This window comes from Paenibacillus sp. Paensp38 (genome assembly GCF_059491915.1).
On sequence record NZ_CP168516.1, the window covers coordinates 114,857 to 230,199 of the forward strand.

Annotated in this window: 84 protein-coding genes and 2 pseudogenes (1 of these 86 cut by a window edge); 59 read left to right on the top strand and 27 right to left on the bottom strand. The window is 47.2% G+C overall.

Annotation, left to right across the window (positions count from 1 at the left end):
• The 4 genes from ACEN8J_RS00590 to ACEN8J_RS00605 all read left to right on the top strand — a co-directional run.
• Positions 1–982 carry the 3' portion of an ABC transporter ATP-binding protein gene (locus ACEN8J_RS00590; RefSeq protein WP_029517530.1) on the top strand. The gene continues 845 nt to the left of window position 1, outside the view, so 982 of the gene's 1,827 nt are visible here — the last part of the coding sequence; its start codon lies off the left edge, out of view; the stop codon is at positions 980–982.
• On the top strand, positions 979–2,712 hold the full coding sequence (locus ACEN8J_RS00595) for an ABC transporter ATP-binding protein (RefSeq protein WP_029517531.1): 1,734 nt from the start codon (positions 979–981) through the stop codon (positions 2,710–2,712). The genes ACEN8J_RS00590 and ACEN8J_RS00595 overlap by 4 nt, the downstream gene beginning before the upstream one ends.
• A 230-nt stretch (positions 2,713–2,942) precedes the next feature.
• Positions 2,943–21,710, top strand: coding sequence for a non-ribosomal peptide synthetase (locus tag ACEN8J_RS00600; protein ID WP_495594150.1), 18,768 nt, complete (start codon positions 2,943–2,945; stop codon positions 21,708–21,710).
• Between the two features lie 213 nt (positions 21,711–21,923).
• Entirely contained in the window at positions 21,924–22,430 is a 507-nt protein-coding gene (locus tag ACEN8J_RS00605) for a hypothetical protein (protein WP_495594151.1), read from the top strand.
• Positions 22,431–23,663: 1,233 nt separating this feature from the next.
• On the opposite strand, the gene bglS is transcribed toward ACEN8J_RS00605, so the two are convergent.
• Positions 23,664–24,377, bottom strand: a complete 714-nt coding sequence (gene bglS / locus ACEN8J_RS00610; protein WP_029519363.1) for a beta-glucanase — start codon at positions 24,375–24,377, stop codon at positions 23,664–23,666.
• A 385-nt stretch (positions 24,378–24,762) separates the two neighbouring features.
• Here bglS and ACEN8J_RS00615 point away from each other — a divergent pair, with 385 nt between their 5' ends.
• From ACEN8J_RS00615 to ACEN8J_RS00640, 6 genes are all read left to right on the top strand, one after another.
• Positions 24,763–26,109, top strand: a complete 1,347-nt coding sequence (locus tag ACEN8J_RS00615) for a cellulase family glycosylhydrolase (RefSeq protein ID WP_318628121.1) — start codon at positions 24,763–24,765, stop codon at positions 26,107–26,109.
• A gap of 178 nt (positions 26,110–26,287) precedes the next feature.
• Positions 26,288–27,265: a LacI family DNA-binding transcriptional regulator gene (locus ACEN8J_RS00620; RefSeq protein WP_069011602.1), complete on the top strand. Its 978-nt coding sequence runs from the start codon at positions 26,288–26,290 to the stop codon at positions 27,263–27,265.
• 164 nt (positions 27,266–27,429) lie between these two features.
• Complete coding sequence (locus ACEN8J_RS00625) at positions 27,430–28,755, top strand: ABC transporter substrate-binding protein (protein ID WP_029519359.1); 1,326 nt, start codon at positions 27,430–27,432, stop codon at positions 28,753–28,755.
• A gap of 59 nt (positions 28,756–28,814) precedes the next feature.
• On the top strand, positions 28,815–29,699 hold the full coding sequence (locus tag ACEN8J_RS00630; protein ID WP_029519358.1) for a carbohydrate ABC transporter permease: 885 nt from the start codon (positions 28,815–28,817) through the stop codon (positions 29,697–29,699).
• Positions 29,699–30,526: a carbohydrate ABC transporter permease gene (locus tag ACEN8J_RS00635; RefSeq protein WP_029519357.1), complete on the top strand. Its 828-nt coding sequence runs from the start codon at positions 29,699–29,701 to the stop codon at positions 30,524–30,526. The genes ACEN8J_RS00630 and ACEN8J_RS00635 overlap by 1 nt, the downstream gene beginning before the upstream one ends.
• Before the next feature lie 83 nt (positions 30,527–30,609).
• Positions 30,610–32,025: a glycoside hydrolase family 32 protein gene (locus ACEN8J_RS00640; protein WP_029519355.1), complete on the top strand. Its 1,416-nt coding sequence runs from the start codon at positions 30,610–30,612 to the stop codon at positions 32,023–32,025.
• Positions 32,026–32,100: 75 nt separating this feature from the next.
• Here ACEN8J_RS00640 and ACEN8J_RS00645 read toward each other — a convergent pair whose 3' ends face one another.
• Positions 32,101–33,288, bottom strand: a complete 1,188-nt coding sequence (locus ACEN8J_RS00645) for a macrolide family glycosyltransferase (RefSeq protein WP_483595801.1) — start codon at positions 33,286–33,288, stop codon at positions 32,101–32,103.
• Positions 33,289–33,487: 199 nt separating this feature from the next.
• On the opposite strand from ACEN8J_RS00645, the gene ACEN8J_RS00650 reads away from it, so the two are divergent.
• The 8 genes from ACEN8J_RS00650 to ACEN8J_RS00685 all read left to right on the top strand — a co-directional run bounded on the left by ACEN8J_RS00650 (position 33,488) and on the right by ACEN8J_RS00685 (position 42,322).
• Complete coding sequence (locus ACEN8J_RS00650; protein WP_016820419.1) at positions 33,488–33,682, top strand: H-type small acid-soluble spore protein; 195 nt, start codon at positions 33,488–33,490, stop codon at positions 33,680–33,682.
• An 18-nt stretch (positions 33,683–33,700) separates the two neighbouring features.
• On the top strand, positions 33,701–33,871 hold the full coding sequence (locus ACEN8J_RS00655) for a hypothetical protein (protein ID WP_013373210.1): 171 nt from the start codon (positions 33,701–33,703) through the stop codon (positions 33,869–33,871).
• A gap of 252 nt (positions 33,872–34,123) precedes the next feature.
• Entirely contained in the window at positions 34,124–35,362 is a 1,239-nt protein-coding gene (locus ACEN8J_RS00660) for a sensor histidine kinase (RefSeq protein WP_029519353.1), read from the top strand.
• Entirely contained in the window at positions 35,359–36,009 is a 651-nt protein-coding gene (locus tag ACEN8J_RS00665; protein WP_029519352.1) for a response regulator, read from the top strand. The genes ACEN8J_RS00660 and ACEN8J_RS00665 overlap by 4 nt, the downstream gene beginning before the upstream one ends.
• Positions 36,010–36,181: 172 nt before the next feature.
• Positions 36,182–37,603 carry an efflux RND transporter periplasmic adaptor subunit gene (locus tag ACEN8J_RS00670; RefSeq protein ID WP_029519351.1) on the top strand — a complete coding sequence of 474 codons (1,422 nt, stop codon included), beginning with the start codon at positions 36,182–36,184 and terminating at the stop codon, positions 37,601–37,603.
• Positions 37,600–40,710 carry an efflux RND transporter permease subunit gene (locus ACEN8J_RS00675; protein ID WP_495594152.1) on the top strand — a complete coding sequence of 1,037 codons (3,111 nt, stop codon included), beginning with the start codon at positions 37,600–37,602 and terminating at the stop codon, positions 40,708–40,710. Before ACEN8J_RS00670 ends, ACEN8J_RS00675 begins: the two co-directional genes overlap by 4 nt.
• Positions 40,711–40,836: 126 nt before the next feature.
• Positions 40,837–41,298: a MarR family winged helix-turn-helix transcriptional regulator gene (locus ACEN8J_RS00680; RefSeq protein WP_029519349.1), complete on the top strand. Its 462-nt coding sequence runs from the start codon at positions 40,837–40,839 to the stop codon at positions 41,296–41,298.
• A complete protein-coding gene (locus ACEN8J_RS00685; RefSeq protein WP_495594154.1) occupies positions 41,285–42,322 on the top strand; it encodes a threonine aldolase family protein in 1,038 nt (345 codons plus the stop codon). The genes ACEN8J_RS00680 and ACEN8J_RS00685 overlap by 14 nt, the downstream gene beginning before the upstream one ends.
• 222 nt (positions 42,323–42,544) lie before the next feature.
• On the opposite strand, the gene ACEN8J_RS00690 is transcribed toward ACEN8J_RS00685, so the two are convergent.
• On the bottom strand, positions 42,545–43,384 hold the full coding sequence (locus ACEN8J_RS00690; RefSeq protein ID WP_495594155.1) for a helix-turn-helix transcriptional regulator: 840 nt from the start codon (positions 43,382–43,384) through the stop codon (positions 42,545–42,547).
• A gap of 188 nt (positions 43,385–43,572) precedes the next feature.
• Here ACEN8J_RS00690 and ACEN8J_RS00695 point away from each other — a divergent pair, with 188 nt between their 5' ends.
• Both ACEN8J_RS00695 and ACEN8J_RS00700 read left to right on the top strand, forming a co-directional pair.
• A complete protein-coding gene (locus ACEN8J_RS00695) occupies positions 43,573–46,881 on the top strand; it encodes a pectinesterase family protein (RefSeq protein WP_495594157.1) in 3,309 nt (1,102 codons plus the stop codon).
• A 191-nt stretch (positions 46,882–47,072) separates the two neighbouring features.
• On the top strand, positions 47,073–48,290 hold the full coding sequence (locus ACEN8J_RS00700; RefSeq protein WP_318628115.1) for a macrolide family glycosyltransferase: 1,218 nt from the start codon (positions 47,073–47,075) through the stop codon (positions 48,288–48,290).
• Positions 48,291–48,298: 8 nt separating this feature from the next.
• Here ACEN8J_RS00700 and ACEN8J_RS00705 read toward each other — a convergent pair whose 3' ends face one another.
• On the bottom strand, positions 48,299–49,525 hold the full coding sequence (locus ACEN8J_RS00705) for a sugar efflux transporter (protein WP_495594159.1): 1,227 nt from the start codon (positions 49,523–49,525) through the stop codon (positions 48,299–48,301).
• 222 nt (positions 49,526–49,747) lie between these two features.
• Complete coding sequence (locus tag ACEN8J_RS00710) at positions 49,748–50,521, bottom strand: alpha/beta fold hydrolase (protein WP_495594160.1); 774 nt, start codon at positions 50,519–50,521, stop codon at positions 49,748–49,750.
• Between the two features lie 185 nt (positions 50,522–50,706).
• Between ACEN8J_RS00710 and ACEN8J_RS00715 the strand changes: the two genes are divergently transcribed.
• From ACEN8J_RS00715 to arsC, 4 genes are all read left to right on the top strand, one after another.
• The gene (locus tag ACEN8J_RS00715) at positions 50,707–52,302 is read left to right on the top strand and encodes an alkaline phosphatase family protein (protein ID WP_495594161.1); all 1,596 of its coding nucleotides are present in this window, start codon (positions 50,707–50,709) and stop codon (positions 52,300–52,302) included.
• A gap of 81 nt (positions 52,303–52,383) precedes the next feature.
• A complete protein-coding gene (locus ACEN8J_RS00720) occupies positions 52,384–52,734 on the top strand; it encodes an ArsR/SmtB family transcription factor (RefSeq protein ID WP_318628112.1) in 351 nt (116 codons plus the stop codon).
• 86 nt (positions 52,735–52,820) lie between these two features.
• Entirely contained in the window at positions 52,821–54,110 is a 1,290-nt protein-coding gene (locus tag ACEN8J_RS00725; RefSeq protein ID WP_318628111.1) for an arsenic transporter, read from the top strand.
• Between the two features lie 25 nt (positions 54,111–54,135).
• Positions 54,136–54,555 carry an arsenate reductase (thioredoxin) gene (gene arsC / locus ACEN8J_RS00730; protein WP_029519339.1) on the top strand — a complete coding sequence of 140 codons (420 nt, stop codon included), beginning with the start codon at positions 54,136–54,138 and terminating at the stop codon, positions 54,553–54,555.
• Positions 54,556–54,600: 45 nt separating this feature from the next.
• Here the strand turns inward: arsC and ACEN8J_RS00735 are convergent, their stop codons facing one another.
• Complete coding sequence (locus ACEN8J_RS00735) at positions 54,601–54,996, bottom strand: winged helix-turn-helix transcriptional regulator (RefSeq protein WP_013373192.1); 396 nt, start codon at positions 54,994–54,996, stop codon at positions 54,601–54,603.
• A 162-nt stretch (positions 54,997–55,158) separates the two neighbouring features.
• On the opposite strand from ACEN8J_RS00735, the gene ACEN8J_RS00740 reads away from it, so the two are divergent.
• Positions 55,159–55,719, top strand: a complete 561-nt coding sequence (locus tag ACEN8J_RS00740; protein ID WP_029519338.1) for an NAD(P)H oxidoreductase — start codon at positions 55,159–55,161, stop codon at positions 55,717–55,719.
• A gap of 122 nt (positions 55,720–55,841) precedes the next feature.
• Here ACEN8J_RS00740 and ACEN8J_RS00745 read toward each other — a convergent pair whose 3' ends face one another.
• The 3 genes from ACEN8J_RS00745 to ACEN8J_RS00755 all read right to left on the bottom strand — a co-directional run bounded on the left by ACEN8J_RS00745 (position 55,842) and on the right by ACEN8J_RS00755 (position 59,067).
• Complete coding sequence (locus ACEN8J_RS00745; RefSeq protein ID WP_495594162.1) at positions 55,842–57,092, bottom strand: ABC transporter permease; 1,251 nt, start codon at positions 57,090–57,092, stop codon at positions 55,842–55,844.
• Complete coding sequence (locus ACEN8J_RS00750; protein ID WP_495594163.1) at positions 57,076–58,395, bottom strand: HlyD family secretion protein; 1,320 nt, start codon at positions 58,393–58,395, stop codon at positions 57,076–57,078. The genes ACEN8J_RS00745 and ACEN8J_RS00750 overlap by 17 nt, the downstream gene beginning before the upstream one ends.
• Positions 58,396–58,533: 138 nt before the next feature.
• The gene (locus ACEN8J_RS00755) at positions 58,534–59,067 is read right to left on the bottom strand and encodes a MarR family winged helix-turn-helix transcriptional regulator (protein ID WP_029519335.1); all 534 of its coding nucleotides are present in this window, start codon (positions 59,065–59,067) and stop codon (positions 58,534–58,536) included.
• 238 nt (positions 59,068–59,305) lie between these two features.
• On the opposite strand from ACEN8J_RS00755, the gene ACEN8J_RS00760 reads away from it, so the two are divergent.
• Complete coding sequence (locus ACEN8J_RS00760) at positions 59,306–60,481, top strand: alanyl-tRNA editing protein (RefSeq protein WP_495594164.1); 1,176 nt, start codon at positions 59,306–59,308, stop codon at positions 60,479–60,481.
• 12 nt (positions 60,482–60,493) lie between these two features.
• Here the strand turns inward: ACEN8J_RS00760 and ACEN8J_RS00765 are convergent, their stop codons facing one another.
• Complete coding sequence (locus ACEN8J_RS00765) at positions 60,494–61,195, bottom strand: YoaK family protein (protein WP_029519333.1); 702 nt, start codon at positions 61,193–61,195, stop codon at positions 60,494–60,496.
• Between the two features lie 193 nt (positions 61,196–61,388).
• The gene (locus ACEN8J_RS00770; RefSeq protein ID WP_340956930.1) at positions 61,389–61,907 is read right to left on the bottom strand and encodes a DJ-1/PfpI family protein; all 519 of its coding nucleotides are present in this window, start codon (positions 61,905–61,907) and stop codon (positions 61,389–61,391) included.
• Between the two features lie 148 nt (positions 61,908–62,055).
• On the opposite strand from ACEN8J_RS00770, the gene ACEN8J_RS00775 reads away from it, so the two are divergent.
• Entirely contained in the window at positions 62,056–62,448 is a 393-nt protein-coding gene (locus ACEN8J_RS00775; protein WP_165149506.1) for a winged helix-turn-helix transcriptional regulator, read from the top strand.
• 147 nt (positions 62,449–62,595) lie between these two features.
• Here the strand turns inward: ACEN8J_RS00775 and ACEN8J_RS00780 are convergent, their stop codons facing one another.
• Complete coding sequence (locus tag ACEN8J_RS00780) at positions 62,596–62,931, bottom strand: winged helix-turn-helix transcriptional regulator (protein WP_495594165.1); 336 nt, start codon at positions 62,929–62,931, stop codon at positions 62,596–62,598.
• Between the two features lie 268 nt (positions 62,932–63,199).
• Between ACEN8J_RS00780 and ACEN8J_RS00785 the strand changes: the two genes are divergently transcribed.
• The 5 genes and pseudogenes from ACEN8J_RS00785 to ACEN8J_RS00805 all read left to right on the top strand — a co-directional run bounded on the left by ACEN8J_RS00785 (position 63,200) and on the right by ACEN8J_RS00805 (position 69,478).
• On the top strand, positions 63,200–64,297 hold the full coding sequence (locus ACEN8J_RS00785) for an FAD-dependent monooxygenase (RefSeq protein ID WP_029519330.1): 1,098 nt from the start codon (positions 63,200–63,202) through the stop codon (positions 64,295–64,297).
• An 83-nt stretch (positions 64,298–64,380) separates the two neighbouring features.
• Complete coding sequence (locus tag ACEN8J_RS00790) at positions 64,381–65,145, top strand: GTP cyclohydrolase II (protein WP_029519329.1); 765 nt, start codon at positions 64,381–64,383, stop codon at positions 65,143–65,145.
• The gene (ribD, locus tag ACEN8J_RS00795; RefSeq protein ID WP_029519328.1) at positions 65,142–66,242 is read left to right on the top strand and encodes a bifunctional diaminohydroxyphosphoribosylaminopyrimidine deaminase/5-amino-6-(5-phosphoribosylamino)uracil reductase RibD; all 1,101 of its coding nucleotides are present in this window, start codon (positions 65,142–65,144) and stop codon (positions 66,240–66,242) included. The genes ACEN8J_RS00790 and ribD overlap by 4 nt, the downstream gene beginning before the upstream one ends.
• Positions 66,243–66,645: 403 nt before the next feature.
• Positions 66,646–67,524: pseudogene (locus ACEN8J_RS00800) on the top strand (fibronectin type III domain-containing protein); the annotation flags it as partial.
• An 835-nt stretch (positions 67,525–68,359) separates the two neighbouring features.
• Positions 68,360–69,478 (top strand): slipin family protein, encoded by a 1,119-nt coding sequence (locus tag ACEN8J_RS00805; protein WP_029519326.1) that lies wholly within the window; start codon positions 68,360–68,362, stop codon positions 69,476–69,478.
• A gap of 60 nt (positions 69,479–69,538) precedes the next feature.
• Here ACEN8J_RS00805 and ACEN8J_RS00810 read toward each other — a convergent pair whose 3' ends face one another.
• Positions 69,539–69,952: a chemotaxis protein CheW gene (locus tag ACEN8J_RS00810; RefSeq protein WP_029519325.1), complete on the bottom strand. Its 414-nt coding sequence runs from the start codon at positions 69,950–69,952 to the stop codon at positions 69,539–69,541.
• A gap of 275 nt (positions 69,953–70,227) precedes the next feature.
• Here ACEN8J_RS00810 and deoR point away from each other — a divergent pair, with 275 nt between their 5' ends.
• The 15 genes from deoR to ACEN8J_RS00885 all read left to right on the top strand — a co-directional run bounded on the left by deoR (position 70,228) and on the right by ACEN8J_RS00885 (position 85,105).
• Positions 70,228–71,163 (top strand): DNA-binding transcriptional repressor DeoR, encoded by a 936-nt coding sequence (gene deoR / locus ACEN8J_RS00815; RefSeq protein ID WP_023990386.1) that lies wholly within the window; start codon positions 70,228–70,230, stop codon positions 71,161–71,163.
• A 207-nt stretch (positions 71,164–71,370) separates the two neighbouring features.
• A complete protein-coding gene (deoC, locus tag ACEN8J_RS00820; RefSeq protein ID WP_029519323.1) occupies positions 71,371–72,033 on the top strand; it encodes a deoxyribose-phosphate aldolase in 663 nt (220 codons plus the stop codon).
• A gap of 30 nt (positions 72,034–72,063) precedes the next feature.
• Positions 72,064–72,459 carry a cytidine deaminase gene (locus tag ACEN8J_RS00825; RefSeq protein ID WP_029519322.1) on the top strand — a complete coding sequence of 132 codons (396 nt, stop codon included), beginning with the start codon at positions 72,064–72,066 and terminating at the stop codon, positions 72,457–72,459.
• Positions 72,460–72,534: 75 nt separating this feature from the next.
• Positions 72,535–73,713 (top strand): NupC/NupG family nucleoside CNT transporter, encoded by a 1,179-nt coding sequence (locus ACEN8J_RS00830; protein WP_209949885.1) that lies wholly within the window; start codon positions 72,535–72,537, stop codon positions 73,711–73,713.
• Positions 73,714–73,745: 32 nt separating this feature from the next.
• Positions 73,746–74,927: a phosphopentomutase gene (gene deoB / locus ACEN8J_RS00835; RefSeq protein ID WP_318628103.1), complete on the top strand. Its 1,182-nt coding sequence runs from the start codon at positions 73,746–73,748 to the stop codon at positions 74,925–74,927.
• 97 nt (positions 74,928–75,024) lie between these two features.
• On the top strand, positions 75,025–75,732 hold the full coding sequence (deoD, locus tag ACEN8J_RS00840; RefSeq protein ID WP_013312036.1) for a purine-nucleoside phosphorylase: 708 nt from the start codon (positions 75,025–75,027) through the stop codon (positions 75,730–75,732).
• Positions 75,733–75,764: 32 nt separating this feature from the next.
• The gene (locus ACEN8J_RS00845; protein ID WP_029519318.1) at positions 75,765–77,066 is read left to right on the top strand and encodes a pyrimidine-nucleoside phosphorylase; all 1,302 of its coding nucleotides are present in this window, start codon (positions 75,765–75,767) and stop codon (positions 77,064–77,066) included.
• 210 nt (positions 77,067–77,276) lie between these two features.
• Positions 77,277–77,849, top strand: coding sequence for a TetR/AcrR family transcriptional regulator (locus ACEN8J_RS00850; protein WP_495594166.1), 573 nt, complete (start codon positions 77,277–77,279; stop codon positions 77,847–77,849).
• Between the two features lie 48 nt (positions 77,850–77,897).
• Entirely contained in the window at positions 77,898–79,088 is a 1,191-nt protein-coding gene (locus tag ACEN8J_RS00855; protein ID WP_029519316.1) for an MFS transporter, read from the top strand.
• Positions 79,089–79,219: 131 nt separating this feature from the next.
• Positions 79,220–79,714 (top strand): hypothetical protein, encoded by a 495-nt coding sequence (locus tag ACEN8J_RS00860; protein ID WP_029519310.1) that lies wholly within the window; start codon positions 79,220–79,222, stop codon positions 79,712–79,714.
• Positions 79,715–79,830: 116 nt separating this feature from the next.
• On the top strand, positions 79,831–80,514 hold the full coding sequence (locus tag ACEN8J_RS00865; protein WP_029519308.1) for a hypothetical protein: 684 nt from the start codon (positions 79,831–79,833) through the stop codon (positions 80,512–80,514).
• 353 nt (positions 80,515–80,867) lie between these two features.
• A complete protein-coding gene (locus ACEN8J_RS00870; RefSeq protein ID WP_495594167.1) occupies positions 80,868–81,932 on the top strand; it encodes a sulfate ABC transporter substrate-binding protein in 1,065 nt (354 codons plus the stop codon).
• Between the two features lie 79 nt (positions 81,933–82,011).
• On the top strand, positions 82,012–82,845 hold the full coding sequence (gene cysT, locus ACEN8J_RS00875; protein ID WP_103048302.1) for a sulfate ABC transporter permease subunit CysT: 834 nt from the start codon (positions 82,012–82,014) through the stop codon (positions 82,843–82,845).
• A 91-nt stretch (positions 82,846–82,936) separates the two neighbouring features.
• Positions 82,937–83,812 carry a sulfate ABC transporter permease subunit CysW gene (cysW, locus tag ACEN8J_RS00880; protein WP_069011947.1) on the top strand — a complete coding sequence of 292 codons (876 nt, stop codon included), beginning with the start codon at positions 82,937–82,939 and terminating at the stop codon, positions 83,810–83,812.
• A 162-nt stretch (positions 83,813–83,974) separates the two neighbouring features.
• Positions 83,975–85,105, top strand: coding sequence for an aminotransferase class V-fold PLP-dependent enzyme (locus tag ACEN8J_RS00885; RefSeq protein ID WP_495594168.1), 1,131 nt, complete (start codon positions 83,975–83,977; stop codon positions 85,103–85,105).
• Between the two features lie 85 nt (positions 85,106–85,190).
• On the opposite strand, the gene phnE (ACEN8J_RS00890) is transcribed toward ACEN8J_RS00885, so the two are convergent.
• The 4 genes from phnE (ACEN8J_RS00890) to ACEN8J_RS00905 form a co-directional block, all read right to left on the bottom strand.
• A complete protein-coding gene (phnE, locus tag ACEN8J_RS00890; protein ID WP_029519299.1) occupies positions 85,191–85,988 on the bottom strand; it encodes a phosphonate ABC transporter, permease protein PhnE in 798 nt (265 codons plus the stop codon).
• Entirely contained in the window at positions 85,985–86,839 is an 855-nt protein-coding gene (gene phnE, locus ACEN8J_RS00895; protein WP_029519297.1) for a phosphonate ABC transporter, permease protein PhnE, read from the bottom strand. The genes phnE (ACEN8J_RS00890) and phnE (ACEN8J_RS00895) overlap by 4 nt, the downstream gene beginning before the upstream one ends.
• The gene (gene phnC, locus ACEN8J_RS00900) at positions 86,836–87,606 is read right to left on the bottom strand and encodes a phosphonate ABC transporter ATP-binding protein (RefSeq protein WP_069011950.1); all 771 of its coding nucleotides are present in this window, start codon (positions 87,604–87,606) and stop codon (positions 86,836–86,838) included. Before phnC ends, phnE (ACEN8J_RS00895) begins: the two co-directional genes overlap by 4 nt.
• 133 nt (positions 87,607–87,739) lie before the next feature.
• A complete protein-coding gene (locus tag ACEN8J_RS00905; RefSeq protein WP_025722520.1) occupies positions 87,740–88,708 on the bottom strand; it encodes a phosphate/phosphite/phosphonate ABC transporter substrate-binding protein in 969 nt (322 codons plus the stop codon).
• 218 nt (positions 88,709–88,926) lie between these two features.
• Here ACEN8J_RS00905 and ACEN8J_RS00910 point away from each other — a divergent pair, with 218 nt between their 5' ends.
• The 4 genes from ACEN8J_RS00910 to ACEN8J_RS00925 all read left to right on the top strand — a co-directional run bounded on the left by ACEN8J_RS00910 (position 88,927) and on the right by ACEN8J_RS00925 (position 95,432).
• Positions 88,927–90,837, top strand: coding sequence for a bifunctional 2',3'-cyclic-nucleotide 2'-phosphodiesterase/3'-nucleotidase (locus tag ACEN8J_RS00910; protein WP_495594169.1), 1,911 nt, complete (start codon positions 88,927–88,929; stop codon positions 90,835–90,837).
• Between the two features lie 246 nt (positions 90,838–91,083).
• Positions 91,084–92,490 carry a hypothetical protein gene (locus ACEN8J_RS00915; protein ID WP_029519293.1) on the top strand — a complete coding sequence of 469 codons (1,407 nt, stop codon included), beginning with the start codon at positions 91,084–91,086 and terminating at the stop codon, positions 92,488–92,490.
• 197 nt (positions 92,491–92,687) lie between these two features.
• Entirely contained in the window at positions 92,688–93,497 is an 810-nt protein-coding gene (thiD, locus tag ACEN8J_RS00920) for a bifunctional hydroxymethylpyrimidine kinase/phosphomethylpyrimidine kinase (protein WP_029519291.1), read from the top strand.
• Positions 93,498–93,734: 237 nt separating this feature from the next.
• The gene (locus tag ACEN8J_RS00925; protein WP_029519289.1) at positions 93,735–95,432 is read left to right on the top strand and encodes a M3 family oligoendopeptidase; all 1,698 of its coding nucleotides are present in this window, start codon (positions 93,735–93,737) and stop codon (positions 95,430–95,432) included.
• Positions 95,433–95,589: 157 nt separating this feature from the next.
• Here the strand turns inward: ACEN8J_RS00925 and ACEN8J_RS00930 are convergent, their stop codons facing one another.
• Positions 95,590–96,564, bottom strand: a complete 975-nt coding sequence (locus ACEN8J_RS00930; RefSeq protein WP_029519287.1) for a ring-cleaving dioxygenase — start codon at positions 96,562–96,564, stop codon at positions 95,590–95,592.
• Positions 96,565–96,814: 250 nt separating this feature from the next.
• Between ACEN8J_RS00930 and ACEN8J_RS00935 the strand changes: the two genes are divergently transcribed.
• Positions 96,815–97,345 (top strand): GNAT family N-acetyltransferase, encoded by a 531-nt coding sequence (locus ACEN8J_RS00935; protein WP_495594170.1) that lies wholly within the window; start codon positions 96,815–96,817, stop codon positions 97,343–97,345.
• Between the two features lie 111 nt (positions 97,346–97,456).
• Here ACEN8J_RS00935 and ACEN8J_RS00940 read toward each other — a convergent pair whose 3' ends face one another.
• The 7 genes and pseudogenes from ACEN8J_RS00940 to ACEN8J_RS00970 all read right to left on the bottom strand — a co-directional run bounded on the left by ACEN8J_RS00940 (position 97,457) and on the right by ACEN8J_RS00970 (position 106,606).
• Complete coding sequence (locus ACEN8J_RS00940; protein ID WP_029519283.1) at positions 97,457–99,997, bottom strand: ABC transporter permease; 2,541 nt, start codon at positions 99,995–99,997, stop codon at positions 97,457–97,459.
• The gene (locus tag ACEN8J_RS00945) at positions 99,994–100,671 is read right to left on the bottom strand and encodes an ABC transporter ATP-binding protein (protein WP_165149490.1); all 678 of its coding nucleotides are present in this window, start codon (positions 100,669–100,671) and stop codon (positions 99,994–99,996) included. The genes ACEN8J_RS00940 and ACEN8J_RS00945 overlap by 4 nt, the downstream gene beginning before the upstream one ends.
• Positions 100,672–101,166: 495 nt before the next feature.
• Positions 101,167–101,621 (bottom strand): annotated as a pseudogene (locus tag ACEN8J_RS00950) (IS30 family transposase); the annotation flags it as partial.
• A 52-nt stretch (positions 101,622–101,673) separates the two neighbouring features.
• The gene (locus ACEN8J_RS00955; protein ID WP_495594171.1) at positions 101,674–104,232 is read right to left on the bottom strand and encodes an ABC transporter permease; all 2,559 of its coding nucleotides are present in this window, start codon (positions 104,230–104,232) and stop codon (positions 101,674–101,676) included.
• Positions 104,229–104,906 (bottom strand): ABC transporter ATP-binding protein, encoded by a 678-nt coding sequence (locus ACEN8J_RS00960; RefSeq protein WP_495594172.1) that lies wholly within the window; start codon positions 104,904–104,906, stop codon positions 104,229–104,231. Before ACEN8J_RS00960 ends, ACEN8J_RS00955 begins: the two co-directional genes overlap by 4 nt.
• Before the next feature lie 108 nt (positions 104,907–105,014).
• On the bottom strand, positions 105,015–105,932 hold the full coding sequence (locus ACEN8J_RS00965; RefSeq protein ID WP_165149484.1) for a sensor histidine kinase: 918 nt from the start codon (positions 105,930–105,932) through the stop codon (positions 105,015–105,017).
• A complete protein-coding gene (locus tag ACEN8J_RS00970) occupies positions 105,929–106,606 on the bottom strand; it encodes a response regulator transcription factor (RefSeq protein WP_495594173.1) in 678 nt (225 codons plus the stop codon). The genes ACEN8J_RS00965 and ACEN8J_RS00970 overlap by 4 nt, the downstream gene beginning before the upstream one ends.
• 323 nt (positions 106,607–106,929) lie before the next feature.
• On the opposite strand from ACEN8J_RS00970, the gene ACEN8J_RS00975 reads away from it, so the two are divergent.
• The 7 genes from ACEN8J_RS00975 to ACEN8J_RS01005 all read left to right on the top strand — a co-directional run bounded on the left by ACEN8J_RS00975 (position 106,930) and on the right by ACEN8J_RS01005 (position 112,891).
• Positions 106,930–107,883, top strand: coding sequence for an ABC transporter permease (locus ACEN8J_RS00975; RefSeq protein WP_340956884.1), 954 nt, complete (start codon positions 106,930–106,932; stop codon positions 107,881–107,883).
• The gene (locus ACEN8J_RS00980) at positions 107,873–108,823 is read left to right on the top strand and encodes an iron chelate uptake ABC transporter family permease subunit (RefSeq protein ID WP_209949892.1); all 951 of its coding nucleotides are present in this window, start codon (positions 107,873–107,875) and stop codon (positions 108,821–108,823) included. The genes ACEN8J_RS00975 and ACEN8J_RS00980 overlap by 11 nt, the downstream gene beginning before the upstream one ends.
• The gene (locus ACEN8J_RS00985; protein WP_039273792.1) at positions 108,817–109,575 is read left to right on the top strand and encodes an iron ABC transporter ATP-binding protein; all 759 of its coding nucleotides are present in this window, start codon (positions 108,817–108,819) and stop codon (positions 109,573–109,575) included. The genes ACEN8J_RS00980 and ACEN8J_RS00985 overlap by 7 nt, the downstream gene beginning before the upstream one ends.
• A gap of 12 nt (positions 109,576–109,587) precedes the next feature.
• The gene (locus tag ACEN8J_RS00990; RefSeq protein ID WP_209949893.1) at positions 109,588–110,568 is read left to right on the top strand and encodes a siderophore ABC transporter substrate-binding protein; all 981 of its coding nucleotides are present in this window, start codon (positions 109,588–109,590) and stop codon (positions 110,566–110,568) included.
• Between the two features lie 33 nt (positions 110,569–110,601).
• Positions 110,602–111,345: an alpha/beta hydrolase gene (locus ACEN8J_RS00995; protein WP_165149478.1), complete on the top strand. Its 744-nt coding sequence runs from the start codon at positions 110,602–110,604 to the stop codon at positions 111,343–111,345.
• A gap of 154 nt (positions 111,346–111,499) precedes the next feature.
• Complete coding sequence (locus tag ACEN8J_RS01000) at positions 111,500–112,411, top strand: aldo/keto reductase (protein ID WP_318628090.1); 912 nt, start codon at positions 111,500–111,502, stop codon at positions 112,409–112,411.
• Between the two features lie 153 nt (positions 112,412–112,564).
• Positions 112,565–112,891 (top strand): thioredoxin family protein, encoded by a 327-nt coding sequence (locus ACEN8J_RS01005; protein WP_025721930.1) that lies wholly within the window; start codon positions 112,565–112,567, stop codon positions 112,889–112,891.
• A gap of 134 nt (positions 112,892–113,025) precedes the next feature.
• Here the strand turns inward: ACEN8J_RS01005 and bacA are convergent, their stop codons facing one another.
• Positions 113,026–113,823: an undecaprenyl-diphosphate phosphatase gene (gene bacA / locus ACEN8J_RS01010; protein WP_029519259.1), complete on the bottom strand. Its 798-nt coding sequence runs from the start codon at positions 113,821–113,823 to the stop codon at positions 113,026–113,028.
• 125 nt (positions 113,824–113,948) lie between these two features.
• A complete protein-coding gene (locus ACEN8J_RS01015; protein ID WP_165149474.1) occupies positions 113,949–115,319 on the bottom strand; it encodes a hemolysin family protein in 1,371 nt (456 codons plus the stop codon).
• Positions 115,320–115,343 lie beyond the last annotated feature (24 nt).

Below are 115,343 nucleotides of genomic sequence, written 5' to 3' on the forward strand. Positions count from 1 at the left end.
CGTCAGTTACGGAAGCTATTTGATCTACAAAGGGCAGCTAGGCGCGGGGGAGCTGATCGCCTTCCTGTACTTGCTGAATCTGTGTCTGGAGCCGCTGGAGCATATTCCCGAGCTCATCACGCGGACGTTCGAAATGGCCGGTGCCCTGAGAAGGGTCTCCGAAATCGTCGAGCAGCCGACCGAAACGGAAAATGGCCGTTCGCTTCCGAAAGCGAGCGCCTCCCCCATCGAGTTTCAGAACGTAACCTTCGGGTATGAGGAGAGATCCCCGATCCTGCGGAATGTTAGCTTCTCTGTGCCGGAAGGGAAGACGATCGCGCTTGTCGGAGCGAGCGGCGGAGGGAAGAGCACGGTGTTTAAGCTTGTATACGGCTTTTATCCGCTTCCGGAGGACCAGGGCGAGATCCGCGTGTTCGGCAGCCTGATCCACGGCGCCGATCCGGAGCAGCTTCGGTCGCATTTTTCCGTGGTAACCCAGGATTCATATTTGTTTAGCGGCACGATCGCTGAAAATATCGGCTACGGGCGGGAAGTAGCGTCGATGGACGAGATTATCGAAGCCGCCAAAGCCGCTCAGGCGCATTCCTTCATTATGCAGCTGCCCGACGGCTACCAGACGTATGTCGGAGAGCGCGGAGGCTTTTTGTCCGGCGGGCAGCGCCAGCGCATTGCAATGGCCCGGGCTTTTCTGAAGGATGCTCCCGTTCTGCTGCTGGACGAGCCAACGTCGGCTCTTGATCCGGAGTCGGAAAGCGCGGTTCAGGAAGCGCTGGGCGTATTGATGAAGCAGAGAACGACGATGGTTATTGCCCACCGGCTTTCTACAGTACAAAACGCCGACGAAATTTGGGTCATGGAACAGGGGAGTATTGTTGAAAAGGGCACTCATGAACAATTGTTGAAGATGAAGGGACTGTACGCCCAGTCGTACTATCAGGAATTTACTGAGTCTGCCGAACGCAGGGAGGTGGCGTACACATGAAAAAGGGCGGATGGCTCTCGCAAGTGAAAGAACTCGGCTACTTGCTGATGTTTATGAACCGCAAGCGCAAAACCCAGTACGCCATTGGCCTGGCCGTGACGGCGCTCACCCAGACATTGTTCCTGATCGCCTTCAGCTTGGTCGTACATAACTTGGTTGATTTCGCCGTGTCCCGAGATACGTCCCTGATGGTGGAAGCCTTTATTATTTTGGGCGCGGTCTTGTTCCTGGAAAATGTGATTTCTCCCTGGTTCATTTACTTAAACCAGCGCAGTGTCGAGCTGACTGTGCTGAATATCCGCGAACGTCTTTATGACAAGCTGTGCCGGGTGCGGCCGAGATTCCTGGAGCAGACGCACCATGGGGACTTGCTGTCGCGGGTGAACAACGACGTAACGACCGTTGAGTTTACATTCTCGCAGGTTTACTTCGTTTTGCTGCTTCAAGTTGTCTTTTGCATCGGCTCCATTGTCTCCATGGTGTTGATCGATTGGCGGTTTGCCGGCGTATCCTTCGTCATTCTGCTGCTGTCCTCCGTGGTCAGCCTGAAATTTGCGCGGGATATTCGCGCCTTGTCCGAACAAGGCTTGCTAACGCTCGGTAAAATGACCGAAAAATTCAAAGATTTTATGGGCGGCATTCAAATTGTGAAGCTGTTCCGCATCCGCACGATTTACGGCCAGTACGAGGCGTTGAACGAACAAATGACGCAGACGCTTCGGCAAACCGCGCAGAAGAATGGCATGCAGGCTGCGGTGAATCATTTTATCAGCTACGTCACGTTCTGCGGCATCATCGTCATCGGCAGTCTTCTTTATGCCTACGGACTGATGGGAATGGGAAGCGTCGCCGCCCTGGCGGTTCTGCAAGTGAATCTGACGCATGCCTTGTTGAACTTGGGGATGGTTCTGTCGATGACCCAAAATTCGCTCGCGGGCGCTCATCGGATTCAAGAGGTACTAAGAGAGGAAGAGGAACCGGAGCGTTTGGGATCTCCTCACAGCGAGCTCGTGTCGGAGGCTGCGGTGGAGTTTCGCGATGTGGAATTTTCCTATCAGGCGGATAAAAAGGTGCTTGTCGACATCTCCATGCAGGTGTTTCCCGGCCAGGTCGCCGCTATCGTGGGGACCAGCGGCAGCGGCAAAAGTACGCTGATCAAGCTGCTGCTCGGCTTTTATCCTGTGGACAGCGGAGAAATCCTGCTCCAAGGCAAACCGTTCGGCCATTACACGCTGGAAGAAATCCGCAGGCAGATTGCATACGTTCCGCAGGAGCCATTCTTGTTTACCGGCACGATTGAGGAAAACATCCGCTACGGCAACCCGGATGCAACGGATGAAGAAGTGATCGAAGCGGCCAAAGCGGCGTACGCTCACCATTTCATTCAGGAACTTCCTGAACAGTATAAAACGCCGGTGGGAGAGAGAGGAGCGTCGTTGTCGGGCGGACAAAGGCAGCGAATTGCGATCGCACGGGCGATTCTCAAAAACGCCCCGATTCTGCTGCTGGACGAAGCGACTTCCGCGCTGGATAACGAATCCCAGCATTGGGTACAGCAGGCCTTGAACGTATTGATGAAGGGGCGCACCACCATTCTGATCGCCCACCGACTCAGCACCGTGGAACATGCGGATTTGATTACCGTCATGAACCAAGGGACGGTCGTCGAGCGGGGCCGCCATCAGGACCTGCTGGCGCTCGGAGGTTTTTACGCCCGGCTGTACGGCTAGATCCGCTTTACGGCGGGCGGCTTCTTGCTCGCGAATGCGACAGAGTCTTTTAGTAATCCAAGGTATGACTTTATAACCGGTAGTTACCAGAAAACGTAGACACGAAAAATGAGGAAGAGTCCGATGGAGCCGTTCCGGGAATGGCCTGCGCGGTTCTTCTAAGAGTGACTAAGTGACATCTAGGTACAAAGCCTATCTATAAAGAATCTCTAAACCGGGAGTGTGTCGATGTGACAGAGAATACCAACGAGCAATATGGATTAACGCAAGCCCAGCGCCGAATATGGTTCATGGAAATTATGAATCCGGGAACGTCCATCACGATGCTTTCCGCGACCTACCAGATTACGGGCGAGATCAACACACAGCTTCTGAAGCAAGCGGCGGCAGAGATCGTCAAAACCTATGACGTTTTCCGAATCCGCATTAGCGGGGATTTGCAAAATCCAACGCAGTGGTTCGAAGAGCCGGAGAATGTCCAAGCTAGGATAAGCCGCCTCGAAATAGGCACAATCGAACAATTCTATGCTTGGGTGAAGGAAGTAAGCGAAAAACCGGCCAGCGTGTTCGACGAACACCTCTACGAATTTACGATTATTCATTTTGCGAACGGCCAAGTATGGCTCAATTTGACGGTAAACCATATTATCGCCGACGGCTTGTCCGTCAATGCTTTGCTGCATGCGGTGATGGAAAAATACCTGGAACTGCGCAAAGGCATCTCCAGCAGTTACCAGCCCCCTTCCTATCTAGATTATATTTCCGCGGAGCGTGAATATGAGCAATCGCAGCGTTATCAGAAAGGCAAGGAATACTGGCTGACGAAGTACAACACTTTGCCTGAAACGACCGGCATTAAATCGTATCCGCCATTCTCGATCGGCAGCGAATCCAATAAACTGTCCATCACTTTGGACGGTTCCCGGTATGAACGCATTCTGGCCTTCAGCGAACAATATCAGGTCAGCTTATATACATTATTTCTGTCCGCCATGTACGCCTTATTGTACAAGCTGACCGACAGCACCGATGTTCCGGTCGGCACGGTTTTTGCCAATCGCACCAGCAAGAAGGAAAAAGAAACGATTGGCATGTTCGTCAGCACCGTGGCTACGCGGATTCGTCTGAATCCAGACAGGAACGTGCTTTCCTTGATCCAAACGGTTTCCAAGGAAAATACGGCGGATCTGCGGTATCAGAAATACCCTTATAACCAATTGATCCAGGATTTACGCGAACAACACGGCCGCAACGATCTTTCGGGGCTGTTCCGCACGTCTCTGGAATATCTGCCTTTGAAAATCGTGGAGTACGAAGAAATCAAGGTACGCCTGGAGGCTCACTTCGCTAGGCACGAGATGGACGATTTGCTGCTGCGCTTCGACCATATGCTGAATGAAGGACATGTCATTCTCCATGCTTCCTATCGTACCGGCTTGTTCGAGACGGCCGAGATTGATCGGATTATGGAACAGTATGTAACCGTTCTGGACCAGTTTCTTCAGACTCCCGAACTGCCGGTACGCGAGATTTCTCTGCTGAGCGATGAGGAGAGACACCGCATTCTCAACGTTTTTAACCCGCCGGTGGCAGGGCTGAGCGAGGGAGAAGCGTTTCATCGGTATGTTGAAAAGTTTGCTCGAGAAATTCCAGATCATCCGGCAGTCGTCTACATGGACAAACAGCTGACCTACGGCGAATTGAACGAACGCGCCGAGCGGCTGGCTTCTCTCCTTCGCGAACAGGGCGTGGGAAGGGAGACGATTACGGGGATCTGGGCGGAGCGTTCGGTGGAACTGCTGGTCGGGGTGCTCGCCGTTTGGAAAGCCGGCGGAGCCTATGTACCGCTGGACCCCGATTATCCGGCGGAGCGGATTGAGTACATGCTCAGCGATAGCGATGCATCGGTGCTGCTTACGCAGCGTCATCTGTTGGAGCGGGCCGGAGGTTGGTTGGCCGATGACCGGCTGAAGCTTCAAGCTGTCTATGCCATGGACGATGAACAGATTTATAACGGGGATGCCTTAGCCGTGGAATTTCAATCTGCCAACAGCGCCCCGCAAGACTTGGCTTATGTGATTTACACCTCGGGTACGACGGGACGCCCGAAAGGCGTCATGATCGAGCACGGCAGTCTCGTGAATACGGCGGATGCGTACCGTCGCGAGTACCGGTTGGATCAGTTTCCGGTGCGGCTGCTGCAGTTGGCCAGCTTCTCGTTTGACGTGTTCGTCGGAGACATCGCGCGGACGCTGTATAACGGAGGCACGATGGTGATTGTGCCGAAGGATGACCGGATTGATCCGAACCTCTTATACGGCTGGATTCGGGACCAAAACATTACGGTATTCGAATCGACGCCTGCGCTCATCCTGCCGTTCATGCAGCATATTTATGAAGAAGGGCTGGACGTTAGCTCCATGCAGTTGCTGATTACCAGCTCGGATGCTTGCAGTGTCACCGATTACCGATTGCTGCAGGAAAGATTCGGCGGACAATTCCGCATCATCAACAGCTATGGAGTTACCGAAGCGGCCATTGACAGCAGCTTTTACGGTGAGCCGCTGGATAAGCTGCCACCGTCGGGTCATGTGCCGATCGGCAAAGCTTGGCTGAACGCCCGGTTTTACATTGTCGATGCCGCATTAAAGCCGGTTCCTGTAGGGGTACCGGGCGAGCTTGTCATCGGCGGCGCCGGGGTGGCGCGCGGGTACTGGAACCGTCCGGATCTAACCGCCGAGAAGTTTGCGGACAGCCCGTTTGTGCCGGGCGAACGTCTGTACCGGACAGGCGATTTGGCCCGCTGGCTGGAAGACGGCAACGTCGACTTCATCGGCCGGATCGACTATCAGGTGAAAATTCGCGGGTTCCGGATCGAACTCGGCGAAATTGAAACGGCCCTGCTGCGTTTCCCGGGCGTCAAGCAGGCTGTGGTGACCGACCGTATGGATGAGCAGGGGCAAAAGTATTTGTGCGGCTACGTGGCGGCGGATGCTTCCTTGCAACTGAGCGATCTGCTGTCCCAATTGAAGCAAAAGCTGCCGGCCCATATGGTCCCGGCCCGGCTGGTGTCTCTTGATAAGCTTCCGCTCACGCCGAACGGCAAAATTGACCGTAAAGCGCTGCCTGAACCGACCGGAGAGGTAGAAGCAGGCCGTGAGTATGTGGCTCCTCGCACAACGCTGGAAACAAGACTTGCTCTCATTTGGCAGCAGGTGCTGGGTATTGCGCGAGTTGGAGTCCAAGACGATTTCTTTGACTTGGGTGGTCATTCCTTGCGGGCCTCCACGCTGGTTTCCAAGATTCGGAAAGAGCTACAAGTCGAGGTTCCCCTGCGGGAAGTTTTCCGCTACACCACGATCGAACAGTTGGCCCAAAGAATCGGCGGTTTAAGGCAGCAGGAGACGTATGAGATTACAAAGGCGGCTGAGGCCGAGTACTATCCGGTTTCATCCGAACAAAAGCGTCTGTACGTCCTGCGCCAGCTTGACGGGGCCGAGCGCAGCTACAATATGTCGGCGGCGCTTCTTCTCGAAGGCAAGCTGGACCGCACGCGCGTCGAGCACGCGTTCCGGGCGCTGATTCAGCGCCATGAGACGCTGCGTACCGGGATCGAGCAGGTTCAAGGCGAGCTTGTCCAGCGCATCTATGACGAGGTGGAGTTTGCTGTGGATTATTTCCAAGCGAGCGAGCGGGAAGTGGAGCAAGTGGTAGAAGCTTACTATCACCCGTTTGATCTGACCAAGCCGCCACTTCTCCGCATCGGCCTGATCGAAGTCGCCGAGGATCGCCACATTCTGCTGTTCGATATGCACCATATCGTCTCGGACGGCATTTCGACAGCGCTGCTCTTCGACGAGTTCAGCCGCCTGTATCGGGGCGAGGAGCTGACCCCGCTGCGCATTCAATACAAAGATTATTCCGTTTGGCAGCATTCCGAAGCTTACGGGCAGATGCTCCAGCCGCAGAAGGAGTATTGGCTGGAACAGCTGTCGGGCGAGCTGCCGGTCTTGGAGCTACCGACGGACTTCCCGCGGCCTGCGGTGCAAAGCTTTGACGGCCGAACCGTGAAGTTTTATATCGAGAAAGATCGGACGGAGAAGCTGAAAGAGCTGGCGGCACGGACAGGGACGACCCTGTACATGGTGCTGCTGTCGGCTTACACCATCCTTATGCATAAATATTCGGGTCAGGAAGATCTGATCGTAGGAACGCCGATTGCCGGAAGAACGCAGGAAGAAGTGCAGCCGATCGTAGGGATGTTTATCAACACGCTGGCCATTCGCAGCCGTCCGGAGCGTTCCAAGCCGTACCTTTCGTACCTGGAAGAAATCAAGGACATCACGCTCGGGGCTTTCGAGCACCAAAATTATTTGTTCGAAGACTTGGTAGAAAGTCTTCACATTCCGCGCGCGACTGGCCGGAATCCGCTCTTTGACACGTTCTTCTCCCTGCAAAATACGGAGAACGAGCAAATTGTCATCGAGGGGCTGGAGCAATCGTTTTATCCACTGGAAAACCAAACATCCAAGTTCGAGCTACTCCTGGATATTTCGGAGCTGGACGGTCAGCTCGAATGCCGGTTGGAGTACGCTACGGCTTTGTATAAACAAGAGACCGCGGAGCGGTTCGCCAGACATTATGACAAGCTGCTCGAAACCATCGCAGCAGCGCCGGACGGGGATATTGCCTCGCTGGAAATGCTCACGGAGGAGGAAATCCGCGAGCTGGTGCGCGGTTTCAACGATTCGGAGGCGGACTACCCGCGGCAGCAGATGATTCACGGCTTGTTCGAAGAACAGGCGGAGCTTTACCCGGACAATGTGGCCGCCGTCATGAACGAGCGGCAGCTGACCTACCGCGAGCTGAACGAGCGATCCAACCGCCTTGCGCGGAAGCTGCGGGAGGCGGGAGTAGAAGCGGACCAGCTGGTAGCGATTCTGGCCGAACGCTCGCTCGATATGGTCGTTGGCATTCTGGCGATTCTCAAAGCGGGCGGAGCCTACGTGCCTGTCGATCCCGACTACCCGGAGGAGCGTATCCGCTTCATGATCGAGGATTCGGGCGCGCCGTTATTGCTGATTCAAAAGCATCTGCACGAGAAGACCGATTTCGCAGGAACGCGCCTCGAATTGGACGATTTCGTTTGGGGCGACAGAGGGGCGGACTCCGAAGGTGCGCTGGACGCTTCGAACCTGGAGCCGATTTCCGGGCCGAGCAACCTGGCATATGTCATCTACACGTCGGGAACGACCGGCAGACCGAAAGGAACGCTGATCGAGCATAAGAACGTCGTGCGGCTCCTGTTCAACGACAAGAACCTGTTCGACTTCGGGCCGTCCGACACGTGGACGCTGTTCCACTCGTTCTGCTTCGATTTCTCCGTCTGGGAAATGTACGGAGCGCTGCTGTACGGAGGCAAGCTGGTCATCGTACCGCCGCTGACGGCGAAAAATCCGGCCGATTTCCTGGCGCTGCTGGGCCGCGAACAGGTCACGATTTTGAACCAGACGCCAACGTACTTCTACCAGCTGCTGCGTGAGGTCTTGGCGGACCATCCGTACGATCTGCGGATTCGAAACGTCATCTTCGGGGGCGAAGCGCTGAGTCCGCTGCAGCTCAGGGGCTTCAAGACGAAGTACCCGGAGACGAAGCTGATCAATATGTACGGCATTACCGAGACGACGGTTCACGTGACGTATAAGGAAATCACGTGGGTCGAAATGGAGGCGGCGAAGAGCAATATCGGCAAGCCGATCCCGACGCTGAGGGTGTACGTCCTGGATGAAAACCGCCGCCCTGTGCCGATCGGCGTAGTGGGCGAAATGTACGTGGCCGGGGAAGGCCTTGCGAGAGGATACCTGAACCGTCCAGATCTGACGGCGGAGAAGTTCGTCGATTCCCCGTTTGCGGAGGGGGAGAAACTGTACCGCTCGGGCGACTTGGCGGCATGGCTGCCGGACGGCAACATCGAATACCTGGGCCGGATCGACCACCAGGTCAAAATCCGCGGGTACCGGATCGAGCTGGACGAAATCGAGACGCAGCTGCTGAACGTCAAGGGCGTGGAAGAAGCGGTGGTGCTCGCCCGTCAGGACGGCAAGGGCGAGAAGGCGCTTGTCGCCTACTTTGTGGCGGACCGGACGCTGACGGTCAGCGAAATGAGAACCTCGCTGGCCCAGGGAATGCCGGGGTACATGATCCCGTCGTACTTCGTGCAGCTGGAGCGCATGCCGCTGACGACCAACGGCAAAGTGGACCGCAAAGCGCTGCCGGAGCCGCAAGGCGGCTTACAAACGGGCGTCGAATACGTAGCGCCGCGTAACCGGACGGAGTCCCGGCTTGTGAAGATCTGGGAGGAAGTGCTGGGCTACTCCGGCATTGGAGTCCTGGAAAATTTCTTCGAGATCGGAGGCCACTCCTTGCGGGCGACGAACCTTGTCAGCAAGATTCAGAAGGAAATGAACGTCGAACTTCCGCTGCGCGATGTGTTCCGCTATACGACGGTAGAGTCGATGGCCGGGGCTATTGCCAGCTTGGAAGAAACGCGGCACTGCTCGATTCCGAAAGCGGAAGAGAAAGCGTACTATCCGGTTTCCTCCGCGCAAAAAAGGCTGTACGTCCTGCACCAGCTGGATAGTTCGGAGCTGAATTATAACCTCCCAAGCGCCTTGCAATTGGAAGGGGCTTTGAACGAGGTCAAAGTGGAAAAGGCGCTGACTACTTTGGTGGCCCGGCACGATATGCTGCGCACCGGTTTTGAAATCGTGAATGGGGAGCCGGTTCAGCGTATTCATCCGCTCGTAGCTTTCAAGGTCAAGAAGCTTCAAGCAAGCGAAGATCAGGTTGCGGCCATTCTTGAAGGCTTCATTCAGCCTTTTGACTTGACCCAGCCGCCTTTGCTGCGCGCCCTGCTGATCGAACTGGAGAAAGAGAAATTCCTGCTCGCGCTGGATATTCATCATATTGGTTCCGACGGCCTTTCCATGGACGTGCTGCTGCGCGAATTCGTGCGGCTTTACAATGGGGAAGAATTGCCGGAGCTGCGGATTCAATACAAGGATTACGCCGTTTGGCAGCAATCCGAGGAGCAGCGCCAGCGCATCAAACGGCAGGAGGAATACTGGCGCGAGGTATTCAGCTCCGAGCTTCCGGTTCTTGAGCTGCCTCTCGACTTCTCCCGCCCGGCCGTCCAGCAGTTTGACGGTCAAACGCTCACGTTTACGCTGGATGCGGAGAAAAGTGAAGCTCTCAAACGGCTTGCCGGCGATTCGGGGGCGACGCTATACATGCTTCTGCTGGCTGCGTACTCCGTATTGCTTCATAAATACGCGGGACAGGAAGATATAGTGGTCGGCACTCCGATTGCCGCCCGTTCTCACGCCGACCTGCAGCCGATTATCGGCATGTTCGTCAATACGCTGGCCCTTCGCTTGGGTCCGGCGGCGGAGCGGACGTTCCTGGATTACTTGCAGGAAGTGAAGGAAACGACGCTTGGAGCCTACGAGCACCAGGACTATCCGTTCGAGGAGCTGGTGGAAGCTCTTCAGGTGAGCCGGGATTTAAGCCGGAATCCTCTGTTTGACACCATGTTTTCTTTGCAAAAGCACGAAAGCTTGGATTTAACCCTGGAAGGCTTGCAATGGTCGCTGTTCGACATCGAGGAAAAGACGGCAAAGTTTGATCTTAGCTTTGATATCGTGGAAGCCGATAACGAGCTGGTTTGCAAGATCGAGTACGCTACCTCGTTGTTTAGACAGGAAACGATGGAACGGCTGGCGGGTCATTACGAGCAGCTTTTGGCGTCGATCTTGGCTCAGCCGGGTGCGCGGATTTCAGATTTGGATATCTTGCCGGACAGCGAAAAGCATGATTTGCTGGTCGGGTTTGACGTGTCGTCTTCGGCTCTTGCGAAGCAACCCGCCGCAGAGGGTACAGGTTTGGAAGCGGATGAGTCGTGGAGAGAGAGAACGTTCCACGAGCTGTTCGAGGAGCAGGCGGAGCGCACTCCGGGAGCGCTGGCGGTTGTCTACGAAGACAGCAAGCTGACGTATGCGGAGCTGAACGCCAAAGCGAATCGTCTGGCGTATGCACTGCGGGCGCGCGGGGTGAAGCCGGAGCAGGTGGTCGGCATTTTGGCCGGCCGTTCGGCGGAGCTGTTGATCGGGGTGCTCGCCGTATGGAAAGCGGGCGGCGCTTATGTGCCGCTCGACCCGGACTATCCGGCGGAGCGGATCGAGTATATGCTCGCGGACAGCGGGGCGTCGGTGCTGCTCACGCAGACCCGCCTGCTGGAGCAGGCGGAAGCTTGGCGCAGCGACGGAGCTCTAGTGCTGCAAACGGTGGTTGCGCTTGACGACGCCACGACGTACAGCCTCGGAGCGGCTGTGGGCGTACAAGCTTTGGGCGAAGCAGGCGCAGAGGCGGAGGCTTTGGCGCAAGCGGAAACGGCTTCTGCCGAAATGTCCGCCACGGCAGAAGCCGAGAAGAACGTACTAGCGGCGGATCTCGCATCGAATCCGGCGAATGTGAACAAGCCGCGCGATTTGGCTTACGTCATCTACACCTCCGGTACGACGGGCAAGCCGAAGGGCGTGATGATCGAGCACCGCAGCCTGGTGAACACGGCGGCGGGCTACCGGCGGGAATACCGCCTGGATCAGTTCCCGATCCGGCTGCTGCAGCTCGCGAGCTTCTCGTTCGACGTGTTCGTTGGGGACATTGCGCGGACGCTGTACAACGGCGGCACCATGGTCATCGTGCCGAAGGACGACCGGATTGATCCAACCCGCCTCTACGGCTGGATTCGCGACTACGCCGTGACGGTGTTCGAATCGACTCCGGCGCTGATCGTGCCGTTCATGGAGCATGTGCATGCCGAGGGTCTGGACCTCAGCTCGATGCAGCTGCTGATCACAAGCTCAGATTCGTGCAGCGTAGCGGATTACCGTACCTTGCAGGAGCGCTTCGGCTCGCAGTTCCGTATTATTAACAGCTACGGCGTAACAGAAGCAGCGATTGACTCCAGCTTCTATGACGAGCCGCTGGAGAAGTTGCCGAAGAAGGGCAGCGTGCCGATCGGGAAAGCGTGGCTGAACGCCAAGTTCTACATCGTGGATGCGAATCTGAAGCCGGTGCCGATCGGAGTGTTGGGCGAGCTGGTTATCGGCGGAGCGGGTGTGGCCCGCGGTTACTTGAACCGCTCGGATTTGACGGCGGAGAAATTCGTAGACAGCCCGTTCGCCGCTGGGGAGCGGCTGTACCGGACGGGCGACCTGGCGCGCTGGATGCCAGACGGCAACGTGGACTTCATCGGCCGGATCGACAACCAGGTTAAAATTCGCGGCTATCGGATCGAGCTTGGTGAAATTGAAGCGGCCATGAAAAATTTTGCCGGCGTGCGTCAAGCGCTTGTCATCGACCGGACGGACGAGCGGGGGCAGAAATATTTGTGCGGGTATGTCGTAGCGGATTCCAGCTTCGATCTGGAAAGGCTTGTAGCCCATCTGGACGCCGCGCTGCCTTCCCATATGGTGCCTTCGCGCATCATGCGCCTGGATCAAATGCCGCTTACGCCGAACGGGAAGATCGACCGTAAAGCGCTGCCTGTGCCGGAAGGAAGCATTCGTGTCGAGGCTGCATACACGGCGCCTCGTACTCCTGCCGAGCAAGCACTTGCGTCGGTCTGGCAGTCGGTGCTGGGCGTGGATCAGGTCGGCACGATGGACAATTTCTTTGCGCTCGGCGGCGATTCGATCAAGGCCTTGCAGGTATCGTCCCGTCTTTTGCAAACGGGGTACAAGCTGGTCATGAAAGATTTGTTCCATTACCCGACGATTTCCGCCCTTAGTTTGCATCTGCAAACGGCGGAGAGAACGGCAAGCCAGACCGAAGTGACGGGAGAGGTCATCTTGACCCCGATTCAGCGCTGGTTCTTTGAACAAAATCCGGCTGACGTACATCACAGCAACCAGGCGTTCATGCAGTTCTCCAAGCAAGGCTTTGACGAAGAAGCTTTACGCCAAGCGGTGCGTCAGCTTGTTGTGCATCACGATGCTCTCCGTACGGTTTACCGCCAAACCGAGAACGGCTATACCGCATGGAACCGTGGCGCCGGGGAGAACGAAGCACTGTTCGATCTGGAAGTTGTCGATTTCAAAGGAGTCGGCGACGTGAAAGAAGCGGTAGAGGCTAAGGCGAATGACATTCAAGCGAGCATCGATCTGGAAAACGGTCCGCTGGTGAAGCTCGGCTTGTTCCGCTGCGACGACGGCGACCACCTGCTCATCGCGATCCATCACTTGGTCGTAGACGGCGTATCCTGGCGGGTTCTGCTTGAGGATTTTGCTGCCGGCTATGAGCAGGCGCTGCAAGGGCAGCCGATCCGTCTGCCGCTCAAAACGGATTCATTCCAAACGTGGGCGAAACAGCTCGCTGATTATGCGAACGGTCCGGCGATGGAAAGCGAGAGAGAGTATTGGCAACATATCGAGCAATTGACCTATGAGCCGCTTCCGAAGGATTTTGAACAAGGCAGATCCAAGCTGAAGGACAGCGGGCTCGTGACCGTTCGCTGGACGGCAGAGGAAACCGAACAGCTGCTGAAGCAGGCACACCGTGCTTACCATACGGAAATGAACGATTTGCTGCTTGCTGCGCTTGGCCTCGCGGTACAAGCTTGGAGCGGCCGGGAACGCGTGCTGGTGAATCTCGAAGGCCACGGCCGGGAAGATATTTTGCCGGATGTGGACATTACGCGCACAGTAGGCTGGTTTACAAGCCAATTCCCTGTCGTTCTGGAGCCGGGTCACGCCCAGGCGCTCGGTCATCAGGTGAAACAGGTTAAGGAAAGCTTGCGCCGCATTCCGAACAAAGGAATCGGCTACGGCATCCTGCGTTATTTGTCGGCGTCGCGTGACGGCGAGCGCTTCGCTTTGGAGCCGGAGATCAGCTTTAACTATTTGGGTCAGTTCGACCAGGATTACGAAAGCAGCGACTCGCAGCCGTCTCCGTTCAGCTCGGGCTCCGATTCAAGCCCGAATGCAGTGATGGATTTTGTCCTCGATATCAACGGTATGGTGTCGGAAGGAGTGCTGGAACTCACGATCCGTTATGGGGAAACCCAGTATAAGCGGGAAACGGTAGAGCGCCTGGGCACCCTGCTTCAATCGAGCTTGCGTGAAGTCATCAGCCATTGCGTATCGAAAGAGCGGCCGGAGCTTACGCCTAGCGACGTACTGCTTCAAGATGTGACGGTGGAAGAACTGGAGCGGCTGTCTGAACATACGGCGGCGCTCGGCGAACTGGAGAATGTATACACCCTGACTCCGCTGCAAAAAGGGATGTTGTTCCACAGCCTGCTGGATGCCGATTCGGAAGCTTACTTCGAACAGGTGACCTTCGATCTGTACGGAAGCCTGAATGTCGAAGCCTTCACCCAAGGATTGGATACGCTGGTGCAGCGGAATGAGGCGCTGCGGACCAACTTTATTACTGGCTGGAGAGACGAGCCGCTTCAAGTGGTATTCCGCGAGCGGAAGTGTGAAGTGTACTTCAAAGATATTCGCTCGGTAAGCGATGAAGACCCGGAGAAGACGATAGCCGATTTTGTCAGCGCGGATAAAGCGAACAAGTTCGATTTTGCCCGAGGCTCTCTTATGCGCGTGACAGTTTTGCGCACGGGCGACGAGTCCTACCATGTGATCTGGAGTCACCATCACATTTTGATGGACGGCTGGTGCATGTCCTTCATGATCAAGGAAGTGTTCGACACCTACTTCGCGTTCCACGAGAAGCGGACGCTGGAGCTTCCTCCGGTTACCTCGTACTCCCGGTATATCGAATGGCTGGAAGCTCAAGATGCCGCGAAAGCTTCGCGTTACTGGTCCGAGTATTTGGCGGGTTACGATCAGCAGACCAAGCTGCCCCAGGAGAAAACGCAGCTGAAGCAGGGCGCTTTTGAAGCAGCTGAAATCGATGTGGAACTCAGCAAGGAACTGACCGGGCAAATCGGGCGGGTGGCGCGCCAGCAGCAGGTGACGCTCAATACGTTCATGCAGACCGTATGGGGACTGGTTCTGCAGGTATACAACAACAGCGAGGATGTTGTATTCGGCTCCGTCGTATCCGGGCGTCCGGCGGAAATTCCGGGCATCGAAAGCATGATCGGCCTGTTTATTAATACGATCCCGGTCCGTATTCAAGGCAAAGCCGAGGAGACGGTAGCCGATATCTTGAGAAAAACCCAGGACCAAGCGCTGGCATCGGGAGCTTACGAAACGTTCCCGCTGTTCGAGATTCAGTCGCTGAGCGAGCAAAAGCGCGACTTGATCAACCATATCATGGTCTTTGAAAATTATCCGATGGAAGAACAGATTGAGCAGGTCGTCGGCGGAGACAAAGAAGCGCTGAAAATCGCTAATATCCATTCGCCGGAGCAAACGAACTACGACCTGGACATTACCGTCATTCCGGAAGAGCATATTTTGCTGCGGTTTACGTACAATGCGCTGACGTTCAGAGAGGAAGACATTAGGCTGATCCACGGTCATTTTGCCCGGGCACTGGAGAAGGTTGCGGCTAACCCGAACATCCGCGTGAATCAGTTGGAGCTTTTGACGGCGGCGGAAAAAGAGCAAATTCTCGGCGCGTTTAACCCGGCGCAGCCGGAAGCGGCTCCTGCAGCCGCGTTCCACCGGCTGTTCGAGGAACAGGCGGAACGCACGCCGGAAGCGGCAGCTGTCGTGTACGAGAACGACCGGCTGACGTATGCGGAGCTGAACGAGCGGGCGAATCGCTTGGCGGCCACGCTGCGAGCAAGCGGCATCGGCCGGGAGACGATCGTCGGCATTCTCGCCGAGCGTTCGGTGGATTTGCTGGTGGCCGTGCTGGCCGTCTGGAAAGCGGGCGGGGCGTATGTGCCGCTCGACCCGGATTATCCGGCGGAGCGCGTGCGGTTCATGCTCGAAGACAGCGGAGCGAAGGTGCTGCTGACGCAAACGGCGCTGCGAGAGCGCGCCGAAGCCTGGCTCGGCGAAGAGGAGCTGGCGCTGGCGGCGGTGCTGTACCTCGACGACGAAACCTCGTACAGCGAGGAGCGGACGAATGCCGACAGCTTCCATGAAGCCCGTCCAGAGGACCTGGCGTACGTGATCTACACGTCGGGAACGACGGGCAAGCCGAAGGGCGTGATGATCGAGCACCGCAGCCTGGTGAACACGGCGGCGGGCTACCGGCGGGAATACCGGTTAGATCAGTTCCCGGTGCGGCTGCTGCAGCTCGCAAGCTTCTCGTTCGACGTGTTCGTGGGAGATATCGCGCGGACGCTGTATAACGGAGGCACGATGGTGATTGTGCCGAAGGACGACCGGATCGATCCGTCTCGTCTGCACCACTGGATGGAGCGGGAACGGGTCACCATCTTCGAATCGACGCCGGCGCTGATCGTGCCGTTCCTGGAGTACGTGCACGAGCAGCAACTGGATATGAGCTGGATGGAGCTGTTGATCACGAGCTCGGACAGCTGCGGCGTGGCGGATTATCGCACCTTGCAGGAACGCTTCGGCTCGTTGTTCCGGATCATCAACGCATACGGCGTGACGGAAGCGGCGATCGACTCCAGCTTCTACGACGAGGAGCTGGCGAAGCTGCCGCAGACAGGCCATGTGCCGATCGGCAAGGCGTGGCTGAATGCGAAATTCTACATCGTGGATGCGCATCTGAATCCGGTGCCGGTCGGGGTGCTGGGCGAGCTGGTCATCGGCGGAGTCGGAGTGGCTCGCGGGTACTTGAACCGTCCGGAGCTGACGGAAGAGAAGTTCGTAGACAGCCCGTTCGCCGCGGGCGAGCGGCTGTACCGCACGGGAGACTTGGCGCGGTGGATGGAGGACGGGAACGTGGACTTCATCGGCCGGATCGACAACCAGGCGAAAATCCGGGGGTACCGGATTGAGACGGGTGAAGTCGAAGCGAAGCTGCTGAGTGTAGGTGGCGTGAAGGAAGCGGTCGTCGTCGTCAGGGAAGGTCAAGAAGGTCAGAAAGCTTTGTGCGCTTATTATACAGCGGAAGAAGGCTTGACGGCGGCGGACCTGAAACGGGCGATCTCCAGCGAGTTGCCGGGTTACATGATCCCGTCGTACTTCGTCGAGCTGGAGCGCCTGCCTCTGACGCCGAACGGGAAAATCGACCGGAAGGCGTTGCCGGCACCGGAAGGGGGAGCAGGCGGAGGCCGCGAATACGTGGCGCCGCGCACCGAACTGGAGGCGAAGCTGGCCGCCATTTGGCAGGATGTGCTTGTTCGGGAGAAGGCGGTAGGCGTAACGGACAACTTCTTCGACATCGGCGGCCACTCCCTGCGGGCGACGACGCTTGTCAGCAAAATGCATAAGGAGCTAGGCGTTGAATTCCCGCTTCGCGACGTATTCCGCTACTCAACGGTTGAGGAAATGGCCGCGGCTATGGAGCGGCTGGAGATCGGCTCGTTCACAGCTATTCCGGCTGCGGAACCTAGCGAGTATTATTCGCTCTCTTCCGCTCAGAAACGTCTCTATATCTTGAACCAGCTGGAAGGAGCCGAGTTGAGCTACAACATACCGGGAGCTATGCTGCTTGAAGGGGAGCTCGACCGGCAGCGGTTTGAAGAAGCGTTCCGCGGGCTCGTAGCTCGTCATGAGACGCTGCGTACCGGCTTTGAGATGGTAAAAGGCGAAGCGGTTCAGCGGATTTACGAAGAAGCCGCCTTCCAGGTGGAATATGTGCAGATCAGCGGGGAGCAGGCGGAAGAAACGGTGCGCCAATTCGTTCGTCCGTTTGATCTAGCGAAGCCGCCACTTCTGCGGGTAGGCCTTGCCGAACTGGCGCCGGACCGGCACATTCTAATGTTCGATACGCATCATATCGTATCCGACGGCGTTTCGATTGACGTACTGATCGAAGAGTTCGTCCGCTTGTACAGCGGGGAACAGTTGGAGCCGCTCCGCATTCAGTACAAAGATTATGCGGTATGGCAGCAATCGGACAAGCAGAAAGCTCAGCTTGCCAAGCAGGAAGCCTACTGGCTCGACATGTTCCGCGGAGAGCTGCCGGTTTTGGAATTGCCGACGGACTATCCGCGCCCATCTATGCAGAGCTACGAGGGCCGCACGCTGCAATTGTTTATGGATAGCGAGAAAAGCGAGGGTCTGAAACGGCTTGCAGCCGAGAATGGCGCAACGCTTTACATGGTTCTGCTTGCTGGTTATACAATATTATTGCATAAGTATACAGGGCAAGAAGACGTGGTGGTCGGTACGCCGATTGCGGGCAGAAATCACAGCGACGTTCAGCCGCTGATCGGGATGTTCGTCAATACCCTGGCCATCCGCAGTTATCCGGCTGCCGGTAAGACGTTCCTTGACTACTTGAAGGAAATCAAGGAGACGACGCTGGGCGCTTTTGAACATCAGAATTATCCGTTTGAGGAACTGGTGGATAAAGTGAACGTGGCTCGCGATTTATCCCGCAATCCGCTGTTCGATACGATGTTTGCTTTGCAGAATACAGAGAATTTGGAAATGCAGCTTCCCGGACTCCATTTGTCGACGTATGCCAGCGAAGAAATTGTTTCTAAATTTGATCTCAGCTTGGACGTCACGGAGATCGAGGAAGGCTTGGAATATCTGTTTGAATATGCCACTGCTCTTTATAAAACCGAAACGGTGGAGAAATTGGCTGCTCACTACTTGCAGCTGCTTGAATCCATTCTCCGCAACCCGTCGGCGACTATTGCCGAGCTAGGCATTTTGACGGCGGCGGAAAAAGAGCAAATTCTCGGCGCGTTTAACCCGGCGCAGCCGGAAGCGGCTCCCGCGGTCGCATTCCACCGGCTGTTTGAGGAACAGGCGGAACGCACGCCGGAAGCGGCAGCTGTCGTGTACGAGAACGACCGGCTGACGTATGCGGAGCTGAACGAGCGGGCGAATCGCTTGGCGGCTACGCTGCGCGCAAGCGGCATCGGCCGGGAGACGATCGTCGGCATTCTCGCCGAGCGTTCGGTGGACTTGCTGGTGGCCGTGCTGGCCGTCTGGAAAGCGAGCGGGGCGTATGTGCCGCTCGACCCGGATTATCCGGCGGAGCGCGTGCGGTTCATGCTTGAAGACAGCGGAGCGAAGGTGCTGCTGACGCAAATGGCGCTGCGAGAGCGTGCCGAAGCCTGGCTCGGCGAAGAGGAGCTAGCGCTGGCGGCGGTGCTGTACCTCGACGACGAAGCGTCGTACAGCGACGAGCGGACGAATGCCGACAGCTTCCATGAAGCCCGTCCGGAGGATCTGGCGTATGTGATCTACACGTCGGGAACGACGGGCAAGCCGAAGGGCGTGATGATCGAGCACCGCAGCCTGGTGAACACGGCGGCGGGCTACCGGCGGGAATACCGGTTGGATCAGTTCCCGGTGCGGCTGCTGCAGCTGGCCAGCTTCTCGTTCGACGTGTTCGTGGGAGATATCGCGCGGACGCTGTACAACGGAGGCACGATGGTGATTGTGCCGAAGGACGACCGGATCGATCCGTCTCGTCTGCACTACTGGATTGAGCGAGAGCGGGTCACCATCTTCGAATCGACGCCAGCGCTGATCGTGCCGTTCCTGGAGTACGTGCACGAGCAGCAACTGGATATAAGCTGGATGGAGCTGTTGATCACGAGCTCGGACAGCTGTAGCGTGGCGGATTACCGAACCTTGCAGGAACGCTTCGGCTCGTTGTTCCGGATCATCAACGCATACGGTGTGACGGAAGCGGCAATCGACTCCAGTTTCTACGACGAGGAGCTGACGAAGCTGCCGCAGACAGGCCATGTGCCGATCGGCAAAGCGTGGCTGAATGCGAAATTCTACATCGTGGACGCGTACCTGAACCCGGTGCCGGTGGGGGTGCTGGGCGAGCTGGTTATCGGCGGAGTCGGAGTGGCGCGCGGGTACTTGAACCGTCCGGAGCTGACAGAAGAGAAGTTCGTAGACAGCCCGTTCGCCGCGGGCGAGCGGTTGTACCGCACGGGCGACTTGGCGCGGTGGATGGAAGACGGGAACGTGGACTTCATCGGCCGGATCGACAACCAGGCGAAAATCCGGGGGTACCGGATTGAGACGGGCGAAGTCGAAGCGAAGCTGCTGAGTGTAGGTGGCGTGAAGGAAGCGGTCGTCGTCGTCAGGGAAGATCAAGAAGGTCAGAAAGCTTTGTGCGCTTATTATACAGCGGAAGAAGGCTTGACGGCGGCGGACCTGAAACGGGCGATTGCCAGCGAGCTGCCGGGTTACATGATCCCGTCGTACTTCGTCGAGCTGGAGCGCCTGCCTCTGACGCCGAACGGGAAAATCGACCGGAAGGCGCTGCCGGCGCCGGAAGGGGGAGCAAGCGCAGGCCGCGAATACGTGGCGCCGCGCACCGAACTGGAGGCGAAACTGGTCGTCATCTGGCAGGACGTGCTCGGGCCGGTCACGATTGGCGTGACGGACAACTTCTTCGACCTCGGCGGGCACTCCCTGCGGGCGACGACACTGGTCAGCAAGGTGCACAAGGAGCTGAGCGTGGACCTGCCGCTGCGCGATGTGTTCCGGCACTCGACCATCGAAGCGATGGCCGAAGCGATCAGCCAATTGGAGCGGCAGGAACACCTCTCCATTCCGGTTCTGGAAGAGAGGGATTACTATCCGCTTTCCTCCGTGCAAAAACGGCTGTACATCCAGCAGCAGATGGAAGGCGCCGAGCTTAGCTACAACATGTCCGGCATGACGGTTCTCGTCGGGCACTTGGAACGGAATCAATTCGAGGCGGCGCTCAAAGGATTGATAGCTCGTCACGAAATTTTGCGAACCGGCTTCGAAATGGTCGACGGCGAACCGGTACAACGGATTTATCCGGACTTGAAGTTTGCCGTCGAGTATACGAAAGCGACGGAAAGTGAAACGAAGAGCATCGTAGACGGCTTTGTACGCGTCTTTGATTTGGAGCGGCCGCCGCTGCTGCGTGTGGGCTTAGTCGAATGGGAAGCGGAACGGCAACTGCTCATGCTGGACATTCATCATATCGTCACGGATGGCATGTCGATGGGCATCTTTGTCGAAGAGCTGCTGCGCCTGTATAACGGCGAGACTCTGGAACCGCTTCGGATTCAATACAAGGAATTCGCCGCTTGGCAGCAGTCCGAACCTGTAAAAGAGCGACTGAAACGTCAGGAAGCCTACTGGCTGGACGTGCTGGAAGGCGAACTGCCGACGCTTGAACTGCCTACGGACTTTGTCAGACCTACCGCTCGCAGCTTTGAGGGAGATGTGCTGCCTTTCAGCATCGACAAGCAGATGACCGACAGCTTGCAGCGCATCGCCGATGAGAACGGCGCCACCCTTTATATGGTGTTATTGGCGGCCTATTCAATCCTGCTCAGCAAGTACTCGGGACAAGAAGACTTCATTGTAGGCATGCCGGTTTCGGGCCGCACACATGCCGACCTAGAGCCGCTCATCGGAATGTTTGTCAACACTTTGGCGATTCGCCATTATCCGTCCGGGGAGAAGACGTTCCTCGCTTACTTGAACGAAGTCAAAGAAACGATGCTGGGGGCCTACGACCACCAGGATTATCCGTTCGAGGAGCTTGTGAAAAAGCTGCAGGCACCGCGAGATCAAAGCCGCAATCCTGTATTCGATGTCATGTTTGTTCTGGAAACCAAGGAAGATAACGTTCAAAGCTTCGGGGATATCAAGATCGAATCTTATCCGGAAACTCATACGGTTTCCCAATTTGATCTTACCTTGGTCATTTCGTTGCTGGATGAGGGAATGAACGGGCAGTTTGAATATGCTACCAAGTTGTTTACGCGCAATCTGATCGACAATTTCGCTCAGGACCTGCTCGTGATCATCACCCAAATTTGCGAACAGCCTTCGGTGCTGTTGAAGGATATTTCCCTGAACGGGCAATCCGAACAGGAGCAAGATGTGCTAGAGGCCATTGATATTATTTTCTAATCCCTTACCCGGCTTGGGTGTATGCCGTATTTTTCTCGGTACGCATCCTGCCGGGTGTTTTTTTCCAAATGAAAGGGAAAAATCCACCACAGGAATCTGACGTCAAGTGCCGCTGAGTAACGATTTCAATTTACTGGAAAATCGGCAAAATACAACAGAAATCCGAAAAACGAAAAGAAGTAATTGCCGATCGTTGCAGACGAGTTTAATCTTTTGACTATGACACCAGAAGAACAACAAAAGGCACACGAAGACTACAGGATAAAAAGGAAACGTGAAGCTCTTGGAGAAGACTTTTGGTATTATGCCGAAACGTTTTTTTCAGTATTACAATCAGGAGGCTGGAATAGTAATCTACCTTCCATAAGTTCACTATTTAAAGAATTAAGTAAAATCAAGCTATCATTCGAACAAAAAAAGAGAATTAATAAACTAGCTAGAGATATAATGGTTTCGTTGAAAGAAGTGAATAATGAATTAGTAAGAGATTTGATAGAAGAATTTAATAAAATAAAAATGGATAATAACCTAACTTTAGTTCAAAAAGAGCATCTGAAGACAGCACTTCTTGAACTCTCACGAACTACAGGGCGGTTAGTTCAAATATATGAACAATGGACTAAAGATGGACAGATTATTAGAGATAATTCTTTGAAAAAGAAAATTGATCATTTAAGCTCGTTATATGCGACATTCAGGATATTGAGGAAATGGTTATGAAAATTATATTATCGTAATAGTACAAGTTTCCAACTTTCTTTTTATGGTAATTTGTGGTAGTTTCAGACTTTTTATTTTTCGTGTTTATCACGTGCTCTGGCAAACGCAGTAAAATCAACAAATTTGGTTCACGACTTTTTTATCACCTGACACTTCCTGTTCAGAAACATTAATGTAGGTAACTACGATTTAGTGTTGGTAACTCAAGATTATTAAAAACACGGCTGCTTTGGTTTAAATAAATATTATGGTAAAGAAATATTAGAAAAGTTAAAGACAGGAGAACATATTGATAAGGATTAATTTGGAGAGACCATATATTATTTGTCTGTCACATGCTAACATCACTAAATGGCAAAATCGTTGGATATTTCTTAGAAGAGAATCGAACGGCATATTTTACTAAAAAATACAAGGGAATTCATGATCGTTACGAATGCCAAGCATGGATTTGCGGCAGGATTACCATGGAGAAACATTTCACTTTTGGAAAAAAATAAATTTAGATCAAGACAACACTCCGACGATCCCTAGAACAGATTACGTAGCGAATCCCAATGCTAAAACCTATGCAGTTGCAGTAGATCCTTTTAGGAAATTAGATGGACAAAAAACATCATTTCTAATGATGATGATCGATTCGGTCATCATATTATAGAAGTACTTTCCGAACAAGCATCGGATGCTCATTTAGCTCATTTGAAAAAGCTAGGTAACTCTTATGTTTTTGGAGGAAAAGAAAGTTTGAATTTCACTGTTGAAGGTTTAATTGATGAGATTAGTTTAGTTTAGTTTTAGTCCCGATAGTAGATGGTGCTTCTAACTCTTTGACGCTATTTGAAACGAGTGCTCATCTTCAAAAAACTAAGCCAGTAAATTTCTTTTTAAAGAGCGTAGAAAAACTGGACGATGGTGGGCTATGGATGAAGTAGGTGATAAATCCTTAAATAGGACTTGAGGCCATCAACTGTCCTCTTATTTGCTATGTTCAAGTTGGAGTGGCAGCCCTGATAGGCTGCCATTATTTTTCGTCCTTGGCTGTCGCTGTTATAACCCCTTGTTTTTCAAAAATGCCGACTTCACGGTAACCCATTTTCGATACAGCATCTGACCGTCTTCAAACTAAAAGGCATGAGCCCGGTACAATACCGAACTCATGCCCAACTGGTTGCATAAAAATATTTGTCTAACTTTAAGGGGGCACTTCATACAGGGCTGCTTTTATACTATGGGCTAATTGCTCGTGTATTTTACCCAATCATATTCAGCGTACAGCGGATTCGCTCCATTATACGAACCTAGCCAGTCGTCAACGCCAGTGCCATTCCATAAATTCATCATAATCTTGCCTGGCGTGCTTGGTATGTTTGTAGTTGCCGTATGCTTTAGAACCCCGTCAACATACCACTTAATGTATCCTGGCTGCCAATCGAAAGCATAGGTGTGAAAGCCTCTTGATGCATCAAAGCCCAGATCAACAACCTTCTCGTGACCACCGACACCGTTTGTATAATAGTTGAATTGCACTTTTGTCGTGTCTTTGCCTAAAAATTCAATATCTATTTCATCCCATTGCGTGCCATCAGTAGGCCCCGTATACGTAAAAAAGGAAGATACGATCCCTGTATTTTTAGCAGGCTTCATACTGACCTCGTATAAGCCGTATCTGTAAGTGTTCGTCGATCGATACTCTCCGCAGTCAAACTTATTGTACGCAGAACTCGTTAAGCCAAGCTTCATTTTGCCATCGTTCGTAAAATTAACATTATTGGCACGCCAAGTGCAATTAAACATGTTCCCATTGGAATATCCATCCGCCTTTTGCCATGCCCCCGAATTGAAACCATTAAGTGGTTCCCAAAAAACATTCCCCGCATAAACGCTTACCGAAAAAAACAGAGAGACAATGCCCGTGACCATTAAAGTGAACCAAGATTTCTTCTTCATTTTACACCTCCATAAAAGATTGACCAAACATGAAAGAAATGGATGACGATGATACATTATTTCAAGTATTGACCATCTTACCGAAAAAATAAAGCGCTTCCAAATTTGGTATCTTCATTGTAGTTTGAAATGGAGTCGTCCACAATAGCAAACTTAACACTTGAGGCATAATTTAAAAAAAACTAAATTTTATCAAGTTGTGGTTTAAAAATGTAAGTACTACAATTATATACAAGAAATGAAAATCAGGATTAAAATATTCTATTAAGGGGGGAAATGACGATTTTGAAATGGGATAGACTCAGGAAGCGGAGCCACTACATGTTTATACCATTTTATTCTTTTGGTATAATAGTCAATTAATTTTTGAAGAGGAGGCCTTACTTTGAAAAAATTAGGTATGGTATGTAAAATAGCTCTGATACTTGTATTCTTATTGCCTTTAACACCGGTCTTTGGCCAACATATAGATGCATGGTCAGGTATGCCTATGGGAAAGCTCCATGTCAGGGGCAATCAATTGGTGAACAGCAGCGGAAAACCTGTTGTTTTAAGTGGCTGGCATCAGCCGTCGGGGGCATACTGGACCTATCAAAATAGTAATTATTATCTCAATTTAAATGGTAACAATCGTCATGCAGCAATTTTGGCTTATTTGAAGGATATCACTGACACCTTTGCAGACACCAGACCGAAGTATGGAAGCAACCACGGCTGGTATATGAATCAGGTCCGATTGTTTATTGACCGCCAGGATATGGGAGATGTGGCCGCAGGGTCATACAATTTCTCAGGTTTACAAGCAGCTACACAAAATGTGATTATTCCATACATCAATTATGCAAAAACAAAGGGCATTTATGTTACCCTTGGTCTTGATTTCACTTTGGCTAACGACCAGGCTACAACACAATCCAATCTGGACAAATTCAATCAAATATGGGGGTATCTTGCCTCGCAGCCGGCTATTAATAGCGCGGATAACGTCATGTTTGAACTGATCAACGAGCCTATTAAGTCATATGCGAATGGGCATTGGGGAGGCTATCCTGGTGAAAATGATTTTGTTGACCATTGGAATGATCTGAGAAGATTCCAAAACTCTATCATTTCCACGATTCGAAGTAAAGGAGCGGATAATGTCATCTGGGCTGCAGGACTTGGATACAACCAATTTTACAGCCCGGCGGCAAAACACCCGCTGATAGATCCATTGAACAACTACGGCTATGCTGTCCACTGGTATCCGGGCTACGGAGCGCATGATAACAAGGACAAGCTACAATCGCAATGGGATTCCAACATTAAGGCGGCAGCTCAAGCCTATCCAATAAATATCACAGAATTTACCTGGTTCAAAACACAGCCCGGCGACTCAGAGTACTGGAACTTGTTTAATGGCTCTAATGATGGATTTGGGAAAAACACGAAGTCCATTTTTACAGCAGCCGGTAATGTCAGCATGACCGCACACATGAATGGCTTTCTGCTGGAAGCTGGAGCAAGGAGTTCATTTGCGGACCCAACAGCCGGGTTAAAGTGGGATGGCGATAACCGACGTCAGGCGATGGCCCGCTTCTTGTTTGACTGGTACTATGAGCGTGCACGGACCTATCCGAGAGCACTACTCCAGAACAGTGAATCAGCAACGGATGATGTGCCTGTGGCTGCACCGACTGATGTGCTTACAGATACATACATTAATGCACCGACGGACGCACAATCAGAATGATGTTAATACTTTCAGCTACCGACAGCCTTTCCAATTGGATAGGCTGTCGTATTATCTTATAGAAATGACTAGTGTAAGATTGACGGCCATTATGAGGCCTTCCGTTATGTAAAGTTGTTGAAACGATGAGGAGAGAGTATAGTTTGTATGTATTTATTTTGTACGGGAAGAGGTTCATATGGCGACAATTCATGATGTAGCATTAAAAGCGGGCGTGTCGGTCACTACCGTATCTCGTGTAATGAATAATCGGGGATATATCAGCGAAACTACACGCAAAAAAGTGTTCGACGCAATGGAGGAACTTAATTATCAACCAAATGAAATAGCACGATCTCTGCTACGTAAGCAGTCCAATATTATTGGCCTTATTATTCCTAATGTCTCGCATCCTTTCTTCAGTGAGCTTGCCAATCAGGTGGAGTATTACGCCTATCAGCATGGCTGCAAGGTCCTGCTGTGCAATTCACATATGGATCCCGTGAAAGAGAAAGTGTATATTGATATGTTGAAGCGGAACCGGGTGGATGGCATCATTATGGGTAGCCATACATTAGAAGTAGAAGAGTACCGACATTTGAATTCACCGATCGTGACGTTTGATAGGCAGATTGACCCGTATATTCCTTACATATCCTCGGATAATTATCGCGGAGGCGAGCTGGCTACGGAGCTGCTCATTCGCAAAGGCTGCCGGAAAATTGCCCATATCTGCGGAAATCTGGAGCTGAACATGCTGTCCAATGAGCGGACCAAAGCATTCCGGGATGTGGTGGGTAAGCATAATGTCCAGCATGTGATTGTTCAAACAGACTTGAATGTGTTCGACCAGAAGGAGTACGAGCGGATCATTTCAAAACTCGTTTATGAACATCCAGATGTGGATGGGGTGTTCGCAACAAGTGATATTATTGCTGCTTTCGCGCTGAAGGAATATATTCGCGCTGGAAGGCATGTGCCAGAGAATGTGCGTATTGTAGGCTTCGATGATGTAAGCGTTGCTTCCTGGCTGACGCCAGAACTTACATCGGTAAGACAGCCGATTGCAGAGATCGGCAGGCTGGCGGTCGAGCTGATCCGCAGGCAGGCGGAGGGGGAGCAGGTACAACCTGTCAATCTGTTGCCTGTTGAACTAATTGAGCGTGCAACGACCTGAATGAAAATCTGTTCCTCTAACAAGGGGAACAGATTTTTTTTAGTACATGCTAAGGGAATAACATGTCAAACGATTGACACAGGTTAAACCTTTGACATATAATCCGTTTGTAAGCGTTTTATTTAAGTGTTCAGAGCCATTATATAAATAAGGGGATGACAACAGTGAGTAAATTCAAAAGAGTTCAATGGATGGTAATGCTGCTTCTTTTAGTTATGGTGGTGTCTGCATGTGGTGGCTCCGGTGGAGAAGGTAATTCGGCTTCTGGAGGGGGATCAGGGGATTCGAAAAATGTGAAGATTACGCTTTTGAACTCCAAAGGCGAAATCCTTCCACAGCTGGAGGAAGCCGCTAAGGCCTTCCAGAAAGACAATCCGGGTATTACTGTTGAAATCCAGCCGGTTCCGACTGGTGGGTCGCCTTTTGAGCGTGCCTCCGCTTTGTACGCATCCGGAAACCCGCCGACCATGATCATGCTAGATACAGGTGATGTGGAGAAGTTCAAGGACCGTATCCTCGATCTGAGCGGAGAAAAGTGGAATAAGGACACAGTTGAAAACGCTACCACAGCTACGACGGTTGACGGCAAAAATTATGCGTTTCCGCTGGCTGTTGAAGGCTACGGATTCATTTACAACAAAGCCGTTGTAGATAAAGCGGTAGGCGGAAGCTTTGATCCTACCACAATTAAAACCCGAAATGACCTTGAAAAACTGTTTCAGCAAATTGAGGCATCTGGTAAGAAAGCATTGGTGATTTCACCAATGGACTGGTCTCTGGGCGCTCATTATTTGCCTCTTGCTTATGCAGGCCAGAACAAAGACATGGCTGAAGTGGACAAATTCATGGCGTCACTAAAAACGGGCCAGGCTAGCTTGGCTAATAATCCTGTATTTAACGGACTTATGGATACATTCGACCTCATGATGAAATACAACATCGATCAGGCTTCTCCGCTAGCAGGAGCTTATGAACGCGGACCGGAGCTGCTCGGCAAAGGTGAAGTTGGCATTTGGTTCATGGGCAACTGGGCATGGCCGCAAATCAACAGTTTTGATACGGCTAACAAAGAATATGGTTTCTTGCCTGTACCCATCAGTAACAATGCCGATGACTACGGCAATCAGGAGATTTCGTCCGCTGTATCCAAGCGCATTGTTATTGACAAGGAGAAGACTACTCCGGAACAGCAAGATGCGGCGAAGAAGTTCCTGAACTGGATCGTATATGATGAGAAAGGCCAGGATTTCCTGGTGAACCAAGCGAACATTATCCCGGCGTTCAAAAATATTACACTGCCTGCGGCCGACCCGCTTGGCAAGTCCATCCAGGATTATATTGCAAAAGGCAAGTCAGAGCAGTCGATGAGCATGCTGCCTGCGGACCACTGGTCTAAGACAGGGTCTTCCATGCAAAAGTATCTGGCGAAACAGGGAGATCGTGCAACACTGGTTAAAGAAATCGAAAACTACTGGAAAACCGTTAAATAAGGTTGTTTTCAAATTACCTGGAATAGAGAGAGAAACCCGAAACAAAGGAAGGGATCATCATGATTACGGAAAAAGGAGTATGGAACCGGCTGCGGACGCGGCTACTGTTTACGGGCCCAACCTTGTTTGCCTTCATAACGGTAATGATTATTCCATTTTTGTATGGCATCTATCTGACGTTCACAAACTGGGATGGTATTTCCACCACACTATCGCTGGTAGGCATCCAAAACTATCTGGCTGTTTTTAGAGATATCGAGTTTTGGAAGTCATTCGGCTTGACGCTCAAGTATGTGTTTTATACCGTTGTTCTTATCAATGTGATCGCTTTTATGCTGGCTTATGTGCTGACTAAAGGGTTAAAAGGGCAGAGTATTTTCCGGGCAGGATTTTTCCTGCCCAACCTTGTCGGGGGCATTGTACTCGGTTTTATCTGGCAGTTTATATTCAACAACGTGCTTGTCTATTTGGGACAACATGCCAGTATACAGTCGCTCAGCACGACTTGGCTGGCTGATCCCGACAAAGCGTTCTGGGCACTCGTGATTGTAACGGTGTGGCAGAACGCGGGTTACATGATGGTCATTTACATCGCGGGATTGACGGGTGTGCCGAATGATATTATGGAGGCCGCAAGCATTGATGGGGCAAACAGCTGGACCAGACTGCGGAAAATGGTATTGCCCTTGATGGTTCCTTCTTTCATCGTATGTATATTTTTGTCCCTGCAACGCGGATTTATGGTCTATGACGTGAACCTTGCGCTCACGAAAGGTGGGCCGTTCAGCAGTACTCAAATGGTGTCGATGCATGTGTATGAAAAGGCATTCCTTTCCCGTGATTATGGTGTGGGGCAAGCAGAAGCATTCGTGTTGTTCCTGATGGTTGCTCTCATCACTCTGCTTCAGGTTTATTTTAGTAAGAAGTTGGAGGTGGAGGCGTAATGACAAGAAAAAGAGTTGCTTCCTCCGTAATCAAATTCATTGTGCTGACAGTCATACTCATATTGTTCATCGTACCGTTCGTCTTTCTGCTGATCAATTCGTTCAAAGAAAACATGGCCATCACCTCAAATCCGTTATCGCTTCCAGAGAGCTTCAGTATGGTCAATTATATGAATGCATTTGATAAAATGAATTACATCGCTGCCTTCACCAACTCATTGGTCATAACGGTGTTAAGCGTTCTGTTTATATCGCTGTTTGCGGCGATGACGGCTCATTATTTTGTCAGAAACAACACCAAGTTCAACCAATATACATTTATGCTGATGGTTGCATCCATGATCATTCCATTCCAGGCTATCATGATTCCATTGGTGAAAATCTACGGGTCACTTGATCTGCTGAACAGTAAGTGGTCGCTGATTTATATGTATATCGGTTTTGGTAGCTCGCTGGCCGTCTTCATTTATCATGGTTTCGTAAAGAGTATTCCAAAAGAACTGGAGGAAGCGGCGCTAATTGACGGCTGCACGCGGGTTCAAACATTCTTCCGGATCGTGTTTCCGGTACTGATGCCCACGACTGCCACCATTTCCATTCTCAATGTGCTGTGGATCTGGAATGATTTTCTGCTGCCTTCCCTCATTCTGGTCGATCCGGAGCAAAGGACACTTCCGTTGTCCACGTATAACTTTTATGGAACCTATACAGTGGATTATGGTCCATTGATGGCAAGTTTGGTACTGACGATATTTCCGATCATTATCATCTATCTGTTCGCCCAGAAGTATATTATTCAGGGTGTTATGCAAGGTTCGATTAAATAATTGTAGGAGTAGGATGCCTTATCAAACAGACTAGAACGTATACGAGAGAGCGTGCAGATCAATTTATTTCCCAATCGAAGCATATGCTTCGGCCGGATTATCGGCTGAACTACCATTTAATGGCTGAATTCGGCTGGATGAATGATCCGAACGGCTTCATTCAATATAACGGGCAGTATCACTTGTTCTATCAACATTACCCGTATAAATCAGTATGGGGACCGATGCACTGGGGACATGCAGTCAGCCGCGATCTTATGAAGTGGGATTATCTACCGGTCGCTTTGGCACCGGACGGCGAGTTCGACCAGGATGGCTGCTTCTCTGGCAGTGCGATAGAGCAGGACGGGAAGCTTGTCCTGATGTATACCGGACATGTTGTAACCGGGCCTGACAAGGATCAGGATTACAAGCAGTCACAAGGGATTGCAGTATCGGAGGACGGGGTGACATTCGAAAAGTGGGAGGGCAATCCGGTCATCGGTTATGACGCCGTACCGGACACGATCAGCCGTAAAGACTTCCGTGACCCTAAGGTGTTCAGGCACGAAGATCAATATTACGCCGTTCTTGGTTCTAATGATGCCCAAGGGAACGGACTTGTACTGCTTTATCGTTCTGAAGACCTGAAAAGCTGGACGTATGTCAATGTACTAGCCGTGAGTGACGGACGTTTCGGCGATAATTGGGAGTGTCCGGATTTGTTCCCGCTTGGCGGTCGGCACGTATTTATGCTGTCTCCACAGCGCATGCCCCCTCAGGGAGAAGCATACCGCAATCTGCATTCCACCATGTACGGTATAGGTGATTTCAATGCGGAGGCTGGAACATTTACGGCAGAGCGGTATGCTCAGGTAGATCACGGATTCGATTTCTATGCCCCGCAGTCAACCTTGGATGATAAAGGGCGGCGAATCGTCATCGGATGGATGGATATGTGGGAGTCGGAGATGCCGACCCAGCAAGGGCACCATTGGGCGGGTGCAATGAGTCTTCCGCGGGAAGCGGTTATCGACCACGACAGATTGCTGTTCCGTCCGCTTGAAGAGGTGGAAAATTACCGATCCAATCTGTTCGAACAGCGGGATATCTTGCTGACAGGCGAGCAGATCATGGAAACGTTCGGAGATAGCTACGAACTGAAGGCGGTATTTGAGTTCGAAGCCAGTAACACCAATGAATTCGGCTTGAAGCTGCGAGTGGGCGACGAAGAGGAGACTGTACTCTCGTATCGTCCCGATGACGGTCTGTTCCGTTTTAACCGTGAGCGTGCAGGTATAGGCCCGGGCGGAGAGAGAAGAGTGCCTTTAAACTTAAACGAGGGCCGTCTGGAGCTTCGGATTTTTGTCGATAAAAGCTCGGTGGAAATATTCATCGGCGACGGTGAATACGTCCTCACAGGAAGAGTGTATCCGGGAGCAGAATCTACAGGCATTCGAGCGTTCACGAGCGGAAAGTGTACGATGGCTTCGTTTCAGAAGTGGGATATCTCCACATAGAAATGCATGATAAACAGGAACCCGACCCTTGATGGTCAGGGCTCCTGTTTTTTTGTAGAATTGTAATCGTGTGATTTACACAAGCTTATTTTGAAGATAGGCATCAATTTTTGCGAGGGCTTCTTCTGTACCGCCAGATTGCTGGAAGCTATCATTTATTTTTTGTACGCCCTCTTTATACGTTGCGTTCGACAGTACCTCATGTACGGCATCTCTTAACGATTGTATATTGATGTGGTCTTTGGTTATGCGATAGCCAGCTTGAAGTTCTGTTAACCGCTGCGCGACCATGGGCTGATCCTTGTCCTGCGGCAGTACAACCAAGGGTACGTTAAAGTGAATTCCTTCATTTACACTATTCATTCCACCATGAGTAATAAACACATCTGAATGACGTAATACCTCCAATTGGGGAACATAGGGCGAGATGATAAAGTGCTCTGGCGCCGGATTGATTTTCGTAAAGTCAGCTTTCTCGCCAGCTGCAATCACGACGATACCTTCAAAATCGGAAAAAGCTTCAATACAGGTGTTAAAAAAGTCTTCAGTATGGTCCAGAACAGTTCCCATCGAAATATACAAAACCTTTTTATCCTCTAGTCTGTCCAGTGGAAATGAATTTTCCCCTTTACGTTCTGGAAAGCTGGGACCAATAAAGAGATTCTCGTCACCATACTGTTCACCGTCTGGTTGGAAATATCGACTGGTATATACAACATTCAAAGCCCCTGTATTGCTCATAAATTGAACCATATTTTCGGGAGCAACACCGAACCTTTCTTTCATGAGCTGCAGTGAGGTCGTGGCATGTTCATCAAGTTGAAACGGCTCTTTTTCATTAAAGCGAAAGAGATTGGTAGCCATCCGATTCTGTGAAATCAGAAAAGATGGGGAGGAAGCAATACCAGGGATTTTCAAATAGTCTCTAACTAACTCGCCAGCTCCGAATCTATCATAGAATACAAAGTCAAAATCAATGCTTTTAGACAGTTGCTGAGTAATTGCTAATATGTCCAGCGAAGTCTGAATATGAATTTTCATAAATGCACTCAACCCATCCGGAGTATTGGAATCAATAGAAGCGGTCCTGACCAGATCAGAATGCAGGTGAACCTTCGCTCCAACTGCTTCGAGTCTGTCCTTGTATTTCTCAGTTGTAATGTAATGTACTTGGTCCCCTCGTGCTGCAAAGGCTTGCGTCATCCCAATCGTAGGGTTCACATGTCCTTCTGCCGGAAAGTTAACCATTAATATGTTTAACATTCATCATTACTCCTTTTCTCTACAATTAAGATTGCAGTTTTCACTGAATCTCTCAATCCATAATAACAATAATATTTATTTTTTCAAATGATATCCTTTCAAGATCGTGAAACACATGTTGGCATGAAATATGTATAACAAATATTTACCTCGTGCATAGTAAGGGGGAACTCTACTTAGCAAGGGAGGTTTTTTCTAAGTGAATGTTCAAAGAGCGCAAGAAATAGCGTCTTCTTCCATAATGGCGAATGTGTTGTGTGATGGGCTACCCATTTATATTCAGCATGTGAATGAACAGCGTGAGACGGCACGGATCTATGCGCTGAACAACCCGGAAGAAGAACGGGAAGTGCCTTTGTACGCGTTAACAGAACGAGATCAGACCCTTGAATAGAAAGGAGCGACGTGAAAAATGAAACCGAACCAACAGAAAGAGATTGAGGCAGATCGTTTGAACTTTCGTGATCAGACGGATGATGTGGTCAGAGAAGTACCGGCCACAACGGATGCCAGCGAAGCTGTTGCAGCAATGACTTCACATATCAATAAATACGATGTACCAGATGAGTTGGAAGAAGAATAGTAAGTGGTCAAGCGCGCACAGGATAACCTGCTGCGTGCTTTTTATATGACGCATAACTTGGATGGTATCAAACAAAAAGTATTCAATGCCCAAACGTACAAGTGAAGCTGCCCATGTGTACGTTTTTTTCTTTTCGTTTTTTTGTAAAATAATATATAAATGATTTCTGTTCAAACTAAATGGACTAGGCCGTCATAGTGCCATTATCTCTATTAAGTCGAAAAGCCGAATTTAGAATTGTAGGAGGGAATTATGAACGATGAATTCAATGTACAGGTCCAGAATGTAGATCCGGAAATAAGTGAAAGTGAAGGTGAATTTGAGAAGAAAGATATTTCAAAAGTATTAACTATAATATGGATTTTTATAATTTATAGTGAGTCTGTCATTCTTCAACATTTGTCTAGTGGTCTAAATCTGCTGCAAAGTGTCTTATTTACTGTAATCGTCATATTACACATCCTCTTGTACTTGCATGCTCAAAGAGTTGCAAAATATTTTTCATGGGCTTATTTTGTTGTGCAAGGGGGATTGATCTTTTCAAGTGCATTTCTTCTACCTGACAGTTTCTCCATTGTGCTGGTTGGGTTAATGCCAATTTTGGTGGGTCAGAGTATAGGTATTTATTACAAGCCGCTTAAGGTCATTCTTGTATTTTTGATTTCCTATGTACTTTTTTGTGTGGCTGTAGTCTGGCATAATGATGGCAGGCAATTTGTATTGTTCATCCCGCTATTTTTTCTCATTGCAGTTGTTATAGTAGCTTATGCCATTCTTTTTCTCAAACAAGTTCAAGCACGAATCCGAACGCAAAACGTTCTTAAAGAACTTGAAATCGCACATCAAAAGGTCGAAGAACTTACAATCGCTAACGAACGACAACGTATGGCCCGTGATCTTCATGATACGCTGGCGCAGGGACTTGCTGGGCTAATCATGCAACTTGAAGCCATTGATGCTCATCTGACAAAAGGAAGTACGCAAAGAGCTCAGGAGATCGTCCAACAATCGATGTCACAAGTGCGAAGAACATTGTCTGATTCAAGGCGAGCTATAGACAATCTGCGTTCAAAAACCATCTCGGAAGTTGATTTTGCAGAAGCCGTGGAGGAAGAAATACAGCGATTCACAATGGCTACGAGCATTCGTGTAATCCGCAACATCAAAATTAAAGCTTCGGTTCCCAGACTGGTGTTCGAACATGGATTGTTTATTATAAGCGAGTGTTTAACCAACGTAGCGAAGCATTCACATGCGAATACTGTATGGATAAGTATTTTGGATAACGAAGGCAAGATTGAAATCGAGATTCGTGATGATGGAAAAGGATTTGATACGGATATTATTGCCAAGCAAACAGGGCATTACGGAATAATAGGTATACATGAACGTGTACGGATGCTGGGTGGAAAAATCAATATCAGCAGTATATTTCAAGAAGGTACGGCTATAAAAATAGAGGCGCCTCTTACTAAAGGAGACCTATTATGAAATACAAGGTTTTAATCGTCGATGATCATTGGGTAGTTAGAGAAGGATTAAAGCTGGTGCTGGAGACCCATGACAGCTATGAAGTGATTGGTGAGGCTGGAGAAGGTGTAACGGCTCTTAAATTGATCGAAGAACTTCAGCCGGATGTCATCCTGTTGGATTTATATATGCCGCAAATGAGTGGTTTGGAAACCATGAAGGCCCTCAGAGAAAAACAAAATGAAACGCCAGTCATTATCCTGACGACCTATAACGAAGATGATTTAATGATTAAAGGACTCTCTTTGGGAGCAAAAGGATATTTGTTGAAAGATACCAGTCGGGAAAACCTATTTCGCACGATTGAGTCTGCGCTAAGGGGTGAAACGCTGCTTCAGCCAGAAATAACAGCAAGGGTATTTGCTGCCACGAATAAGAGAGAAGCTGAGGCAAAGTCACATGAAAGAAACTTAGTTCTGACTGATAAGGAAAGACATATATTAAAGTCTGTTGCACATGGTTTTAAAAGTAAGGAAATTGCGTTTGATATGGGAATTTCCGAGCGTACCGTAAAGGCACATTTAACGAATATTTATAACAAGCTTGGTGTTGATTCCAGATCTGAAGCCGTTGCTGTTTCGTTGGAACGTGGTATTTTACAGCTTTAGAAATAATAACTGAAAATATGTTATTTATTTGCCCAGTCGTACATAAGGTGCTTGCCCCTTTGTACGATTTTTTTGTTTGTTCATTGTTATAACATGAAAAAAGGATGAAAAAGTTTACTTGACCCACGGGTTGCTGATAGCACCTTTAGAAGAGAGAATCAGGGAGGATGACATGAAGTTGAAGAAAAAAGGAATTAGGATAATGATTGCAGGGGTTGCATTAGCTATCGTAGCTTCCGGTTGCTCCAGTGCAACGGAGAACTCTGTAACAGAAGCCAGTCACCCGGTGAAAGTGGAGAAACTTGCAATGAAACCTTTGGCCAATGATTTTAATTTGGCGGGGACATTGCAGGCAAGTAATGAGGCCAATGTTTCCTTTGAAGCGGATGGACGTATATTGAGCACTATGGTTGAGGTTGGGGATTCAGTAGAAAAAGGGAGTGTCCTTGCGAAGCTAGATACATCCAATTACCAGTTGCAGCTGGATCGGGCAAAGGCAACCATGGAAAAGGCAAAGGCTGGTGTTAGCCAAGCGGAGGCTTCTGTCCAATCGGCACAGGCGGGCATTCATAGTTCGCAATCCCAGGTCAATGCGGCCCAATCGAAATTGCAGGAATTGAACAATGGCGCCAAAAAGCAGGAGATAGCACAGTCTCAAAATGCGGTTACTGTAGCAACTAATAATTATAACAAGAAGAAAGCGGATGCCGCACGCTCCCAAAGTCTATTCCAGGCAGGTGCGGTATCTTTAACGGAAAATGAGAATGCGCAGCTGGAATTAGCAAACGCACAAAAAAGCTTAAGTGATGCGCAAGAGAAATTGTCTCTTTTGCTTGCAGGGGCATCCCAGGAACAGCGTGCCCAAGCTTCGGCCGGCGTAGATCAGGCCAGAGCAGGGCTGGAATCGGCTAGGGCTACTATACAACAAGGGCTAGCCAGTAAAGCTCAGGCACAGGCTACCTATGATGATGCATTGGCTGCTTATGAACAGTCATCCTTGTCACTGAAAAAAGCGACTTTAACCTCCCCGATCACTGGTGTTGTGATTGAAAAAAAGATATCTGATGGTCAACTGGGCTCCAGTGGAAGTGAGGCATTTGTTGTCGGAAATATCAAGACTTTAAAAGTACTCCTCCCCGTACCAGACAGTGAAATCTTATCGTGGAAGAAAAACCAAAAAGTTAATATATCTCTCTACGATGAAATGAGAACAGGAACCGTCACCCAGATCTATCCATCGACGAACTCCAAAACGGGAAGCATCAATGTGGAAGTTAGCATTCCCAATCCCGAACTGAATTGGAAACCTGGTCAAGTCATCAGCGCATCTAAAAGCATAAATCAAAACGAAGCGCTTTTAGTGCCCGTAGAGGCCGTAATTAGTACGGGAAATGATCCTTATGTCTTTAAAGCTGTAAATGGAAAAGCTGTCAAAACACCGATTAAACTGGGGAAAGTGACTAATAATCAGCTCGAAGTGGTCTCTGGGCTACAGGCAGGCGATCAAATCGTTACGCAAGGAGCAGGAACCTTATTTAATGGTGATTTACTTGGGAATGGTGTACCTGGGAAATCGGAGGAGTCGTCCGAATGATTAAATATATCGTTAAAAAGCAAAAAATTACACTCATTTTCTTCGCCATGTGCATTGTGCTAGGGCTCTACAATTTTACATCGTTACCTAAACAGGAGCAGCCTGATGTTATTCCCTTGTCAGCCAGTGTTACAACCATCTATCCAGGCGCTTCACCTGAAAGAATCGAGCAAACCATTACTAAGGTCATGGAACAGAAAATTAAAGCCGTACAAGGTGTCAAAACGATTTCTTCCACTTCATCTAAAGGCCAATCTAGTATAATAATAGATGCTTTTGAAGATGCGGACCCGACAAAGGTGTGGGCTGATCTTCGTACAAAGGTACAGGATGCACAGTCTGAGCTTCCAGCAGATGCGATGCAGCCCATTATTAATGATAGCATGACAAGCTCTTTCATTGGTTCATACGCGATTACTTCTGATAAAATTGAGAATTTATACGCGTTAAATGAATTGATGAACAAATGGAAAGATCAATTAAAAACGGTCTCGGGTGTTTCGCAAGTTAATATTCAAGGAATACCAGATCAAGAAGTACGAATTAGTTTAGACACACAAAAGATGCAACAATATAACATCTCCTGGGAGCAGGTTGTTCAAGCAATCAAAAATGAGAATGAGAGAGTTCCTACAGGAAGTATGGATTTCAATGAGCGTACTTATCAGCTGACGGTAAATGCCTCTACGGATCCATCTATCCTAAATAACGTCCAGATTTCAAGCAATGACGATGGATACCCGATATCTCTGAAGGATGTAGGGACAGCCTCACTTGTTTTTAAAAAAGCGACTAGTTATACGTATGTGAATAACAAGCCTGCTATTTCCATCAGTGTGAGTGGAGATACAGGCACAGACGTGCCAACGGTATCTAAAGCGACAACAGCCAAAATCAATGAACTTGTGAGCGGTTTGCCGAAGAATGTACATTTTGAACTACTTTTTGCGCAAAATGATCGAGTCGATGAAATGTTTGGAAACCTGACCAAAGAGATGATCATCGCTATTATATCGGTCATTGTTATATGTACATTAGGTTTGAATTTGCTGACTTCAGCATTTGTGGCCTTAGCCATTCCTGTTTCCATCGCCATTGGCTTTATCTTCTTGCCCACAACAGGAATCACGCTGAATCAAATTTCAGTCATCGGATTAATCATCGTATTAGGAATATTGGTTGATGATGCCGTCGTGGTCAATGACAACATTGAACGCCGACGCTCTGAATTTGGGGAAGATGCTACGGAGGCGGCCATTAAAGGGACGAAAGAGGTATCCTTATCGATCATTACAGCTACGCTAGCTACGGTTGCGGCATTTGCCCCGCTTTTATTCCTGCCGGGCACTATTGGTGACTTTATTAAACCGATACCTACCGTTATTTCGTTAACGATGCTGGCTTCCATGATTATGTCGTTAACAATTATTCCTATTTTCCGTCAATGGTACGATCAACGTCGTAAAGGAAAAGAGAGTAGTAAGACAGTTAAGCCACCTGGACTTCTGGGGAATCAAATACAATCTCTATCCAATGTGTACTCTAAAAACTGGATGCCTAGAATACTGCGACGTCCACTGTTAACAGCGCTTATTGGTCTTATGATGGGTACAGCAGCTTATGGACTACTTGCTGTTGTTCCCATTGAATTATTTCCGGATTCCGATCAAGCGGATGCCACGATTAGTGTAACGATGCCAGAAGGAACGTCGTTGCAGGCAACCAATCAAGTTGTAAACGAGATTGGGAGCTGGGTCAAAAAACAGCCAGAAACAGAGCGGCTGGCGGCAACGGCAGGTGGAGGAGCGCCTCAGCTGTATAGTGATGTTGCAGGCGGTCATGGCTCTGGGGGAGCGGTCAACGGCCAAATTGCTGTCGTTGGAAAAGAGGGGCTATTTGATCTCAAAAAAACAGTAGATAACTGGACCCATACGCTACAAGCTAAATATCCATCTGCATTAATCAGCATTCGTGTTCCCCAATTAGGTATTCCGGTCGGCAGTGCGGTGTCTATCCGTATTAAAGGAGAAGATATTGATAAGCTGCAAAACATGACAACTAAAGTCAAAGAAATGGTTGCGGGGACCCCCGGAGCTGTAGATGTGACCGATAATATGGGTATGCAAAGCTATAATCTGAATTTCCAAATCAATCAGCAAGCCTTGGATAAATATCAGGTTAGTTATTCCGATTTAACGCGTACTTTGCTATTAATGGGTGAAGGGGTGAATGTAACGGATTTTGATACGGGTAAGGAATTGCTTGATGTCAATATATACATGAACAAACCAAACCAAGATCCTGAGGTATTATTCCAACAATTAAGTGTGAACAATGCGGCACGGGAGCAAATACCTTTATCCCAATTAGCCACGATGAAACCGGACTTTTCCATCCAACAAATCCACCGTTATGATCTGGAACGGACGGTAACGATCTCAGCCAATGGTAACGGGCGTACGGCTACAGAACTCACTAATGATATCCGTAGCAAACTTACAAATACCCAGTTTGAACCAGGCTACACCTGGGAGATGGGAGGGGAAACATCTGCGCAGTCTGATATGTTTAAGGACTTGGGCAAATTAGCTGTTATTGTTATTTTCCTTATTCTCCTCTTGATCACCATGCAGTTTTACTCGGTGTCCACACCACTCATTATTATGACTACCGTTTATCTGGCAGCGGCAGGGGGAATCCTTGGAAGTTTTATTTCAGGGATGCCCATTGGATTCATGAGTATTATGGGGATCATTTCACTTGCTGGTATCGTCGTGCGTAACGGTATCGTGTTGATAGAGTTTATTGAAGATGCACGGCGTGAAGGCGCTGATTTAACAGACGCCATTCTAATGGCATGCTCTGCCCGTTTCCGTCCGATCTTGCTTACTTCGCTAACTGCGATTGTGGGTATGATTCCTATTGCCACAATAGGGGAGATCTTGTTCAAACCGTTGGCAACAACCATTATTTTCGGACTGATTTTTTCAACTATTTTAACATTGTTTGTAGTTCCGACGCTGTATATGGTCGTAGCTCATCTGAAGCTGAAACGGAAGCATAAGAAGCAAAAGGCTATAAATAGCGATAGTTCATTGAACTTGTAGGTAAATATATAATACAGGATCGTACATTAGGCGAGAGTCTTAATGTACGGTTTTTTTATTTCATTGACATAGTCCACAAAAATCTTTACTATAATTGTTGCAAAAGTCCACTAAATAGGGGGAGTTATGGTCAATATAGATGCTAATATCATAGCGGATATGAGGCGTTTTAATCGGTTCTATACGAATATACTGGGTGTTTTGGATAGACATGTGCTGGATAGCGGATATTCCTTTACCGAGGCCCGTGTCATTATAGAGATCGGGTTGATCGAGCCATGTATAGCGAATACTTTAGTCGAATCTCTTAAAATTGATCGCAGCTATATGAGTAGGATCATTGCTAAATTTTGCAAAGAGGGCTTTCTTGTTAAGGAAAATTCAACGTTGGATAATAGAACAAATCTGATTCGTTTGACTCCTAAAGGAAAGGCGTTCTTTAACCAACTGAATGAAAGGTCTGATGAACAAATTCTAAAATTAGTTCAAGGACTCTCAGAAGAAGAGATAAAAGAATTACATGCTTCTATGTTGTTAATTCAGAAGAAATTGGATAATTTGGAGAGGATACAGAATGATACGATTTGAATGCGACTATACCGAAGGTGCCCATGAGCGCATATTAAAGCGACTACTGGAGACGAATGATGAACAAACTCCAGGTTATGGTGTGGATGATCATTGTGAAAAAGCTAGAGCATATATTAAAGAAGCATGTGACTCCCCAAATGCGGATGTACACTTTTTGGTTGGAGGTACACAGACCAATACCACTGTTATTTCTTCTATTCTGCGTCCGCATCAAGGCGTCGTTGCGGCAGTGTCGGGACATGTTGCGGTTCATGAAACCGGAGCGATTGAAGCTGTTGGACATAAAATACTTACTTTGCCAAGCGGAGATGGGAAGATCCGGGCCGAGCAGGTACAAGATTTGTATGACGCTCACTGGAATGATGCCGCTCCTGAGCATAGTGTACAGCCCGGGATGGTTTATATTTCCCAACCTACTGAGAATGGAACGATCTATAGCAAAGCAGAGCTGGAAGCATTAAGTAGAGTCTGTCAAGAATGTGGTTTACCACTGTTCATAGATGGAGCCCGATTGGGCTATGGCTTGGTGGCCGAAGATAGCGATGCATCTTTAGCGGATATAGCACAGCTTTGCGATGTGTTTTATATTGGCGGGACAAAAATTGGAGCATTGATGGGAGAAGCCGTAGTCATTCTAAATGATACATTGAAAAAAGATTTCCGATATATGATCAAGCAAAAAGGGGGGCTGCTGGCTAAGGGAAGAATGTTGGGCATTCAATTCGAAACTTTGTTTGAAGACGGTTTATACGTTGAAATTTCCAAACACGCTATAGATATGGCAATGCTGCTTCAAAACGGATTATCTGAGCAAGGTTTTTCTTTTCAATACCGTTCTACAACCAATCAGCAGTTTCCGATTTTACCAGATCGTATACTAAAGGCATTGAGTGAAAAATATACTTACTCCTTTTGGGAAAAGGTTGATGGTACACATAGTGCAGTTCGATTCTGTACCAGTTGGGCTACGAAGAAAGAAAATGTTGAATTGCTGATTCAGGATATTAAAGCATTGCAATAATGGTCATAGAAAGAGTAATTTATAATTTTAAAGATGTAAAATGACTATGTAATAGCCATACTTCGGTGCACGCATTGCAGCGAAGTATGGTTTTTTTGTGCATTTTACTTATTCCAACGCGGCTTGTATTTAGTTCCATGAAAGAGCAAGTGGATATAAAAATGGAAAAACAAGACAAGAGCGGAGGTATAAAATTGGCGTCTAATTCTTTACACTGAATATCTACCGAACCTGCTTGCGGTACTGAAGAGGAGAGAGCCCAGTTATTTTTTTAAAGATTTTATTAAAGTGGGAAGCATGACCGAACCCGACATCCTCTGCAATATGCTGGATTTTGTCTTTGGTGGTTCGAAGTCTGGTTTGGGCCGCCCTGACCCGCACTACGCGGATGTATTCGCTGAAATGAAAACCAGTCAACTTTAGAAAGATACGGCTTAGGTAAGCTGGACTAATGAAAAAGCAGGCAGCCACTTGTTCGAGAGTTAACGGTTCATTGTAATGATCCTGAATAAAAGAAGAAATTTCCGTGATTTTCTGATGCATGGGATGAGAGGAGACAGGTTCACTACGCTCGATTGCTTCCGATCGGTGCACCAGGATAAGCATTTCCAGCAGTAAATGCTGTACGCAACGGTCATGCAGAGGCTGCTTATTCCTGCATTCGGTATTCATCTGTAGGAATAAACGTTCAACTTCCACTTGCTCTCTCGCAGGTAAGCGAAGTAACGCGGATCGCTGGTATGGCGGCAGGTCAAGAATGTCATGATCCTGCTGTGGGAGAAACGTCGGAGAAAAATGAATCAAAATGCGCTCTGTTTCCTGCAATTGCGTACTGGCGGTAGAGTGCAAGTCGTGAGGAAGGATGAATATCAGATCCCCCTTGCGAGCGGTGTATACCTTGCCATTCATAAAATAGATGCGTTCGCCTCGCAGTAAGAGATACAGCTCATAGTTCTCGTGGACATGGGGCCGGGGCATAACTGTGAAACCGGTACGATAGATGTGATGAATGGAGAATTGTTGTTCGCCAATGACATATTTATCTTCTTTCACTTCATTCATGTGCTTCTTCCTTTACAAATTAAGATAAGTAAGCGCATTCATACATCAACAGTATATATGACAACCTGCCAATGATAAAAGCAGAAAAGATTGATGAAAGGAGGTGAAGGCGCTTCTGAACGTCTCGGATCGTGTTTTTATAAAAATATGCGCTGATGTGGAAGAAAATCTTAGGGAGGAAACAGAATATGAGCAAGCAGCGTACATGGAAAAAGGTGCTATGTAACGTGGTTGTGGGTTCATTGTTGTTGACCTTGTGCCCGCCACTAATCCAAGCGGAGACTGCGGTAGGAACAGAGAACGCAAAGGGGGCAAAAGTGGCGACGGATATTCCGGCGTTTCCGGGGGCTGAGGGTGGCGGTAAATATGTTACCGGTGGACGCGGAGGTGAAGTGTATGAGGTTACCACGCTGGCAGACTACGGCAAAGGGGAGCAGATCATTCCCGGATCTTTTCGCGCAGCGGTCAGCTCCGATAATCGGACGGTCGTATTCCGGGTGGGTGGAACGATTCATCTCAAGGAGCCACTTAAGATCTTGGGAAACAATCTGACGGTTGCGGGTCAGACAGCTCCTGGCGACGGTATAGCTGTAAGCGATTACACAACAGGGATTGAAGCAGATAACGTCATTCTCCGTTACCTGCGTTTCCGATTGACCGACCGTTACCCCAGTGAGGATGACGCATTGGGAGCCAGATACCATAAAAACATAATGATTGATCACTGTTCCTTTAGCTGGTCGGTGGATGAGGTACTGAGCCTGTATGACAACGTCAATACAACGGTACAATGGTCCATTGCGTCCGAAAGTATGCTAATGACTACGCACCAGAAAGGTCGCCACGGCTATGGCGGCATATGGGGTGGACGAAATTCCACCTATCATCATAACTTGTTGGCTCACAATGCAAGCCGTAATCCGCGTTTTCCAACCGATAAAAAACAAATCGACGCTGTGGAAATGACCAATAATGTCATTTATAACTGGGGATTTTTCTCCTCATACGGCGGCGGTGAAGGATCGTATAATGTGCTAAATAACTATTATAAGTATGGCCCTAACACATATGAGGGCGTTCGCGGTCAAATTTTTGTAGACGTGGGTAGTAAAAAATATAAAACACGCATCTTTATTGGTGGTAACTATATGTACGGCAATGACTCGGTTACGAAAGACAACTGGCAGCTTGGCACATCCATTGGGTCCATTATTGATCCGTCCACCCGTTTGGCGGAGCCGATTGAAGTCAGAGGGGAATACGACAACGGAATCTCACCCGATGCGTACGGTCCATATCAAGCGACAGATGCACAAACCGCATATACGGAGGTGCTTGCCGGCTCAGGAGCCACGCTGCCAAGAAGAGATGCGGTGGACGCCCGAATTATGAATGATGTGAAGAATGGAACGGGTGCATTTATTAACTCTCCGCGTGAAGCAGGGTGGATTTATGACGATTCTAACGTAACGACGACGGAGCTTTCTGACAGTGACCATGATGGAATGCCGGATGAATGGGAACGTGCCCATGGGCTGGACCCCAATAATGCAGATGATCGTAACGGTCAGGGGCTTGCCGGCACAGGGGCGTATGCTCATTTTGCCAAGGGTTATACGAATCTGGAGGTCTATTTAAATGATCTTATTGAGAAGCTGTCGAATGGAAATGAGGTGAATAATCCAGAGGCTGTCGTTCAGGTGTCGGATGCAAACGGACGTTCACTAAAGCATAACGATATTTTGGAAGCAGGCCGGGATGCGACCATAACAGCAACAGCCAAGGACAAAGATGGTATTGCTCACGTTGAATTTATCATTGACGGCAAACTTGTTGGTAAAGTAGAGACCGCACCTTATCATCTCGATTGGAATCATGTAACAGACGGTACCCATTATATTATTGTACGGGTGACCGACCGCAAGGGGAATGCTGCATTTTCCAATCCTGTTACCATTCACGTCAATACGACTGCGCCGTCGGGAAGTTGGCTCAGCGAAGAGATTGGCTCTGAGGGCAATGATGGTTATATAAAAGGGCATACTCAGGTCTTAAAAGAAGATGCAAGCGGCAGCAGTATAAGACTGAAGTCAGCGGGAGACGTTGACGGTAAGGCAGATATTTTCCATTATGCTTATCAAAAATGGGAAGGTGACACTGAAATTACAGCCCGTGTGGAACATATTACCCCAGTGGATGATAATGCCGAAGCGGGTGTAATGATTCGTGAATCGCTGAAGCCTGGATCAAAAATGGCTTTTATGTCTTTAGCATTTGTTAAATATGGCAAACAGGGTATTCTTATCAGTCGTGATCAAACGGAGGGTAAGACGAAACGTGCGTCAATGGAGACGTTTATTACAACGCCATATTCGGTTCGTCTGGTACGACAAGGACCAAAGGTTACCGGCTGGGTGTCCGCAGATGGTGTGACGAACTGGGAGAAGGTTGGTGAAACGGTTATAGATGTGCCGGATCATCAACCGCTATTGTTCGGGTTGGCTACTGATGCATCCAAACCACAAAACGATGTATGGAATTACAATACGTCGGAATTCAGCCATGTCACCATCCGCAACCTGACAGATTCAGGAGGAACTCATCCCACTAGTGTGGTGGTAGCGACCTATGGTCCTGCTGACTTTACATCTCTCCAGGCAGCTATTGACGCAGTCCCTGACGACAGCAATACAAGGACAGTTATCCATCTCAAAAACGGTACGTATCGTGAGAAAATAAAGGTGAATTCCTCTAAGAAAAACCTGAGTATTATCGGAGAAGATCGGGATAAAACGATCATTGCTTTTGATGATACGGCCAAAACCGTGGTGGATGGAAAAGAATTAGGAACAAGCAACAGCTATACCATGCGTGTGCAAAGTCCTGATTTTGTGTTGGAGAATGTCACGGTTGCCAATACAGAAGGAACCGGGCAGGTGCAGGCTGTAGCGTTATATGCCGAAGGCGATCGTGGTAAGTATCACAATGTCAAAATTACCGGCCTACAGGATACGTTGCTTGTGAACCGTGGCAGACAGTATTTCAAGGACAGCTACATCAGTGGCAGTGTAGATTTTATATTTGGCAATGCACCCGCTGTGTTTGATAATTCGATCATACACAGCCTGCGTGCCGGATATGTGACAGCAGCTTCAACAGAAGAGAACAAGCCGGGCTTTGTATTTATTCAATGTCGTCTGACAACAGAAAATGGCTTGACAGGCAAGGTGGATCTCGGACGGCCATGGCGCCCTTACGCTCATGTTACTTTTTTGAAGACCTATATGGATGACCATATCAAGCCGGGCGGCTGGAATAATTGGGGCAAGGAATCCAATGAGCAGACCGCAAGATTTGGAGAGTTTGATAACTTTGGACCAGGTGCAGGAAGTAGCGAACGTGTACCTTGGGCCAAACAGCTTACTGCCGATGAAGCAAGCCAGTACACCGTTGAAGCTGTTCTGAGTGGACCAGATCATTGGGATTGGCGTCTTTAAATTTGATGTTCAGTGGTTAAGCGGGGCAAGCGCTTCTAGCGTTCAGCCTCGCTTATTTCTATCGTTTGAGTGGAGGATACATATTTAATTTTTAGGTATTGAAAATACTTGTTTACATGGTAAATGTTTGCTATGTTAAAAATGTATTTATTTCAAATTGTAATTTATTTTTGATTTTGGAGGTGTAACGTATGGCACGTGTGTTAGTAGTGATCACGCCTGCTGAAGGCCATGTTAATCCGACACTAGGATTAGTGAAAAGGTTGGTAGACAGTGGGGAGGATGTTGACTATGTGTGTACGGAAGAATATCGTACGAGAATTCAACAGACAGGAGCACAGATGATCACCTACCCTTTTGTGGATGATGCTTTTTCCAAAGACTCTGATTTAAAGCCAGCAGAATACAAACATCATTATCAATTTGTATACATGATGGTAAAAGGTATGATTCTTCCGATTATTCCAGAGGTTTTGAGAGTTATTGAAAACAGAACCTATGATTATTTAATCTATGATTCTTTGATGGGTTGGGGAGGCACGATTATTGCTGAGAAGCTAGGAATCCCTGCTGTGTGCTCTATCGCTTCTTTTGCTTTCGTAGAGCCATTGGGATCGGGGCAAGGCATGAATGACAATGATCCGGAGGTGAAAAAGTTGTACACGGCTACGATGCAAATAACGCATCAACTGGCTAATGAGCTTCAGGTTGACGCTCCGGCTATAGAAGAGATTGCTCCTCATGGCGGACACTTAAGAATCGTTTATACAAGCCGCTATTTTCAACCGCAAGCCGAAAAACTGGATCACAGTTTTATTTTTACAGGTCCTTCTATTGTACCGCGTAAAGATGCTCCTTCCTTCCCGTTCGAACAACTTCGTGTTCTGCATCCACAGGCGGTGTACATTTCAATGGGTACTATTTTGAATAAAGACTTGGAATTTTATAAGCTTTGTTTTGCAGCATTTCGCGATTTGCCTGTGCAGTTTGTGCTGTCTTCAGGCAATTATACAGACATGGAGCCATTGGCCTCGTGTATCCCTGACAATTTTATAATCAAGCCTTATATTCCGCAATTGGAAATGCTTCAGCATGTGGACGCTTTTGTTACACATGCGGGGATGAACAGTACAAGTGAAGCTCTGTATTACAATGTGCCGCAGGTCATGATTCCTTTAACATCGGATCAGCCCATTGTAGCGAGTCGGGTGCGGGAACTGGGAGCGGGTGTTGTTGTGGATAAAAATGAGCTTACACCCGCTAGTTTGAGAGCTGCCTTATTAGAGGTATTGAGTCATCCAACCTATAAAGAACAGGCTCATGTGATCGGCGAATCATTACGCCAGGCTGGTGGGTACAGTCATGCGGCAGATACAATCATGAGCCATTTCTCTACCATAGAAAAATAAGCGGCAGTCTATATACTGTGATTCCTTTCTTTTAAAGTAGCAGATTTTTCAAACTCTAGTTTCTTTGAAATCGCCAGAAGACCAAGGGAGCAGATGATCAGGGCCAAACATACCCAATAGCTGTTTCGGTAACCAATCCATTGAGCGGTTAATCCGCCCATCAAGCTCCCCACCAGTCTTCCGATGGTTGTCGCATTGGAATATAGCGTCGATGCGTACCCTGGAAGAGAGGGCAACAAATCCTGCATGTAACTAATGCCAATGGCAGAAATCACTGCAACAAAGAAGGCTAGAAGAAGCTGCCCCACGAATAGCTGCCACATCTCCGTAGACATAAGGACAAGGAGATAATAGACAACTCCAGTTAATGCTCCTAAAAATATAAGCAAACGGTTGGAGTATTTAGCTGCTAGTACGCCTAACATGAGCATCAAGGGGATTTCTACAATTGCGCAAATACTGGATACTAGAGCAACGTCACTCGTGTCGCCTTGTAAATTGTGAATGATGAACAAGGAAATATTCAAATTATTCATCCAGTGAGACGTATAGAGCAGAGTAAGAACGGAAAAGGGAATCAGAATCTCAATATTTTTATGTAATGTAATGTGATGAAGTGAAAGTTGATTGTTATGTTTAAGTTGAGCGGGAGGCTGCTTGATAAAAAGTAATAGAAGCACAGCAATGAGAACAAAAATAGAGGTCGTTCCCATAAAGATACCCTTAAAGCCCGTATGTGCAATCAAAAAGGAACCAAAAAGCGGCCCGGTAATAAAGCCAAGAGAAAACATAGACCGAAGCGTTGAATTAGCAAAGGCGTGATCCGCAGATTTACTGCGATTTACTGCTTCACGTGCACTGGCAAATAACTGCGGCATCCCAGGAGCACCAATGGCCGTAAAGATCGTCATATAAACAAAAAGCACATAAAAATTTTGGATTACAAGATATCCTGCAAAGGCTACGGCATTAAATAACGTACAAATCACCAAAATTTGTTTGCGATCTAATCCGGTATCAGAACGTTTGGCAATCAGAGAGCTTATCCATATGCCACAAATCAAACTCACCGCTGTAAACACACCAAAGGTTCCTACAGATACGCCAAGTGTACTTGTAAAATATACAGCTAAAAAAGGTGCGCTGATGGATATAGCCATGCCTTGCAATAACATGCAGATCATGAACAATGGGTAGTTAGGTATAACAAAAAGATTTTGAATACGCTTTAGCATTTCATTTTTACACCCCTTCAGATTTAGAAGCAGAATAATACATACCTATCCCATCTAAACTATATATGAACTTAGCATAATTTGTATATTTACATGGTATAAAATATTATATAATTTTTTTCACTTTGATGAGCAGCTCATATGCAAGGTCATACACAGACTAAGATACAATATCGGTAGTGGGAAGTAGATGTGTATACGATTTTCCCCGTAGGATGTGCCTTAAAGGCTAAAGCGGTTTACAAACTGCTTAATCAGTTCATTCAATGATCCGGCGGCCTTCGTAGGAAGGCGATGATCAGCTTTCTTAAGGAAAACCAGCTCACTATTTGGTAATTGTTGATGCAATATTTTGGCATAGGGATGAAAGTGCTTATCTTCTTCACCATAAACAAGCAGGACGGGAAGCTGGATTTCCCCGAGCTGTGAGGTGCAATTGTACTTCAAGCTGTATCGATAATATTGCTCGACATTCCTGGGATTTCCCTGCTTCGCATCGCTGAATAACTTACGGAACAAAGATAGCTGTTTCGTTTGTGACCAAGCAATAGAAAGGGCAAGTGTACCGACTGCGCCGATTTTGGAAAGAGCAATACCCAAAGAAATTTTGTTTCTTAGTCGCCCTTCGTTTACTTCTGACATTCCACTGATAACAATGCCTCCCCATGCCCGATCTGGATAAGTCAAGAGGAATTCAAGTACTATCGAGCCTCCGGTAGAATATCCACACAGAAATACTTTATCAAGGCTCATCCGGTCCATCAAATGTTTAATATCCTTGACAATGAGAGGGTAAGTAACCGTTTGCTCGGAAGGCTGACTATTACCGTGTCCTCTGATGTCAAAAGCTATGGTTCGAAAATGGGGCGATAGCCCTTGGATTTGGTATGTGAAATTTAAGCTAGTGAGTACCGGAGGGTGAATGAATAGGATGGCCATTCCTTCACCGGAATCCATATAATGCATGGAGTATTCGCTTATGTTTGTAGTCGTCATGGTTATGTTCCCTCCCTGAATGGTTTGATCTTAAATTTGGCCTATTAGATCCAAAAAATTCATGGAGGTGTATCTTTAATTGCTAGTATGAGATACCTTTGTCCCGATGATCCAATGCAGGAATAATTTTTTTAGTACAAGAAAAAAATAAGTGGATCAAGTTTTTCTAAGAAAGGGACACATACATGGGCATGAAGAATAAAGTTACCATAGCACTAGTGCTAGGTTTATTGTTGTTGGTCTTGGGGTGTAGAGCGGACTCCAGTCAACAGCTAAAACAACAAAGTGTGAAGCCACCTATCACAGTAAATCAAATGGGCAAAAAACCTGTCATTGTGATCTTGATTGATTCTTTAATGGATAAGCCTTTGCAAGAAGCAATTCAAGAAGGCCGTGCACCCGCAATGCAATATCTCTTAAATCAAGGGCAATATTTTCCGCATGTAGTGAGTTCATTTCCCACGATGTCTGTGACAATCGACAGCACATTATTAACGGGAACGTATGCAGACCAACATCATGTGCCCGGACTCGTTTGGTACAGCAACCAAAAGAAACGCATGATTCTCTACGGCAATGGTGCCAAAGAAGCCTTAAAGATAGACCAACTACAAGTATTCTTAGACGCAATTTACCAATTAAACCAAGTCCATTTGAACAAAAAAACGAAAACCATACATGAGGAATTGGCTGACAAAGGAAAAGAATCCGCGTCCATCAATGCTATTGTCTTTAGAGGGAAAACGAAACATGCCTTAAAAGTGCCTGACTTCATAGCGAATAGCAACAGGGTGCCAGAAAAAATGATAGTAACAGGGCCTAAATGGTTATCTTATGCAGCTCTGGCACAATTGAATCCGAAAAATAACTGGAATACTCCTTTGTGGAAAAAATTTGGGATGAACGATGAATTTTCCGCAAAAGATGCCGCTTTTCTAATCAGCCAGAAGAAACTTCCAGACGTAACCATCACATACTTTCCTGAGAATGATAATTTGGCGCATAGAAAGGGCCCGACTCAACTGAAGGGAATCGAAAAAGCAGATCAAGCACTGCAAACTGTGTTGAACGCATATGGTTCTTGGGAACAGGCTGTAAACAATGCGATATGGATTGTCATGGGTGACAGTGGACAAAGTGCGGTTTATGATGATCGACAGGCAGCAACGGTTGATATAAGGCCTCTTTTGAATCATTACCGCATTGCAAAATTAAATCAACCCGTAAGAACTGAAGACCAAATCGTGATTGCCGCTAATGAACGAATGGCGTATATCTATGCGATTAACGATAACGTGGAGTTGTCTGACGTGGTGAAGTTTTTACAAAATGAGGACAAGCTCGACATTATCGCTATGAAAGATGGTAAAAACAATATTCATGTTGTTACAAAGGGGAAAACGGGTAAGCTATTTTCTTATCATCCCGGTGGAAAATTCATTGATGAATATGGACAATCGTGGACCTTGTCGGGCGAAGAGGACCTTGTGGATATTAAGGTGAATAACAACCGGATCAAGTATGGAAAATATCCAGACGTTTTGGCGAGGTTACACGGGGCAATGAATTCACATGAAGGAAGATATGTTGTCGTCACGGTCCAACCCGGATATGAACTCGTCGGTGAAAGTTCTCCCACCCACATCGGTGGAGGTGCTCATGGATCGCTGCATGAAAAGGATTCCCTTGTCCCATTAATTATTTCCGGAACGAATACACGCCCCAAAACACTGCGAATCGTTGATATAAAAGACTGGATTCTGCAATTGGTAAACGAATAAGTATTATTCGGTTCTTGATATTAAGATTGAACTCCATTAGCATATAAGCATGTAGTTATATAAGCGGAAGGAGGTCACACATTGGAGCAACTTGGTTATGTAGCCGATCATTTAAAGCTACTGGGGGATAAAACCCGGTTGGCCATGCTTTCCCTGCTAAGAGAAAGAGAATGGTGTGTTTGCGAATTTGTAGATATCTTTGATATGTCGCAGCCAGCAATTAGCCAACATTTGAGAAAACTAAAGTCGCAAGGGATTGTAAAAGAAGAACGACGAAGTCAGTGGGTATACTATTCCCTAAATGTAGACGATAAGCCGCATATTCAAGCTGTTCTTGAGCGTATGCCAGACTCCAAGCAAATTTTAAAATGGCTGAATAAAGAGGAGCCGATCACATTTTGTGAACCGGATTCCTCAGCTTGTTCATCCTAAAGACTGTTCCGTGTATCTCCTTGAGGGATAACGGTGCTATTATATAAGTATATGTTTATAAGGTAATATATTGGAGGTTTAGAACATTGATTTTGTTGGCATGCATTATATTTTTAGCCACTTTAGTATTGGTGATCTGGCAGCCTAAAAATCTGTCCATCGGATGGTCTGCCTGTGGCGGTGCCATACTCGCCTTGCTGGTGGGTGTCGTCGATTTGCATGATGTTTGGGAAGTTACTCATATTGTCTGGAATGCGACACTGGCTTTTGTAGCCATTATTCTGATTTCGTTGGTGCTTGATAAAATCGGCTTCTTCGAATGGGCGGCGCTTCACATGGCACGAGCTGCGCGAGGAAGCGGAACCCGGATGTTTGTTTATGTGACCATTCTTGGCGCCGTTGTTGCTGCTTTTTTTGCGAATGACGGTGCGGCCTTAATACTGACACCGATTGTACTGGCGATGGTTCGGGCACTTAAATTGGATGAGAAAATGATTTTTCCTTTTATTATAGCGAGCGGTTTTATTTCAGACACGACGTCGCTTCCGCTTGTGGTCAGCAACTTGGTCAACATTGTGTCAGCCGATTTCTTTGGGATCACCTTTATGGAATATGCGAGTCGCATGATTGTACCTAATTTATTTTCTTTAGCAGCCAGTATAGGAGTACTGTATCTTTTTTTCCGTAAAAGAATTCCGAAAACGTTTGATGCGACACAATTAATCAGGCCTGCGGAAGCGATTAAAGATCCAAAGATGTTCCGTATGTCCTGGATCGTTCTCGCGGTTTTGTTCGTTGGCTACTTTGCATGCGAATTTTTTAATATTCCCGTTTCGGTGGTGGCTGGTATTATTGCTATCTTTTTCTTATTGATGGCGCGTAGAAGCCCTGCAGTGCCGATGAAAGAAGTCATCAAGGGTGCTCCATGGGCTATCGTATTTTTCTCCATCGGAATGTATGTTGTGGTGTATGGTCTACGTAATGCCGGTTTGACGGATCTGCTGGCCCATGTGATTCAAGCGGCTGCCGATCAAGGTATGTTTGTGGCCACCATGGGCATGGGTTTTATTGCGGCGATTATCTCGTCGGTCATGAATAACATGCCTACGGTCATGATTAATGCGCTTGCCATTGATGCTACCCATGCAACCGGTATGGTCAAAGAGGCGTTGATTTATGCTAACGTCATTGGTTCTGATCTGGGACCGAAAATAACTCCGATCGGTTCATTAGCCACGTTGTTGTGGCTGCATGTGCTCCGTTCGAAAAACGTAAAAATTTCTTGGGGGACTTATTTTAAGACAGGCATTGTCTTAACCATTCCTACACTTTTTATGACCCTACTGGGCTTATATCTATGGTTAATCATTTCATAATGGAACATTGAAGGAGACGGTAATGATGGAAAAAAAGACAATTTACTTTTTATGCACTGGTAACTCTTGCCGCAGTCAAATGGCAGAAGGCTGGGCCAAAAAATACTTGGGAGACCGTTGGAATGTATACAGTGCGGGTATTGAAGCACACGGCCTTAACCCTAAAGCGGTGCAAGCGATGAATGAAGTAGGGTTGGATATTTCCGGTCAAACTTCAGATATTATAGATCCTGCTTTGCTGAACAGCGCGGATTTGGTTGTGACCTTGTGCGGAGATGCTGCTGATAAATGTCCTATCACACCTCCGCACGTTCGTCGTGAACATTGGGGATTTGATGATCCGGCTAAAGCACAAGGAACAGAAGAAGAGAAATGGAGCGTATTCCAGCGTGTACGGGATGAAGTAGGGGCTCGTATTCGGAAATTTTCGGAGACTGGTGAATAAACAAGGTACACAGCTTAGGTATAGTATTACAGCAAGCACGCCTCCTTAAAGGGGTGGTGCTTGTTTGGCGTTTTTCTCCTTCACAGAATACTCTTCCAACACCTTTGTTTTATCTCCATAGATCCTATCCAAATGATCTTCTCCCCATAAGCAAAAACGATCAAGCAGATCTTTAAAATCCCATCCATATTCACTAAGCTCATATTCCACTTTGGGGGGAACTTGGTTATAAATGATGCGGTGGATGATTCCATCCTTTTCAAGCTCTCTAAGCTGTTGGGTGAGCACTTTTTGGGTGATTTTCGGAATGAGTTGACGAAGTTCGTATGTACGTTTTCTGCCGCTGGTTAAATGGTGTAGGATAATGCCTTTCCACTTTCCACTGATGACCTCCAAAGTTGCCTCGATCCCGAGCATATAGGTTTTGGCTTTGTCTTCCATAGACTTTTCCCCCTCTCCGATCTGTAGTACAAAAAGCACTAAGGAACCTTAAAGTACCTACAGTACATTGAAGTGCGTACTTCACACTTTAATGTATAACATCCATAATAGCATCTGTAGACAGGGTTCACTAATTATGAGGAGAAAGAAGGTTACGGATACATGAAAGTTTTATTGGTCGTCACGCATCCTAGAGAAGATTCACTAACCCTTGCGGTCATGAATCGTTTTGTAGAGGGATTGAAAGAGAATAAGCACGAGGTAGATATTTTGGACTTGGATCGGGATGGATACAATCCGGTGTACAGCGCTGCAGATGAGTTGGATTGGAATACGACCCATAAACAATATGCTCCTGAAACACGGAAAGAGATGGATAGAATAGTGGCTGCGGATGCTCTGGTCTTTGTGTTTCCATTATGGTGGTATAGTGTCCCGTCCATGCTAAAAGGGTACCTGGATAAAGTGTGGAACATAGGTTTACTTCAGGAGTTCACGTCAAAGCAGGTTCTGTGGATGTGCTTGGCGGGGGGGACGAAAGAACATCTGATCAAGTATGAATATCACGATTTGGTTACTAATTATTTGAATAAAGCCATTGCTGGTTACGCAAGAGTAAGAGAGTCCAAGGTGGAGTTCTTCTATGATACTTTATCCGAATCGAAAGAATACATTGAAGGTTTACTGGAGCACGCTTATCAATTAGGTCGGGCATATAAGTGAATTTTATTCTGATAACAATGATAATTTAATATTATTGAGGATTTTACAAAATCCTGATTATTGAAAAAGGGTTAAGGATCGTTAGACGGCACTTAACCCTTTTTTATTTTGTAGACGAGACTCTATCCTTTTATAGGCTCGTGCATAGGTGCTGATGGTGCCCCTTGCATAGATAACCCGCCGCCAGTTGTGCTTGCTGGAACAACGGGATGTGGTAATCCCTTTTCAGAAGCAGTGCCCGCAGTCTGCTTGGCCAGCTTCTGTTTCTCCCATAGGGCTCTGGCGATCACCAGCAAGGAGAGTACACCCACATATAGTAACAGAGAACCGAGTTCGGGAAGCATCTCCTGCAAAGGTGCACCACGCAGACCCATAGTGCGCAGGAATTTATACATCCATACAAAGGGGAAGAAATCACCGATTTGAATCGCTAAAGGTGGAAACAGTGATCTGGAAAGAATAGCCCCTGATAGAACAAAAGCAGGCATGAGTATCATCACCATTCTGCCAATGGCTATTCCCGGATGTGCAGCGCCCCATGCAACCAGGACATTGATACAAACGGTACCGAATACATACAGGACAACTGGAATTATAAAGAGAATTGGATTGGCCTCGAAACGGCCTCCCCCAAACACTTTAAGCATCCCTAGAGAGAAGATTAAGCCAGCCGTCGAAAACAGCGTATAAGGAAGCATACGCAGCAGGATGTTGAACGGATTTTGCAGCTCAGCAGCCAGCCTCTTGGAAACCCGGAGTCTGGCGACCAGAGGTAAGCTATTTATATTCAGTATCATAAAAGAGAACATACAAGTGAATGCAAGTATCGTCGTATTCTGATAGTCATTCGTTGGATTAAACATGGAACGCACTTCCAAGGCGATACCATTGAGGGCCCCTTGAGCCTGTTCTGCGTTCATCCCGGTTTTCAACATAGCTGGAACAGACAGTTCCATATTCTCGGAAACGCTAATTTCCTGCATAGCTGTACGAATCGAAGTAATAGATTGTACATTGGTATTATCGAGAATGAGACCCACGCGGCTGGAGAGGGAACGATTGTGATTGTCCTCTAAACCATGCGGCAATGAAATAACAGCCAAATATTGCTCATGATAAAAATACTGTTCAGGGTTGTCCGTATACGAAACAATCTCAGCTACGTTCATATACGGGGAAGCATCTATTTTCTGAATGAACTCACGGCTGTAAGCTGTGTTATCTTGATCCACCACTACCACGTTAGCGTCGTTAATTTGGCTGCTTGGGAGCAACAGTGAATACCCCAGTACGGCAATCAATGGGAAGATAATAGCTATAATCGGATACTTGGAGTGAACCAGATACGACCATTCATCACGAAGAGATTTCATTTGTATTCACCTCAACTGTCATGCCTGGTAGCAAAGCTGCTTCTCTTGTTACATATACACGTATCTGGAATGTAGCGGTATCTGCTTCTCCTTTTTCACGGGACATCTTCACATTAGCGAATTGTGGTGCAGCAGTTACATAGCGTACCGTACCTTTCAAGTCCTTATTGAGACCAGAGATATGAGTTTTAATTTCTTGATTGGCCTTGAATTTCCCCGCTTGTTCTTCATTCACATAGAGATCGTAATATAAATCGTTGGTTTCCAGGGTAATCACAGGAGCACCTTGCGCCACATTTTCGCCGACTTTGGTACTAATCGAAGTCACCTTGCCATCCTGTGGTGCTTTTAACACCAGGCGTTCTTTTTTGAGCAGCAACGTTTTAAGCTGAACTTCCTGTGTGTCTTTTTGTTGCTTTAAAAGGTCAATAGCCAGCTTCTGATCTGCCAACTGTTGACGACTCTGCTGAATGGTTTCCAGCTGGGTCTTGGAACGATCGACGGACAATTGGGCACCGCGAATTTCTTCCTCGGCTTGTTTTACCGAAACGGCTGCTTGTGTCGTCTGTTCACTGGCCTGCATACGTTCTTCAGAAGTGGCACCATGAAGTAGCTTTTGTAGAGCCTCTTTTTGCTGACTCAACTGATTTGTCGCTAAAGTCAAAGAGGATTCGGCATCATCCAACGCTGCTTTGGATGCACTTCCTGCATCATAGAGTGCTTTATTACGCTTATAGTTGGTCTGCGCCGTCTGAACGTTTTTGGTGGCTGAAGCTACGGCAATTCGTTGCTGCTGAACATCTTCAGCCCGAGCCCCGTTATTGACCTGTTGTTCCGCAGCAGTGGCTTGACGCTCAGCCGCTTGTGCCCGCTGCAATGCCGCCTGACTTTTACGCTCAGTCACTTGAGCTTGCGCGATATCTAGCTGTGCCTGTTTTTCCTGAGTTGCTGCTCGTGTATACCCTAAATGGATGGATTGTTGTTGTTGGCTGATTTGCGTATTGAACTGGGCGATTTGTGTCCGCAGCTGCTCAATTTGCAGATCCACATCTGTGGAATCCAAAGTCATAAGGACAGTTCCTTTTTTCACCTTAGTTTCTTCTGTTACCGGGATGTTCAGGATTTTGCCTCCTACTTGTTCAAACGATACATGAATGCTATCCGCATTTAGTGTTGTGCCTTTAACGGATCGAGAAGCATTGACTTGATCTTGTCCGTTGGTCTGGAGTAGGAACCCCCCGCCGATAAGACAGGCGATAGAAATGAGAGGGATGATGAGGCTGGTGACTTGTGTGCGATTCATGAGTAATACGCTCCTTAAATTCATAAAATGAGTTAAACAGGGACTCGAATAAATAAATATCCTGATATGTACATTTTATTTATTCTTTTATTTAATAATTTAAAAGTTAGTCGGCTAACTAAAGCGCAAAATTAAAACTTATTCTGGTTTTGCTGCTTTATATATCTCTTTTGCTTGAGGGATGCCACTTTCTATTTTTTGCAGTAACGTCAGGAGCAATTCCTTTTCATCGGTGGACAGGTGGCTCATCAGTGTGGAAGTGCTTGTAAAATGTATAGGCAGCAGTCTTTCCATCATTTCTGTTCCTTGTTCGGTCAGTTTAACAATGCTCATACGGCGGTCGGAAGGATGAACAGATCGAATAATAAGCCCATCGCGTTCCAGGCGGTCAAGCAGACCGGTAACAGTAGGCTTGCTAACCCCTACTTTCTCCGCAAGCTCTGTAGCCAGCAATCCTGTATGGATGTTGCGGTACAGAAGAATTAATATTGAAAATTTCCCATGAGATATACCGAACTTCTCAAAGCCCTCAAAGCTGACTTTAAAGACGCTGGAAGATACCCGCATAAAAAATAGCATAGCTTCTGTTGCTCTTACATCAATCTCGGGGATACGCATAGAAAATTCTTGTAGCGCCTCACGAGTGGGCAAGTCCCGTAAATCAAAATCCATAAGGTTCTCCTTTCTTCTTACAGTATGTTCCAATCAATAAATTAGTTAGCCGACTAATCTTAATCTATTCAAAAATGAATTTCAAGCTAAACTTTGTTAATCGTCATGCGATTGTTCACCATATGGAGGTTGTTCGTGCAATGGTTTAAGCTTTTCCCTACATTGATATTTACAATGAAGTGCTTGATAATAAGTGGATATCGCACGAGACCAAAAACCCAAAAGTGAGGAACCTGGAATGACGACAAAATTATACTACACTGCTCCAAATCTTACGGAGTGGGACACTCATATTACACAGAGCATGGAAAGAGACGGAAAATATTTGGTTACGCTGGAGGAAACGGCCTTTTATCCGCATGGTGGAGGCCAGCCTTGTGATACAGGAACCATTCAGGGCGTCCGTGTATTAGATGTTGTTCTCGAAGAAGGGGATATTTGGCATCAGGTAGAGCGTTTGCCGGAGGATCGGAAAGTAGCCTGCCGATTGGATTGGGAACGCAGATTTGATCATATGCAGCAGCATAGCGGGCAGCACTTGCTGTCAGCGGTTTGTCTAGAGTTGTTGGGTGCCCGTACGGAAAGCTTTCATCTGGGACAAGAATATGACACGATTGATGTGAACTGTTCGGATATAACGCCTGCGCAGCTATCGGCAATCGAGCAGGAAGTAAATCAGCAAATCTATAGTAATCGCAGCATAAAAAGTTATTTTGTAACCCGTGAGCAATTGAAGGACATTCCGCTTGTGAAAACGCCCAAAGTGACAGAAAATATTCGGATTGTCGAGATCGAGGGCATTGAATATAATGCTTGCGGTGGCACACATGTAGCTCAGACCGGGGAAATTGGGATCATTAAATGCTTAAAATGGGAGAAGCAGAAGGGGATGGCAAGAATCCATTTCAAATGTGGCGCTCGCGCACTCCAGGATTTTAACGATAGTGTTCAGATATTGGACGTGTTATCTATGAAGTTCAATACCGGGCGAAAAGATATTTTGACCCGATTCGAAAAGTGGGAGCAGGAGCATAAACAGCTTAAGGCGCAAGTGGAGCTCCTACAAGAGGAAAATGCTTCGTACCAGGCGAAAGAGTTGCTATCTGCTGTGCAGGGGCATGTTCTTGCTCATGTATTCGAACAAAAATCCCTGCAGGACATGCAGCAATTGGCTACCAAGCTGACAGCTGAGCATGATTTGCTTGTTCTATTTGCCACAACAGCAGAAAACAAAATCCTTCTGGCACATAACGGCACCCAGTCTGTTAGCTGCGGAGCATTTTTGAAAGAGAATCTGGGGGCATTTCACGGTAAGGGGGGCGGTAGCAACCAATCAGCTCAGGCTGCATTCCCGTCCCGTGAAGACCTTTTGAATTTCTTTGAAACGGCCCAGCGCCAGTTCGTTCAGGGCTGATGTAATGGAGGATTAGTGGCGTAGGGGAAGCTTCCACTTTTCCTTTTCTGTAAATAAAATAAAAGAAAAAATAAGTGCAACAACAGCGCCCCAAACGGCTTTATCCCCAATTGTCAGAGTTAGAAATCCCCCCAGCAAGGCTCCTACCAAGAAGGCTGCCAGGATGACACCATAACGCATCGCTCGAATGGCAGCGTTCGTGTCCTTGGTCGTTACGGCGACATACACAGCCTCGATAGCTGATCGGAGGTTACCGGTGCTGACCGTGGAGGTGTACGGCACATCAATGAGCTTGCGGAAGGAAGTCATTTGCACGGAAGCGACGAACGAGACGATCACCACCACTACCGTATTGGGAACTCCTTGCGGAATCAATCCCACGATGAAAAAAATCGCAATTTCCAGTAAAAGAATTGCGCGGGTCCAGTCCGGAGTTAAACGGTGGGTTGATTTTCGTTTAATCCCTTCAGCAACAAAAACCCCCAGTGAAAAGGCGATCAGGGGCGGGATATAGGATAACGCCTGAATCCAGTGCCCCTGAATGACTTTGACAGCCAGCAGCACGATATTGCCTGTCTGTGCGTTGGCGAAAACACCGCCTCTTCCAACAAAGGTATATGTGTCCAAAAAGCCCCCTACTAATGATAGTAAGGCGCCCAGTCGCAACGATTCGGACGTTACCTGATGTAAATGTATTTTGCCTTTCATAAACACGGCATATAAGCCTCCTATGCTAAACGTCGATTGTTTAAAGCTAACACGAAAATCCAGGACCATACAATTAAATTAATCACTTAAGCATGAAAATGACACAAAAAAGCCACATCAGGTCCCATACAATAGAAAGGACGTGATGCGGCTTGTTGGAGTGCTGTTTAAAGTGTCATCTGGAACTTCGAGAATGTGCTTATTGCAGAGCTTGAACGAGGGCTGCGCCGAATTCCTGTGCACCATCTGGGCCATCGGCTGTAATAATGTCGCTATGCGCAACGACATGCTGAGCGAGATATTCGGCTTGATGCACTTGAAGCTGATCCTTTTGTACATCCACTGGATAGCATGTAGCCGTTCTACCAGAGAGTAGTCCGGTTTGAGCCACGGCTACAGAGCCTGCGCAGATGCCAGCCAATAAAGTTTTTTGCTCATGGGTTTGTTTCAGCACAGCTTGGAGATCCGCGTTATTCCACAGATGGTCATTCGTTCCTGAGCCGCCGATCACAGACACCACATCATAATCAGCCAGCACAGCGTCTGTAAAAATAAGATTAGCGGTTGCTTTACCGTTGTAGTCACCGATGATTTCGCCTGTTTTTGTACTAGCTAACATCACAGTAACGCCTGCTTGTTCCAGCGCTTCCTTCGGTTTAAACAATTCATCCTCATTAAAGCGCTCTGGGGGTATAATAAAAAGAGCTTTTTTACTCATACTTTATTCCTCCTTGAATGTGTAACATTATCTACTATTGTAGGATGGCTTCGTCAGGCTGTGAAGAATGCACTTTCAAGTACGGAGGTTACCTAAAGGTTACTATTAGAGTGCAAGACCATGATGATTTAGAAGGAGTTAATTATATATGTCTGATACACTAAGAGAAGAAATACGGGAGAAGATCGTCAACGGGGACTATAACTGCGAAAAGGAACTGACCCTGTCGGTGTTAAGCGGAAAGTGGAAGGTCGTTATTTTATGGCATTTGGGCGTAGAAGGGCCGCACCGTTTCAGTGACCTGCAAAGGCTGTTTCCAAAGCTGTCGCATAAAGTGCTGACCAATCAGCTGCGGGAGTTGATGGAGGACGGTATTGTGCACCGGGAAGTGTATCCCGAGGTACCTCCAAAGGTGGAGTATTCGATGACCGAGCTGGGGATGACGATTTTACCCATTGTGGAGATGATGTATGACTGGGGGAAAAAACGGGTGCAATCCATTCGTGAGGAGATGCAGCGCAGCGGTGAGGGAAACGTTTAAAGTTCCTTCATATGAAAAATAGAACGCCTTGCACTATGAGTACAATTGTACTTAGAGCAAAGGCGTTCTTTGACATGTTAGCAGTCTGTGTTTTTATCATATTAGTCTAGGAACAATAGCGGTAGCCGTGAAGCTGCTTCAATAAGATCATTGCTGTTCAAGTACTGGTAGAACCTCAATCCAGCGTGTAGCCCAAGTACCGATATGGTCAAACAAAGGAGCTAAATCGCGTCCCTTATCTGTAAGAGAGTATTCAATCCGTACAGGCTTCTCAGGATAAACCATACGTTGTATGATTCCTTCTTCCTCCAGCTCTTTCAAACGGTCCGAAAGGACCTTTCCACTTAAATTAGGAATTGAATTCTCAATAGCGACGAAACGTTGCGGACCATTCGTTAGTTGAAATACGATCAATACCGTCCAACGCTTACTCAGTAGTTCCATAGCCTTTTCAAACCGTGGACACATCTGCGGAATGTTCATGTGATCACCTCATGCTCCTATTATTAACGATTCACTGTTAAAAGTAAATGATTTTACTTTACATAAATTTATTACTTGACGAAATGATATGATATAAATATACTTTGTTACATAAAGTAACTTGTTAGCTTTGAGACGGAGCTTAAGATATGAATGCTTAAAATTTAAACTTAATTTGATGTTATTTTTGATATTATTAATGATGTAATTAAATGAACAGGTACGAACTAATCGTTGAGGTTATGGTTTGGGTGTAGGGGGAAGTCGGATGAAGCTGGAATGTGAAGTGTGCGTAGTTGGAGGGGGACCCGCAGGGACTTTGTTGTCCTGTCTACTGGCGGCGCAGGGTGTATCCACGATATTGATTGAACGGCAGAGCATAGCGGGAAAGGCCTTTCGCGGTGAAATCTTGAATGATGAGGGTCAGGAAGTGATCCAAAGGCATAAGCTGCTCGAACAAATTCATGAGAACTATGTTCTCGCCTCCACAAGAATCGAATATTGGGGGCATCAGCGGCAAGTGAAGACGGTCAAGCCAGTATCAGTTGATGGTAATGTGGGGGTTCATATTCCACAGCCTCGATTTTTGGAGGCTTTGCTCAAACAGGCGTCAACCTACGAGTCCTTCCGTTACCTGGCGGGTACAACTGTGACTGCGTTGGAAGGTAACAGCGAGCAGGGGTACACGGGCTTGACCGCCCGCGATAAGAACGGTCATGAGATCACGATTCACAGTTCGTTGATTGTAGGGGCAGATGGTCGCTATTCGACTGTGCGCAAGCTGGCGCAGATGCCTGTGACGAACATTCGACACGGCTATGATCTGCTATGGGCGAAAATTACGGCACCTGCTGGGTGGGAGCCCGTCACTCGTCTGGCATGGGTCAACGGAGGACAATTGGCTTTATTCTCGCAGGCTGAGGGCTATATTCAAATTGGCTGGAATGTGGAGGAGGGTAGCTTTCTAACCCTGTTTAAGCAATCCTTTGAACCATTTATACAACGGTTTACAGAGGCTTTTCCAGATTTGAAGCATAGTGTGCATGATCATATTCGTTCATGGAAGGACTTCGTACCGTTGGATATTTTCAGCAGTCGTAGTGACACCTGGACGCAGAACGGACTGGTCCTTATTGGAGATGCGGCGCATACCATGACACCTACCGGAGCTTTTGGCTTGAACGCAGCTTTGAAGGATGCCGATGTGCTAGCCAGTGAGCTTCTTCGTTTACGACAGAAGAGCTATACCGCCGGAGACCTAAAGGCGTTCGAAGACGGACGACGGCAGGCTGTCACCGAGCTTCAGGAACGGCAACTGACGATGGAATCCACGTTTCATGAACATTTCTTACACAGAGTTCAATGATTTATGACCCTAACAATAACGATTAGCCTTTGAAGAATTAGGCATTTTCTATATAGAGCTTATATAAAGGATGGTGCAAAGAGATGAACCAAAAAGATGTAGCTACGCTACTTAACGATAAAATTCAAACCGTTCGTGGAGAACAATCTTCGACGATTTTGGTTGGACCGATCAAGCTGCCAGTTAATTTGGAAGGGGAAACGGTTGTTTTTCAGTGGTACTGCTGGTTGCCTGTACGGGATGAGGAAGATCGTCAGGACTTACTGAATGCCACCGCTGAGACGATTGTGAAGCGATTGTCCACACTGGATTTGGCAGAGGGACAACAGTCAAGCGTTTTGGTGTACGGCGATCTCGAGCAGTCGGAAAATGCATTAGTTCGCATGCATAGTATTTGCCATACTGGAGATATTTTTGGTAGCAAGCGTTGTGATTGCGGATTTCAACTCCACCAGTCCATGAAAATGATCGTGGAACATGGAACGGGTGCATTGTTCTATCTGGCTAACCATGAAGGCCGCGGAATTGGTTTGTTTAGTAAAGCAATGGCTTATATTCTGCAGGAAGAAGGCATGGATACCGTGGAAGCCAATCATCAATTGGGTTTTGAAGATGATACACGCAACTATGCGGATGCCATTAGTGTGCTCCGTCACCTGAGACAAAAGCCGGTAACCCTGATTACAAATAATCCTAAAAAACTGGATGCCTTGAAAAAATCGGGTATGAATGTGGCGGGTCGTATGCCGCTCTGGGGCGATGTGTCGCAATATAATGAACGGTATTTGAATACAAAAGTGGAACGATCCGGCCATTTGCGGGATTCCGATCTCAGGGAGGTTCTATGACCACTCACGAAAAATATATGCGCCTGGCACTGGAAAATGCCAGAAGTGCTAAAGGGCAAACAGAACCGAATCCGCTCGTCGGATCAGTCATTGTCAACAACGGCCGTATCGTTGGGATCGGCGCTCATCTGAAGCCCGGCGAGCCACATGCTGAGATTCATGCGTTGCGTATGGCGGGTGAACACGCTCAGGGAGCGACGATTTACGTAACGCTGGAGCCGTGTTCCCATCACGGCCGGACAGGCCCGTGCGCGGAAGCGATTGTGAAGGCTGGCATTCGTCGAGTGGTGATTGCAGCGCTGGACCCGAACCCGCTGGTTTCCGGCAGAGGGGTGCAGATTTTGAAAGATGCAGGCATTGAGGTCATTGTCGGCGTATGTGAGCAGGAATCCATCCGCATGAATGAAGTGTTCAATCAATATATCGTGAGCAAGCGTCCTTTTATTACGATCAAATCAGCAGTAACGCTGGACGGTAAAATTGCAACTCGAACCTCTGAAAGCAAGTGGATCACATCTGAGGCTGCACGGGAGGATGTGCATCGTCTTCGTCACGAGCATGTAGGAATCCTGGTCGGTGTACAGACCGTGATTCATGATAATCCTCAGCTTACGACTCGTCTACCAGAAGGACGGAATCCGATTCGTATCATTCTGGATAGTAAGCTTCGAATTCCATTGGATGCTCGTGTCATTACAGATGGGGAGGCTCCGACCTGGATATTCACAGGACGGGCCTACGATGAAGGCAAGCGAAGCCAGCTGGAACAGCTGGGTGTAAAAGTATATCCGACACAGGATGAAAACAGCGATCGGGTTAACCTGCCGCAAATGTTGGATATTCTGGGGGCAGCGGAGGTGTCATCGGTGTTCGTGGAAGGCGGAGCCGAAGTGAACGCTTCGTTCGTGCAGCAAGGGCTGGCAGACAAGCTGGTGCTGTATATGGCGCCGAAGCTGGTTGGAGGACGTGCAGCCCCGGGATTTCTCGGGGGAGAAGGCGTGTCTGCGATGAGCGATGCGGTGGCATTGCATGATTTGAGCGTGACACAGGTTGGTGTAGATTGGAAAATAGAAGGGTATTTTGAGCGGGGAAAATGAGTGAGTTGTTTTCGGGTGGAGGAGGCGCTTCGCGGAGAGGTTGATCTTCCGATCGCTGTTGCAGTGGGATTCTTCGGATTGTATGAGAGATTTAAAGGTAAGAATCCCACTGCAAAGGCGAACGCTTCCGCTTCTCCAGATTCAACCCCTTCGCTCCGCTGCTGCCCACCGCAAAGTCACTCTTTTTCCGAAATGTTGTGGAGCATGGGAAGGGCATAAGAAACTAAATACTCAAAAACTCAAAGGCTCAAAAACTTATAAATTCAAAACAGAGGATCTGAAGGGCTAAAAGGCCTGGAGGATTCTTTTTTTATATACTAAACGTTTATTAGGGTGAATGGTTAATGGGATGAATAACTTATAGGGTGAATGTCTTATGGGGTGAGTTTGAAAACATAATTACGCGAATGTCTACCACTGGATCTATAATTTGGATGCTGTAGGCAACATCGACCGCAGCATCACCGCTAATTCACCTATTTATGCCGTATTTCAAAAAAACGGTGTAAAAACTTATGTGGCCTACAATTTTACAAACCAGGTCAAAACGGTAACCTTCTCAGATGGGCACAGTATTATCGTGCAGCCGAACAGCTTTAATACCGGAAATGGAAGCGGCGGTGGCAATCCGCAACCTGATACGGAGGCTCCGTCCATCCCGACGAATGTACGAGTTACGACCAAAACGGCATCGACAGTCACTCTGGAGTGGGATGCAGCTACAGACAATGTTGGCGTTGCGGGGTATATCGTTTATAAGGACGGGGCACAGGCGGCAGAGATAAGCGGTATTTTCGCTTCAATGACAGGGCTAAATGCAGCTTCCACTTACAGCTTTACCGTTAAGGCTCGCGATGCAGCTGGTAACCTATCTGCAGCAAGCCATGCTGTATCGGTAACTACGGAGGCAGCATCTGGCGGTAATGAGGGCGGCGGAGAAACGGAGGATTATAAAGTAGGAGCTCGCTTTGTCAGCGATCGTGAAGCATTGCTTCAATTTACACCCAAAACAGCCTCAGCCTATGTTGACGTGCATTATACTTTAACGGGTGGACAACAGCTCAATTACCGGATGACCAACAACGGCGGTGTCTGGGAGCAGCGGGTAACAGACCTCGATATCGGGAAGGGTGTCAGCTATTGGTTTACCTATGAAAAGGCGGGATTGCAATACGAGACCCCTCCATTCAGCTATACACACCAGCAGATTGCCTCAACAACGACAGACGTTCCAGAACTTCCAACACCAGGCGCTGATCCCGTTTTCGAAAAAACATCCTAGTGGATCAGGCCTAAGATACGAACGCGACTAGTTAACTATAGAGAGATAGACACGAGGGAAGCACATATGCTTCTCCTGTGTCTTTTTCGTTTTTTATAGGGTCGTAATACTTTCGCCATGTTCGCGAGTTCTAGATTACGCGATAATGATAAAGGCTGATACAGGAAGATATTACCGAGGCGCGGATTTCCAAAGGTCCCGCAGTGCCTGCCCTGATGGGGTCAGGTATCCTGTAAACTTGCGTATCCACCAACAATTAGGGTTCGATTCCCAATCGCCTTCCACGCGACTTCTGGTAGAGTATTCGAATGATCGAATAAAAACAATGAAAAGACCCGGATAAGAGCATCCCATGTCTGGTCTTGATGACAGATACCGGGGCGATGGCTATGCGGCCAGCGGATACCGGAGAGAGCAAGCGCCGACAGGGCCCGAGGCTTCGGAGATACGGATTCACAGTCGATGTTGGGCTGATGAATCCCATCCCTAGAACACGAAAACAGGCGGTATCTTTCTTTTTCCTCAAGCTTGACCCCGCCGTTCACACCGGAGGGATGCTCTGCAAGGGTCCTAACCCTACTACAACAAATAAAAATAAAAAATCCTCATTTTAAAAGTGTGTTAATTTTAAGGCGGGCAGCTACGGAGCGGTCCATTTGAATCTGAAGAAGCGAAGCGTTCGCCTTTTGCCCCTGAAGTTTAACCCTATAAGGGGTTCATCAAATCCAAAAATTCAGGGGCAACAGCGATTGGAAGATCAAATGGATCGCGGAGCGCCACACGTAGAAAAAAACACTCTTTTAAGTTGAGGATTCTAAATACTAGGAGTGATACGATGTTTAAGAAGATAACAATTAAATCCGATGAGCGCGGATTGCTGTTCAAAAAAGGAAGCTACCACAAATTGTTGCAACCAGGAACTTACCTATTGAAGACATTTCAGCAGGAAGCGGTTGAAATTTTGAATGTAGCCGAACCATTTTTTGTACCGGACCATGATATTCGTTTGTTTTTGACAGATCCCCTATTGCTTGAGCAATTGAATGTCATTGATGTAGAGGACCATGAATATGTGCTGCATTATGAGGATAATCGGTTTGTGGAGCTGCTGACGGCTGGGAAATATGCTTATTGGAACGTGCTCAAGGAACATCGTTTTGTTCGTGCAGATACTCGGCAGCCTGCAATTGATAAGGCATTGGGGCAAGCATTCTTGTCCAAGACACCGGGCTTCTGGAAGGCGCTTCAGGTGGGCAGCTATGAATTAGGATTTTTGTATTACGATAATGTGTTGCAGGGTGAGCTGAAACCGGGTAAATATTATTTCTGGATGTCCACGGTGAATACAGAGATCAAAACGATAGATATGCGACAACAGCAAATGGACTTGATGGGACAGGAAATCATGACAGAGGACAAAATTACGCTGCGCCTCAACTTCGTCTGTCAGTACCGTATCATCGACCCATTGCGGGCATTAGAATTCCGGGCATACGAGGAGCAAATGTACATTATGCTTCAACTGTTGTTACGCGAATACGTTGGCACGATGAAGCTGGATGATTTGCTGAAAATGAAGCAGGAGATTGCGGTATATGTTTTGACTCGACTGAATGAGCAGAGCGACGAATATGGAGTGACTTTTACGTCAGCAGGGGTGAAGGATATTATTTTGCCGGGGGATATCAAGGATATTCTGAATACGGTGCTGTTGGCAGAGAAGAAGGCACAGGCCAACCTCATCACACGACGTGAAGAGACGGCATCCACTCGTAGTCTGCTCAATACGGCCAAGCTGATGGACGAGAACGCCACTCTCTATCGTCTCAAAGAGCTAGAATTCATGGAAAAAATCTGCGAGAAGATTGGCACGATTTCGCTAACTGGCGGGAATACGTTGCTGGAGCAGCTGAACACGCTGGTTCACATGAAAGAGGGGCAGGGACTCCAATAACTGAAAATACTCCCGAACGATGAGTGCAAGCCGCCTCAAGGTTCGGGAGTATTTTGCGTTTTAGTTCGTCTTGGTGGATGCGAGAAAAGCGTCCATATCGATCACCGGAATGAGGGTACCCTGATGCTCCATCACGGTAGGGAACAACTCGCGCTGCCACTCTTCCTCATTGCTTTGTAGCTGACTGTCCTCGGCAGAAGCCGTGTCCTCCACCTGATCGACAAGCAGAGCAATCTTCGCACGGCTGAGCAAAATCATTTTGTCCTCGGAGGAATCGCTGGATGCAGGAAGAAGCAGTTTTTTGCGTAAATTAAGGATCGTAAATACATTGCCGCGAATAGTCACCATTCCTTCATGCCATGCTTCGGAAAAGGGAAGCGGAGTTCCCTTCTTAGCATTCATGACTTCTTCTACTTCCACAAAGTTTAAAGCGAACTTTTTGTCCGCTAGACTGCACACAATAAATTCAGACATAACAATTCTCCTTATCTATTCAGATGAGCCATCACAGGTTGTGATTGAGCGGTAAAATGGGTTAACTATTGCGTTTTGACAGATGGAACGATAAAGTTGAGGATGCGGTAAAATGGTTGTAGTTACTCACAGAATATCACAAACGAGCAGTTAAATCTTCCAAAATAACAACCATACGGCCAAGGCGTGGCTTCAAGTTTCCCTTCATATATAATGTTTGGGACTAAAGCTGTGTCCGATGGCACTACATTTTAAGATAAGCGGGTTGAGGTAGAGTGGATCATGAAAAGCAGCGATTAAGTATCGAAGCAGCCAGATTATACTATCTAAACGACTACAGCCAGCAAGATATCGCGGTCAGACTCGGGGTTTCGCGTCCTACGGTATCGCGGTTACTTCAGGCTGCCAAGGAACAAGGATACGTGCGGATTAGTATTGTGGACCCGATGGAGGATATGGACGCGCTCGGAGAGCAGGTGAAGAAGAAATACGGACTGGATACTGTGTTAGTCTGTTATTCGCCGTTAAATGAATATCAGGAGATCAAGAAGCATATTAGCAAAAAAGCAGCCGATTATTTGCATGAAACGGTACAGGATGCTGATATTATTGGAGTGACATGGGGAACAACCATGCATGCCGTGGCGCTTCATCTCCAACAAAAGCAGGTCAAGGGAGTTGAGGTGGTTCAGCTCAAGGGAGGCGTGAGCCATTCACATGTCAACACATATGCTGTGGAAACCGTGAATTTGTTCGCAGAAGCCTTTCATACTATAGCAAGGTATTTGCCGCTGCCTGTAATTTTCGACAGTCACGCCGTTAAGAAAATGGTCGAGGAGGATCGGCATATCCAGCGTATCATCGAACTTGGCAAGCAGGCGAACATCGCGGTGTTTACGGTGGGGACGGTCAAGGAGGATGCGTTGCTGTTCCGATTGGGTTATTTTAACGGGGAAGAGCAGAAGCTACTGCAAAGAATTGGCAAGGGCGATATTTGCTCACGCTTTTTTGACGCTGAGGGCAACATATGCAGTCAGGAAATCAATAGTCGTACCGTCGGGATTGATTTGCCTGATTTGCGAAAGAAGGAGAAGTCCATTCTCGTCGCTGGAGGCCAGCGTAAAGTGGAGGCCATTCGGGCATCGCTGCGTGGCAAGTATGCGAATATCTTGGTGACGGATCAGTTTACGGCACAAGCACTTTTACAATAGAGCAAGTCGCCTCCATCCAGCAAAATACACGGTTATGGCGTGTGCCTAAGGGTAATATGAATGGTAGGTGAACGCCTTATGTACAAGCATGAACATAATTTCAAAATGTGTTTTACATATGTTCAAAGCCGTGCTATGATGATCTCATCACAGAGAAATAAAGGACTTTTGTCTTCAACTATTTATCTAATGAAGGAGCTTTTAGATATGAACATTGCAGCATTAATCGACCATACATTGTTGCGTGCAGATGCGACGAAGGATGAAATTACGAAATTGACTGCCGAGGCAAAAAAATATCAGTTTGCTTCTGTATGTGTGAACCCGGCGTGGGTAGCTTATGCAGCAGAACAGCTCGCAGGCACAGGCGTAGCCATTTGTACAGTTATCGGTTTCCCGCTGGGAGCGAGCACGTCCGCAACGAAAGCATTTGAAACGAAAGATGCTATTGCTAACGGAGCGACTGAAATTGATATGGTTATTAACATAGGCGCTTTGAAGGAACGTGATGTACAGCTCGTCGAGCAGGACATCCGTGCGGTCGTGGAAGCAGCTGCTGGTACACTGGTAAAAGTGATTATCGAGACCTGCCTGCTGACTGACGAAGAGAAGGTACTGGCATGTGAGCTGTCCGTCAAAGCGGGGGCGAATTTTGTGAAAACCTCGACAGGCTTCTCAACAGGTGGAGCTACTGCGGAAGATGTGGCTTTGATGCGCAAAACGGTAGGACCTGAGATTGGTGTCAAGGCTTCAGGCGGTGTACGCAGTCTGGAAGACGTGCAAAAATTAGTAGAAGCTGGCGCAAGCCGGATCGGTGCAAGTTCCGGTGTGAAAATCATCGAGGGCGAGCAGTCTACATCTTCCTACTAAGTTTATTTTAAAGTCATGGAGGGATTCGCAATGAAGGATCAATTGATTCAGAAAGCGCTTGAGGCGCGTAAACAGGCGTATGTTCCGTATTCGAATTTTCAGGTGGGTGCTGCGGTTCTCGGAAGCGATGGCACGATTTATCACGGATGTAATGTGGAAAATGCCTCCTACGGCTTATGCAATTGTGCAGAGCGGACAGCGATTTTTAAAATGGTATCCGAAGGCTGCCGGAAAATTGATTCGATTGCGGTTGTAGCTGATACGGAAGGGCCTGTGTCTCCATGTGGGGCCTGTCGTCAGGTCATTTCCGAATTTGCTCATCAAGATACCAAAATTTATCTGACAAACCTTCATGGCAACACGGAAGAGTGGACGGTGGATCAATTACTGCCGGGTGCCTTTCGACCTGCGGATCTGGGGAAATAAAAAAAAGAATGCCTCTTTGGGGCGCGTTCTTTTTATGGGGAATGTAAGCGCTTAATGTAATAAGGGGGAAATTAAATGAAATATGTAATCGCTCTGGTAGGACTGCTTGTTGTATTTGCACTTACTTACGTTGCCAGCAGTGACAAGCGCAAAATCAGGTATCGTCCGCTGGTGGTTATGGTTGTTCTGCAAGCAGCGCTTGCTTTCGTATTACTGCATACAGGAATTGGCGAATTTTTGGTCAAAGGCTTTGCAGAAGGTTTTAATAGTCTTTTGGCATATGCAACTGAAGGGATTAACTTTGTATTTGGCGGAATTGCGAATGAAGGAGCAGCACCGTTCTTTATCGGTGTACTGCTGCCAATCGTGTTCATATCCGCGCTGATTGGTATATTGCAATATGTAAAAGTGTTGCCTTTTATTATTAAATATATCGGGCTTGTCTTGAGCAAAGTAAACGGAATGGGTAAACTGGAATCCTACAACGCTGTAGCTTCGGCTATCTTGGGTCAATCCGAGGTGTTTATTTCCGTTAAGAAGCAAATTGGTCTGCTGCCAAAACATCGGTTGTATACGCTGTGTGCGTCTGCGATGTCTACGGTGTCCATGTCGATTGTGGGAGCTTACATGCAAATGTTAAACCCCAAATATGTGGTCACAGCTTTGGTATTGAACCTGTTCGGCGGCTTCATTATCGCTTCTATTATTAATCCGTACAAGATTGAGAAGGAAGACGATTTACTGGAGGTTCAGGAGGAAGAGAAGCAGTCCTTCTTCGAAATGCTCGGGGAGTATATTATGGACGGCTTTAAGGTTGCGATTACGGTAGCTGCGATGCTGATCGGTTTTGTGGCGCTGATTGCCATGGTTAACGGGATTTTCTCCTGGTTGTTTGGAATCAGCTTTCAGGCGTTGCTTGGCTATGTGTTTGCGCCTTTCGCTTTTGTCATGGGTATTCCGTGGAACGAAGCCGTTCAGGCGGGCAGCATTATGGCTACCAAACTCGTATCCAACGAATTTGTGGCCATGCTGGATCTGACCAAGCAAACAGGCTTGTCGGAGCGTACAATCGGGATCGTATCGGTATTCCTCGTATCCTTTGCTAACTTCTCATCCATCGGTATCATTTCCGGGGCTGTGAAGGGTCTGCATGAAAAACAGGGAAATGTGGTGGCCCGCTTTGGTCTGAAGCTGTTGTACGGGGCAACGCTGGTTAGCGTGCTGTCGGCAACGATTGCAGGGTTGTTTTTGTAAAAAAAACAGCGAGTCAGGAAAGGATTTTTATAATGTCTAAATTTAAACGGATTCACTTGGTCGTTATGGACTCGGTTGGTATCGGCGAAGCGCCGGATGCTGCCCAGTTTGATGATTATGATGTAGATACACTCGGTCATATTGCGCGCGAACGCAGCGGTCTGAAGATGCCGAATATGGGCAAGCTCGGTCTGTCCAATATTCGTTCCATAGAAGGAGTGGCAGCAGCCGACAAGCCGCTCGCGTATTACACTAAGATGCAGGAAGCGTCCAATGGCAAGGATACGATGACGGGTCATTGGGAAATTATGGGCTTGAATATTGCAGTTCCTTTCCGTGTATTTCCTGATGGGTTCCCGGATGAGCTGATTCAACGCATTGAGGAGCACACAGGCCGCAAAGTGATTGGCAATAAGCCTGCTAGCGGCACGGAAATCATTGATGAGCTGGGCGAAGAACACGTGAAAACTGGAGCGCTCATCATCTATACCTCGGCGGACTCTGTACTGCAAATTGCGGCGCATGAGGAAGTTGTACCTTTGAAGGAGCTCTATGAGATTTGCGAGTTCTGCCGTAAAATCACGCTGGAAGATCCGTACATGCTGGGTCGCATTATTGCCCGTCCGTTCGTAGGTGAGGCAGGGAATTTCTCTCGTACCTCTAATCGACATGATTACGCGCTCAAACCATTTGGTCGCACTACAATGAACGAGCTGAAGGATGCAGGCCTGGATGTGATCGCCTTGGGTAAAATCTCTGACATTTATGACGGCGAGGGTGTAACGAAGGCGGTGCGTACGGTGTCCAATATGGACGGCATGGATAAGCTGGTGGCCACGCTCGACGAGGATTTCACCGGATTAAGCTTTCTGAATTTGGTGGACTTTGACGCTGTGTACGGTCACCGTCGTGATCCACAGGGATATGGTCAAGCTTTGGACGATTACGATGCGCGTTTGCCAGAGGTTTTTGCTAAAATGACCGATGACGATCTGCTGATCATCACTGCAGACCATGGGAATGATCCGACGTATCGGGGAACGGATCACACCCGCGAATATGTACCTTTGCTGGTATATTCCCCGCGTTTTACAGCTGGGGGCAAGGAACTTGCGGTTCGTAAAACCTTTGCTGATATTGGAGCGACCGTAGCAGATAACTTTGGTGTAAAACTGCCTGAACACGGAACGAGCTTTTTGGCAGAGCTTCAGTAATCCAGGGCCCGCAAGAGTACAAGCAAGATTACAAAGATTAATGTAACGGTATAAATAACGATACAAGCACGGACAAATGGGACGGAGGAATAAAAACATGAGTGTACACATTGGAGCCAAACCTGGAGAGATTGCAGAAACGATTTTGCTGCCAGGAGACCCGCTACGGGCAAAATTTATTGCTGAAACATATCTGGAGGACGTGACCTGCTACAACGAGGTGCGCGGAATGCTCGGATTCACGGGTACGTACCAAGGCAAACGCCTATCTGTACAGGGAACTGGGATGGGGCTGCCGTCTATCAGTATTTATGTCAACGAACTGATTAGCGAATACGGTGTGAAAAACCTGTTCCGCGTGGGTACATGCGGCGGAATGAAGGAGCATGTACACGTTCGTGACGTCATTTTGGCACAAGCATCCTGTACGGATTCCGGTATGAATCGCCATATTTTTGGTGGCTACGACTACTCGCCGATTGCCAGCTTCGATCTATTGAAGGGCGCTTATGATCGTGGTGTTGCCAAAGGCTTGAACATGCATGTCGGCAATGTATTCAGCTCAGACAGCTTCTACCGTGATGATAAATCAGTGGTACAAAAGCTGATGGAATACGGCGTGCTGGGTGTAGAGATGGAAACTTCAGCTTTATACACGCTCGCAGCCAAGTTTGGCGTAAACGCACTGACGATTCTGACGGTAAGCGATCATTTGTTGACGGGGGAAGAAACGACCGCAGAAGAACGGCAAACGACCTTTAAAGAAATGATGGAAGTTGCACTGGATACAGCAGTATCTCTGTAAACGATCATACGCACAGTGAGGAGAAATGACATATGAGAATGGTAGACTTGATTGAGAAAAAACGTGACGGAAAAGAACTGAGTACGGAGGAAATTAATTTTATTATCCAAGGCTACACTCAGGGTGAAATTCCCGATTATCAAGTCAGTGCATTGGCGATGTCCATTTTCTTCAAAGATATGACTGAACGCGAACGCGCTGATCTGACGATGGCGATGGTTCATTCGGGTGATACCATTGATCTGTCCGCGATTGAAGGTGTAAAGGTCGATAAGCACTCCACTGGCGGTGTGGGTGATACAACAACGCTGGTACTGGCTCCGCTCGTAGCGGCCTTGGACATTCCGGTAGCCAAAATGTCAGGCCGCGGCCTCGGACATACCGGAGGAACGATCGACAAGCTGGAAGCTATTGCAGGCTTCCATGTCGAAATCAGCAAGGACGAATTTGTGGATTTGGTGAATCGCAGCAAAATTGCGGTCATCGGACAAAGCGGCAACCTGACACCTGCGGACAAAAAGTTGTATGCCTTGCGTGATGTTACGGCGACGGTCAACTCGATCCCACTGATTGCCAGCTCGATTATGAGTAAGAAAATCGCTGCTGGCTCCGATGCCATCGTGCTCGATGTAAAAACAGGTGCAGGCGCATTTATGAAAACTGTAGATGATGCCAAAGCACTGGCACATGCCATGGTGAGCATCGGTAACAATGTGGGTCGCAAAACGATGGCAGTCATTTCCGATATGAGTCAGCCGCTGGGTCTGGCCATCGGGAACTCACTGGAAGTGAAAGAAGCAATTGATACGCTGCGCGGCGAAGGACCCAAAGATCTGGAAGAACTGTGCATGGCTTTGGGCAGTCAGATGGTATTTTTGGCAGGGAAGGCAGATTCCCTCGATAACGCCGAAGAGAAGCTCAAAGAAGTCATTCGTAATGGCAAAGCACTGGAAAAATTCAAAGAGTTTATTGCGAATCAGGGCGGTGACGCTTCTGTAGTGGATCATCCTGAGCGCTTGCCGCAAGCGCAGTATCTTATTGAGGTGCCTGCGAAGCAGGACGGTGTGGTAGCTGAAATCGTGGCTGACGAAATCGGTACCGCAGCGATGTTGCTTGGAGCAGGACGTGCGACCAAAGAATCCGAGATTGATCTGGCTGTCGGCTTGATGCTGAACAAAAAGGTCGGAGATGCTGTTCAAAAAGGCGATTCACTGGTTACCATCCATGCGAACCGTGAAGATGTAGCTCAAGTGCTGGAGAAAATCTATGCGAACATCCGTATTGCAGATCACGCGGAAGCGCCAGTGCTAATCTACGGAACAGTGACAGAGTAAGCGATAAGCCCTACTCATAAAGTCGTATTAGTAGCATGCATATGAAGCCGGAGGCCCTAAGTTTAGGGTGCTTCCGGCTTTTCTGTTGTCCTCGTTCTGTTCTCAGACAATTGAACGGCAGAATTTAAAAATGGGGTTGTCAATTTCAAGTGAGGGTAATATACTGAACCCATAAACTGACGACCGTTCGTAAGGTATTGGAGGAAAAGCATGACACTACAGAAAATTAAAACAGTTAGCTTGCAGCAATTTGCGAAAAAGGGATACGATGCGTCCTCTCTGCAACTGATAGCTGATGAGGTAGGGATTAAAAAGCAGTCCATTTATGCTCATTTTAAAAGCAAAGATGATTTGTTTTTAGACATATTTAAGGATGCGGTGGATCAAGAGATTTTGGAACTGGATCGTTATTTTCAAGATCAATCCGAACAATCACTTGAAGTTGTCCTGCGCGGACTAATCGTTGAATTTAAGGAACGCTATGAGAGTGCTATGAATTTGCGTCTGATTCTGTATATCGGCTTTCTGATTCCATCTGCACTGGAAAGCCAGGTTCAGGCTTTGGTCACACGCTACGTACAGCATAAAACCAGCTTGGTACACGGGCGACTGGCAAATGAAACATCGGTTAAACTTCGTGTTCCAGCTCAATCTGCCGCGACAGCCTATATGAATTTGATTGAAGGCATGCTGGTAGAACTGGTGTACAACGGCACCGACGGTTTTGATCTGCGTCTGGAAAGATCTTGGGATATTTACTGGCATGGCTTGATTCGGGCCTGAGCAACTGAGCAGTTGAAGTAAACATGATTGTATTGGGGGAAGAGAACAGTGTCTGTGAAAGAAAGCTTTTGGTCCAGAAACTTTATTTTTTTGATGATATCCAACGCTTTATTGTTCATGGCATTCGAAATGCTTATGCCTACGCTGCCGCTGTTTGTGGAAAGTCTTGGCGGCAGCCCATCCCAGATTGGATTGGTGACTGGCGTGTTTATGTGTTCTGCTATATTGATTCGTCCATTTTCAGGTACGCTGATCCAGCTCTTGGACAAGAAGTATGTTCTGATTATCGGAGTTGTGATTTGTATGCTGGCAACGGGAAGCTACATGCTTTCCAGTAGTTTGGTACTGCTGTTAGTATTTCGGCTGGTACATGGCTTTGGATTCGGCATTGCGAGCACGTTGTATGCTACCTCAGCCTCAGATGATTTGCCGCCTCATCGTATGGGGGAAGGAATGGGCTACTTTGGCGTAGGTGAAACCGTAGCGATTTCAGTGGGGCCACTGATTGGTATATGGATGCTTCACGCATCAGGTTTTAACGGACTGTTTTCCACGGGAGCTATAATTCTACTGTTGTCGCTCGTGATGAGCGTATTGGTTCGTCGCCGTGCTCCGAAACCTATGTCGGCGGATACAGTGCAGGGCAAAAAGAAGGTTCCTTTTAAATTATTTGAAAAAAGAGTGCTGCTGCAATCCTGTCTTGCGTTGCTGGTTGGCGTGGTGGCAGGTGGAGTGATGTCTTTCGTGGCTTTATTTGCCAAGGAGCAGGGCTTTACCAATGCAGCATGGTTCTTCTTTACTGTGGCTATGGCAAGCTTCCTCGTCCGACTGGTGTCAGGTAGAATTTTCGATACCAAAGGCCCAGCTTATATCCTGATTCCTGCAGGGATTGTGCTTATCGCCGCCATCGTTATGGTGGCCTCATCGCGGACCGAGTTACAATTTTTGATTGCTGCTGTGATGTATGGTTTGAGCTTTGGAGCTATTTTCCCAGCTTTGCAGGCTTGGGCAATCAGTGTGGTCGGAGAAGATGAGCGAGAGGACGCTGTAGGCTCCTTTTATAATTTCTTCGATTTGGGCATTGGAGGAGGTTCTTTGGTTCTGGGGATGGTTGCTGGATTAACCTCTTATAAAACAATGTATTTGTTCTCCACTTTGCTGATTGCGGCTTATCTAATTATATTTGTGACGTATATTGTATTGGATAAGAAAAAGTCCCATAACACGTTGAACGTATAAGCTATGATTACGGAATACGAAATATATGATGGAGCGCTTGCGTTTGGGTGCCTTTGATCAAGTTTGAAAAAAATGACAGCCGGACTCATAATAGATATGAGTCCGGCTTTTTTTACGAAGGAGGAAATCAAATGGTGGAGAAATGGGTTTGGGTTGGGGTTGCCGGAGCAATCGTGGGTTATGTCACTCTTGCCAATATATCGACTACCATGCATAGTACATCATCGGTGAGTCAGGCGCACTCGGCTGCTCCGTTAAGTGCACAGAGTGAGAATGGGAGCGCAGCGAAGCGTATCGTACATGATCAAAGAATGCATTTTGAAGGACAAGGCGGAACGAACTTTAAATTTGAAGAGGGGCGCAAGCTGTACATCAGCATCAAGAATGTTGGAAAGCAGCCCATACAATACAAGCTCAACAGTTCGAATGGATCGGACTTGCAAGGTACAACGAGCGGATTTTCCAGTCGAACGTTGCAGCCAGGAGAACGCCATGATCTGCTGTTTGTAAAGCCAGAAGGGCAGGATGAAGCAGCAAATGACTCCTTAAAAGAGCTGATTTTGAAAGTAAGTACGGACGATGGATCGCAAGGAAGCGTTAAAACCTTCGCCTATATCACACTGTAAGCTCCTTCCAGAAAGGGCACGACATGCGGTCATTAGTCTACTTATGTTACAATAGAACGGTTGAAGACTTAATGAACAGAATAGGTCAGAGCAGAAAGCAGAAAGGATGACCCGTTGTGCCCATAAACCATGAATTCGGTAATCAAAAGATGTCACGGAGGCTGTCACTCACAGCTATTTTACTTACACTTACTTTTGTAGCACTTACTGGCTGTGGTCAGGATAAGAATGCTGAAACCATTGATACTGGAAGCAGTACAAGCGTGATCGAGAATGGAGCCGGCGGTAATCGTAGCGGTTCAGCCCAAAATGACAAAGCAGCGAAAGAGAGCGAGAGTGCAGAAAACAGCGATACTGATGCACAAAAGTTAGCTCCTTCGGCTCCAGCTGCTTCATCGGATACTTCTTCTTCTCCGGCAGCCTCCAATCCATCGCAAAATCCATTTGAGGTAGCAGGTATTCAAGATCCTAAAGCGTTTTTGAACACGTTCAAAGCGCTGCAGAAGGCAGTTGCCGACAATGACAAGGAGAAAGTGGCCGATTATATTTTGTACCCTCTGCGTGTTAATGATAGTGAAAAGTCGTTAACGATTCCGAATAAGAAAGATTTTATTGCCAAGTATGATCAGATTTTTACGGACGCGATTCGCGAGGCGCTTGTGAATCAAAAGACAGATGATTTGTTTGTTAATTATCAGGGAGTCATGGTGGGATCAGGTGAACTGTGGTTGAGAAGGGCTACGGACAATCCGAAGCTTTTTGGAGTCTTTTCGATTAATCTTGAAACGGTTGCCAACTAAGTCGTACCCCGTGTGTAAATGACCTCTAAACGGTCGGAAACATATACAATGTTTCTGACTGCCCCCCTTAAAGAAAGAAAAGTACAGATAATGCATACCAAAAAAAGGTTTGACATCACTCCTAAACTCTCGTATTATATCCGTATAACTCATTAAACAGGTAGGAATTAAAGAATTAAAGTTTGATCTCGCCATTTTGGCGGAGAACCTCTAGGAACAGCAGGCAGACACTGTCCACACGACAGGTTTGACCTAACAGGGCTGCATCAGGGAATTCTCCGCTCTTTTTTTAATTATGTCTGTAAATAACAGGCGTAAATGAATACAAATTACATAGAATTCGGGGTGTCTTGATGAAGAGGCAATGGAAAAGTGGACTTATTCTCGGACTATCTTTGGTTTTAACGATGATGCTAAGCGCTTGCGGGGCAAGCAAGGGAGGGACGGAGGCGGATGGTAGCTCTGCTGCCGGTTCCAAGGACGTGGAGTTGCTCAATGTTTCTTATGATCCGACCCGTGAGCTGTATGAGGCATATAATAAAGCATTTGCCGCCCATTGGGAGAAGGAGAAAGGACAGAAGGTTACGATTAAGCAATCTCACGGAGGATCTGGCAAGCAAAGTCGTTCTGTGCAGGACGGGCTGGATGCGGACGTGGTCACTCTGGCTCTGGGCTATGATATTGATGCGCTACAGGAAAAAGGACTCGTTCAAGAGGGATGGCAAAGTAAATATGAGCATAACAGCGCCCCGTACACTTCAACCATCGTGTTATTGGTACGCAAAGGGAACCCGAAAGGGATTAAGGACTGGGACGATTTAATCCGTGGCGATGTGCAAGTCATTACACCGAATCCTAAAACTTCGGGTGGAGCACGTTGGAACTATCTTGCAGCCTGGGCTTATGCGCTCAAGAAGAACAATAATGATGAAGCCAAGGCCAAGCAGTTTGTACAGGAGCTGTATAAGCATGTGCCGGTATTGGATAGCGGAGCACGTGGAGCGACAACGACTTTCGTAGAGCGTGGAATTGGCGATGTGCTGATTGCATGGGAAAATGAAGCACTGCTCTCGGTGAAGGAGCTGGGTGCGGATAAATTCGATATCGTATATCCATCGATCAGTATATTAGCTGAACCTCCGGTAGCAATAGTCGATAAGGTGGTAGATAAAAAAGGTACACGCGAGGTAGCGGACGCGTACCTGAAATATTTGTACAGTGAAGAAGGGCAGACCATTGCTGCTGAAAATTATTATCGCCCAACATTGAAGAGTGTGACGGCAAAGTTCAAGGATCAATTTCCTAAATTGGAGCTCGTAACCTTGAAGGATGTATTCGGGACATGGAAGGAGACGCAGCAGAAGCATTTCAGCGACAAAGGCATTTTTGACCAGATTTATGTACCCGGCAGTTCATAAAATAGGTGGACTGTGTAGACGATTGGATTGGTATCCGCGAGTGTCATAGTGAATGAATTCAGAGAGGGATGGACAGAACATGAGTCAAGTGCAAGCCACTCGAAAACGCGTACTTCCCGGGTTCGGGTTAACAATGGGTTATAGTGTGCTGTATCTCAGTCTGGTGGTGCTGGTGCCTTTATCGGCACTGCTTCTGAATTCAACTGGACTGACGTGGGAGAAATTTTGGGACGTGGCGACTGATGTCAGGGTGCTGGCTTCCTACAAGGTTAGCTTTTTGTGTGCCGCGGCTGCGGCGCTGATCGACCTGTTTCTCGGTTTATTGATAGCCTGGGTGCTGGTGCGTTATGAATTTCCGGGGAAACGAATTTTTGATGCGGTGATTGATCTGCCCTTTGCTTTGCCTACTGCGGTAGCGGGGGTTGCTCTAACTGCCCTATATGCGCAGAACGGCTGGATCGGTTCGTTGTTCGAACCGCTTGGATGGAGGATGGCGTACTCACAGACGGGGATTACGCTAGCATTGATGTTTATTGGCATTCCGTTTGTCGTACGGACAGTTCAGCCGGTGCTGGAGGAACTGGACAAGGACGAGGAGGAGGTCGCTGCTACGCTGGGAGCTGGCAGATGGCGTATCTTCTGCAGCGTTATTGTGCCGGAGCTGGTACCACCGCTGCTGACGGGTTTTGCGCTCGCCTTTGCCCGTGGCATTGGCGAGTACGGCTCTGTCGTCTTCATCTCTGGCAATATGCCGATGAAGACGGAAATTGCTCCACTGCTCATAATGTCCAAGCTGGAGCAAAATGACTATGCAGGAGCTACGGCGGTAGCATTGATGCTGTTGGTGATTTCATTCGTGCTGTTATTCGTGATTAACAGCATTCAGCGCTGGTCACGGCGCCGTGCAGTTTAACGTAACTGCCTAAACGCAACTGTTAATATAATTGTTTAACGTTAATATGCAGGGCTGCGCATAATACCCGCGTTTTAAGGAGGGATACACCATGTCACAAGCAATAACTGGGCAGGAGCTTGCTTCTGCACCAGTGCCTTCATCTGCACCGCCCAACAGGGTCACAACCGAAGCCCCTTGGGTGAAGTGGACGCTGATTGGTGCTGCTTTTTTAGCTTTGCTCTGGGTACTGGTATTGCCGCTAATCGTCGTGCTTACCGAAGCGCTCAAGCAAGGATGGGGCGTCTACGTCGAAGCGTTACGGGACCCAGATGCCATGTCTGCATTGCGGTTGACGCTGCTGGTGGCAGCGATAACGGTACCGCTGAATACGGTATTTGGTGTAGCTGCCGCTTGGCTGATCACGAAATTTCAATTTCGCGGCAAAGGCTTACTGGTCACCTTGATTGATTTACCCTTTGCCATCTCTCCTGTCGTTGGAGGGCTGATGTATGTATTAGTGTTTGGTGCACAGGGCTGGCTTGGACCGTGGCTGGACGAGCATGATATTAAAATTATATTTGCTTTGCCTGGTATTATTTTAGCGACGCTGTTCATCACCTTTCCATTTGTGGCGCGAGAACTCATTCCAATGATGGAAGATCAGGGACAGCAAGAGGAAGAAGCGGCGGTCACGCTGGGCGCGCGCGGTTGGCGCATTTTCTGGAAAGTGACGCTGCCGAACATCAAGTGGGGTCTGCTGTATGGCATCATTTTGTGTAATGCGCGAGCCATGGGTGAGTTTGGTGCAGTGTCCGTCGTCTCTGGACATATCCGGGGAGAGACGAACACACTGCCGCTGCATGTGGAAATTTTGTATAACGAATATCAGTTCTCGGCATCTTTTGCGGTGGCCTCGTTATTATTATTACTTGCTCTGGCAACCTTGGTGCTTAAAAGCTGGTTTGGACGCAAACGCGTGCATTAACTTATGATTTTGTATATGATCCCTTAGGGCCTCTCTTTGCGTCTATCGTCTGTTAACGGCGAGAAGATGGGAAGAGAGGCCCTTGTTCTAAGGTGGCTGATATGGATAATAAAATGATCATATCAAGGCACGTTGGTGTGCCCAGGAGGAGCGAAGGGAAAAATGAAACATCCGTTTCAGTCCTACCGTCAGCTGTTTCCAGTGCTGTCCTCACATATCCATGTAGGGAGCTGTTCCCAAGGGGCCGTATCGAGGCCGGTTTCCGCTGCCATTGAGGAATATCATCGAAGTTTGCTGCAACACGGTCATAACGGTGATCTGTCTATGGCACGTTTGGAGGAGGCTAGAGGGCATTTTGCCAAGCTCATCGGGGCGGAGACTGACGAAATTGCGGTCCTGTCCTCAGCCTCTGAGGCGATTGCCGGGGTGGCCACAGCCCTTCCTTATGTATCGGGAAAAGAAGGCATTGTGTATGCGGACACCGACTTCCCGACAGTGGGACACATCTGGCAGGCACAGGAGATGTTCCGTGATCACATCTGTTGTATCCCCTCCATCGAGGGAGAAGTGATAATAGAACAGTATGAGGAGCATGTTACGGAGAAAACTGCGCTCGTTATGGTGTCACAAGTGAACTATACCAACGGATTTCAGCAGGATTTAAAATCCATTGCAGATATAGCTCACCGAAATCAGGCGTTGCTGTTTGTGGAAGCCTATCAGTCTGTAGGGATTATTCCAGTGGATGTAAAGGCAATGGGCGTAGATATTCTGGTCGCTGGAGCACGCAAATATATGCTTGGAATTCCGGGCGTGGCTTTTCTTTATGTAAGCAAGGATCGAATAGACCGCTTCAAGCCCCGTCTTACGGGCTGGCTTGGGCAGGAGCCCGCTTCCCGGTTTGATATTGCTCACCCGGTTCCGGCGGCGGGAGCCCGACGCTTTGAGACGGGATTGCCTTCTTTCATTAGCATTTTTGCCGCCAATGCGGCCTTAAAGCTGCTGCTGGAGATTGGGGTCACGAATATTCAGGCTTATATGAGTGAGTTGTTGGATTTTTCCGTTGAATATGGACGACGCAAAGGGCTACACATACGTGTACCTTACAGGGGAGGCACATTACCAAGCCTACTCGCTGTTGAAGTAGCGGACGTGTCGGCTGTGGAGAAGAATTTGAGAAGCCAAAATATGATCGTTTCAGCACGAAAGGATGTTATCCGTGTGGCTCCGCATTTTTACAATACGGCTGAGGAAGTCCGACGGGTTTTAGATGAATTGGCAGGGAGATGTTGAACGACAAAAGCCTCTTCCGAGTGAATGGGAGCATAACATGTCCCTTTTTACACAGGAGAGGCTTTTTTGGCGTTTAGAATTCTAATTATACGATTCGTTTGCGCAGCCAGCCGGAAATCAGATCCGTCAAAATGATCAGGACCACGATGCCGAGCAAGATAACGCCTACGCGGTTCCAGTTGCGCATTTGGAGTGCAAACAGTAGCGGAGTACCGATACCACCTGCACCGACCAGACCAAGCGTGGTAGCAGAACGGATATTAATTTCAAAACGGTAAAGCGAATACGAAAGAAACTGTGGAATCACCTGCGGTAGCACGGCGAAGAAAATCACCTGCCAACGGTTGGCACCGCACGCGATCAAAGCTTCCTGGGGCCCGTGATCGACACTTTCAATCGTTTCCGAGAAAAGCTTCGCCAGCATGCCGATGGAATGAATGCCGAGGGCAAGCACACCCGCAAATGAACCGGGTCCAACGGCTTTGATAAACAAGATGGCGACGATCATTTCGGGAAATACCCGGATGACACTAAGCACAAATTTTCCGCTACCTGACAAGGGACGCAGACGGGTCATATTGCTGGACGCCCAAAAGGCGAACGGAAGGCAGACAAATGCGGACACGAAGGTTCCGAGCACTGAAATGACCAGCGTATCCAGCAACCCGCGCAGCAAATCCTCTCCCTCAGGGATGTAGACGAACGACCAGTCGGGATGAAGGAAGCCGTCCAATATAGCGACAGAGACACTTTTGGCCGTTCCCTGTAATCCTTCAAACTGCATCCCGCGAAAAGCCCAAATATAAATGATGATTAGCAGAATAGCTATCGCCCATAGGCGCAGGCGGGAGCCCATAGGTCTGCGAAGCGTAGGATCATTCATAATAATTTCCTCCGTAGCAGGTTACTGCCGTAATCAATCGCAAGGACGATGACGAGGGTCAGTAGAATAATGATGCTTGCCCGATCATATCGGAACAGCCCCAGAGAACGGTCAAGCAACAGACCGATACCGCCAGCGCCAACCAGGCCCAGAACGGAAGCCGCGCGCACATTGACCTCAAAGGTATACAGCAAGTACGACACAAAATAAGGCAGAGCCTGCGGAACCACACCAAAGGCGATGACTTGGATGCGGCTCGCGCCAACAGCAGTCATGGCCTCCAGTGGTCCGGGATCAATGGCTTCAATCGCCTCAAAGGTCAGCTTGGCTATAATGCCAAAGGAGAAGAAGAGCAGGGCGAGCATCCCTGCAAACGGCCCGATGCCGAATACCGCCACAAAGATCGAGGCGAACAGCAAATCGGGAATCGTCCGTACTAGATTCAGGATCGTGCGCATCGGCAGCGAAATCAGCTTGCGCGGCATTACATTATAGGCACACAGCAACGCGACAGGGATCGCCAATATGGCTCCCAGTGTCGTGCCGACAATAGCGATCTGGATCGTTTCCAGCATCGGTTTCCAGATGGTAGGCAAGTAACTCCAATCAGGAGGAAACATTTCCTCCAGCAATTTGCCCATCTCCGGTAAGCCAACGATCAATTGGTAAGGCGTGGCATCCGTATGAATGGAGCAGGCTACCAGCACTACGATAAAGATCATCCAGGTGGCGTAACGCTTATAGCGTCCTGGCAAAGGTGGCCCTGCGGGCGGCTTACTTGGCTGCGGCGGTCCAGCATGCGGTGACGGTTGCGTCGAAGAGAGCGGCTGGGCAGTAGAGTCGGGCTTCATGATCCCACTCCCAGCAGCTCATCATGCTTGATGGCCCGGCCGTAGATCTCCGCAAAGGCCTCATCCGTAGCCTCCTTCGGTGTGCCGTCAAAGACCACTTCTCCGGCGCGCAATCCGATGATCCGCGTTGCATATTCGCGCGCGAGATCAATGAAATGCAGATTGACGATGGTCGTAATCTGCATTTCACGGTTGATCCGCTGGAGGTCATCCATCACCTGGCGGGTGGTCAGCGGATCCAGCGACGCGACAGGCTCGTCCGCCAGAATGATTTTAGCCTCTTGCGCCAGAGCGCGGGCGATGGATACGCGCTGCTGTTGGCCACCGGACAGTTCATCTGCCCGGCTGTAGGCTTTTTCGCGGATGTTCACGCGCTCCAGCGCTGTTAGTGCCAGTTCGATATCCTCCTTCGGGAAGAGGCCGAGAATGGTTCGCAGCGTCGAATGATAGCCGACACGGCCGGAAAGTACATTGCGGAGCACCGTCGAACGCTTAACCAGATTGAAACTTTGAAAGATCATGCCGATGTCACGGCGAATGCGCCGCAGCTCGCTGCTTCCAGCAGACGTGACGGACCTGCCACCCACGACAATATCGCCGGACGTAATGTCATGCAGTCGGTTAATGGAACGCAGCAGGGTAGACTTACCTGCACCGGATAAGCCGACGATGACGACCATTTCTCCCTCCTGAATCGTCAAATTAATATTGTTCAACCCTTTGGTGCCGTTCGGGTATGTTTTCGATACGTTACGGAATTCGATCATATGCTCCCAACTTTCTCCCCCGATGGGGTGGAATGAAAACAACACCGCCATGAATACATGGACGGTGCTGCCCTGTCATTCGTAAAGCCTGTTTCGTAGCTGTTACTTCATTACAGTACCTTGCTTGCTCCGGTTACTTAACCGCTTGACCAACAGCTTCGGCGTATTCACGCACGGAGTCGAAGTTTTTATCGTCGCCCTTTTCATAACCTACATGGGTGTAAATCTCTTTAATGATTTCGCCGCCTGCTGGGTCTTTGGCAATGTCAATAAAGGCTTGGCTGATCTTGTCTCTCCACGCTTGATCCATATCAGAACGTACGCTGACGGTGTCATTTGGAATTTTAGCTGTGTAATGAATGACGCGAGTTTTTTCAAATACATCCGGGATTTCCTTCTTCACCGTGTTACGTGCATCCTGGAAAACAGCTACCGCATCAACCTGACCGTTCAACAACGCCAGAATAGCAGCATCGTGGCCTTTGATTGTCACACCCTGCACATCCGTGTCCGGGTCCACGCCAGCTTTTTTCAGCTCTGCTGCAGGGTACACGTAGCCTGCGGAGGAGGTTACATTTTGCCAGCCAACCTTCTTGCCTTTCAGATCAGCTAGACTTTGAATCGGAGAATCCTTTTTCACTACGATCATGGCTTTATAAAAGTTCACTTTTTCAGTCGTGTCCTTGCCTGTGGCATCTTCAATTCCGTAGCGTTGAGCTTGCAACAGCAAGTCGGCTGCTTTACGGTTATCGTGGGCCAGTACATAAGCATTCGGCGGAAGGAATCCTACATCTACCTGTTTGGAAGACATGGCTTCCACAATCGTATTGTAGTCAGGAGATACGGTTACTTTCACCGGGATTCCAAGCTTGTCACCCAGTAGATTTTCGAGCGGTTTGGCTTTGGCTTCGAGCGTATCTGCATTTTGAGAAGGAACGAACTGTACCTTTAACTCCTTAGGAACATAGGCTGTGCTTTCGTTTTTAGAACCATCTGTACCCGGAGTGGACGCGCTGTTGTTATTGCTTGCATTGGAGCCACAAGCGGCTAGACCCGCTGCCAGTGTGAAGGTCATGCACAAGGTCAGTGCTTTTTTGAACAAAATAATTTCCCCCTAAACATCGTAATAACGAAAATAAAATTAAAAAACCTGTAAATGCTGTGACAAACCAAATCTTAACAGCTAGTCCCGTTGCTAGGGTAAAAACCACTCCTGACTTTGGTAAAAATGATGTAAAATTTATCATATTAACATTCTCTTAACAGTGCTCTGTTAGACTTGTTCAAGCTCTATGACCGAAGCTGAGGGAGAGAACAAGATTGGATATTTTGGATATTAACGAAAAGGCAGGCCATGAAAATGTAGGTCCTGTGAGGGTGAAGTTCCGCATTATGGTTACAACCGATCTGCATGTCAGCTTGTGGAATTATGACTATTATACAGATCAGGAAACGCTGCATTACGGTCTGGCGCAAACTGCCAGCCTGATTCAAACGGCCCGGGCAGAGGTGCCCAATCACCTGCTGCTGGATAACGGAGATGTGATTCAAGGGAATCCGATGGGGGATTATGCTGTACAACGCCTTCAACAAGACCCAAGCGCGGTGCATCCCGCCTATAAAGCCATGAATCTGCTTGGGTACGAGGTGGGCAATATCGGGAATCATGAATTTAACTATGGACTGGAATATTTGCAGACTTGCCTTCAAGGAGCGAAATTTCCTTATGTGAATGCCAACATTTATATAGCAGGAGAACAAGAACGAAATTATTTTACACCTTATCTATTGCTGGATAAGACGGTAGAGGATGAAGCAGGTGGTAAGCATCTATTGAAGGTGGGGGTCATCGGCTTTGTCCCTCCGCAAATTATGCAATGGGACAAGGCGTGGCTGGAGGGGAAAATCATTGTCAAAGATATGCTGGAAACAGCAAGACGGTTTATTCCAGAAATGAAGGCAGCGGGAGCCGATCTGATCATTGCCATGCCCCATGCTGGCTTCGAAGATATTCCCGAAACACTTGATATGGAAAATGCGGTGCTGCATCTGAGCAGGGTGGAAGGGATTGACGCCATTGTGTTTGGTCATGCCCATAAAGTATTCCCTGGACCTTCGTTTATGGGGAAAACAGGTGTTGATCTAGAGCGAGGTGCCATCCATGATATTCCAGCCGTGGAGCCGGGCTTTTGGGGGGATCATCTGGGGATCATTGATCTGGAGTTGACCTTTAGTGGAGGAAAGTGGCAGGTGGTTGCATCTGCTGCCGAGGTACGCCCGGTGTATGATCCGATACGCAAGGAGGCGCTGGTACAACCGGATACTGCCATTCAGCAGGCGGTAGCAGAAGAGCACGCCGGAACACTAGAGTATATTCGTGCACCTGTAGGTCAGACGACGGTGGCGGTGAACAGCTTTTTTGCTCAGGTGATGGATGATGCTTCGGTTCAGCTCGTGAATGATGCGCAAATGTGGTATGTGAAGCAGCAGATGCAAGGGAGCGAGTACGAAGGATTGCCCGTTCTGTCGGCAGCAGCTCCTTTTAAAACAGGCGGCAGATATGGCCCATCGTACTATACCCATATTCCAGCGGGAACGTTGGCGATCAAGCATATCGCCGATCTGTACAATTTTCCGAATACGCTGCATGTCGTTCGACTGACCGGAACGGAAATTCGGGAATGGCTGGAGTGGTCTGCTGGTCAATTCCGGCAAATTGATCCTTCAGCAGAACAAGAGCAAGAGCTGATTAATTCTGATTTTCCAAGCTTTAATTTCGATATCATCGACGGCATCAGGTATCAGATTGATGTAACACAGCCAGCCAGATATGATGCTGACGGGGGCCTAAAGGACCCAGATGCACACAGAATCATTCAGATGTCTTTTGATGGCGAACCGATGGATATGCAGCGACATTATCTGGTTGTTACGAATAACTATCGCGCGTTTTCCTCTGCGCTGGTCAATCCGGGTGGAGAGCGAATTATACTTGCTTCACCGGATGAGAATCGTCATGTGCTGACCGAATACGTGCGGCATATGAAGACGTTGACGCCAAAAGCTGACGGCCATTGGTCCCTCGCCCCATGGTCAGGGCGTCCGCATGTGACGTTCCTGACCTCACCGCAAGCAACGGATGCCGCTAATGCCTATTCGGAGTTGCTTTATGAAGGGTTAACGGTAGAAGGGTACGCTAAGTTTGCCGTCGATTTCGGACGTTCACGGTAGAACTGCTAACTAGTTTTTGTCCTATAAGTCCACAGCATCAAAATAATAGAAATAGACTGTCCCGCAGAGGACGGTCTTTTTTCATAAAACAGATTTAAAATCGTACAAAACTCGTGATTTTATATGTCCTGAGTCGTGTTTAAAGTTATTGACCTCTCGTATAAATAGACATATACTTTGATTAAACAAATTTTGGTTTAAAAGGTAATGAAAAAGTCACCATCATTCGTTTGAGGGGGTGTCCCTTTGGAAAAAAACACCACGATCCGCGCAGAAATAGAAAAGTATATTCAAACTGAAGGCATTTCAATGCAGTCTTTTGCAGATGCTTCCAAGGTAAATCCGGGTACACTTAGCGGTATACTTAATCGGAACCCACCACGGCCGATCTCAGTCAATCAGCTTGATCTGATTACCGAGGCCATGGGATTGGAAGAAGGATCTTTGTTCGAGATGTATGTTGATGAATGTTTTATTCATTCCTTGCCGCACTGGAGGAGGTTGCGTCCGTTTCTCCTGCGTTGTTCAGAGTTGAACAAGCTGGAGTGTATACGCAGTGTACTTGCCTATTTGATGGACGATTTATCGAACGTTCCTGCCATTTTTGAGACCGCAGAAGCGATGTTTGAGGATGGCAGACATGAAGCCGCCATGCTTCTGTATGATTGTGTCATCGAAAGTGAGAAGTATACCCACTCTGAACGATTGGCGATCAGCTATTTCCGTATATTCCAGATTCAGATTAAGGATAACCAACGGAACTTGAAGGCTGCTGTACAATTCCATTTGTACCGTAGTCGTCTACCGGAAATTTACGCATTGGAAGGCTTACATATGCTATCTCAAGTGTTTGCTTTAAAAATGCAATGGTCCGAGATGGAAATGTATGCGGACGAGCTAAGAGAGCTGGCGCAGGCATTGTATCGCAATCGGAACCGTTTCGGAGATGAGCACCTGGAGCTGCTTAAGCCGCTCGTTTATTACTATGCTCAGGGGCATCTGCTCAAGGCCAGTTGCTATGAGTTTCAGGGTAGATATGAGGAATCCAAGCAATGGATTGAAGGTTATGCAGATTTGAGCTGGTTTGAGGGTTTAGACGAAGAAGGCTGGAAAGTGGTCAACTTGCATCGTGTATATGCACAGGGCAACCGACTTTGTATTGAAATTAAAATGGGCAACACTTCTGCAATCTATGAATATATTACTTACCTGCGCGAGCATCCGGATGAGACATTGGAAGGCTTGAACACCTTGCTCGAATCGGCGAACCGGTTCGGTTATTTCGTGGATGCCGAACTGGGACTGTTTAGTCAGCAACTCAAGAACTTCTGGGAGCTTGCACCGGAACGATGGGACACTCATTATCGCAAGCACTTTAATGCATTTCGTTTTGCATCCTTTTGTAAGGTGTTTGCAGAATATTATTTCCGAAAAGGCGATTACCCCGAGGGAGTGGGACAAACACTGCATTGCTTGCAATTGTCTGTTGATAATAGCTATACCGAACATATCATTGGTTGTATGGCTTTATTTGAGCAGCATCGGAATTTTGCTACACCGGAACAGCAGCAATTGTATCAGAGCCTATGCCTGGGCGTACGTGCAAATGAAAAGAATCATGCCTATGATCACAGTACCGGCGGATATTTATAATTCTAAATTTCCTTCAAATTCTTCATATAACACGTTATTGCGAGGATATTCCCGTTTCAAAAGGGGATGTTCTCGTTTTTTAGCTGCTGCCGTCGCTTGTGACTTTTAGCATAGAGAGGATCGTATTGCGCGTTGACAAGTTTCGCAAGCGGGATTAGGATAAATGCAGCACAGAAAGTGAAGGAGAGCATGAACAAATGACGATTCCCAAAACATTAACGATAGCCGGCTCCGACACAAGCGGTGGAGCGGGTATTCAGGCAGACCTGAAAACCTTTCAGGAGCTTGGCGTATATGGTATGACCGTATTGACAACCGTAGTAGCGATGGGGCCTAAAACCTGGGACCATCTTGTATATCCTGTTGCGTTGGATGTGGTAGAAGCGCAGCTGCGTACTGTATTGGAAGGTATCGGCTTTGATGCGATGAAAACCGGCATGCTTGGTTCCGTTGAAATTATCGAGCTGGTAGCCAGCCATTTGAAAAAGCATGATTTGAAGCGGATCGTAATTGACCCGGTCATGGTCTGCAAAGGCACGGATGAAGTGCTTCAGCCGGAAAATACAGAGGCGATGCTGGAATTGTTGATCCCTGGCGCTGACCTGGTAACACCGAACTTGTTCGAGGCTTCGCAACTGGCGAAGAATGGACCGATCACGACACTGGAGCAGATGCAGGAAGCGGCTGCGATTATCCATGAGCGTGGAGCTAAGCATGTACTGATCAAGGACCGTGGCAAAATTCGTGCAGGTAAAGCGATGGATCTGCTATATGACGGAATCACTTTTGACTGGTTTGAAGCCGATGTTGTAAAAACAAACTTTACCCACGGTGCAGGCTGCACCACTTCGGCAGCGGTAACGGCTGGTTTGGCACAAGGGCTGACTGTACGTGAAGCAGTGGATCAGGCCAAGAAATTCATTACACAGGCCATTGAAGGTAGCTTCAAGCTGAATGAATTCGTCGGTCCAACCCTGCATGCGGCACATCGTTTGCAAAACCAATAAAGCATGAAGGTCTGCGACATTAGGGAGACTTATAAATCCCCACCAGGCTGTATATATATTTAGGTTGCTTTAGGCAGCGACATCTATGATATATAAGTTAGATTAGGCTCAAAAGCCGCAATACATAGTATTGCGGCTTTTGAGGTTGTATTTTATTGGAATTTCAGCTTCCAGTTTGGTCTAATCGTACTGTATAATAGGCATCAGATTTATTACATTTAAGGAGGAACCGAAGCAATGACATTATTCAGCCAAATGGCTTACAGCCGACCAGAGCAACCTGAAATTGAACAGCGGTTTAAAACGCTGTTGCAGCAGTTTCGTGAAGCGGACAGCGTAGAACGTCAAAATGAAGTGATTCATGCGATTAATAAGCTGCGCAGTAATGTGGAAACGCAATTGCAATTGGTGGAAGTTCGGCACTCCATTAATACGGAGGACGCCTTTTACAAAGCGGAGCAAGAGTACGCTGATGATTTCATGCCGGTTATTCAGGAGTATGTAACCGATTACTACCGGGCATTGGTGGATTCTCCATTCCGCAACGAGTTGGAGAGTCTATGGGGCAGCCAGCTTTTCAGTATTGCCGAGGTAGCCCTCAAGTCGTTCCATCCGGATATTATTGAGGATTTGCAGCAGGAGAATAAGCTGACTTCGGAATATGCTCAATTGATTGCTTCAGCGAAGATCCCGTTCGAGGGGGAAGAACGCACATTGTCACAGCTCCTGCCATTTGAAATGGCTACCAATCGGGAGACACGCAAACAGGCCTCCGAGGCTAAATATCAATTTATGAGTGAGCATGAGGACGAGCTGGATCGAATTTATGATGAATTGGTCAAGGTACGTACGCGCATGGCACACAAGCTGGGCTATGACAACTTCGTAGAATTGGGCTATGCCCGCTTAGGACGTACAGATTACAATGCCGAGATGGTAGCCAATTTCCGCGAGCAGGTGCTCAAGCACATCGTTCCTTTGGCAACCAAGCTGAAGGAGCGCCAGCGCGAACGGATTGGAGTAGATCAGCTTCGCTATTACGATGAAGGCTTCAACTTCCTGTCAGGCAATCCTACGCCTAAAGGTGACCCGAAGTGGATCCTTCGTAATGGAGCACGCATGTATGAGGAGCTTTCAGCGGAAACACATGAATTTTTCAGCTTTATGATCGAACGTGGATTAATGGATTTGATCAGCAAAAAGGGAAAACAAAGTGGAGGCTATTGTACATTTTTGAGCGAATATGGCACGCCGTTTATTTTCTCCAATTTCAATGGTACGTCCGGTGATATCGACGTATTGACGCATGAAGCAGGTCATGCCTTCCAGGTCTATGAAAGCCGACATTTTGAAATTCCCGAGTACCATTGGCCAACGATGGAGGCGGCTGAGATTCACTCTATGAGCATGGAGTTTTTTGCATGGCCCTGGATGAATCTGTTCTTCGAGGAAGATACGGACAAATATCACTTTGAACATCTATCTTCATCGTTGCTGTTCGTTCCTTACGGCGTAGCCGTGGATGAATTCCAACATGCTGTATACGAACATCCGGATTGGACCCCAGCCGAACGTAAAAGCGCATGGCGCTCCATTGAACGTAAGTATAAACCGCATCTGGATTATGAAGGCAACGAGTATCTGGAGCAGGGCGGATTCTGGCACAAACAGGGGCATATTTTCCAATCTCCGTTCTACTACATTGACTATACACTCGCGCAACTGTGCGCGTTCCAATTCTGGAAACGCATGAGTATCGACCGGACAGCAGCGTGGGAAGATTATTTGAAGCTGTGTCGTGCTGGGGGAAGTCGATCCTTTACCGGATTGGTTGAGCTGGCTGGACTCATCTCGCCATTCCAAGATGGTTGCATTGCCTCAGTAATCGGAGAAATCGAAGCATGGCTGAACAGTGTGGATGATAAAAAGCTGTAAGCTAACTAAAAAGGGCATTTCACTTACCTGTCAAAGCGGAAAAGCATGCAAATGACATGTTTTATAGGTAAAAGCAGGGCGGTTGCACGAAAAAAAGCCGGGAACCTCTACATGATGTAGGAGTCCCGGCTTTGTGTGATTTTAGAGCAAATATACCTTATTCATGTTTGGTGTTGAGTGGTTTGAGATTAGCCTCAATCGAAGCACGGCGCGACTCCAAAAATGGAGGCAGTGATAGGGATTCGCCCAGAAACTCCAATTCCTCATCGGTGTCAAACCCTGGTCCATCGGTAGCCAATTCAAACAGAATGCCGTTCGGCTCACGGAAGTACAAGGAACGGAAATAAAAGCGATCTACAAAACCAGAGTTGGAAATTTGCAGCTGACCAATACGCTCTACCCATTGTTTGAGCTCTTCCTCGGTTTCAACACGGAAAGCTACATGATGCACACTGCCGCGTCCTGGTCGCTCTTGTGGCAGATCGTTGCGCTCTTCCAGATGCACCTCAGTTCCTGTACCGCCTTCACCCGTTTCATAGATGACCACATCCGGTTGTCCAGCAACAGGGGAAGGATAGGAGCCCTTTTTGCGGAAGCCCATAACCTGTTCAAGAATGAGAATAGTATTCTCCGCTTTGGGAATGGTCAGATGAACGGGCCCAAGTCCTACAATGCCGTATTCGGCAGGGACAGGGCTTTTCTCCCAAGGCGTGCCGCCACGCATTCCGTGATCATGCTCATCTGAAACGAGGAAGAAGCGTTGTCCTTCAAAATCCTCAAACGAAAGTGCCAGGCGTCCTGCTTGATCCGTAATTTCGCCATGTTTTACATCCAGCTGCTCGAAGCGGTTTTTCCAGTAATCCAGTGCCTTGTCATTTGGTACCCGTAGGGAGAGAGCTGAAATGCTGTTATTTCCTGTACGAGTTTGTCCCGCATGTGGAATTTCAAAGAAAGTGACTTCTGTACCCGCAGTTCCACGCTCATCTCCGTAAAAAAGGTGATACACACTAACATCATCTTGGTTCACCGTTTTCTTGATCAACCGAAGTCCCATTACCTGAGTGTAAAAATCAACATTTTTAGCCGCTGCTGCTGTAATCGCCGAAACGTGATGCAATCCTAATAGTTTCATGTCATTATCCTCCTTGGTTTTTATATGATTAGGTTTTTATAAACAAAATAAACAGTTGAAAAACTTTTCTTTATATTTATTATCTTTATATTAAGATATATTATTTTTGATTGTTTGTCAACTTAAATTACGGTCTTGCTTCAAAGACGGACAAAACTAGAATTTCGAAATAATGCAAAAGCAGATACAATAAAGCTCAATATAGCCCAAAGTAGATAGAATGAATTTTATTATAAAAGGAGTGTGCTCCATGTATACGGATAAGGATTTAACGATTAGGCCCGTAACAGAAGAAGACCTACACGCCCTTTGGACGTTAACTTTTAAGGAAGAAGCACCGGAATGGAAGCAGTGGGATGCACCTTATTATGAACATAAGCCACTTTCTTTTGAGGAGTATTTAAAAGAGAAGGAAAAGCGAATCGGACAAGATGACTTTTGGATCATTGAAGTGGAAGGCAAGGTCATTGGATCTGTGAGCTACTATTGGGAGCATCAGCCTTCCCAATGGCTTGAAATGGGGATAGGTATCTTTGATTCACAGTATTGGAGCGGTGGGTATGGTACGAGGGCGCTTCGACTATGGATCACACATTTGTTTAATACATTACCTCTAGTGAGAGTGGGCTTTACAACCTGGTCAGGAAACCATCGGATGATGAAGGTGGGGGAGAAGCTGGGCATGACCCTCGAAGCTAGGCTTCGCAAGTGCAGATATTATAATGGAGAGTATTATGATTCGATCCGAATGGGGCTTTTACGGGAAGAGTGGCGGGGATAGTTGTTCTGCAAATAAGAACCTTTCTAAGCATAAAAAGATGATCTCTGAATGGATCAGAAGTCATCTTTTTTGACGCGCATGGGTATTTTGCTTTCTTATTGTTAGGTGTATCTACTCTGATCCTCGAAGTCGCTCTACAATACTTTGTTTGTTGTTCATAGAATAGACTGCTGCTGGAATAAGTATCCCAAGCAATAACAGTAAAGGCAATGAGACTAGAAGTGGCCAAATTATAAAGTGATAGCTTAAAAGCCATAGCAAGCTGCAAAACGGTTTCACAATCAAAAGAGAAAATAAGACTGCCAATAGAATAGAGGTTAGGCTAGTAGCCCCAACATAATATAACCCTTCATAAATTAGCATTCCTCGCAGCTGCCGTTTGGTCATGCCTATGCTCTGCAGCATAGCAAATTCTTTGCGTCGGGTCAGTATGCTGGTTAAAATCGCATTAATAAAGTTCAGGATACCAATTAGGCCAATAATCAAGCTGAGCAGGCCGCCGATCATTATAACAGTAGTTTGCATACCTGATAAAGCATCTCTGGATGTAATTTTAGATTCATAGCTCATCATTGGTTCAATTGTTTCAGTGTATCGCTTCAAAAAACTCTGCATGGATGCTTCCTGAATTGAAGATACATTAAAGGCATAGCTCATTACCGCAGGCTGCTTTACAAGTGATTTGTATATATTCGCCGGGAGGTAGAAGCTATAACTCTGAAAGCGATCCGAATTGGAATATTTGATACCCACATGGCCAAGTACTGTAAACTTTTGCGTTATATACTCTCTATCCGGTGGAGCATCTGATGTACTCACATAACTATGCAAAGTAACGTTTTCTCCTACTTTATGATGAGTGGATTTCATGTAGGGCTTATCGTTGTCATCCAGTTCGACGCCTTCCAGGATATACTTACCGGAAGCTAGTTTCTTAAAATCAAGCTCACCATCAATCAATTGCAGCCGATGTAGCGGTAGCTCTTCAAGACCATACACTTCTATAAGGAAGTTGCCGCGAGCATCAGTGTTCTGGGTTTCATCCGTGATTCCTTTTGTATTCTCAGCAGTGAGAACCGTTGGACTACCGTACAATCGACCGCCTTCTTCAAAGCCTGGTTGTGCCTGTACAGCCTTAATAAAACTTTCAGTGGTTTCATTTTCATGCCCACTAAAACTGCTCGGGACCTGGAAATATCCAGCATGGGCAATGAGAAAATCGGTATCATTAAATTTGGATAAAAATTTATCCATATCAAAACTCTGAGACAGCGTGAAAACTGTATTTAGAAGCACCAAGCTTAAAGAAAGACTAATCACCACTAAAATAGTGCGTTTTTTATTACGCCCCAGGTTGGAACGAGCCATGAGGTGGATTTTTGCACCTCCGGTTGATTTTTTCAGCTTACCATTGTTCTTGTTTGCCCCACTTGTGTATCTGACTGCTTCTATCGGTGATACGGATGATGCAACTCTGCCTGGCTTGAAAGTGCTGATCATTACGGTAATGAGCGCGAACAAAGCAGATCCGATAAAAATCCATGGGTTGGGAGATACCGATATCACGGTACCGTTAAAATTACTCATATTTATAATAAAAGGCACGAGCGATTTACCAATAAAAAAACCTGCAATCAATCCAATCGGGATTCCTAGAACTGATAGAATCAGCGCTTGTCTGCGGATGATCCTGCGAATTTGTTTACTGCTTGTACCGATCGTCTTTAAAAGACCATAAAAACGGATATCTCGCATTACCGATATTTGGAATATATTATAGATGATCAAATAACCAGTAAATATGATCAGTAACAGGGCAGAAGTCAACGCTATGATGGTCTCTGTATCTAGACTAAAATTGGTTGAGATGTATGCCCAATTTACATTACTCGCGATATAGTTCGGTGCATCTTCGTCAAGCGAATATCCACTTTCGGTAATCACTTTATTGAGCTTTCCTCGCAAATCAAAACTATTGTCGAACATCATATATGCACAAATGACTCCTGTATAGAAGTGATCCTTTTTATAGGTGCTTTGTAATTCCTTGGCATGAGCATCGACATAGGCTTTAGAAGCGAATATTTGCCCTACCTTAACTACAGGATCACTTTTCCACCAGCCAGAGAGGACAAAATCACGCTGTACTTCTTTACCTCGTATGTTAAGCTTTATTCTCAAAGGTGCTCCAATCTTCAGTGGAACATCCAATAGCTGCAACGTCTTGGAGTCTGCAATCACTTCATTTTCTGCGACAGGCTTGTGCCCCTCTTTAAGCTCAATAAAACCGAGCTTCATCCCTACATCATCGTAATACCAGAACTCTGTACGGCGTTTTAGGAAGTTGTCGTTTTTAACTCCGTCGCTTAATATACGGTTATAAGCGATTTCCTTGATCAATGGATGATCCTTGACATGATTAAATTCATCATCCGTTATATATTTGAGTACGGCATGTCCATCTCCACCGACCTGTCGCATAGTTGCCCGTTGTAAGTTTTCTATAGCGCCAATCCCCATAGTGAACAGTGTTGTAAATAGCAATGAGGTTAGTGCTATGGCAACAATAGCAAAGAGGTTACGGGCTTTATTTACTTTGAAGCTCTTCTCTGATAAATTACGGATTACTTTTTTGTTCTTTACCTTGATCATTTTGTATCACCGCCGACAATTTTACCGTCCTCAATACGGATGATACGATCCGCCATTTGCGCAATTTCCTCGTTGTGGGTGATCATCACTATCGTTTGGCGGAACTGCTGGCTGGATACTTTGATCAATCCCATCACATCCAGACTGGTTTTACTGTCCAGATTTCCGGTGGGTTCATCTGCCAAGATAATGGCGGGCTTGGCTGCCAGTGCTCTGGCAATGGCTACACGTTGCTGTTGTCCACCGGAAAGATTGTTTGGCAGATTATTCATTTTATGGTCAAGGCCCAAGGTATGTACAATTTTATCTACGTGGGTTTTGTCGGGTTCTTTACCGTCCAGTTCAATAGGAAGCACAATATTTTCGTAGACATTCAAGACAGGTACCAGGTTGTAATTTTGAAACACGAAGCCAATCTTTCGTCTGCGAAAAATAGTCAATTCTTCGTCTTTCAGTGAAGAAATATCCTTACCATCAATCGTAACGTTTCCACTGGTTGGGCGATCAAGTCCACCCAGCATATGGAGAAGGGTGGATTTGCCGCTCCCGGACGTACCGACAATAGCGACAAATTCTCCGCTTTCCACCTCTAGATTCACGCCGTCTAAGGCATGAACAGCGGTATCCCCATCACCGTAATTTTTCTTTAATGCCTGAGTTTTTAATAAAGTCATTTTGTTTCCCTCCAAGAAATAGTCTGTATCTCCTTGATATACTATACAGACCGTATCATAATAATCTTTCAACAATCTTTCTGAAATCTAACAATGTTGAAAGAATAACCTGCCTATGGAAAGAAAAATGGAAAAGGTGAGCTACCCCGGCGTGAACATATCTTGATGTAACCACCTTCTACCATGAGCTCTTTTTCTTGCTAAAAATAGTCCAATGCCAACACCCTCCTACGAATTAGCGGTATGGGAGCGATAGTAGCGCGTGAAGATTTTACCATATTCCTCTTCCACAATGCCTATGCCATTATCGGTAATATCAATTCGGCAAAAAATCGTACGCATCACTTTAATGTTCATGTGTCCGGCAGTTTCTGTGTATTTGATCCCTTTAGCAATGCATGTATAAGGAAATGAAGTTTTTCGGCTTGTGTGGATAGAGCTTTTATACAAGAGGAGTATCCTCCAGCAAATCATATTCGCTAAGCAGTTGTGAGTAAAGGAGGATGTAGCAATGCCATTCGCGTTTTCATTAGAGTCCCGTTGCCAGGAGGGATACGGATCAGCGAAATAGATTTGTACATCATGAGTGGCTTCCAAATTTGAATAGCAGGCAAACTCTTTACCGCGGTCAGCGGTTACCGTTTGGAATGCAGCAGTAGGGTACGGGGAAGCAGCTATACCAAACGCAATCTCCATGGATAACGCCGTGCGATCCGGCATCTGAATGGTGGTGTACAAGCGGGTTTTGCGTTCCACAAATGTGGCCACACAGCCTTACTTTCTCCACGGACTGAAACGACGGTGTCCAGTTCCTAATGACCGAACGTTTCCCGAGACCGTACCTCTTTTGGACGCTGGGAGATGGGCTTGCCTTTGTGTCGCAGGACGGTAAGTAGGCCTTTCACCAAAAGGTCTATATATAGCCAGCGATAGATGGTTTTAAAGCATACGATAATGACCCAGCCAAAAGTTTTGACCAGGTCATTTTCTTTACAGGGGGATTTATTCTTCTGTTCGCAGTCGTTCTACGATAGTTTTCCTGTCGCTCAGAGAATAAATAGCGAGAGGAAGACATATCCCAAGAGCGAGCAGAACAGGCAGCACGAGGATCAGCGGCCAGATAATAAATTTATAACTCATAAACCATATTTGACTACTCAAGGGTCTCGCAATCAGGACGGAAAATAGGCTTCCTAATAAGATGGAGCATATGCTGGTGCCGAGCACATAGTACATCCCCTCATAAACAAGCATTGTTTTTAATTGTTTGTTGGTCATGCCGATACTTTGTAGTATAGCAAATTCTTGATGGCGGGTCAGAATACTAGTTAGAAGCGCGTTTGCAAAATTAACAATGCCAATCACCCCAATAATAATACTGAGCGTACCGCCGATCATCAAAATTGTTTTTTGCATACCTGAAAGCTCGGCAATTGAGGTGAATTTGGATTTATAATGCATCGTGGGCTCCTTTATTTCGGTATAGTTCTTTAAGAAGCTCTCCATCGTTTTTTCTTTACTATCGGATACATTAAAGGCATAACTCATCACCACAGGCTTCTTCACAAGCGTTTTGTAGATATCCGCCGGGAGATAGAAGTCAGTATAACTAGCAACGGCTACACCAGAATTGGATGATTTTACGCCAACATGACCAAGCACTGTGAATTCATGGCTAGTATACTCCTGGGCATTTGCTGTGTCCATATAGTTATGAAGAGTAACCTTTTCACCTACTTTGTATACGGATAGTTCCATTTCAGGATGATCGTAATTGTCTAACCCGATTCCTTCCAAAATATACTTTCCCGAAGCTAGCTTGCCATAATCAAGCTCACCATCAATTAATTGTAGTCGGTGAAGGGGGAGATCTTCAAGCCCATACACTGGTGCAGATAAGTTGCCGCGAGCGTCAGGAGTGACGATTTCCCCGTACAGCTTCTTCCCCTCTTTGTTCTCTTTATACTCGACAGTGAATAAATTGCCGCCACTGTACAATCGTCCACCTTCTTCAAAACCGGGTTGTGCCTGGACGGCCTGAATATAGCTTTCTGTCGTTGCATTGTCAGGGCCTGTGAAATGTTCTTGAAAATAATCAGCATGTGCAATCAGAAAGTCAGTGTCATGACTTTTAGACACATACTTATTCATATCCAGACTTTGGGATAATGTAAAAGTAGTATTCAGTAGCACTAGACCTAGAGAAAGGCTAAGCAGCACCAAAATAGTCCGCTTCTTATTGCGGCCTAAGTTGGTTCGAGCCATCAGCGGCATTTTAGCACCGTTAGTAGATTTTTTTAGTTTTTTCTTATCCTTTTTGGTAGTTCCGTCTACGTATCTTACTGCCTCGATCGGAGACACAGTCGCCGCAATTCTACTAGGCTTATATGCACTGATCATAACTGTCATGACTGCAAACAAAGCGGAGCCGATAAAAATCCATGGGCTGGGGGATGTAGTTACCTCAGCATTTGCGTGCATAGAAGTGTTCATAAGCAGCAGAGGGATAAGCGATCTGCCGACTAAAAAACCTGCGAGCAAGCCGATAGGAACCCCGATCAAGGAAAGAAATAATGCCTGTCTGCGGATAATTCTGCTGATTTGCCTGCTGGTTGTGCCAATGGTTTTTAGAAGACCGTAGAAACGAATATCACGCATCACCGAGATTTGGAAAATATTATAGATGATCAAGTAGCCAGTAAGCATGATCAGTAACAGACCAGTGGCTAGGGGGAAGACGGCTTCAGGGTTCGAACTGAAAGTGTTGGAAAGATACGCCCAGTTCACAGAACTTGCAATGTAGTTCGGTGCATTTTTGTCAAGGGAATAACCGCTTTCTGTAATCACTTTATTAAGATTTTCCCGCATATTCGAGCTGTTATCGAACATGATAGTTGCATTGATGGTTCCGGTCATATCATGATCCTGCTTATATGTGTAGCGTAATTCTTCGGCATGTGCATCCACATAAGCTTTAGAAGCATAAATTTGACCTCTGTCTATCATGGCGGCGGGGTCACTCTTCCACCAGCCGGAGAGGATAAATTCACGCTGTACCATTTTGCCGTGAACCTCAAGCTTCAAGGACAATGTGGCGCCCTCTTTCAGGGGAGTACCCAGTAACTGTAGGGTCTTCGAGTCCGCGATAACCTCATTTTCCGCCACTGGCTTGTGGCCTTTTTCTAGCTCAATCAATCCTAGCTTCAGCCCTACATCGTCATGATACCAGAACTCCGCATGGCGCTTTAAAAATTGCTCGTTCGTCACCTTTTCACTTAACACGCGGCTATACGCTATCTCTTTAATAAGAGGGTGGTCTTTGATGTGATTAAATTCCTCATCGTTGATATATTTGAGATAACCCTGCCCTGCCCCACCAGCCTGTCGCATCGTTGCCTGTTGGAAGCTATCCATCGTGCCAAGCCCCATAGTAAATAGAGATGTAAATAACAAAGTGGTTAAGGAAATAGCGATAATCGCAATAATATTGCGGATTTTATTGGCTTTAAAACTTTTATCTGATAAATTACGAACTGCCTTACTGTTTTTTACTTTGATCATTTGCCTTCACCGCCAACTATTTTACCGTCCTCAATGCGGATGATGCGATCTGCCATCTGCGCGATTTCTTCGTTGTGGGTAATCATCACCATCGTTTGGGCGAACTGCTGGCTGGATACCTTAATCAATCCCATTACATCCAAACTGGTTTTACTGTCCAGATTTCCGGTGGGTTCATCTGCCAAGATAATGGCGGGCTTGGCTGCCAGTGCTCTGGCAATAGCTACACGTTGCTGTTGTCCACCGGAAAGATTGTTTGGCAGGTTATTCAACTTTTGGTCCAGACCCAAGGTATGTACTATTTTATCTATGTGGGTTTTGTCCGGTTCTTTACCATCCAGTTCAATCGGAAGCACAATATTTTCGTAGACATTTAAAACAGGTACCAGGTTGTAATTTTGAAACACGAAGCCAATTTTTCGTCTGCGAAATATAGTCAATTCTTCGTCCTTCAATGTAAAAATATCTTTGCCGTCAATCGTAACGTCTCCACTTGTTGGACGATCAAGTCCACCCAGCATATGCAGAAGGGTAGATTTGCCGCTCCCGGATGTACCGACAATAGCGACAAATTCTCCACTTTCCACCTCCAGATTCACGTCGTCTAAGGCATGAACAGCAGTATCTCCGTTCCCGTAATGCTTCCTTAATGCCTGAGTTTTCAATAGGCCCATATACATTCTCCTCCACAAAAAAATGTCTGTATCGTAGTCATCTACAGTACAGACACTAACACACTAATCTTTCTACAATCTTTCTGAAATCTAACGGTATTGAAAGAATTAAGTATCCATAGAAAGAAAAATAGAGAAGGTAGAACCACGGCCGTAGTGTGACCGTACTTTGATGTACCCACCCTCCGCAGCGATGATTTCTCTAGCTAAAAACAGTCCAATCCCGACACCCTCCTGCGAGTTAACAGTAGGGGAGCGATAGAAGCGGGTAAAGATCTTCCCTTGTTCTTCTTCTGCAATGCCTATGCCGCTATCAGTAATATCAATTCGACAAAACAATTCGTATGCCATCACTTTTATATCCATGCTTCCGCCTGTCTCTGTATATTTTATAGCGTTATCCATAATGTTATAGACAGCTTCACTGGTCCACTTTAGGTCAAAATAAGCATGAATAACGGTGTCCTCCCTAATAACTGAAATCCCTTTGGCATCTGCTTTTGGCGTTATTTGCTCCAGTGCAGCATCAAGGAGCTTATGAACAGATTCTCGCCTTGGCGCTACCGTGATAATCCCCGTTTCAAGCCGCGATGTTTTCAACAATGCCTGGATCAGGAAGTTAAGCTTTTCGGCCTGTGCAGATAGAGCTTTCACACAAGTGGAGGTATCCTGTGATAGTTCGTATTCGCTAAGTAGTTGGGAATAAAGCAGGATGTTGGCCAATGGTGTTTTCGTTTGGTGTGAAATATCGGAAATCAGCTCATTTATTTTATTTTTTTCGGCAAGCAAATTTTTGGAGGATACGGAACAAATGGAAAGAAATCTCACAAATTTAGCTTCTATTGCAGAAAGAACGGATTCATCAAAGACATCCTCTGAGAAGCTGCCATTTATCGCGGCATCCAGCATGTTCTCAATAGTTTTCATTGTTCTTTGGACGCTCCTGCGATACAGCATAATAGCAACCATAGTAGTGCATACAGCAGCAACGGCAATTCCAATACATATATATAGGAGTGTTGTCATTTCAACGCCCAGGTGTAGCCCAGCCCATACACCGTTTTAATATATTGTGGGGAGGAGGGGTGATCCTCCAATTTATCCCGCAACCTTTTTATCGTAACCGACAAGGCATTTTCACCTACATACTCAGCTCCGTTAGTCCAGATGCTGTCTATCAAATGATCACGCGAAACGGTATTTCCTCGATTGTTGATTAGAATGCGCAACAATTTTTGCTCCGTTTTACTTAGTTCAATAGGTGTATCATTTCTAATAAATTCCATCCTTTCAAATGAGAAAGAAAAATCTCCTAGCTGAATGGAGTCTGTAAGCGAGTATCCGGATTTCTTTAGCTGAACACCAACCCTCGCTCTCAGTACCATCAGACTGAAGGGCTTGGTGATATAGTCGTCAGCACCCAACTCAAGACCAGTGACGATATCTGTTTCCATATCATTTGCTGTTAGAACGATGACGGGTATCATTGTTTTTTTTCGTATATGGGTTAAAAGGTCGAGTCCACTTCCATCCGGCAAATTTACATCAAGAATCACTAGGTCAAAAGCAGTGATGTTCAATTGTTCTTTTGCAGCAGTAATGTCATATGTTTGCGTAAATACGTTGTTAGGTTCTTTGAGAGCAAGAACAATACCATTACTCAAGGCGGTATCATCCTCGACGATTAATATGTGATTCATCATTCTCCTCCTGTTTTTTTGGTCTATCAAATTAATGAAACCCGAATTCCAAGAACTGCTTACAGTAAAAATGGAAAAGAGGGCCCCAAAATCTTCCACCTCTATTTTACAGGATATTGCTCTTATTTGCTCATTCGCTCTTTAGACTATTCAGGTTTTGCTAACACCTTTCTTGATATGGTTTATTCATTGCAAAAAATTTGACAGATACAATATCACTGATATAATTTATCCTAGTTGTTTTGATAATGATTATCATTATTGGAGGGGAGGACAGGGCCGAAGCTTGGTACAGGTTATTGGACAGGCTCCCTTAGTTAGAAATGAAATTGCGCTATTTAATATTGGCTTTTCTCGTACTGGCCTTCGCCTCGGTGTTTATCGGTGTTCATGATGTAACTCCACTTGATTTGTTCCACTTAACCAACGATCAGGCGCAGGTACTCCTGATTAGCAGATTCCCACGTTTGATCAGTATCATTATCGCAGGGGCGAGTATGAGTATCTGCGGGCTCATTATGCAGCAGCTTACCCGGAACCGATTCGTATCGCCCACCACCGCAGGAACGATGGATGCGGCACGATTGGGTGTGCTGATGGCTATTATGGTGTTTGGAGCGGCGGAATTCTGGACGAAGATGCTGACGGCTTTCGGATTTGCTCTAGGGGGAACACTGATTTTTATGAAGATACTGGATAAAATCCGTTTCAAGGACCCGGTGTTTATCCCGCTTGTTGGTCTGATGTTTGGGGGCATTTTAAATTCGGTAACGACTTTTTTTGCCTACAAATATAACCTGATTCAGGGCATTTCTTCGTGGATGCAGGGAGATTTTTCTCTCATTATGAGTGGTCGCTACGAGATGCTATATCTTAGTGTTCCTTTGGTTGCGCTGGCGTACATATATGCGAATCGTTTTACAATTGCAGGCATGGGTGAGGATTTTGCGGCCAACTTGGGTGTACATTACAAGCGCACCGTCAATGTCGGGTTAGTGATCGTGGCTTTGGTTTCCTCTGTTGTCATCTTAACGGTGGGGACAATTCCCTTTTTGGGGCTGGTTGTACCTAATCTCGTCAGTATGTATATGGGGGATAATCTGAAAAAAAGCCTGGCCCATACCGCGATCTTGGGCGCCGTTTTTGTGCTGTTTTGCGATATTTTGGGACGGGTAATCATTTATCCGTATGAAATTTCTGTAGGGCTTACGGTGGGTGTGATCGGGAGCGCGTTGTTCTTGTATTTGCTGCTGAGGAGAAGGGCCTATGAATCCTAAATTAAAAATCGGCATATTAGCCGCTGCCGCGCTTGTGTTGATTGCTGCTTTCGTGTTTATAGATCTTCCGCATACCTGGCATTACGCGCTGCCACGACGATTGAAAAAGATCGCAGCTTTCATTCTGACAGGTGGCTCCATTGCTTTTGCAACCGTTATTTTCCAGACGGTTACGAATAATAAGATTTTGACTCCGGGTATTATCGGCCTGGATTCACTGTACATGCTGATTCAGACGACGATTATTTTTGCATTTGGCTCCGTCCCGTTGATTTCGACCAGCAAAGAATTAAACTTCTTGCTGTCGGTGGGGCTGATGGTGCTGTTCGCAGGACTGCTATACAAATTAATTTTCCGCAAAGATGGACGTGGGATTTATGTGCTTTTGCTGATTGGTCTGGTGTTCGGCACACTATTCAACAGTCTGTCTACCTTTATGGAGGTACTGATTGATCCAAACGAATTTGCGAAAATCCAGGACAAGAGCTTTGCCAGCTTTAGTAATGTAAACACCGAACTGTTATGGCTTTCTGTATTCGTGCTTGTGCTCGTATTTGCTTATGCGTGGAGATTCATTAAGTATCTGGACGTGCTGTCGCTCGGACGAGAGCATGCGATTAATTTAGGTCTCCCTTATGGTTTTATTATCAAAAGGCTGCTAATTATCGTAGCGATTCTCATTTCCATTTCTACAGCGCTTGTCGGGCCGATTACGTTTCTCGGATTAATTGTGGCCAATGTGGCTTATCAGGTGATGAAAACCTATCAGCATCGTTATATTATTCCGGCCTCTATCTGTGTCAGTGTTATTGCGTTGGCAGGATGCCAACTGCTGGCAGAAAGAGTATTCGACTTATCGACAACAGTCAGCGTCATTATTAACTTTATCGGGGGGGTGTACTTCCTGTACCTTTTGCTGCGGGAGAATAAGTCATGGTAGAAGTCAAAAACGTATCCAAACGCTACGGGAATAAAAATGTGGTGGATCAGGTATCCGTCACTGTACCTAAAGGAACGATTACCTCCTTTATTGGACCTAACGGCGCTGGAAAAAGCACCTTGTTGTCGATGATCAGTCGCCTGACTGACAGTGATGAGGGAGAAATCCTCATTGACGGGCAGGCCGTGAGCCTGACGAAAAGTGAGGAGCTAGCCCGGAAGATATCGATTTTAAAACAGACGAATGATGTCAATATTCGCTTAACCGTGAAGGAACTAGTCAGTTTCGGTCGTTTTCCGTATTCCAAGGGCAGATTGAACAGCGAGGATCGCAAAATGGTGGAGCAGTCTATGGCTTACATGGGACTGGAGGATATGAAAGATAAGCATATTGATTTGCTTAGTGGGGGACAGCGACAACGGGCTTTTATTGCCATGATTTTGGCTCAGGACACAGAATACATCCTGCTGGATGAGCCGCTGAACAATCTGGATATGAAGCATTCGGTTCAGATTATGAAGACGTTGCGTGGTTTGGTGGATGATCTCGGCAAAACGATTCTAGTCGTGCTGCACGACATTAACTTTGCCTCCTGCTATTCAGACTATATTGTAGGGATGAAGGATGGCAGGTTGCTAAAACAAGGAACGGCTGACGAGATGATTGATAGTCAGGTATTAAAGGACTTGTACGATATGGATATTCCGATTCAACAGATTGGTGACCATAAAATTTGCGTTTATTTCACTTAGGGGGAATGTTAAATGAAGAAAAATATGATGTTTTTAACGCTGATGCTTGCATTGGTACTGATCGTGTCGGCTTGTGGTAAAGCGGCTCCGGTAACACCGGAAGCGACAGGTGAGGGCTCCTCGACTGCAACCACTGAATCCAAAACCATCTCGGTCAAACATGCACTCGATGAAAACCCGGTTCAAGTCAAAGTTAACCCCAAAAATGTTGTTGTATTTGATTTTGGTTCACTGGATACGTTGGACAAGCTGGGCGTAGACGTTGCGGCGGTAGCGCAGCAGGATCTTCCTACGTATTTGAGCAAATATAAAGATTCCAAATATGCAAGTGCAGGTACGCTGTTTGAACCGGATTATGAGAAAATCAGTGATCTCTCTCCTGAACTGATCATCATCGGTGGCAGACAAGCGGATGCCTATAAAGAGTTGAGCAAAATTGCACCTACTATTTCGATGGCTGTAGACACCAAGGATTACATCAATTCCTTTAAAAAGAACGTGGAAACGTTGGGGCAAATCTTCAACAAAGAGGATGCTGCCAAGCAGGAACTGGCTGCGATTGATAGCTCCATCAAGGGCGTACATGACAAGGCTGTAGCGAGCAAAGCTAAAGGACTGATCGTGCTGACAAATGAAGGAAGCCTGAGCGCATATGGCTCACAATCCCGTTTCGGTATCATTCATGATGCTTTTGGCGTAACCCCTGTAGATCCTGGCATTAAAGTATCCACGCATGGACAAAAAGTTTCTTTTGAATATGTACAGCAAAAAAATCCGGATTATATTTTTGTCGTTGACCGTGGAGCAGTGGTGGTCGAAGAAGGCAAGGAGCAGGTTACAGGTAAACAAACCATGGAGAATGAACTGGTGAAGAAAACCAATGCATTTAAAAACGGTCATATTGTATACCTTGATCCTAACTACTGGTACCTGTCAGGTAACGGTCTGGAATCTGTATCTGAAATGATCAAGGAAATAGATGCTGCATTGTAATGCATACATTTACATCATGGGGGACTGTGTAGGATGAAAGGTCATGTAGATGAAATTTCATTAGATGGGTATCTTGTGCACGTCTATACACCTCCCGTCTCCGTGAATCATAATGAGCTGTATCCGGTGCTGTATGTGCAGGATGGTAGCTCTTTATTTCTAAGCGGATTAGATGAGCTGGAAAGAGGTTTTTCTACGGGGGAGCTGCCCCGTGTGGTGCTGGTGGGTATTCAGCCCGTAAATCGGCTGGATGATTATACGCCTTGGAAGGCAGCTGCTTTAGTAGAAGGAAGACCTGCTTTTGGTGGTGGTGGAGATGCCTATCTGGCGTTTGTGGTTACAAAAGTAATGCCATACGTCGAGGCAAAATATCCAGTGCATACTGGAACGGAGCATACGGGTATTATCGGCGCCTCATTGGGCGGATTAATTTCCATGTATGCCGCCTTCCAGTATAAGGACGTATTCGGACGCGTCGGTTCCATCTCAGGCTCGTATTGGTATCCGGGTATGATTGATTATATGCAATCTGCATCATGTGCAACTGTGAGGGATGGGACACAACGCTTTTATATATCTGTCGGGACCCGTGAAGGTGAAGGGAAGACGAATGTACAAAAAGATATGGTTCCGCTCACCCTCCAGGCACACGAGTTGCTGCGGACACAGGGACTGGATGCAAAAGATGTGCTTCTTGAGCTGGATCAGGATGCAGTGCATCGAGTAGATTGTTTTCAGCGTCAATTTCCTAAGGCCGTTCAATGGCTATTCGGATAGTACGAATTAATTACGAATTAATTACGAATCGTATACAACAACCTCAAAGATTGGAGAGTGTGGAGTCTCTATGCCTTTGGGGTTGTTTTTTTCGTATAATAGAGAAATATTGAAAATTTAAAGTTATACGTTATTGGAAGTGAGGGGAGCATAAATGAAAAGAAACCGCCTAGGATCATCAGATTTGCTGGTAGGTGAGATTGGCCTGGGATGTATGTCGGTCGGTACGGAGGAGCAGCAAGCTGTTTACTTGATTCATGAAGCGTTGGATAAAGGCGTAAATCTGTTGGATACGGCTGATTTGTACCAGCATGGACGCAATGAAGAAATTGTGGGGGCAGCGATCCGTGGACGGCGGCAGGATGTTATCCTGGCGACCAAGGTTGGGAATCGGCGCATACCAGGGCAGGAGGGCTGGGAATGGGACCCGTCCAAGAAATATATCCTGTCAGCTGTTAAAGAAAGTCTGCGTCGCCTGGGAACGGACTATATCGACCTGTATCAGCTGCATGGAGGGACAATTAACGATCCGATAGACGAAACCATTGAGGCTTTTGAGCAGCTACAGCGGGAGGGCGTCATCCGTTATTATGGTATTTCCTCCATTCGCCCGCACGTCATCCGTGAATATGTCAAACGCTCGAATATCGTTAGTGTTATGAATCAGTATAGTTTACTGGACCGACGTGCAGAGGAAGAGGTACTGTCTTTGCTTCAGGAGCGGGGAATCAGCGTGATTGCACGTGGACCCGTAGCGAGCGGTGTATTGGCTGATAAGGGGGAAGAAAAGGCAGCGAAGGGATACCTAGACTACGAAGAAGCAGAGCTGCTGGACGTGCGTAAGCAATTAAAGGCTTTTGCAGGGGCGGACCGTAGTATGGGGCAGACAGCTATCCGTTATAGCCTTTCACATCCGACTGTCGCTGCTGTGATCCCGGGTGCAAGCTCTTTGGGACAATTGGAGCATAATATTTCTGCTGCAGATATTGCACCGCTAACTCAACAAGAGCGGCAGGCGCTACAGCAGATTAGCCGAGCCAATCGTTATGATGCGCAATACCGCTGATCCCGGCAATGATGGGACAAGTGTCAAACATGTAGCCGTCCCAGTTGCAATTTATAAAAGAACCATTACAATATAAGAATAAGCTTCCGTTTATATAATTCCATATGTGAATATGGAGATGTTTTGTAAATACAACCTAGGAGGGACTAACGAATGGAACGCATCGAATCTCAGCAGCAATATCAGGATTTAATTAACGGTGACGGTCTGACCGTCGTGAAATTTGATACAACCTGGTGTCCGGATTGCAAGACACTGGATAAATTTATGGACGGCATTATTGAAGAAAACGCGGATAAGCGTTTCTTTGCGCTTGATGCGGAGAAATTCCAGCCGATTGCCGACGAAAATCAAGTGCGCGGCATTCCGAGTCTGCTCGTGTTCCGAAATGGCGAAAAAATTGCTCATTTGCACAGCAAATACGCTAAAACGCCAGCTCAAATCTCGGAATATTTGACTACACTGGAATCCAAACAATAATCAGAACGCATGATAGGGATCGTTCAGTACGATCTATCCTTTCTGCAAAATAGTAAAAGGGATATCCAAGGCTGATCATTCAGACCCTATGGATATCCCTTTTTAGTTATTGGTTATTGGTACCAAACAATGGCTTATAAAATAATGAAAAAGAACACAGCCGCCAGCACGAAGCGGTAAATGGCGAACGTAGTCAGGCTCAAGCGTTTGAGCAGACCGAGGAATGTTTTGATCGCCAGCATCCCGACGATAAAGGAAGTAATAAAGCCTGCTGCGAACACCGGAAAATCACTCATAGACAGATGATCCATACTTTTAATCATATCAATACCCGATGCACCCAGCATGACCGGAACCGATACGAGGAATGTAAATTCCGCGGCTGCCGTATGACTTACACGTGCGAATAGGCCCCCAGACATGGTTGAGCCTGAACGGGAGAAGCCTGGCCATAGAGCTAGGACTTGGAACAGACCGATGGTAAAAGCCTGTTTGTACGTGATCTCATCCAACGTATGTGATCTAATGGGCGGATGAAATTTCTCGGCCGCAATCATCAACAGGCCTCCGATGACTAAACTATAGAGAACCGTTTCAGGACCAAACAGGTATTGCTTAATTACATCACGGAACAGTACGCCAATTAGCCCAGCTGGGATCATGGCTAAAATAATATGTAGCAGGTTTAGACGTGGCTGACTCGAGATTTTGCGTCTGAAATCAAACAGGCTCAGGAATCTGCGCCAGTATAATACGACGACTGCCAGCACAGCACCTAATTGCACGATAACCTCAAACGTTTTGACCGTATCATTCTCTGTGTTTAATCCTAGAAGATCAGCCGTAAGGATCATGTGACCCGTCGAAGAGACCGGCAAAAACTCTGTCAGCCCTTCAATAATTCCCATAATAATAGAAGATAAAATATCCACTTTACTAGCTCCTCCTTACACGCGTGCAGGGCAAACGACCTAAGCCGTTTGCCCTGGAAATATGTCATTTCAGTAGGAGTGAACACAAGTGTCAAGTGCAAAGATAAACGCTCAGGTCACACGGTTCATTCCCGGGAAGAAGTGTCCGATTCTGCTTCCAATTCAGATGCGGGGGATGTGTGGTGTAAAATAATCTCCACCCGACGAATACGATTTTTACCCATTTCACGAATGATAAATTTCACATCTTCTTCTATGAATTCCTTGCCCTGTCTAGGTTCCGGAACCCGGCTATACACCCACCCTCCGACAGTATCCACGTCTTCATCGTCCAATGTCAAGCCAGTCAGATCACTCAGATCGGAAAGCATCACTTTACCATCCATCAAATAACTGTTCTCCGTCAGTTTCTCGATTTCCTTCCGTTCATCCTTATCAAATTCGTCCCGAATTTCGCCAACAATCTCCTCCAAAATGTCCTCGATGGTAATGAGACCGGAGGTTCCACCGTATTCATCGACCAGGAGAGCGATATGAACCTGCTCCTTCTGCATACGTTTCAGCAGTGTGTTGACGGGGATAACTTCCGGAACGGTCAAGATCGGTTGAATCAGGCTGTCGAAAACAAGCTCGGGATTGCGATCATACTCAAGGAATAGCTGTTTGGTATTAATCATACCAATGATCTGATCCTTGCTATCTGTCGCCACCGGAAAACGGGTATACTGCTCTTCGTGAATAGTCAGCATGTTTTCTTTTAGCGAGCGATTCGTAAACAAGCATACCATATCTGTACGTGGCACCATAATTTCTTTGGCAACGGTCTCGTCAAAAGCAAAGATACGATTTACGTAGCCATATTCGGTGTTATTGATCTTACCACTTTCCACGCTTTCGGACAAAATGATCTGAATTTCTTCCTGAGAGTGCGCTTCTTCATGCTCACTAGCCGGTTGAAGACCAAACAGACGAACCAGACGATTGGCCGAGCCGTTAAGGAGCCAAATAAACGGATACATAATCCGGTTAAACCACACGATGACTGGAGAGGTTAACAAACTGACAGCTTCCGCTTTGCGGATCGCCAATGTTTTGGGAGCCAGTTCGCCGATCACCACGTGCAGGTAAGTTACAATGACGAATGAAATAATAAAGGCCAGGATATGTGAAAAATCCCCATTGATGTTGAGCTGTTGAAAGAGAGGCTCCAGCAATTTGACTACGGTCGGTTCACCGAGCCAGCCGAGTCCCAACGCTGTAATCGTAATACCAAGCTGACAGGCGGACAAGTAGCCGTCCAGATTATTGACGACCTTTTGTAGCGCCAGTGCGTTTTTACGGTTCTCCACAACCAGCTGATCGACCCGGCTGGAACGGATTTTAATAATCGCAAACTCGGTAGCCACGAAGAAAGCACTAAATAAAATCAACACCGCAAACAAAAATAGACTGACACCTATACCCATATAATTTTCACTCATCCCTTTTTCGTTCAATTTTTTTAAGGAACTCCATTTTAA

What these genes read in the sequence shown, in the direction of transcription:
- ACEN8J_RS00665 (WP_029519352.1), top strand. Translation starts at nt 35,359, where the DNA reads ATGAAATACAAGGTTTTAATCGTCGATGATCATTGGGTAGTTAGAGAA.
- bglS (WP_029519363.1), bottom strand. Translation starts at nt 24,377, where the DNA reads ATGAAGAAGAAATCTTGGTTCACTTTAATGGTCACGGGCATTGTCTCT.
- ribD (WP_029519328.1), top strand. Translation starts at nt 65,142, where the DNA reads ATGACCACTCACGAAAAATATATGCGCCTGGCACTGGAAAATGCCAGA.
- phnC (WP_069011950.1), bottom strand. Translation starts at nt 87,606, where the DNA reads ATGATCGAATTCCGTAACGTATCGAAAACATACCCGAACGGCACCAAA.
- ACEN8J_RS00595 (WP_029517531.1), top strand. Translation starts at nt 979, where the DNA reads ATGAAAAAGGGCGGATGGCTCTCGCAAGTGAAAGAACTCGGCTACTTG.
- ACEN8J_RS00850 (WP_495594166.1), top strand. Translation starts at nt 77,277, where the DNA reads ATGACACTACAGAAAATTAAAACAGTTAGCTTGCAGCAATTTGCGAAA.
- ACEN8J_RS00700 (WP_318628115.1), top strand. Translation starts at nt 47,073, where the DNA reads ATGGCACGTGTGTTAGTAGTGATCACGCCTGCTGAAGGCCATGTTAAT.
- ACEN8J_RS01005 (WP_025721930.1), top strand. Translation starts at nt 112,565, where the DNA reads ATGGAACGCATCGAATCTCAGCAGCAATATCAGGATTTAATTAACGGT.
- ACEN8J_RS00990 (WP_209949893.1), top strand. Translation starts at nt 109,588, where the DNA reads ATGAAGAAAAATATGATGTTTTTAACGCTGATGCTTGCATTGGTACTG.
- ACEN8J_RS00985 (WP_039273792.1), top strand. Translation starts at nt 108,817, where the DNA reads ATGGTAGAAGTCAAAAACGTATCCAAACGCTACGGGAATAAAAATGTG.
- ACEN8J_RS00760 (WP_495594164.1), top strand. Translation starts at nt 59,306, where the DNA reads ATGACGACAAAATTATACTACACTGCTCCAAATCTTACGGAGTGGGAC.
- ACEN8J_RS00970 (WP_495594173.1), bottom strand. Translation starts at nt 106,606, where the DNA reads ATGAATCACATATTAATCGTCGAGGATGATACCGCCTTGAGTAATGGT.
- ACEN8J_RS00685 (WP_495594154.1), top strand. Translation starts at nt 41,285, where the DNA reads ATGATACGATTTGAATGCGACTATACCGAAGGTGCCCATGAGCGCATA.
- ACEN8J_RS00630 (WP_029519358.1), top strand. Translation starts at nt 28,815, where the DNA reads ATGATTACGGAAAAAGGAGTATGGAACCGGCTGCGGACGCGGCTACTG.
- ACEN8J_RS00965 (WP_165149484.1), bottom strand. Translation starts at nt 105,932, where the DNA reads ATGACAACACTCCTATATATATGTATTGGAATTGCCGTTGCTGCTGTA.
- ACEN8J_RS00655 (WP_013373210.1), top strand. Translation starts at nt 33,701, where the DNA reads ATGAAACCGAACCAACAGAAAGAGATTGAGGCAGATCGTTTGAACTTT.
- ACEN8J_RS00935 (WP_495594170.1), top strand. Translation starts at nt 96,815, where the DNA reads ATGTATACGGATAAGGATTTAACGATTAGGCCCGTAACAGAAGAAGAC.
- ACEN8J_RS00805 (WP_029519326.1), top strand. Translation starts at nt 68,360, where the DNA reads ATGTTTAAGAAGATAACAATTAAATCCGATGAGCGCGGATTGCTGTTC.
- ACEN8J_RS00945 (WP_165149490.1), bottom strand. Translation starts at nt 100,671, where the DNA reads ATGACTTTATTAAAAACTCAGGCATTAAAGAAAAATTACGGTGATGGG.
- ACEN8J_RS00860 (WP_029519310.1), top strand. Translation starts at nt 79,220, where the DNA reads ATGGTGGAGAAATGGGTTTGGGTTGGGGTTGCCGGAGCAATCGTGGGT.
- ACEN8J_RS00735 (WP_013373192.1), bottom strand. Translation starts at nt 54,996, where the DNA reads ATGGAAGACAAAGCCAAAACCTATATGCTCGGGATCGAGGCAACTTTG.
- thiD (WP_029519291.1), top strand. Translation starts at nt 92,688, where the DNA reads ATGACGATTCCCAAAACATTAACGATAGCCGGCTCCGACACAAGCGGT.
- ACEN8J_RS00775 (WP_165149506.1), top strand. Translation starts at nt 62,056, where the DNA reads ATGTCTGATACACTAAGAGAAGAAATACGGGAGAAGATCGTCAACGGG.
- ACEN8J_RS00930 (WP_029519287.1), bottom strand. Translation starts at nt 96,564, where the DNA reads ATGAAACTATTAGGATTGCATCACGTTTCGGCGATTACAGCAGCAGCG.
- cysT (WP_103048302.1), top strand. Translation starts at nt 82,012, where the DNA reads ATGAGTCAAGTGCAAGCCACTCGAAAACGCGTACTTCCCGGGTTCGGG.
- ACEN8J_RS00660 (WP_029519353.1), top strand. Translation starts at nt 34,124, where the DNA reads ATGAACGATGAATTCAATGTACAGGTCCAGAATGTAGATCCGGAAATA.
- ACEN8J_RS00955 (WP_495594171.1), bottom strand. Translation starts at nt 104,232, where the DNA reads ATGATCAAAGTAAAAAACAGTAAGGCAGTTCGTAATTTATCAGATAAA.
- ACEN8J_RS00695 (WP_495594157.1), top strand. Translation starts at nt 43,573, where the DNA reads ATGAGCAAGCAGCGTACATGGAAAAAGGTGCTATGTAACGTGGTTGTG.
- ACEN8J_RS00635 (WP_029519357.1), top strand. Translation starts at nt 29,699, where the DNA reads ATGACAAGAAAAAGAGTTGCTTCCTCCGTAATCAAATTCATTGTGCTG.
- ACEN8J_RS01000 (WP_318628090.1), top strand. Translation starts at nt 111,500, where the DNA reads ATGAAAAGAAACCGCCTAGGATCATCAGATTTGCTGGTAGGTGAGATT.
- ACEN8J_RS00995 (WP_165149478.1), top strand. Translation starts at nt 110,602, where the DNA reads ATGAAAGGTCATGTAGATGAAATTTCATTAGATGGGTATCTTGTGCAC.
- ACEN8J_RS00715 (WP_495594161.1), top strand. Translation starts at nt 50,707, where the DNA reads ATGGGCATGAAGAATAAAGTTACCATAGCACTAGTGCTAGGTTTATTG.
- ACEN8J_RS00825 (WP_029519322.1), top strand. Translation starts at nt 72,064, where the DNA reads ATGAAGGATCAATTGATTCAGAAAGCGCTTGAGGCGCGTAAACAGGCG.
- ACEN8J_RS00640 (WP_029519355.1), top strand. Translation starts at nt 30,610, where the DNA reads ATGCTTCGGCCGGATTATCGGCTGAACTACCATTTAATGGCTGAATTC.
- ACEN8J_RS00845 (WP_029519318.1), top strand. Translation starts at nt 75,765, where the DNA reads ATGAGAATGGTAGACTTGATTGAGAAAAAACGTGACGGAAAAGAACTG.
- ACEN8J_RS00810 (WP_029519325.1), bottom strand. Translation starts at nt 69,952, where the DNA reads ATGTCTGAATTTATTGTGTGCAGTCTAGCGGACAAAAAGTTCGCTTTA.
- ACEN8J_RS00740 (WP_029519338.1), top strand. Translation starts at nt 55,159, where the DNA reads ATGAAAGTTTTATTGGTCGTCACGCATCCTAGAGAAGATTCACTAACC.
- ACEN8J_RS00975 (WP_340956884.1), top strand. Translation starts at nt 106,930, where the DNA reads ATGAAATTGCGCTATTTAATATTGGCTTTTCTCGTACTGGCCTTCGCC.
- phnE (WP_029519297.1), bottom strand. Translation starts at nt 86,839, where the DNA reads ATGAAGCCCGACTCTACTGCCCAGCCGCTCTCTTCGACGCAACCGTCA.
- deoC (WP_029519323.1), top strand. Translation starts at nt 71,371, where the DNA reads ATGAACATTGCAGCATTAATCGACCATACATTGTTGCGTGCAGATGCG.
- ACEN8J_RS00620 (WP_069011602.1), top strand. Translation starts at nt 26,288, where the DNA reads ATGGCGACAATTCATGATGTAGCATTAAAAGCGGGCGTGTCGGTCACT.
- ACEN8J_RS00675 (WP_495594152.1), top strand. Translation starts at nt 37,600, where the DNA reads ATGATTAAATATATCGTTAAAAAGCAAAAAATTACACTCATTTTCTTC.
- ACEN8J_RS00755 (WP_029519335.1), bottom strand. Translation starts at nt 59,067, where the DNA reads ATGGATTTTGATTTACGGGACTTGCCCACTCGTGAGGCGCTACAAGAA.
- ACEN8J_RS00885 (WP_495594168.1), top strand. Translation starts at nt 83,975, where the DNA reads ATGAAACATCCGTTTCAGTCCTACCGTCAGCTGTTTCCAGTGCTGTCC.
- ACEN8J_RS00710 (WP_495594160.1), bottom strand. Translation starts at nt 50,521, where the DNA reads ATGACGACTACAAACATAAGCGAATACTCCATGCATTATATGGATTCC.
- phnE (WP_029519299.1), bottom strand. Translation starts at nt 85,988, where the DNA reads ATGAATGATCCTACGCTTCGCAGACCTATGGGCTCCCGCCTGCGCCTA.
- cysW (WP_069011947.1), top strand. Translation starts at nt 82,937, where the DNA reads ATGTCACAAGCAATAACTGGGCAGGAGCTTGCTTCTGCACCAGTGCCT.
- deoD (WP_013312036.1), top strand. Translation starts at nt 75,025, where the DNA reads ATGAGTGTACACATTGGAGCCAAACCTGGAGAGATTGCAGAAACGATT.
- arsC (WP_029519339.1), top strand. Translation starts at nt 54,136, where the DNA reads ATGGAAAAAAAGACAATTTACTTTTTATGCACTGGTAACTCTTGCCGC.
- ACEN8J_RS00940 (WP_029519283.1), bottom strand. Translation starts at nt 99,997, where the DNA reads ATGATCAAGGTAAAGAACAAAAAAGTAATCCGTAATTTATCAGAGAAG.
- ACEN8J_RS00770 (WP_340956930.1), bottom strand. Translation starts at nt 61,907, where the DNA reads ATGAGTAAAAAAGCTCTTTTTATTATACCCCCAGAGCGCTTTAATGAG.
- ACEN8J_RS00670 (WP_029519351.1), top strand. Translation starts at nt 36,182, where the DNA reads ATGAAGTTGAAGAAAAAAGGAATTAGGATAATGATTGCAGGGGTTGCA.
- ACEN8J_RS00980 (WP_209949892.1), top strand. Translation starts at nt 107,873, where the DNA reads ATGAATCCTAAATTAAAAATCGGCATATTAGCCGCTGCCGCGCTTGTG.
- ACEN8J_RS00780 (WP_495594165.1), bottom strand. Translation starts at nt 62,931, where the DNA reads ATGAACATTCCGCAGATGTGTCCACGGTTTGAAAAGGCTATGGAACTA.
- ACEN8J_RS00870 (WP_495594167.1), top strand. Translation starts at nt 80,868, where the DNA reads ATGAAGAGGCAATGGAAAAGTGGACTTATTCTCGGACTATCTTTGGTT.
- ACEN8J_RS00790 (WP_029519329.1), top strand. Translation starts at nt 64,381, where the DNA reads ATGAACCAAAAAGATGTAGCTACGCTACTTAACGATAAAATTCAAACC.
- ACEN8J_RS00960 (WP_495594172.1), bottom strand. Translation starts at nt 104,906, where the DNA reads ATGGGCCTATTGAAAACTCAGGCATTAAGGAAGCATTACGGGAACGGA.
- ACEN8J_RS00680 (WP_029519349.1), top strand. Translation starts at nt 40,837, where the DNA reads ATGGTCAATATAGATGCTAATATCATAGCGGATATGAGGCGTTTTAAT.
- ACEN8J_RS00645 (WP_483595801.1), bottom strand. Translation starts at nt 33,288, where the DNA reads ATGTTAAACATATTAATGGTTAACTTTCCGGCAGAAGGACATGTGAAC.
- ACEN8J_RS00750 (WP_495594163.1), bottom strand. Translation starts at nt 58,395, where the DNA reads ATGAATCGCACACAAGTCACCAGCCTCATCATCCCTCTCATTTCTATC.
- ACEN8J_RS00705 (WP_495594159.1), bottom strand. Translation starts at nt 49,525, where the DNA reads ATGCTAAAGCGTATTCAAAATCTTTTTGTTATACCTAACTACCCATTG.
- ACEN8J_RS00745 (WP_495594162.1), bottom strand. Translation starts at nt 57,092, where the DNA reads ATGAAATCTCTTCGTGATGAATGGTCGTATCTGGTTCACTCCAAGTAT.
- deoB (WP_318628103.1), top strand. Translation starts at nt 73,746, where the DNA reads ATGTCTAAATTTAAACGGATTCACTTGGTCGTTATGGACTCGGTTGGT.
- ACEN8J_RS00785 (WP_029519330.1), top strand. Translation starts at nt 63,200, where the DNA reads ATGAAGCTGGAATGTGAAGTGTGCGTAGTTGGAGGGGGACCCGCAGGG.
- ACEN8J_RS00830 (WP_209949885.1), top strand. Translation starts at nt 72,535, where the DNA reads ATGAAATATGTAATCGCTCTGGTAGGACTGCTTGTTGTATTTGCACTT.
- ACEN8J_RS00690 (WP_495594155.1), bottom strand. Translation starts at nt 43,384, where the DNA reads ATGAATGAAGTGAAAGAAGATAAATATGTCATTGGCGAACAACAATTC.
- ACEN8J_RS00925 (WP_029519289.1), top strand. Translation starts at nt 93,735, where the DNA reads ATGACATTATTCAGCCAAATGGCTTACAGCCGACCAGAGCAACCTGAA.